General features: G+C 70.8%; 114 protein-coding genes and 1 riboswitch (2 of these 115 only partly in view). Of the genes, 68 read left to right on the forward strand and 46 right to left on the reverse strand.

The window, feature by feature from the left end:
• The 13 genes from JNX00_RS00530 to JNX00_RS00590 all read left to right on the forward strand — a co-directional run.
• Positions 1-314: the 3' end of a proton-conducting transporter membrane subunit gene (locus JNX00_RS00530; protein ID WP_204743792.1), read on the forward strand. 1,255 nt of this gene lie to the left of the window's left edge; only the last 314 of its 1,569 coding nucleotides appear in the window; the start codon falls outside the window, past its left edge; its stop codon occupies positions 312-314.
• Positions 311-643 (forward strand): Na+/H+ antiporter subunit E, encoded by a 333-nt coding sequence (locus tag JNX00_RS00535; protein ID WP_070399618.1) that lies wholly within the window; start codon positions 311-313, stop codon positions 641-643. Before JNX00_RS00530 ends, JNX00_RS00535 begins: the two co-directional genes overlap by 4 nt.
• Positions 640-936: a monovalent cation/H+ antiporter complex subunit F gene (locus JNX00_RS00540; RefSeq protein ID WP_070399617.1), complete on the forward strand. Its 297-nt coding sequence runs from the start codon at positions 640-642 to the stop codon at positions 934-936. The genes JNX00_RS00535 and JNX00_RS00540 overlap by 4 nt, the downstream gene beginning before the upstream one ends.
• Positions 933-1,745 carry a monovalent cation/H(+) antiporter subunit G gene (mnhG, locus tag JNX00_RS00545; protein ID WP_204743793.1) on the forward strand — a complete coding sequence of 271 codons (813 nt, stop codon included), beginning with the start codon at positions 933-935 and terminating at the stop codon, positions 1,743-1,745. Before JNX00_RS00540 ends, mnhG begins: the two co-directional genes overlap by 4 nt.
• Positions 1,746-1,785: 40 nt before the next feature.
• The gene (locus JNX00_RS00550; protein ID WP_204743794.1) at positions 1,786-3,237 is read left to right on the forward strand and encodes an ATP-binding protein; all 1,452 of its coding nucleotides are present in this window, start codon (positions 1,786-1,788) and stop codon (positions 3,235-3,237) included.
• Positions 3,234-4,568, forward strand: coding sequence for a sigma-54 dependent transcriptional regulator (locus tag JNX00_RS00555; RefSeq protein ID WP_204743795.1), 1,335 nt, complete (start codon positions 3,234-3,236; stop codon positions 4,566-4,568). Before JNX00_RS00550 ends, JNX00_RS00555 begins: the two co-directional genes overlap by 4 nt.
• A gap of 64 nt (positions 4,569-4,632) precedes the next feature.
• Positions 4,633-7,554: a monovalent cation/H+ antiporter subunit A gene (locus tag JNX00_RS00560; protein ID WP_204743796.1), complete on the forward strand. Its 2,922-nt coding sequence runs from the start codon at positions 4,633-4,635 to the stop codon at positions 7,552-7,554.
• Complete coding sequence (locus JNX00_RS00565; protein WP_070399613.1) at positions 7,554-7,898, forward strand: Na+/H+ antiporter subunit C; 345 nt, start codon at positions 7,554-7,556, stop codon at positions 7,896-7,898. Before JNX00_RS00560 ends, JNX00_RS00565 begins: the two co-directional genes overlap by 1 nt.
• 97 nt (positions 7,899-7,995) lie before the next feature.
• Positions 7,996-9,639 (forward strand): monovalent cation/H+ antiporter subunit D, encoded by a 1,644-nt coding sequence (locus tag JNX00_RS00570; RefSeq protein ID WP_204744968.1) that lies wholly within the window; start codon positions 7,996-7,998, stop codon positions 9,637-9,639.
• Positions 9,636-10,184: a Na+/H+ antiporter subunit E gene (locus tag JNX00_RS00575; RefSeq protein WP_083293213.1), complete on the forward strand. Its 549-nt coding sequence runs from the start codon at positions 9,636-9,638 to the stop codon at positions 10,182-10,184. The genes JNX00_RS00570 and JNX00_RS00575 overlap by 4 nt, the downstream gene beginning before the upstream one ends.
• Positions 10,185-10,242: 58 nt before the next feature.
• Positions 10,243-10,521 carry a K+/H+ antiporter subunit F gene (locus JNX00_RS00580; RefSeq protein ID WP_070399611.1) on the forward strand — a complete coding sequence of 93 codons (279 nt, stop codon included), beginning with the start codon at positions 10,243-10,245 and terminating at the stop codon, positions 10,519-10,521.
• A 61-nt stretch (positions 10,522-10,582) separates the two neighbouring features.
• Positions 10,583-10,933, forward strand: a complete 351-nt coding sequence (locus tag JNX00_RS00585) for a Na+/H+ antiporter subunit G (protein WP_070399610.1) — start codon at positions 10,583-10,585, stop codon at positions 10,931-10,933.
• A gap of 36 nt (positions 10,934-10,969) precedes the next feature.
• On the forward strand, positions 10,970-11,530 hold the full coding sequence (locus JNX00_RS00590) for a hypothetical protein (RefSeq protein ID WP_070399609.1): 561 nt from the start codon (positions 10,970-10,972) through the stop codon (positions 11,528-11,530).
• Between the two features lie 18 nt (positions 11,531-11,548).
• Here the strand turns inward: JNX00_RS00590 and JNX00_RS00595 are convergent, their stop codons facing one another.
• Together JNX00_RS00595 and cadR are read right to left on the reverse strand one after the other, a co-directional pair.
• Positions 11,549-12,004 (reverse strand): AAC(3)-I family aminoglycoside N-acetyltransferase, encoded by a 456-nt coding sequence (locus tag JNX00_RS00595; protein WP_070399608.1) that lies wholly within the window; start codon positions 12,002-12,004, stop codon positions 11,549-11,551.
• Position 12,005: 1 nt separating this feature from the next.
• Positions 12,006-12,443 carry a Cd(II)/Pb(II)-responsive transcriptional regulator gene (cadR, locus tag JNX00_RS00600; RefSeq protein WP_204743797.1) on the reverse strand — a complete coding sequence of 146 codons (438 nt, stop codon included), beginning with the start codon at positions 12,441-12,443 and terminating at the stop codon, positions 12,006-12,008.
• Positions 12,444-12,560: 117 nt separating this feature from the next.
• Here cadR and JNX00_RS00605 point away from each other — a divergent pair, with 117 nt between their 5' ends.
• Positions 12,561-12,881, forward strand: a complete 321-nt coding sequence (locus tag JNX00_RS00605) for a YnfA family protein (protein WP_070399606.1) — start codon at positions 12,561-12,563, stop codon at positions 12,879-12,881.
• An 84-nt stretch (positions 12,882-12,965) separates the two neighbouring features.
• Positions 12,966-14,264, forward strand: coding sequence for an NAD(P)/FAD-dependent oxidoreductase (locus JNX00_RS00610; protein WP_204743798.1), 1,299 nt, complete (start codon positions 12,966-12,968; stop codon positions 14,262-14,264).
• A gap of 15 nt (positions 14,265-14,279) precedes the next feature.
• Here JNX00_RS00610 and JNX00_RS00615 read toward each other — a convergent pair whose 3' ends face one another.
• From JNX00_RS00615 to JNX00_RS00655, 9 genes are all read right to left on the reverse strand, one after another.
• On the reverse strand, positions 14,280-14,909 hold the full coding sequence (locus JNX00_RS00615; protein ID WP_070399604.1) for a LysE family transporter: 630 nt from the start codon (positions 14,907-14,909) through the stop codon (positions 14,280-14,282).
• 87 nt (positions 14,910-14,996) lie between these two features.
• Positions 14,997-15,515 (reverse strand): hypothetical protein, encoded by a 519-nt coding sequence (locus JNX00_RS00620; RefSeq protein WP_204743799.1) that lies wholly within the window; start codon positions 15,513-15,515, stop codon positions 14,997-14,999.
• Positions 15,516-15,643: 128 nt separating this feature from the next.
• Positions 15,644-15,895 (reverse strand): translation initiation factor IF-1, encoded by a 252-nt coding sequence (gene infA, locus JNX00_RS00625; RefSeq protein ID WP_035622498.1) that lies wholly within the window; start codon positions 15,893-15,895, stop codon positions 15,644-15,646.
• A 179-nt stretch (positions 15,896-16,074) separates the two neighbouring features.
• On the reverse strand, positions 16,075-16,335 hold the full coding sequence (gene minE / locus JNX00_RS00630; RefSeq protein ID WP_070399603.1) for a cell division topological specificity factor MinE: 261 nt from the start codon (positions 16,333-16,335) through the stop codon (positions 16,075-16,077).
• 3 nt (positions 16,336-16,338) lie between these two features.
• On the reverse strand, positions 16,339-17,154 hold the full coding sequence (gene minD / locus JNX00_RS00635; protein ID WP_070399602.1) for a septum site-determining protein MinD: 816 nt from the start codon (positions 17,152-17,154) through the stop codon (positions 16,339-16,341).
• 31 nt (positions 17,155-17,185) lie between these two features.
• Complete coding sequence (gene minC / locus JNX00_RS00640) at positions 17,186-17,947, reverse strand: septum site-determining protein MinC (RefSeq protein WP_204743800.1); 762 nt, start codon at positions 17,945-17,947, stop codon at positions 17,186-17,188.
• A gap of 306 nt (positions 17,948-18,253) precedes the next feature.
• Positions 18,254-18,862: a Spy/CpxP family protein refolding chaperone gene (locus JNX00_RS00645; protein ID WP_204743801.1), complete on the reverse strand. Its 609-nt coding sequence runs from the start codon at positions 18,860-18,862 to the stop codon at positions 18,254-18,256.
• A gap of 45 nt (positions 18,863-18,907) precedes the next feature.
• On the reverse strand, positions 18,908-19,390 hold the full coding sequence (gene cueR, locus JNX00_RS00650; protein WP_070399599.1) for a Cu(I)-responsive transcriptional regulator: 483 nt from the start codon (positions 19,388-19,390) through the stop codon (positions 18,908-18,910).
• Complete coding sequence (locus JNX00_RS00655) at positions 19,390-19,587, reverse strand: cation transporter (RefSeq protein ID WP_070399598.1); 198 nt, start codon at positions 19,585-19,587, stop codon at positions 19,390-19,392. The genes cueR and JNX00_RS00655 overlap by 1 nt, the downstream gene beginning before the upstream one ends.
• Before the next feature lie 159 nt (positions 19,588-19,746).
• Between JNX00_RS00655 and JNX00_RS00660 the strand changes: the two genes are divergently transcribed.
• Positions 19,747-20,328 carry a hemerythrin domain-containing protein gene (locus JNX00_RS00660; protein ID WP_204743802.1) on the forward strand — a complete coding sequence of 194 codons (582 nt, stop codon included), beginning with the start codon at positions 19,747-19,749 and terminating at the stop codon, positions 20,326-20,328.
• A gap of 3 nt (positions 20,329-20,331) precedes the next feature.
• Here JNX00_RS00660 and JNX00_RS00665 read toward each other — a convergent pair whose 3' ends face one another.
• The gene (locus JNX00_RS00665; RefSeq protein ID WP_204743803.1) at positions 20,332-21,696 is read right to left on the reverse strand and encodes a transaminase; all 1,365 of its coding nucleotides are present in this window, start codon (positions 21,694-21,696) and stop codon (positions 20,332-20,334) included.
• 129 nt (positions 21,697-21,825) lie between these two features.
• Here JNX00_RS00665 and JNX00_RS00670 point away from each other — a divergent pair, with 129 nt between their 5' ends.
• From JNX00_RS00670 to JNX00_RS00680, 3 genes are all read left to right on the forward strand, one after another.
• Positions 21,826-23,130, forward strand: coding sequence for an AsmA family protein (locus tag JNX00_RS00670; protein ID WP_204743804.1), 1,305 nt, complete (start codon positions 21,826-21,828; stop codon positions 23,128-23,130).
• Positions 23,131-23,372: 242 nt separating this feature from the next.
• Positions 23,373-24,296 carry an agmatinase gene (gene speB, locus JNX00_RS00675; protein WP_204743805.1) on the forward strand — a complete coding sequence of 308 codons (924 nt, stop codon included), beginning with the start codon at positions 23,373-23,375 and terminating at the stop codon, positions 24,294-24,296.
• 108 nt (positions 24,297-24,404) lie between these two features.
• A complete protein-coding gene (locus JNX00_RS00680; RefSeq protein ID WP_204743806.1) occupies positions 24,405-25,715 on the forward strand; it encodes an FAD-binding oxidoreductase in 1,311 nt (436 codons plus the stop codon).
• A gap of 58 nt (positions 25,716-25,773) precedes the next feature.
• On the opposite strand, the gene JNX00_RS00685 is transcribed toward JNX00_RS00680, so the two are convergent.
• The gene (locus tag JNX00_RS00685; RefSeq protein ID WP_204743807.1) at positions 25,774-27,261 is read right to left on the reverse strand and encodes a PLP-dependent aminotransferase family protein; all 1,488 of its coding nucleotides are present in this window, start codon (positions 27,259-27,261) and stop codon (positions 25,774-25,776) included.
• 113 nt (positions 27,262-27,374) lie between these two features.
• Between JNX00_RS00685 and JNX00_RS00690 the strand changes: the two genes are divergently transcribed.
• The 11 genes from JNX00_RS00690 to JNX00_RS00740 all read left to right on the forward strand — a co-directional run bounded on the left by JNX00_RS00690 (position 27,375) and on the right by JNX00_RS00740 (position 40,389).
• Positions 27,375-28,175 carry a gamma-glutamyl-gamma-aminobutyrate hydrolase family protein gene (locus JNX00_RS00690; protein ID WP_070399591.1) on the forward strand — a complete coding sequence of 267 codons (801 nt, stop codon included), beginning with the start codon at positions 27,375-27,377 and terminating at the stop codon, positions 28,173-28,175.
• A 56-nt stretch (positions 28,176-28,231) separates the two neighbouring features.
• The gene (locus JNX00_RS00695; RefSeq protein ID WP_070399590.1) at positions 28,232-29,593 is read left to right on the forward strand and encodes a glutamine synthetase family protein; all 1,362 of its coding nucleotides are present in this window, start codon (positions 28,232-28,234) and stop codon (positions 29,591-29,593) included.
• A gap of 15 nt (positions 29,594-29,608) precedes the next feature.
• Positions 29,609-31,048, forward strand: coding sequence for an aspartate aminotransferase family protein (locus JNX00_RS00700; protein ID WP_070399589.1), 1,440 nt, complete (start codon positions 29,609-29,611; stop codon positions 31,046-31,048).
• A gap of 148 nt (positions 31,049-31,196) precedes the next feature.
• Complete coding sequence (locus JNX00_RS00705; RefSeq protein ID WP_070399588.1) at positions 31,197-32,372, forward strand: extracellular solute-binding protein; 1,176 nt, start codon at positions 31,197-31,199, stop codon at positions 32,370-32,372.
• A gap of 80 nt (positions 32,373-32,452) precedes the next feature.
• Positions 32,453-33,550 (forward strand): polyamine ABC transporter ATP-binding protein, encoded by a 1,098-nt coding sequence (potA, locus tag JNX00_RS00710; protein ID WP_116959030.1) that lies wholly within the window; start codon positions 32,453-32,455, stop codon positions 33,548-33,550.
• 14 nt (positions 33,551-33,564) lie between these two features.
• Complete coding sequence (locus JNX00_RS00715) at positions 33,565-34,470, forward strand: ABC transporter permease subunit (protein WP_070399586.1); 906 nt, start codon at positions 33,565-33,567, stop codon at positions 34,468-34,470.
• 12 nt (positions 34,471-34,482) lie between these two features.
• Positions 34,483-35,319: an ABC transporter permease subunit gene (locus JNX00_RS00720; protein ID WP_204743808.1), complete on the forward strand. Its 837-nt coding sequence runs from the start codon at positions 34,483-34,485 to the stop codon at positions 35,317-35,319.
• A gap of 104 nt (positions 35,320-35,423) precedes the next feature.
• Positions 35,424-36,914 (forward strand): aldehyde dehydrogenase, encoded by a 1,491-nt coding sequence (locus tag JNX00_RS00725; protein WP_204743809.1) that lies wholly within the window; start codon positions 35,424-35,426, stop codon positions 36,912-36,914.
• 10 nt (positions 36,915-36,924) lie between these two features.
• On the forward strand, positions 36,925-38,232 hold the full coding sequence (gene gabT / locus JNX00_RS00730) for a 4-aminobutyrate--2-oxoglutarate transaminase (RefSeq protein ID WP_204743810.1): 1,308 nt from the start codon (positions 36,925-36,927) through the stop codon (positions 38,230-38,232).
• Positions 38,229-39,605, forward strand: coding sequence for a type III glutamate--ammonia ligase (locus JNX00_RS00735; protein ID WP_204743811.1), 1,377 nt, complete (start codon positions 38,229-38,231; stop codon positions 39,603-39,605). Before gabT ends, JNX00_RS00735 begins: the two co-directional genes overlap by 4 nt.
• A gap of 37 nt (positions 39,606-39,642) precedes the next feature.
• Complete coding sequence (locus JNX00_RS00740) at positions 39,643-40,389, forward strand: hypothetical protein (protein WP_070399582.1); 747 nt, start codon at positions 39,643-39,645, stop codon at positions 40,387-40,389.
• Positions 40,390-40,405: 16 nt separating this feature from the next.
• On the opposite strand, the gene JNX00_RS00745 is transcribed toward JNX00_RS00740, so the two are convergent.
• The 4 genes from JNX00_RS00745 to JNX00_RS00755 all read right to left on the reverse strand — a co-directional run bounded on the left by JNX00_RS00745 (position 40,406) and on the right by JNX00_RS00755 (position 42,402).
• Complete coding sequence (locus JNX00_RS00745; RefSeq protein WP_070399581.1) at positions 40,406-41,176, reverse strand: class II aldolase/adducin family protein; 771 nt, start codon at positions 41,174-41,176, stop codon at positions 40,406-40,408.
• A gap of 97 nt (positions 41,177-41,273) precedes the next feature.
• On the reverse strand, positions 41,274-41,465 hold the full coding sequence (locus JNX00_RS00750) for a DUF2892 domain-containing protein (protein ID WP_204743812.1): 192 nt from the start codon (positions 41,463-41,465) through the stop codon (positions 41,274-41,276).
• Positions 41,466-41,539: 74 nt separating this feature from the next.
• Positions 41,540-41,794, reverse strand: coding sequence for a YkgJ family cysteine cluster protein (locus JNX00_RS22300; RefSeq protein ID WP_239478223.1), 255 nt, complete (start codon positions 41,792-41,794; stop codon positions 41,540-41,542).
• An 11-nt stretch (positions 41,795-41,805) separates the two neighbouring features.
• Positions 41,806-42,402, reverse strand: a complete 597-nt coding sequence (locus JNX00_RS00755) for an NAD(P)H-dependent oxidoreductase (protein ID WP_070399579.1) — start codon at positions 42,400-42,402, stop codon at positions 41,806-41,808.
• Between the two features lie 125 nt (positions 42,403-42,527).
• Between JNX00_RS00755 and mnmG the strand changes: the two genes are divergently transcribed.
• The 6 genes from mnmG (at position 42,528) to JNX00_RS00785 (ending at position 48,112) form a co-directional block, all read left to right on the forward strand.
• On the forward strand, positions 42,528-44,510 hold the full coding sequence (gene mnmG / locus JNX00_RS00760; RefSeq protein WP_204743813.1) for a tRNA uridine-5-carboxymethylaminomethyl(34) synthesis enzyme MnmG: 1,983 nt from the start codon (positions 42,528-42,530) through the stop codon (positions 44,508-44,510).
• The gene (gene rsmG / locus JNX00_RS00765) at positions 44,507-45,169 is read left to right on the forward strand and encodes a 16S rRNA (guanine(527)-N(7))-methyltransferase RsmG (protein ID WP_204743814.1); all 663 of its coding nucleotides are present in this window, start codon (positions 44,507-44,509) and stop codon (positions 45,167-45,169) included. The genes mnmG and rsmG overlap by 4 nt, the downstream gene beginning before the upstream one ends.
• A gap of 68 nt (positions 45,170-45,237) precedes the next feature.
• On the forward strand, positions 45,238-45,852 hold the full coding sequence (locus tag JNX00_RS00770) for a LysE family translocator (protein ID WP_070399576.1): 615 nt from the start codon (positions 45,238-45,240) through the stop codon (positions 45,850-45,852).
• A gap of 6 nt (positions 45,853-45,858) precedes the next feature.
• Positions 45,859-46,629 (forward strand): AAA family ATPase, encoded by a 771-nt coding sequence (locus JNX00_RS00775; RefSeq protein ID WP_070399575.1) that lies wholly within the window; start codon positions 45,859-45,861, stop codon positions 46,627-46,629.
• 16 nt (positions 46,630-46,645) lie between these two features.
• Positions 46,646-47,191 carry an alpha/beta hydrolase gene (locus JNX00_RS00780; protein ID WP_070399840.1) on the forward strand — a complete coding sequence of 182 codons (546 nt, stop codon included), beginning with the start codon at positions 46,646-46,648 and terminating at the stop codon, positions 47,189-47,191.
• Positions 47,192-48,112 carry a ParB/RepB/Spo0J family partition protein gene (locus tag JNX00_RS00785; protein WP_070399574.1) on the forward strand — a complete coding sequence of 307 codons (921 nt, stop codon included), beginning with the start codon at positions 47,192-47,194 and terminating at the stop codon, positions 48,110-48,112.
• 20 nt (positions 48,113-48,132) lie between these two features.
• Here JNX00_RS00785 and JNX00_RS00790 read toward each other — a convergent pair whose 3' ends face one another.
• On the reverse strand, positions 48,133-48,636 hold the full coding sequence (locus JNX00_RS00790; protein WP_204743815.1) for a cupin domain-containing protein: 504 nt from the start codon (positions 48,634-48,636) through the stop codon (positions 48,133-48,135).
• A 176-nt stretch (positions 48,637-48,812) separates the two neighbouring features.
• Between JNX00_RS00790 and JNX00_RS00795 the strand changes: the two genes are divergently transcribed.
• Positions 48,813-49,727 (forward strand): helix-turn-helix transcriptional regulator, encoded by a 915-nt coding sequence (locus tag JNX00_RS00795; protein ID WP_070399572.1) that lies wholly within the window; start codon positions 48,813-48,815, stop codon positions 49,725-49,727.
• A gap of 25 nt (positions 49,728-49,752) precedes the next feature.
• On the opposite strand, the gene JNX00_RS00800 is transcribed toward JNX00_RS00795, so the two are convergent.
• A complete protein-coding gene (locus tag JNX00_RS00800) occupies positions 49,753-51,180 on the reverse strand; it encodes an FAD-linked oxidase C-terminal domain-containing protein (protein ID WP_070399571.1) in 1,428 nt (475 codons plus the stop codon).
• 53 nt (positions 51,181-51,233) lie between these two features.
• Positions 51,234-51,446: a hypothetical protein gene (locus JNX00_RS00805; protein ID WP_070399570.1), complete on the reverse strand. Its 213-nt coding sequence runs from the start codon at positions 51,444-51,446 to the stop codon at positions 51,234-51,236.
• A gap of 193 nt (positions 51,447-51,639) precedes the next feature.
• Here JNX00_RS00805 and JNX00_RS00810 point away from each other — a divergent pair, with 193 nt between their 5' ends.
• Both JNX00_RS00810 and JNX00_RS00815 read left to right on the forward strand, forming a co-directional pair.
• A complete protein-coding gene (locus JNX00_RS00810) occupies positions 51,640-52,206 on the forward strand; it encodes a cob(I)yrinic acid a,c-diamide adenosyltransferase (protein WP_204743816.1) in 567 nt (188 codons plus the stop codon).
• Complete coding sequence (locus JNX00_RS00815) at positions 52,203-52,541, forward strand: hypothetical protein (RefSeq protein WP_204743817.1); 339 nt, start codon at positions 52,203-52,205, stop codon at positions 52,539-52,541. The genes JNX00_RS00810 and JNX00_RS00815 overlap by 4 nt, the downstream gene beginning before the upstream one ends.
• A gap of 88 nt (positions 52,542-52,629) precedes the next feature.
• Here the strand turns inward: JNX00_RS00815 and JNX00_RS00820 are convergent, their stop codons facing one another.
• The 3 genes from JNX00_RS00820 to JNX00_RS00830 all read right to left on the reverse strand — a co-directional run bounded on the left by JNX00_RS00820 (position 52,630) and on the right by JNX00_RS00830 (position 55,123).
• Positions 52,630-53,061, reverse strand: a complete 432-nt coding sequence (locus tag JNX00_RS00820) for a hotdog fold thioesterase (RefSeq protein ID WP_070399567.1) — start codon at positions 53,059-53,061, stop codon at positions 52,630-52,632.
• A 2-nt stretch (positions 53,062-53,063) separates the two neighbouring features.
• Entirely contained in the window at positions 53,064-54,356 is a 1,293-nt protein-coding gene (locus JNX00_RS00825; RefSeq protein WP_070399566.1) for a solute carrier family 23 protein, read from the reverse strand.
• Positions 54,357-54,445: 89 nt separating this feature from the next.
• Positions 54,446-55,123, reverse strand: coding sequence for a TetR/AcrR family transcriptional regulator (locus JNX00_RS00830; protein ID WP_204743818.1), 678 nt, complete (start codon positions 55,121-55,123; stop codon positions 54,446-54,448).
• Between JNX00_RS00830 and JNX00_RS00835 the strand changes: the two genes are divergently transcribed.
• Positions 55,117-57,378, forward strand: a complete 2,262-nt coding sequence (locus JNX00_RS00835) for an acetoacetate--CoA ligase (protein WP_275564519.1) — start codon at positions 55,117-55,119, stop codon at positions 57,376-57,378. The genes JNX00_RS00830 and JNX00_RS00835 overlap by 7 nt on opposite strands.
• Before the next feature lie 79 nt (positions 57,379-57,457).
• Here the strand turns inward: JNX00_RS00835 and JNX00_RS00840 are convergent, their stop codons facing one another.
• Entirely contained in the window at positions 57,458-58,102 is a 645-nt protein-coding gene (locus JNX00_RS00840; RefSeq protein ID WP_070400127.1) for an NAD(P)-dependent oxidoreductase, read from the reverse strand.
• Positions 58,103-58,200: 98 nt separating this feature from the next.
• Here JNX00_RS00840 and JNX00_RS00845 point away from each other — a divergent pair, with 98 nt between their 5' ends.
• Positions 58,201-59,115, forward strand: coding sequence for a LysR family transcriptional regulator (locus JNX00_RS00845; protein WP_204743820.1), 915 nt, complete (start codon positions 58,201-58,203; stop codon positions 59,113-59,115).
• A 12-nt stretch (positions 59,116-59,127) separates the two neighbouring features.
• Here the strand turns inward: JNX00_RS00845 and JNX00_RS00850 are convergent, their stop codons facing one another.
• The 3 genes from JNX00_RS00850 to JNX00_RS00860 are packed head-to-tail and all read right to left on the reverse strand — an operon-like array spanning position 59,128 to position 61,121.
• Positions 59,128-60,036 (reverse strand): DMT family transporter, encoded by a 909-nt coding sequence (locus tag JNX00_RS00850; RefSeq protein WP_204743821.1) that lies wholly within the window; start codon positions 60,034-60,036, stop codon positions 59,128-59,130.
• A gap of 54 nt (positions 60,037-60,090) precedes the next feature.
• Complete coding sequence (locus JNX00_RS00855) at positions 60,091-60,603, reverse strand: MarR family winged helix-turn-helix transcriptional regulator (RefSeq protein WP_204743822.1); 513 nt, start codon at positions 60,601-60,603, stop codon at positions 60,091-60,093.
• Positions 60,600-61,121, reverse strand: coding sequence for a flavin reductase family protein (locus tag JNX00_RS00860; RefSeq protein ID WP_070400130.1), 522 nt, complete (start codon positions 61,119-61,121; stop codon positions 60,600-60,602). The genes JNX00_RS00855 and JNX00_RS00860 overlap by 4 nt, the downstream gene beginning before the upstream one ends.
• 74 nt (positions 61,122-61,195) lie before the next feature.
• Between JNX00_RS00860 and JNX00_RS00865 the strand changes: the two genes are divergently transcribed.
• From JNX00_RS00865 to JNX00_RS00875, 3 genes are read left to right on the forward strand one after another with little or no spacing between them, the layout of a single operon-like run.
• The gene (locus JNX00_RS00865) at positions 61,196-62,248 is read left to right on the forward strand and encodes a peptidase M29 (RefSeq protein WP_204743823.1); all 1,053 of its coding nucleotides are present in this window, start codon (positions 61,196-61,198) and stop codon (positions 62,246-62,248) included.
• The gene (locus tag JNX00_RS00870) at positions 62,245-63,060 is read left to right on the forward strand and encodes an alpha/beta hydrolase (RefSeq protein WP_070400132.1); all 816 of its coding nucleotides are present in this window, start codon (positions 62,245-62,247) and stop codon (positions 63,058-63,060) included. Before JNX00_RS00865 ends, JNX00_RS00870 begins: the two co-directional genes overlap by 4 nt.
• 39 nt (positions 63,061-63,099) lie before the next feature.
• A complete protein-coding gene (locus tag JNX00_RS00875; protein WP_204744969.1) occupies positions 63,100-64,350 on the forward strand; it encodes an acyl-CoA dehydrogenase family protein in 1,251 nt (416 codons plus the stop codon).
• Here the strand turns inward: JNX00_RS00875 and JNX00_RS00880 are convergent.
• Positions 64,323-65,669: a D-amino acid dehydrogenase gene (locus JNX00_RS00880; RefSeq protein ID WP_070400133.1), complete on the reverse strand. Its 1,347-nt coding sequence runs from the start codon at positions 65,667-65,669 to the stop codon at positions 64,323-64,325. The genes JNX00_RS00875 and JNX00_RS00880 overlap by 28 nt on opposite strands.
• A gap of 177 nt (positions 65,670-65,846) precedes the next feature.
• On the opposite strand from JNX00_RS00880, the gene JNX00_RS00885 reads away from it, so the two are divergent.
• Positions 65,847-66,764 carry a LysR family transcriptional regulator ArgP gene (locus JNX00_RS00885; protein ID WP_070400134.1) on the forward strand — a complete coding sequence of 306 codons (918 nt, stop codon included), beginning with the start codon at positions 65,847-65,849 and terminating at the stop codon, positions 66,762-66,764.
• Between the two features lie 57 nt (positions 66,765-66,821).
• Here the strand turns inward: JNX00_RS00885 and JNX00_RS00890 are convergent, their stop codons facing one another.
• From JNX00_RS00890 to JNX00_RS00900, 3 genes are all read right to left on the reverse strand, one after another.
• Positions 66,822-67,244, reverse strand: a complete 423-nt coding sequence (locus JNX00_RS00890) for a universal stress protein (protein WP_070400135.1) — start codon at positions 67,242-67,244, stop codon at positions 66,822-66,824.
• Between the two features lie 79 nt (positions 67,245-67,323).
• The gene (locus JNX00_RS00895) at positions 67,324-68,139 is read right to left on the reverse strand and encodes a metallophosphoesterase (RefSeq protein ID WP_204744970.1); all 816 of its coding nucleotides are present in this window, start codon (positions 68,137-68,139) and stop codon (positions 67,324-67,326) included.
• A complete protein-coding gene (locus JNX00_RS00900; RefSeq protein ID WP_070400136.1) occupies positions 68,139-69,116 on the reverse strand; it encodes a LysR family transcriptional regulator in 978 nt (325 codons plus the stop codon). The genes JNX00_RS00895 and JNX00_RS00900 overlap by 1 nt, the downstream gene beginning before the upstream one ends.
• Before the next feature lie 120 nt (positions 69,117-69,236).
• On the opposite strand from JNX00_RS00900, the gene JNX00_RS00905 reads away from it, so the two are divergent.
• Entirely contained in the window at positions 69,237-69,773 is a 537-nt protein-coding gene (locus JNX00_RS00905; RefSeq protein WP_070400137.1) for a hypothetical protein, read from the forward strand.
• A gap of 85 nt (positions 69,774-69,858) precedes the next feature.
• Here JNX00_RS00905 and JNX00_RS00910 read toward each other — a convergent pair whose 3' ends face one another.
• The 4 genes from JNX00_RS00910 to JNX00_RS00925 form a co-directional block, all read right to left on the reverse strand.
• Positions 69,859-71,715, reverse strand: coding sequence for a phosphoenolpyruvate carboxykinase (GTP) (locus JNX00_RS00910; RefSeq protein WP_070400138.1), 1,857 nt, complete (start codon positions 71,713-71,715; stop codon positions 69,859-69,861).
• 348 nt (positions 71,716-72,063) lie between these two features.
• Entirely contained in the window at positions 72,064-72,204 is a 141-nt protein-coding gene (locus JNX00_RS00915; protein ID WP_175442869.1) for a hypothetical protein, read from the reverse strand.
• 69 nt (positions 72,205-72,273) lie between these two features.
• A complete protein-coding gene (locus tag JNX00_RS00920; RefSeq protein WP_204743824.1) occupies positions 72,274-72,678 on the reverse strand; it encodes a PaaI family thioesterase in 405 nt (134 codons plus the stop codon).
• Positions 72,679-72,725: 47 nt separating this feature from the next.
• Positions 72,726-73,925, reverse strand: a complete 1,200-nt coding sequence (locus JNX00_RS00925; RefSeq protein WP_070400140.1) for a threonine ammonia-lyase — start codon at positions 73,923-73,925, stop codon at positions 72,726-72,728.
• Positions 73,926-74,076: 151 nt separating this feature from the next.
• On the opposite strand from JNX00_RS00925, the gene JNX00_RS00930 reads away from it, so the two are divergent.
• Positions 74,077-76,461 (forward strand): AAA family ATPase, encoded by a 2,385-nt coding sequence (locus JNX00_RS00930; RefSeq protein WP_239478224.1) that lies wholly within the window; start codon positions 74,077-74,079, stop codon positions 76,459-76,461.
• Between the two features lie 87 nt (positions 76,462-76,548).
• Here JNX00_RS00930 and JNX00_RS00935 read toward each other — a convergent pair whose 3' ends face one another.
• The 3 genes from JNX00_RS00935 to JNX00_RS00945 all read right to left on the reverse strand — a co-directional run bounded on the left by JNX00_RS00935 (position 76,549) and on the right by JNX00_RS00945 (position 79,476).
• A complete protein-coding gene (locus tag JNX00_RS00935; protein WP_070400141.1) occupies positions 76,549-76,893 on the reverse strand; it encodes a hypothetical protein in 345 nt (114 codons plus the stop codon).
• Between the two features lie 178 nt (positions 76,894-77,071).
• Positions 77,072-79,060 (reverse strand): RecQ family ATP-dependent DNA helicase, encoded by a 1,989-nt coding sequence (locus JNX00_RS00940; protein ID WP_070400142.1) that lies wholly within the window; start codon positions 79,058-79,060, stop codon positions 77,072-77,074.
• Entirely contained in the window at positions 79,057-79,476 is a 420-nt protein-coding gene (locus tag JNX00_RS00945; protein ID WP_070400143.1) for a rhodanese-like domain-containing protein, read from the reverse strand. Before JNX00_RS00945 ends, JNX00_RS00940 begins: the two co-directional genes overlap by 4 nt.
• Before the next feature lie 71 nt (positions 79,477-79,547).
• On the opposite strand from JNX00_RS00945, the gene JNX00_RS00950 reads away from it, so the two are divergent.
• The 9 genes from JNX00_RS00950 (at position 79,548) to JNX00_RS00990 (ending at position 87,902) form a co-directional block, all read left to right on the forward strand.
• A complete protein-coding gene (locus JNX00_RS00950; RefSeq protein WP_070400144.1) occupies positions 79,548-80,591 on the forward strand; it encodes a homocysteine S-methyltransferase family protein in 1,044 nt (347 codons plus the stop codon).
• Between the two features lie 216 nt (positions 80,592-80,807).
• Positions 80,808-81,758, forward strand: a complete 951-nt coding sequence (locus tag JNX00_RS00955) for a TerC family protein (RefSeq protein ID WP_070400145.1) — start codon at positions 80,808-80,810, stop codon at positions 81,756-81,758.
• Between the two features lie 55 nt (positions 81,759-81,813).
• Positions 81,814-83,025 (forward strand): PAS domain S-box protein, encoded by a 1,212-nt coding sequence (locus tag JNX00_RS00960; RefSeq protein WP_204743825.1) that lies wholly within the window; start codon positions 81,814-81,816, stop codon positions 83,023-83,025.
• A complete protein-coding gene (locus tag JNX00_RS00965) occupies positions 83,022-83,714 on the forward strand; it encodes a response regulator transcription factor (RefSeq protein WP_070400147.1) in 693 nt (230 codons plus the stop codon). Before JNX00_RS00960 ends, JNX00_RS00965 begins: the two co-directional genes overlap by 4 nt.
• Before the next feature lie 134 nt (positions 83,715-83,848).
• Positions 83,849-85,258 (forward strand): CmpA/NrtA family ABC transporter substrate-binding protein, encoded by a 1,410-nt coding sequence (locus JNX00_RS00970; protein ID WP_204743826.1) that lies wholly within the window; start codon positions 83,849-83,851, stop codon positions 85,256-85,258.
• Positions 85,259-85,260: 2 nt separating this feature from the next.
• Entirely contained in the window at positions 85,261-86,130 is an 870-nt protein-coding gene (gene ntrB, locus JNX00_RS00975; protein WP_204743827.1) for a nitrate ABC transporter permease, read from the forward strand.
• 58 nt (positions 86,131-86,188) lie between these two features.
• The gene (locus tag JNX00_RS00980) at positions 86,189-86,995 is read left to right on the forward strand and encodes an ABC transporter ATP-binding protein (RefSeq protein WP_239478225.1); all 807 of its coding nucleotides are present in this window, start codon (positions 86,189-86,191) and stop codon (positions 86,993-86,995) included.
• Between the two features lie 65 nt (positions 86,996-87,060).
• Positions 87,061-87,504 (forward strand): cyanase, encoded by a 444-nt coding sequence (gene cynS / locus JNX00_RS00985; RefSeq protein WP_070400151.1) that lies wholly within the window; start codon positions 87,061-87,063, stop codon positions 87,502-87,504.
• A gap of 158 nt (positions 87,505-87,662) precedes the next feature.
• The gene (locus JNX00_RS00990; RefSeq protein ID WP_070400152.1) at positions 87,663-87,902 is read left to right on the forward strand and encodes a hypothetical protein; all 240 of its coding nucleotides are present in this window, start codon (positions 87,663-87,665) and stop codon (positions 87,900-87,902) included.
• Between the two features lie 15 nt (positions 87,903-87,917).
• Here the strand turns inward: JNX00_RS00990 and JNX00_RS00995 are convergent, their stop codons facing one another.
• Entirely contained in the window at positions 87,918-88,790 is an 873-nt protein-coding gene (locus JNX00_RS00995) for a pirin family protein (protein WP_070400153.1), read from the reverse strand.
• Positions 88,791-88,868: 78 nt separating this feature from the next.
• Here JNX00_RS00995 and JNX00_RS01000 point away from each other — a divergent pair, with 78 nt between their 5' ends.
• Complete coding sequence (locus JNX00_RS01000) at positions 88,869-89,945, forward strand: RNA methyltransferase (RefSeq protein ID WP_204743828.1); 1,077 nt, start codon at positions 88,869-88,871, stop codon at positions 89,943-89,945.
• Here the strand turns inward: JNX00_RS01000 and JNX00_RS01005 are convergent.
• Entirely contained in the window at positions 89,902-90,942 is a 1,041-nt protein-coding gene (locus JNX00_RS01005; protein ID WP_204743829.1) for a hypothetical protein, read from the reverse strand. The two genes, JNX00_RS01000 and JNX00_RS01005, sit on opposite strands and share 44 nt — an antisense overlap.
• Before the next feature lie 137 nt (positions 90,943-91,079).
• A riboswitch (S-adenosyl-L-homocysteine riboswitch) is annotated at positions 91,080-91,176 on the forward strand.
• A 32-nt stretch (positions 91,177-91,208) separates the two neighbouring features.
• Between JNX00_RS01005 and metH the strand changes: the two genes are divergently transcribed.
• A complete protein-coding gene (gene metH, locus JNX00_RS01010) occupies positions 91,209-93,953 on the forward strand; it encodes a methionine synthase (protein WP_204743830.1) in 2,745 nt (914 codons plus the stop codon).
• Positions 93,954-94,019: 66 nt separating this feature from the next.
• Here metH and JNX00_RS01015 read toward each other — a convergent pair whose 3' ends face one another.
• Together JNX00_RS01015 and JNX00_RS01020 are read right to left on the reverse strand one after the other, a co-directional pair.
• Positions 94,020-95,579: a hypothetical protein gene (locus JNX00_RS01015; protein ID WP_204743831.1), complete on the reverse strand. Its 1,560-nt coding sequence runs from the start codon at positions 95,577-95,579 to the stop codon at positions 94,020-94,022.
• Positions 95,576-97,108: a YifB family Mg chelatase-like AAA ATPase gene (locus JNX00_RS01020; protein ID WP_204743832.1), complete on the reverse strand. Its 1,533-nt coding sequence runs from the start codon at positions 97,106-97,108 to the stop codon at positions 95,576-95,578. Before JNX00_RS01020 ends, JNX00_RS01015 begins: the two co-directional genes overlap by 4 nt.
• Before the next feature lie 286 nt (positions 97,109-97,394).
• Between JNX00_RS01020 and JNX00_RS01025 the strand changes: the two genes are divergently transcribed.
• Positions 97,395-97,733, forward strand: coding sequence for a P-II family nitrogen regulator (locus tag JNX00_RS01025; RefSeq protein ID WP_070400158.1), 339 nt, complete (start codon positions 97,395-97,397; stop codon positions 97,731-97,733).
• A 36-nt stretch (positions 97,734-97,769) separates the two neighbouring features.
• Positions 97,770-99,179, forward strand: a complete 1,410-nt coding sequence (amt, locus tag JNX00_RS01030; RefSeq protein WP_204743833.1) for an ammonium transporter — start codon at positions 97,770-97,772, stop codon at positions 99,177-99,179.
• A 98-nt stretch (positions 99,180-99,277) separates the two neighbouring features.
• On the opposite strand, the gene JNX00_RS01035 is transcribed toward amt, so the two are convergent.
• Positions 99,278-99,553, reverse strand: a complete 276-nt coding sequence (locus JNX00_RS01035; protein WP_204743834.1) for a KTSC domain-containing protein — start codon at positions 99,551-99,553, stop codon at positions 99,278-99,280.
• A 151-nt stretch (positions 99,554-99,704) separates the two neighbouring features.
• Between JNX00_RS01035 and JNX00_RS01040 the strand changes: the two genes are divergently transcribed.
• The 6 genes from JNX00_RS01040 to JNX00_RS01065 all read left to right on the forward strand — a co-directional run bounded on the left by JNX00_RS01040 (position 99,705) and on the right by JNX00_RS01065 (position 104,628).
• Positions 99,705-99,956 (forward strand): hypothetical protein, encoded by a 252-nt coding sequence (locus JNX00_RS01040; RefSeq protein ID WP_204743835.1) that lies wholly within the window; start codon positions 99,705-99,707, stop codon positions 99,954-99,956.
• 87 nt (positions 99,957-100,043) lie between these two features.
• Positions 100,044-101,210, forward strand: a complete 1,167-nt coding sequence (gene glcE, locus JNX00_RS01045) for a glycolate oxidase subunit GlcE (RefSeq protein WP_204743836.1) — start codon at positions 100,044-100,046, stop codon at positions 101,208-101,210.
• An 84-nt stretch (positions 101,211-101,294) separates the two neighbouring features.
• Positions 101,295-102,527 carry a glycolate oxidase subunit GlcF gene (glcF, locus tag JNX00_RS01050; protein WP_204743837.1) on the forward strand — a complete coding sequence of 411 codons (1,233 nt, stop codon included), beginning with the start codon at positions 101,295-101,297 and terminating at the stop codon, positions 102,525-102,527.
• A gap of 21 nt (positions 102,528-102,548) precedes the next feature.
• Entirely contained in the window at positions 102,549-102,920 is a 372-nt protein-coding gene (locus JNX00_RS01055) for a CidA/LrgA family protein (protein WP_239478226.1), read from the forward strand.
• A complete protein-coding gene (locus JNX00_RS01060; RefSeq protein ID WP_070400166.1) occupies positions 102,917-103,669 on the forward strand; it encodes an LrgB family protein in 753 nt (250 codons plus the stop codon). Before JNX00_RS01055 ends, JNX00_RS01060 begins: the two co-directional genes overlap by 4 nt.
• 167 nt (positions 103,670-103,836) lie before the next feature.
• The gene (locus tag JNX00_RS01065) at positions 103,837-104,628 is read left to right on the forward strand and encodes a hypothetical protein (protein WP_204743838.1); all 792 of its coding nucleotides are present in this window, start codon (positions 103,837-103,839) and stop codon (positions 104,626-104,628) included.
• Between the two features lie 32 nt (positions 104,629-104,660).
• Here the strand turns inward: JNX00_RS01065 and JNX00_RS01070 are convergent, their stop codons facing one another.
• A complete protein-coding gene (locus JNX00_RS01070; protein WP_204743839.1) occupies positions 104,661-105,089 on the reverse strand; it encodes a CesT family type III secretion system chaperone in 429 nt (142 codons plus the stop codon).
• 235 nt (positions 105,090-105,324) lie between these two features.
• On the opposite strand from JNX00_RS01070, the gene JNX00_RS01075 reads away from it, so the two are divergent.
• The gene (locus JNX00_RS01075) at positions 105,325-106,857 is read left to right on the forward strand and encodes a hypothetical protein (protein ID WP_204743840.1); all 1,533 of its coding nucleotides are present in this window, start codon (positions 105,325-105,327) and stop codon (positions 106,855-106,857) included.
• Positions 106,858-106,896: 39 nt separating this feature from the next.
• Here the strand turns inward: JNX00_RS01075 and JNX00_RS01080 are convergent, their stop codons facing one another.
• Positions 106,897-107,382: a glutathione peroxidase gene (locus tag JNX00_RS01080; protein WP_070400170.1), complete on the reverse strand. Its 486-nt coding sequence runs from the start codon at positions 107,380-107,382 to the stop codon at positions 106,897-106,899.
• Between the two features lie 161 nt (positions 107,383-107,543).
• Between JNX00_RS01080 and JNX00_RS01085 the strand changes: the two genes are divergently transcribed.
• Positions 107,544-108,770: a response regulator gene (locus JNX00_RS01085; protein WP_204743841.1), complete on the forward strand. Its 1,227-nt coding sequence runs from the start codon at positions 107,544-107,546 to the stop codon at positions 108,768-108,770.
• A 108-nt stretch (positions 108,771-108,878) separates the two neighbouring features.
• Here the strand turns inward: JNX00_RS01085 and lplT are convergent, their stop codons facing one another.
• Positions 108,879-109,026, reverse strand: the final stretch of a protein-coding gene (gene lplT, locus JNX00_RS01090; RefSeq protein ID WP_070400172.1) for a lysophospholipid transporter LplT. The gene runs 1,124 nt beyond the window's last position; the window shows 148 of its 1,272 coding nt (coding positions 1,125-1,272); the start codon falls outside the window, past its right edge — the gene reads right to left on this strand; it ends in the stop codon at positions 108,879-108,881.

Here is a 109,026-nt window from a genome sequence, read left to right on the forward strand (position 1 = left end):
TCACGCTGTACTCCATGCTCAAGATCTGGAACGAGGCCTTCTGGAAGGCGCCGAGCGAGCTGTCGATGCGCGCCGCGGGCGAGTGGCGCGCGCGCGGTGCGGCGCGCGCGGTGTTGCTGCTGCCCATCGCCGCGCTGGCCGCCCTCACGCTGACGATCGGCCTGTGGACCGAGCCCTTCGTCGACTTCTCCCTGCGCGCGGCCGAACAGATGCTGGGCCGCGAGGCCTATGTGCAGGCCGTGCTGGGCGCCGCCGCGCCCGCCCCGGCCCTCCCGCCCCTCTTGCCCCCCTTGCCCGAAGGAGCCGCCCCATGAAACCTCTGCTGCGCCGCGCGCGCGCCTGGCTGGTGCTGGCCGGCCTGTTCGCGCGCGAACTCACGCTGTCGGTGCACGACGTGCTGCGCGCCGTGCTGCGGCCTTCGCGCGTGCAGCGCAGCGGTATCGTTGCCGTGCCGCTGAGCCTGCAGGGCGACACCGCCATCGCGCTGCTGGCCAACCTGGTGACGCTCACGCCGGGCACCACCAGCCTGCACCTGTCCGAGGACAGGGGCGTGCTCTACGTGCACGCCATGAACCTGAGCGACGAGACCGTCGCGCAAATCCAGAGCGGCTTCGAGCGCCGCGTGAAGGAGTGCCTGGAATGAACCCCACCCTGTTCGATGGCGTGCTGACGCTCAGCGCGCTGCTGCTGGCGGGAGCGGTGCTGGCCGCGGGCGTGCGCATCGTGCGCGGACCGGCCGCCGCCGACCGCGTGATCGCGCTGGACATGCTGGGCCTGATCGGCGTGGCCGCCGCCGGGCTGGCCGCGCTGGTGGCGGACGCGCCGGCCTTCGTGGACATCGCCCTGGGCGTGGCGCTGGTGGGCTTCCTGGCCACCGTGGCCTTCGCCGGTTTCATCGCGCGCGCCGCGCGGCCCACCGGGGAGGAACGGCCATGAGCGGGTGGATCGGATCGGCGCTGCTGCTGGGCGGCGCGCTGTTGTGCCTGCTCGCGGCGCTGGGCGTGCTGCGCCTGCCCGACTTCTTCATGCGCATGCACGCGGCCACCAAGGCTGGCGTGGCCGGCAGCGGCCTGGTGCTGCTGGGCGTGGCGGCGCTGCAGGGCGACACGGCAACCTGGGTCAAGGCCGCGCTGGCGGTGCTGTTCCTGCTGCTCACCACGCCGGTGGCGGGCCACCTCATCGGCCGCGCGGGCTACGTGAGCGGCGTACCGCTGTGGCGCGGCACGCGCGAGGACGCGCTGCGCGGCGTGCTGCCGCGCGGCGGCCTGGACGAGCACGCCCCCGCGGACGCGGCACCGGTCCGGCGCGTGGTGCTGGCGCTGGCCGCCGGGCCGCACATCGACGCCGCCATCGCGCAGGCGGTGGCGCTGGCGCGGCGCCATGGCGCCGAGCTGTGCGGCGTGGCGGTGATCGATCTGCCGCGCCTGCAGAACGTGGGGCCGGTGCCGATCGGCGCGGGCTGGCACGCGCAGCGTCTGCGCGAGCACCGCATCGCCCAGGCCCGCCAGGCGGCGGCCGACGTGATCGAGCGCTTCGAATCCGCCGCCCGCGCCAGCGGCCTGGCCTGGTCGGCGCGGCTGGAGGAGGGCCGGCCGCGCGCCGTGCTGCGCGCCTGCTGCGACGACGCCACCGTGCTCACGGTGGCCGCCGAGGGCTGGTTCGACCAGGGCGTGCTGGACCTGCGCGTGGACGTGGCCAGCCGCCTCGACCTGCCCGGCCTGCGGCCGCCGCGCGTGCTGCGCTGAGCGCGGGCCTACGATCGGGGGCCCCATGCCCCGATCGCCCATGACCCGCTGGATCCACCGCCTGCCCATGACCGCGCGCCTGTCCCTCGCGGTCGTCGCCGTCATCCTGGTGACGGCGCTGGGCACCACGCAGATCGCCATGCAGGGCCTGCTGCGCCAGGTGGAGCGCCAGATCGAGCGCACCGGACAGATCTACCTCGATGGCCTGGCCGCCGCGCTGCTGCCGCCGGCGATCGCCAACGACGCACCCGGCATCCAGCGCGCGCTCGACGAAGCCTTGCGCATGCACCAGGGCCTGGTGGACCGGCACCTGTTTCTGCTCGACACGGGCGGCCGCACCCTGGCGCGCGCCGACCGCGTGGGCCTGCCCGAGGCGCCGCTGCCCGGGGCCATCGCCGAGCGCGCGCGCGGCGACAAGATCGATACGAACGACGGCAGTTACTGGGTGTGGCGCCCGCTCAGCGACGACCGCCTGTTGGCCGGCGAACGCGCCGGCGCGCTCACCGTCGTGGCCAACCTGGACTTGGCCGACTACGTGGCCGAGCGCCAGCGCCTGTGGTGGCGCGTGGTGGTGTTCAACCTGGGCCTGGGCGGGGTCTGCGCGCTGCTGGGGGTGCTGGTGATGCGCCGGCTGCAGCGCCCGCTGGACCTGCTCACGCGCCACCTGCAGCGCACCGGCGAGGCCGGGCCCGAGCCGGTGGCCGAGGCACTCATCCCGCCCCACGACGGCGAGAACGCGCGGCTGCTGCGCGCCTACAACCGCATGGCCGGCGCCGCGCGCGAGCGCGAGGCCCTGATCGCGCGCCTGGCCGAGCAGGAGCGCGAGGCCGTGCTGGGCCGCCTGTCGGCCACGCTGGCGCACGAGGTGCGCAACCCGCTGGCCGGCGTGCTCACCGCCGTCGACACGCTGCGCCGCTTCGGCGAGCGCCCCGAGGCGCGCGCCGAAGCGCTGGACTTCATGGAACGCGGCCTGCGCGCGATCGGCGGCGTGGTCGACGCCACCCTGGCCACGCACCGCCCCAGCGCGGAGGAGCCCGCCTTCGGTCCGCGCGACCTGCAGGACGTGCAGCGCCTGCTGGCGCCGCAGGCGCGCCGCGTGGGCGTGGCGCTGGTGCTCGAATCCCGCCTGAGCGAGGCCGTGCCGCTGGCCGGTGGCGAGGTGCGCCAGGTGCTGCTGAACCTGCTGCTCAACGCCATCCAGGCCTCGGTGGAGGGCGCGCGCGTGACGCTGCGCTGCGAGCCGCGCGAGAACCACCTGTGGCTGGAGGTGGCCGACGAGGGCGCGGGCCTGCCGGGGCCGCTGGCCGCCAGCCTGGAGCGGGGCGAGGCCCCCGCGCCGGGCGCCGGCCTGGGCGTGGCCGTGGTGGTGCGCCTGGTGCAGCGCCTGCGCGGGCGCGTGGCGGTGCAGGCACACTCGGGCCGGGGCACGCGCATCACGCTCGAGCTGCCGTTCGACGGCGGCGGCCCCCCCGACCCACCGCCCGCGCCATGACCCACGCCCCCCCCGCCATCCATGTGCTGCTGATCGAGGACGACGCCGTGCTCGGCGGCGCGCTGGTGCAGCGCCTGCGGCTGGAGGGCTTCGAGGTGGTCCACGCCAGCGACGGCGCGCAGGCCCTGGCCGCGCTGCGCCGCGCGCGGCCCGATTTCGTGCTCAGCGACATCCGCCTGCCCGACGGCTCGGGCGAGGCGCTGTACCGCCGCGCGCTGCCCTACCTGGGGCGCACGCCCATCGTCTTCGCCACCGCCTTCGCCGACGTCGGCCAGGCCGTGCGCCTGGTGCGCGCGGGCGCCGACGACTACCTCACCAAGCCCTTCGACGTCGACGCGCTGGTCGAGCGCATCCGCGCCCTGGTGCCTGCGGCCGGCGGCGACGGGCCGGCGCTGGGTTTCGGCCTGTCGCCCGCCACCGAGCGCCTGGCGGGCGACCTGGAGCGGCTGGCCGCGCGCGACGTGCCGGTGCTGCTGCTGGGCGAGACCGGCGTCGGCAAGGAGGTGGCGGCGCGCCAGCTGCACGAGCGCTCGGCGCGCGCGGGCGAGCCCTTCGTGGCGGTGAACTGCGGCGCGGTGCCGCGCGAGCTGATGGAGAGCCAGTTCTTCGGCCACGAGCGCGGCGCCTTCACCGGCGCCAGCGGCGCGCACGCCGGCTGGTTCGAGGAGGCCGGCGGCGGCACCCTGTTCCTGGACGAGATCGGCGAACTCGACCCGCGCCTGCAGACCGCGCTGCTGCGCGTGCTGCAGGACGGCCACTTCCGCCGCCTCGGCGCGCGCCAGGACCAGCGCTTTCGCGGGCGGGTGGTGGCCGCCACCAACGCCGACCTGCGCGCGCGCATCGCCGACCGAAGCTTTCGCGAAGACCTGTACTACCGCCTCGCGGTGGTCGAGCTGCGCGTGCCGCCGCTGCGCGAGCGCCCGGACGAGGTGCTGCCGCTGGCGCGCGGCTTCCTGCGCCAGGCCGCCGAGCGCCAGGGCCTGGCGCCGCCCGCGCTGGCGACCGAGGCCGAGGCCGCGCTGCGCGCGCACGCCTGGCCCGGGAACGTGCGCGAGCTGCGCAACCGCATCGAGCGCGCCATGGCCTTGAGCGAGGGACCGGCCCTGGGGGCGGCCGATCTGTTCCCCGAGCGCGCGCTCGACGAGCCGGGGCCCGCGGCCACGCTGGCCGACGCGCGCGAGCGCGCCGAGCTGGCGCAGATCGAGCGCGCGCTGGAGCAGTCGGGCGGGCGCCTGGCCGAGGCCGCGGCGCGCCTGGGCGTCTCGCGCACCACGCTGTGGAAGCGGCGCAAGAAGCTGCAGGGCGGGGAAGGCGAGGGCGGCGCGGCCTGACACAGGGGAAACACGCGCCCGGTTTTTTCGCGTGAGGGCCGCGAGCGTCCCCTAGACTTGGGCCATGTCCTTGTTTTTCCTGCTGATATTGCCCTTCGTGGGCTGCGTGGTCGCGGCGCTGCTGCCGACGAACGCACGCAACCTCGAATCGTCCTGGGCAGCGCTGGTGGCCCTGGGGGTGGCCGTCCCGCTGGTCCTGATCTACCCCGAGGTGCGCGATGGCGCCGTGCTGATCGAGCGATTGGGCTGGCTGCCCGCGCTGGGCATCGACCTGATCGTGCGCATCGACGGCTTCGCCTGGATGTTCGCCATGCTGGTCAGCGCCATGGGCCTGCTGGTCATCGTCTACGCGCGCTACTACCTCTCGGCCGAAGACCCGGCGGCGCGCTTCTATTCGCTGCTGCTGGGCTTCATGGGCGCCATGCTGGGTGTGGTGCTCTCGGGCAACCTGGTGCAGCTGGTGGTGTTCTGGGAGCTCACCAGCGTCTTTTCCTTCCTGCTGATCGGCTACTGGACGCACCGCAAGGACGCGCGGCGCGGCGCGCGCATGGCCTTCACCGTCACGGCCACCGGCGGGCTGGCGCTGCTGGCGGGCGTGCTGCTGCTGGGCCACATCGTGGGCAGCCTGGAGCTGGAGGTGGTGCTGGCGGCCGGCGAGCGCATCCGCGAGCACCCGCTGTACACGCCGGCGCTGGTGCTCATCCTGCTGGGCGCGCTCACCAAGAGCGCGCAATTCCCCTTCCATTTCTGGCTGCCGCACGCCATGGCCGCGCCCACGCCGGTGTCGGCGTACCTGCACTCGGCCACCATGGTCAAGGCCGGCGTGTTCCTGCTGGCGCGGCTGTGGCCCGCGTTGGCGGGCACGCCGGAGTGGTTCTGGATCGTCGGCGGCGCGGGCCTGGCCACGCTGCTGCTGGGCGCCTACGCGGCCATGTTCCAGAACGATCTCAAAGGCCTGCTGGCCTATTCCACCATCAGCCACCTGGGCCTGATCACGCTGCTGCTGGGCCTCAACAGCCCGCTGGCCGCGGTGGCGGCGGTCTTCCACATGATGAACCACGCGACCTTCAAGGCCTCGCTGTTCATGTCGGTGGGCATCATCGACCACGAGACCGGCACGCGCGACATGCGCCGCCTGGACGGCCTGTTCCGCTCCATGCCCGTCACCGGCACCCTGGCCATCGTGGCCTGCGCGGCCATGGCGGGCGTGCCGCTACTCAACGGCTTCCTCTCCAAGGAAATGTTCTTCGCCGAGACGGTGTTCGTGAGCGCCAGCCCGGTCATCGAATACGGCCTGCCCGCGCTGGCCACGCTGGCCGGTGTGTTCGCGGTGGTGTATTCGCTGCGCTTCGCGCACGATGTGTTCTTCGGCGCGCCGCCCGACTGCCCGCGCCAGCCGCACGAGCCCGTGCACTGGATGCGCGTGCCGGTGGAGCTGCTGGTGCTGGCCTGCATCGTGGTGGGCACGCTGCCGGCCTGGTCCGTGGGGCCGCTGCTGGCCATGGCCGCCACGCCGGTGGTGGGCGGCGACCTGCCAGCGTACAGCCTGGCGGTCTGGCACGGCTTCAACACGCCGCTGGTGATGAGCCTGATCGCTACCGGGGGCGGCGTGCTGGCCTACCTGCTGTTCGGCCAGTGGCTGAAGCGGCGCGACAGCATCCGCGCGCCGGGCCTGCTGGGGCTGGACGGACGCGCCGTGTTCGACAGCGCCCTGACCGCACTGACCCGGCTGGCGCGCTGGCTGCAGCGCCTGCTGGGCACGCAGCGGCTGCAGCCGCAGCTGTTCTGGATGGTGCTGATCGCCGGCCTGGCCGGCTTGGGCTCGGCCCTGGTGGTGCCGCTGAGCTGGGGCGACCGCCCGCGCATCCCGGCCACGCCCGGCTTCGTGCTGCTGTGGGCGATCGGCGTGACCTGCGCCATCGGCGCCGCGTGGCAGGCCAAGTTCCACCGCCTGGCGGCGCTGATCATGCTCAGCGTGGTCGGCCTGTGCCTGTGCATCACCTTCGCCTGGTTCTCGGCGCCCGATCTGGCGCTCACCCAGCTCGCGGTCGAGGTGGTGACCACGGTGCTGTTCCTGCTGGGCCTGCGCTGGATGCCCAAGCGCGTGCAGGAGGACGACCCGCTCTACCTGCGGCGCACCTTCTGGCGCCGCCGCCGCGACCTGGTGGTGGCGGTGCTGATCGGCGCCGGCCTGGCCGTGCTGTCCTACGCCATGCTCACGCGCACCGCACCGATGTCGATCTCGCCCTTCTTCATCGACAACGCGCTGCCGCAGGGCGGCGGCACCAACATCGTCAACGTGATGCTGGTGGACTTCCGGGCCTTCGATACGCTGGGCGAGATCACGGTGCTGGGCATCGTGGGCATCACCGTGTACGCGCTGCTGCGGCGCTTCCGCCCGCCGGTGGAGGTGATCGACCGCCCCGCGCAGCAGCGCGCGGTGCCGCAGCACATCGAAAGCGACCTGGTCACGCGCGAGGACGGCGACACGCCGCAGCGCTACCTGGAGGTGCCCGCCGTGCTGGTGCGCCTGCTGCTGCCGGTGGCCGCGGTGTTCGCCTTTCACCTGTTCATGCGCGGCCACAACGAACCGGGCGGCGGCTTCGTCGCCGGTCTGGTGGTGGCCATCGCCTTCATCGCGCAGTACATGGTGAGCGGCACGCGCTGGGTGGAAGACCGCATGCGCCTGGTGCCGCCGCGCTGGATCGCCTTCGGCCTGAGCGTGGCGCTGGCCACGGGCCTGGGCTCGCTGGCGCTGGGCTACCCCTTCCTCACCACGCACACCGCGCACCTGACCTGGCCGCTGGTGGGCGAGGTGCACGTTCCCAGCGCGGCGCTGTTCGACCTCGGCGTGTTCACGGTGGTGGTGGGCTCCACGCTGCTGCTGCTCACGGCCATCGCCCACCAGTCGCTGCGCGCGCGCCGCCAGCAGGCGGCGCAGGAAGACGACGAAACCGGACAGGCACAAGAGAAAGGGGCCCACTGATGGAACTGATCGTCTCGATCGCCATTGGCGTGATGGCCGGCGCCGGCGTCTGGCTGGTGCTGCGGCCGCGCACCTTCCAGGTCCTGATCGGCCTGTCGCTGCTGTCGTACGCCGTCAACCTGTTCATCTTCAGCGTGGGCAGCCTGTCGGTGGACGCCGAACCCATCGTGCGCCCCGGCCTGCCGGCCGACCTGCAGCACTACACCGACCCACTGCCACAGTCGCTGGTGCTGACGGCCATCGTCATCGGCTTCGCCACCACGGCGCTGTTCCTGGTGGTGCTGCTGGCGCTGCGCGGCCTGTCCGGCGGCGACCACGTCGATGGCCGGGAGGAGGGGCCATGAAGCACCCCCGCCGCGCTTCGCGCGACCCCCTCAAGGGGGCAATGCCTACGGCCCGGCAAAGCCGGTTCCGTGGCCTTCCTGGAAGGAACAACCGATGATGCCCGCCACCGAACACCTGCTGGTGGCGCCCGTGCTGCTGCCGCTGGGCACGGCCGCCCTCATGCTCATGCTGGGCGAGGGCCGCCGGCGCACCAAGGCGGCGATCAACACCGCCTCCACCGCGCTGGGCCTGGCGCTGGCCATCTGGCTGCTGATGCGCGTGCAGGCGGGCGGCCTCACCGTCTTTGGCGTCTACCTGCCGGGCAACTGGCCGGTGCCTTTCGGCATCGTGCTGGTGGCCGACCCGCTGGCCGCCTTCATGGCGGTGCTGGCGGGCGCGGTGGGCCTGGCCGCGCTGCTCTACGCCCTGGCGCGCTGGCAGCACGCGGGCGTGTACTTCCATGTGCTGTTCCAGCTGCAGCTGATGGGCCTGTACGGCGCCTTCCTCACGGGCGACCTGTTCAACCTGTTCGTGTTCTTCGAGGTGCTGCTGGCCGCCAGCTACGGCCTGCTGCTGCACGGCGGCGGCATCGCGCGCGTGCGCGCCGGCCTGCACTACATCGCGATCAACCTGTTCGCCTCGCTGCTGTTCCTGATCGGCGTGGCGCTGCTGTATGGGGTCACCGGCACGCTGAACATGGCCGACATCGCCGACAAGCTCAGCCTGGTGGCCGATCGCGACCGCGGCCTGCTGCACGCGGGCGCGGCCATCCTGGCCATCGCCTTCCTGGCCAAGGCCGCGCTGTGGCCGCTCAACTTCTGGCTACCGCCGGCCTACGGCGCGGCCAGCGCGCCGGCGGCCGCGGTGTTCGCCATCCTCACCAAGGTGGGCGTGTACGCCGTGCTGCGGCTGTGGACGCTGTGCTTCCCCGCCGACGCCGGCAGCTCGGCCGGCTTCGGCGGCACGGTGCTGATCTGGGGCGGCCTGGCCACGCTGGCCTTCGGCGCCATCGGCATGCTGGCCTCGCAGCAACTCAACCGCCTGGCCGGCTTCAGCGTGATCGCGTCCTCCGGCACGCTGATCGCGGCCATCGGCTTCGATGCACCCGCGCTCAGCAGCGGGGCGCTGTTCTACCTGGCCAGCTCCACCCTGGCCGGCTGCGCGCTGTACCTGCTCGTGGAGCTGCTGGAGCGCGCGCGCCAGGTGCCGGAGGGCCCCGAGGACTGGGACGACGGCAACTACGCGCTGCCGGCTTTCCTGGACGCCGAGCCGCCGCGCGGCATCAATCTCGACGACAACGAGGAAGAGCTCATCGGCCGCGCCATTCCGGCCGCACTGGCCTTCCTCGGCGTGGCCTTCACCCTGTGCGCCATGGTGATCGCCGGCCTGCCGCCGTTCTCGGGCTTCGTCAGCAAGCTGGCCATGCTGGGCGCGCTGCTCGAGCTGCGCGGCGCCGCGGCCTGGACGCTGTTCGCGCTGCTCATCGTGTCGGGCCTGTTCGCGGCCATTTCGCTCATGCGCGTGGGCATGCGCCACTTCTGGACCACGCAGGACCGGCCCGCGCCGCGCCTGCGCGTGGCCGAGACCCTGCCCATCGCCGCGCTGCTGGGCGCGTCCCTGCTGATGGTGGGCCAGGCCGAAACCGTGCTGGGCTACACCCGCGCCATGGCCGACGCGCTGCACGAGCCGCAGCGCTACATCGACGCGGTGCGCGGCGCGATCACCGTCCCGCATCCCACGGTTCGCGGAGGCACGCCATGAAGCGCCCCACCGATGCAGCGTCGCCCGTGGCCCCGAAACGGGCGCGGTCGGGCGTCCGGGCGGCGCTCATGCCGTCTCCCTGGCTGTCGCTGGGCCTGTTCGGCGGCTGGCTGCTGCTCACGCGCAGCCTGGGCTGGGGCCAGATCGGGCTGGGCCTGCTGGTGGCGGTGGTGGTGCCGCTGCTGATGGCGCCGTTGCGCCCCACGCCCGGGCCATTGCGGCACTGGGGCACGCTGATCCGCCTCATCCTGCGCGTGGGCCGCGACGTGGTGCGCTCGGCGATCGACGTGGCGCTGGGCGTCGCGCACTCGCGGCGCGACCCGCCGCGCGGGCGCTTCGTGGTGATCCCGCTGGACCTGCGCAACGTGCACGGCCTGGCGGCGCTGTCCATGATCACCGCCGTGATCCCCGGCACCGTGTGGTGCGAACTCGCGCCCGACTGCGCGGCGCTGCTGCTGCACGTGTTCGACCTGGACGACGAAGCGGCCTTCATCGCCCACTACAAGGCCGACTACGAGCTGCCCCTGAAGGAGGTTTTTGGATGAACAAGGCACGGCCGCCCGAAGCGGCTCGCACCGCAGCACGCTGCGCGGAGGTTTCCCCATGAGTTCCCTGCTGACAACGGCGATCACCGCCACCGTGGTGATGTACCTGCTGGCCATGGGGCTGGGCCTGGCGCGGCTGCTGCGCGGCCCCAGCGCGCAGGACCGCGTGCTGGCGGTCGACTTTCTCTACGTGGTGGGCATGCTGGTGATGCTGGTGCTGGCCATCCGCTACGACAGCGACATGTACTTCGAGGGCGCGCTGCTGATGGTGCTGTTCGGCTTCGTCGGCTCGGTGGCGCTGGCCAAGTTCCTGCTGCGCGGGGAGGTCATCGAATGAGCGCCGCCGGACCGCTCCCAAGGCGCTCAGCCCCGCAGTGCGCGGCACGGAGGGTCGTGCAATGAACCTGGCCGACATCCCTCCCTGGACCGAGATTCTGGTCGCCGCGCTGCTGCTGGCCAGCGGCGTGGTGGTGCTGGTGGCGGCGCTGGGCCTGTGGCGCCTGCCCGACTTCTTCCTGCGCATGCACGCGCCAGCGCTGGCCTCCACGCTGGGGGCCTGGATCGTCACCCTGGCGTCCATCGTGCACTTCACCGCGCACGCCGAGGGCCTGGCCCTGCACGTGTGGCTGATCATCATCGTGCTGTCCATCACCGCACCGGTCACCACCATCGTGCTGGCGCGCGCGGCGCTGTTCCGCCGCCGCCAGGCCGGCGACCCACTGCCTCCCCCACTGGCGGGACGGCGCTGAACGGGCGTGCCCGGCTTCGGCGCAGAATCTCGACCCATGGCACTCGACGACCCCGACGGCACCCCGCAGCGCCTGGCGCTGGGCTCGGGGCTGGACGCCCTGCCCACCGAACTGCACCGCCTGGTGCTCACGCTCAACCTGGCCGACGGCAGCGGCGAGGGCCTGGGCCGCTGCGTGGAAGACCTGCTGCACCTGTCGGACAACACCATCCGCGTGGAGCAGCTCACCGCGGGCGTGTACTTCGCCTTCAGCGGGCTGGACCGCGACCCGCGCCAGGTGCACACCATCCCCGAGTGCCGCGACATGCTGCGCGCCCTGCACGAGCGCTGGCCGTACTGGCTGCACTTCCTGGCGCCAGTGCCCGAGCTGTGGACGGTGCTGCTGCTGTGCCTGCTGCCGCTGGGGCCGGGCGTGCGCCTGCCCAACGGCCGCATCGGCCACGAGCTGGACCGCAAGGCCCTGAAGAACCTGATGCTGGACCTGACCATCGCCCTCAACGACCTGCACGAGCAGCACAAGGTGAAGCTGGCCGACCGCCAGCGCATCTTCAAGGCCGCGATGCAGGCGATCGAGCAGGCGACGGGCTCGCGGGTCTGAGCCCGTGCGGCCGCGCGCTCAGTCCAGCGGCAGATCGAAGTGCATGACGTCCTCGCGCACACCGAGCTTGGTGTACAGCGCGATCGCGGGTTCATCGCCGTGGTCGGCCTGCACATACACCACCCAGGCGCCGCGCTCGCGCGCGATGGCGCGCAAGTGGTCGATGAGTTGCGTGGCGATGCCCTGGCGGCGGTGCGCCTCGGCCACGGCCAGGTCGTACAGGTAGACCTCGCGGCGGCGGCGTTCCAGCTTGTCGAGCTCGTAGGCCACCAGACCGCCGACCACCGCCTCGCCATCGAGGGCCACCAGCGCGATCAGGCCCGGGCGGCCCAGGGCCTCGCGCGCCCAGGCCTCGTCGGGCGGGGCGCCCGTGTAGGTCTCATCGTCGTCAAAGGCCTCGGCGAACATCGCGTTCAGGCGCAGCAGCAGGGCGTGGTCGTCCGGTCCGAGCCGGTGCAGGGTGGGGGCCGCCATCTCAGGCCCCCGCCGTCTGGGCGTGGCAGGCGCAGGCCTCGCCATGCGCGGCCGACACCAGCTCGTCCAGGATGCCGCAGCTCGAACCGTCCTCGCCGTCCTGGCAGCGCTCGCGCAGGCGCAGCAGCTGCTTTTCCAGCGCGCGCAGGCTCTTGAGTCGGGCGCGCACGCGCGCCAGTTGCTCGTCCACCAGGCCGTCCACGTGGTGGCAGTGCGAATCGGGGTCGTCCAGGAAACCCAGCAGGCGCTGCACGTCGGCCAGGGGCATGTCCAGCGCGCGGCAGTGGCGGATGAAGGCCAGGCGCTCCAGGTGCTCGGTGGCGTAGTCGCGGTAGCCGTTGTCGCGCCGCGCGGGCTCGGGCAGCAGGCCCTGCTTCTCGTAGTAGCGGATGGTTTCGATGTCGACGCCGGTGGCGCGGGAGAGGTCCTTGATCTGCATGGCCGGGCTCCTGGTAGCGGTGGCTGACACTGTAGCCACTTCAGGGTGGGCCGGGGCATTTCAAGGCCCCGCGGGCGCTCTGGTCCAATCGGGCCGGGCCCATCGCGCCCGTCCCCGATGAAAACCCTGCTGCTCTACATCGTCACCGCCCTGGCCGAGATCCTCGGCTGCTTCCTGCCCCTGCTGTGGCTGCGCCAGCAGGCCGCCGGCTGGTGGGCGCTGCCGCTGGCGGCGCTGAGCCTGGCGGTCTTCGTGTGGCTGCTCACGCTGCACGACGCGCCGTCGGGGCGGGTGTACGCGGCCTACGGCGGCGTGTACGTGAGCGTGGCCATCGCCTGGCTGTGGGCCGTGGACGGCGTGCGGCCCAGCGCCTGGGACGTGGCGGGCGTGGCGATCGCGCTGGCGGGCATGGCGCTGATCGCGTTCCAGCCGCGCTGAGGCCACACGCGCGCGAAAAGGCGGCGGCGGGCCTTTGGCATGATGGGCGCAGTGCGGCGCCCTTTTGCCGCGAAGGACCTTGGCATGAACCACCCCATCGTGATCGTCGGCGGCGGCGCCGGCGGCCTGGAACTCGCCTGCAAGCTGGGCCGTCAGTTGGGCCCCGAGCGCGTGACCCTGGTCGACCGCCAGCTCTTCCACATCTGGAAGCCCTCGCTGCACGAGGTGGCCGCCGGCACGCTGGACATCCACCAGGAGGGCCTGTCGTACGAGATGCTGGCGCACGACAACCGCTTCACCTTCTGCCTGGGCGCGTTCAAGGGACTGAACGCCGGGCAGCGGATGATCACCGTGGACGCCGTGCACGACGAGCACGGCGAGCTGCTCATCCCCGAGCGCACGCTGGTCTATGGCCAGCTGGTGCTGGCGCTGGGCAGCACCGCCAACCATTTCAACGTGCCCGGCGCGGCCGAGCACACCATGTCGCTCAACCAGCCGGCCGACGCCGAGCGTTTCCGCCAGCGCATGCTCAAGCTGCTGACGGCGGCCGAGCTGCGCAAGAGCGCGGGCGTGGAGGCGGCGGTGCGCGTGGTCATCATCGGCGGCGGCGCCACCGGCGTGGAGCTGGCGGCCGAGCTGCGCGAGGCCAGCCAGGTGCACACGCGCTACGGCTTTCGCCGCCTCGACGGCCTGCGCGACGTGCAGCTCACCCTGATCGAGGGCGCGGACCGCATCCTGGCGCCGCTGCCGGAGCGCGTGTCGGCCTCGGCCACGGCCCTGCTGCGCGAACGCGCGGTGACCGTGGTCACGTCCTGCCGCGTGGCCAGCGTGGCGCCCGACGCCGTGACCGACACCGAGGGCCGCCGCTTTCCCGCCGACCTGGTGGTCTGGGCTGCGGGCATCAAGGCGCCGGCGCTGCTGGGCGAGCAGGGCCTGCCGGTGACCCGCTCAGGCCAGGTGGAGGTGGAGCCCGACCTGCGTGTGAAGGGCCAGGAGGCCATCCATGCGCTGGGCGATTGCGCGGCCTGCGTCCTGCCGGGTGGCGGCCTCGTGCCACCGCGCGCGCAGGCGGCGCACCAGCAGGCCAGCTACCTGGCCAAGCGCCTGCGCCAGCTGGCCGAAGGCCGCCCGCCCGGCCAGGCGCCATACCGCTACCACGACCACGGCTCGCTGGTGTCGCTGGGCACCCAGAGTTCGGTCGGCAGCCTCATGGGCAAGCTGTTCGGCCCGAGCTGGTTCGTGCAGGGCCTGTTGGCGCGGGTGATGTACACCAGCCTGCACCTGATGCACCACCAGGCGGTGCTGGGCACGGCGCGCACGGCCACGCTGGCGGTGGCGCGCTTCCTGGTGAAGCGCGCGACGCCGCTGGTGAAGCTGCACTGAGCGGCGGGGCGGCGCTCAGGCGCTGCGCTTGAACATCGCCAGCAGGCCGCCAGCGACCACGAACAGCGTGCCGAACACACGGTTGAGCGCGCGGATGTGCGCGGTCGACTTGAGCGTGCGCAGCAGGCGCGCGGCCAACGCCGTGTAGCCCGCCATCACCACCAGGTCGGTGAAGCCCAGGGTCAGGCCGATCACCAGGTACTGCGGCGCCAGCGGCTGCGCCAGGTCGAGGAACTGCGGCACCACGGCCAGCAGGAAAACCGTGCCCTTGGGGTTGAGCGCGTTGATGATCCAGCCGCGCGCGATGAGGTCGCGCGCGCGCCGGCTGGTGGCCGCCTCGTCGCCGCTGGCCAGGGGCCGCGCGGGCGCCCGCCATTGCTGGATGCCCAGCCACACCAGGTAGGCCACGCCGGCCCACTTGACGACCAGGAAGGCGGTGCTGGACGCCGTGACCAGCGCGCCCAGGCCCACCGAGACCACCAGCATCTGCGTCCAGATGCCCAGCACCAGGCCCAGGGTGGTGAGGTAGCCGCGGCGGAAACCGTGCGAGAGCCCGGCGCTCATGGCGGCCACGGCACCCGCGCCCGGCGAGATGCTGATGGCCCAGGAGGCGGCGAAGAAGGCGAGCCAGGTGGCGAATTCCATGGTGGATGCTCGGTGGAAGGCGAAGCCGGTAATGCTAGCGCCAGGCGGTCGGCCCCGCGCGGCCATGGGTCGCCGCCCGGGCCCAATTCAGTGCAGGCGCAGTTTGAACTGCAGCATCACCGCGCCGTCCACGTCCTTCATCGAGGGAATGAGGCCCAGGTTGACGCCGAAGCGCCGGCCTTCGATGGAGGCCATGGGCAGGGCGGCAAAAAAGGTGCCGCCGCGCTTCATCGCCGGGTAGCCATTCATGAGGCCGACCGCCGCGCCCAGCTTGACCGGGCCCAGGCTCCAGGGCTGCCAGTTGGCCGCCAAGTACTGGGAATGCTTGCCGACGCTGTTGTCGTACACACCGGCCATGTACGACAGCTCGGACGAGGTGCGCCACTCGATACCGAAGCCGAAGTTGCGCTCGTTGTGGTGCTTGCTGCGGTCGAAGTGGCGCGAAAAGCCGCCCACGTTGATCCAGATCTGGGCCGCTGGGGTGGCCGGCGCCGGGGGCGCAGCCCCATCCGGGGCGGCAAGGGCCAGCAGCGGCAGGCCCAGGGCCAGCACCAGCACCGAACGGGCTGGGCACCGGCCAGACAAGCGGGGGAAACGCACCAACATGGTTGACCTCGAACAGGGCGGCTCCGGTGGAGCCCTGGCCATGTTCTCGGCCGATCAGGCGGTGCACTGAATGCCGCCGATCGGGCGCTGTACGGCCCGACCGTGACATGCTGATGACTTTCCTGGTCTCAGCGGCGGCGCGGCGTCGCCGGGCCTCGGCCTTCCAGGTGGCGGAAGTTGATGCGGCCTTTGGTCAGGTCGTAGGGCGACAGCTCCAGCGACACACGGTCACCCGCGAGGATGCGGATGTGGTTCTTCTTCATCTTGCCGGCGGAATAGGCAATGAGCTGGTGCCCGTTGTCCAGGGTGACGCGAAAACGCGTGTCGGGCAACACCTCGTTGACGATACCCATCATGTCGATCAGTTCTTCCTTGGCCATGCGGTTCCTTTCCAGAGACGGCCACGCGCCAACAAGCCATCGCGCGACCGCCGGGCGGCCACGGGGCAGGGGAGCGTGAAAAAGGCCATCAGGGCGATGGCCAGCGGCAGGCCCGGGGCGGGAGTCCGGGCGGGCGCGCTGAGGAGCGCGCGAAACCTGAGGATTCTACCGGCCTGGGCTCAACGGTGCTCGGGCAGCTCGATCTTGACCTCGAGCACGTCGAGGTTGTCCTGGCGCTCGAGCTGGACCTTGATGTCGTCGGGATTGATGCGGATGTACTTGCCGATCACCGCCACCAGCTCGCGCTGCAGCGCGGGCAGGTAGTCGGGCTCGGCGGCGCTGCGACCGGAACGCTCGTGCGCCAGGATGATCTGCAAGCGCTCCTTGGCGACCGAAGCGGTCTTTTTCTTCTCACCCAGCAGGAAAGACAGCAGGGACATGCCTTATTTCCCTCCGAACAGGCGCTTGAAGAAGCCGGATTTTTCGGCTTCGATGAAGCGCAGCGGCTTGTCCTTGCCGAGGAAGCGGTCGATCACGTCGCCGTAGGCCTCGGCCACGTCGCTGCCCTTGAGGTGGATCGCCGGCGTGCCCTGGTTGGACGCGGTCAGCACCGATTCGCTCTCGGGGATCACGCCGATCAGCGGGATGCGCAGGATGTCCTGGATGTCCTGCAGCGAGAGCATCTGGCCGTCGGCCACGCGGCTGGGGTTGTAGCGCGTGATGAGCAGGTGCTCCTTGATGGCTTCCTTGCCCTCGATGGCGCGGCGCGTCTTGCTGGAGAGCATGCCCAGGATGCGGTCGGAATCGCGCACGCTGGACACCTCGGGGTTGGTCACCACCAGGGCCTCGTCGGCGTAGTGCATGGCCATGAGCGCCCCGGATTCGATGCCGGCCGGCGAGTCGCAGACGATGTAATCGAAGCCCATGCCCGAGAGCTCGTCGAGCACGCGCTTGACGCCGTCTTGGTTGAGGGCGTCCTTGTCGCGCGTCTGGCTGGCGGCCAGGATGTACAGGTTGTCGACCTGCTTGTCCTTGATGAGCGCCTGGTTGAGGTTGGCCTCGCCCTGGATGACGTTGATCAGGTCGTAGACCACGCGGCGCTCGCAGCCCATGATGAGGTCGAGGTTGCGCAGGCCGACGTCGAAGTCGATGACCGCGGTCTTGTGACCGCGCAGGGCCAGGCCGGTGGCAAAACTCGCGCTGGTGGTGGTTTTGCCCACCCCGCCCTTGCCGGACGTGACGACGACGATTCGGGTCATGGAATGGCTCCGTGGATTCGGTGGTTCGGTTTCAGGTGGACAGGGCGTCGATGACGAGGCGGTCGCCGTCGGCGGTGCTGTGCAGGCGCACCTGGGCGGGCCGGCCCAGCAGGGCCTGCGGCAGCGGCACCTCGCTGGTGCGGTAGACGCCCGCGATGGAAATCAGCTCGGGCGCCATGGCCAGGGAAAAGATGCGCGCCTGCGCGTGGCCGCGCGCGCCGGCCATGGCCTTGCCACGCAGCGGGGCATAGACGTGGATGTGGCCATCGGCGATGACCTCCGCGCCTGGGTTCACCATGGCCATGACCACCAGGTCGCCACCGCGCGCGTAGACCTGCTGGCCGGAGCGCAGGGGCTTGTCGATGACCAGGGCGCCCGGCGCGGGCACCGGCGGTGGCGGCGCAACGGCCACCGGGGCCGCACTGGCGGACGGCGCCGGCGCGTGGCCCTGGCGGGTGAGCAGCGGCGCCTCGGCCAGCGGCAGGCCGGCGGCCTGGGCGGCGGCGCGCTGGGCCTCGCTGGCCGCGTTCACGGCCACCGGGCGCAGACGGTGCGCGCGCAGCAACTCGCTCACCTGCATCAGGTCGGGCAGGGCTTGCTCGCCGCTCAGGCCTTGCAGGTCGATGAGCAGCGGGTCGTGGTCGAAAAACTCGGGCTGGTCGCCGTAGCGCTGGCCGAACTCGCGGCGCAGCAACTCCATGTCGCCCGACTTGAGCAGCAGCGCCAGCAGCGGCAGGTGAACGCTCTTGAGATCGAAGCTGGCGGGCGCTTGGCCGCCGAGGGACACGGGCATTGCGAAAGGCGGGCGGGCGAAAGCCGCGCAGTGTAGCAGCGGGTGCCGAGGCCTTTCGTGAGCAACTGTCACCAGACTTTGGAACAAAGCTGTGGGTAATTCTGGAACAAGCCATGACTTGTCCACAGGAACGGCGGGCATTCGCGGTTTGTCCCCATTCGGGGTTCACGTTTGGCCGGGTGCTTCACACAGACTTGTCAGGATCGAAAAATCCTTGTCGCCAAAGGACAAGGGGCGCTTGTCCACAGAAGACAGCGCCCCTTATCTACTACCACTAATTTAAGTAATGGATTCAGTAGGAAGAAGTCAGAGGCGGGGTTGGCGCGGTTCGCCATGGCTTTTGAAGCCCTGGCCGCCGTGCCCCATGCGGTCGAAACGCTCCATGGGGCCGCGATGGCCCGCATGGCGCATGCCGCCCAGGCCCATGCCGCGCTGCGCGTCGAAGGCCTTTTGCTGCGGGGGCGTGAGCTGGGCGTAGAAGCGGCGGATCGCATCGTGGCGTTGCGCCACCTGGCGGTCGCGCTCGGCCTTCATCGCGTCCAGGCGGTCCAGGCGCTGGGGCGTGCTGAGCTTGGCCCAGTCCTCGCGGTTGGGGCGTTCACCCGCAGGCCGGGGGGTGGGCTTCATCTTCGCGACGAAATCGTTCCAGGCCGCTTCCTGTTCGGGGCGCAGCTGCAGGCTGTCCTTCAGGCGGGATTGGTGCTCGGCCATGCGCTGCTGCAGGCGCTCCATGCGCTGGGCGTGGCGCTGCGGGTCGTGGCGGGGGGCTTGCGCCTGGGGTTGGGCGGCGCTGGTGGCGGGGGCCGGCTGGGCCGGCGCGCCGACGCCTTGGGCGACGGCGGTGAAGGACAGGGCCGTGATGGCGGTGGCAGCGGCGGTGACGGCAAAGGCGCGGCGGCTGAACGAGGGTTTCATGGGCACTCCTTGGTACGGTGGGACCACCGGCTGGTGGCGTGGGTCTCACTGTGGGCGGGATCTGTGCAGCAAAGTGGCAGGCTCTGTGTGGTTCTTGTAAAGATCCTTGTCGGCGCCGCCGCCGAGGTCGTCCAGGATGGGGCAGTCGGGCCGGTCGTTGCCAGGGCAGCGGACCACCAGGTCTTCCAGGGTGCGGCGCATCGCTTCCAGGGCGGCGATGCGCTCGGCCAGGTCGCCGATGTGCTTTTGCGCGATGCGCTTGACGGTGTCGCTGCTGCGCCGCCGGTTGTGCCAGAGGTTCACCAGGTCGCGGATCTCGTCGAGCGTGAAGCCCATGTCGCGCGCGCGGCGGATGAAACGCAGCGTGTGCACGTCGGATTCGGCGTATTGGCGGTAGTTGCTGTCGGTGCGCCGCACCTCGCCGAGCAGGCCCAGGCCTTCGTAGTGGCGCAGCATCTTGGGCGAGATGCCGCTGAGCTGCGCGGCCTGCCCGATGTTGACCGGCCAGGCGGTGGTGCGGGTGTCCATCAGGCCGCCACCGCGTAGCCTTCTTCGCGGATGGCCGCAGCGATCTTCTCGCGCGACTGGCTGCTGTGCACCTCGACGCGGTTCTGTGGCCGGTCGATGCGCACCTCGGCTTGGGGGTCGATCTGCTTGATGGCGTTGGTGACGCTGCGTTCGCAGTGGCCGCAGGTCATGCCTTGCACGGTGAAGGTCTGGTTCATGGAGAGGCTCCTGTGTTGGGGTAGAAGCATTCTCAAGCTTGACACGGTGTCAAGGTCAAGCGCGCGGTTTTGGGGCGCCGAGAGGCCTTGACCTGCATCAAGGCGCGTGCGGGCGCCGCGTGGGAAGCTGCGGGGGTTCCACCCTCGAGGAGATCTGCCATGAAATCCGACGCCCTGCGCACCGTCCGGGACGAACACGCCAGCCTGTCGGCGATGCTGCGCTCGATGCTGGTGATGATCGATCGAGGCCCCGAGACCGATGGCCCCGAGCGATTCTTCGATGTGCTGCGGGCCATGCTGTTCTACATCGGCGAGTTTCCCGAGAAGCTGCACCACCCGAAGGAGTCGGACCTGCTGTTTCCACGCGTGGCGCGCGCCGCGCCGCACACGTTGGAGACCATCCAGCGCCTGGAAAAGGAGCACATGGGCGGCGAGGACCGCGTGCGCGAGTTGGTGCACCTGCTGATGGCCTGGGAGTACCTGGGCGAGCCCCGGCGCCAGGCTTTCGTGGACGAAGCCCAGGCCTACGTGCGCTTCTACCTGGCCCACATGAAGCTGGAGGAGCAGGTGGTGCTGCCGGCGGCGGAGCAACTGCTGGACGAAGCCGACCGCCGCGCGCTGGACGCCGCCTTCTCCAGCCATGTGGACCCGCTGAGCCCCGAGGGCCAGCGCGACCCGGCCTTTGACCGCCTGTTCACGCGCATCGTGCGGCTCGCGCCCTCACCCGTGGGCGTGGGCTGAGGTTCAGGTGGCGAGCGCCGCGAGCAACTCGTCGAACACCGACAGCAGGCGTTCCACGTCGGCAGGCGTGGTGGCCGGGCTGGCAAGCATCATGCAGTGGAAGGGCGTGAGCAGCACGCCGCGGTTGAGCATGAACAGGTGGGTGAAGGATTCGAGCGCGCCCTGGGCGTTTTCACGCACGTCCTGGGCCTGGCGCGGGGTGCGCGGCATGAACTGCAGCTCGAGGCGGGCGCCGAGGCGCGTCACGGTCCAGGGCCGGTGGGCGGCGTGCAGGCGCTTGAACAGGCCGTCCTGCAGCAGCGCGGCGATGGCCAGCATGTGCGCGTAGTTGGCCTCGGTGTGCAGGTGGGTGAGCGCCGCCTCCAGCGCGGCCAGGGTCAGCGGATTGCCCGACAGCGTGGTGCCGATGCCGCTGTGGCCCTCGGGCGCGCTGTCCTTGGCGCGCGCCATGCGCTGCGCGAGTTCGGCCGTCACGCCATAGACCGCGCAGGGCAGGCCGCCGGCCACGGCCTTGCCCACCACCAGGGCGTCGGGGTTCAGTTCGTGGGCGCGTGCGTAGCCGCCAAGCGCGGTGGAGAGGGTGTGCGTCTCGTCCACCACGAACAGCGTGCCGCGGCGGCGGCAGAGCTCGCGCGCGACGGGCCAGAAGCCCCGGTTGGGGGGCACCAGGCCGAAGTTGGTGAGCGCGGGTTCGGCCAGCAGGCAGGCCACGTCGCCGCGCGACAGCGCCGCCTCCAGCGCGGCCAGGTCGTTAAAGGGCACCACGCGGGTGAAGGCGTGGTGGTTGTGCACCTGGCCCAGCACCGAAGGGCGGCGCACGGTGGTGCCCGAGGCCGGGTCGAGATCGACCAGGGTGTCGTCCACCGCGCCGTGGTAGCAGCCATCGAACACCAGCACCTGGGGCCGGCCGGTGGCGGCGCGCGCCCAGCGCAGCATGAACCGGTTGGCGTCGCTGGCCGACAGCGCCAGCTGCCACACGGGCAGTCCGAACACGCGCTGCAAGGCCTCGCCCACGGCGAGCGCGTGCGTGGACGGCAGCATGCAGGTGAGACCGCGCTCGGCCTGCTGCGCGATGGCCTGTGCCAGCGGTTCGGGGCTGTGGCCGAAGAGGGCGCCGCTGTCGCCGAGGCAGAAGTCGCTGTAGCGCAGGCCGTCGGCGCAGAACAGCGCGGCGCCTTGCGCGCGCTCGACCGCCAGCGTGGCGGGGCCAGGCCAGTCGCGCATCCAGTGCAACGGCACGCCGAACAGGTAGTGGGCGCGCGCCGCTTCGGCCTGGGCCATGGAGCGCGGGTGGGTGGCGATGAAGCGCTCGGATTCGGACCGGTGGAGCGCTGCGAGGCGCTCAGAAGGAATGGCGGAGGCGTTCATGCGGTCACTCTACGGCGCGGGGTGCGGTCCGCACAGGTCCAGTGACCGGCGGGCCCGGGGGACCGGCGCGACAGTGCCCGGCAAGGCTGGCGCCCCGGTGAAGCGCCACAGACTGGGCACAATTTCGGCATGCGCCGACCCCTTCGAATCGCCCTCTGGTGCCTTCTGCCCCTGCTGCTGCTCGCGGCCCTGTTGCTGGCCCTGCAGCGCTGGGTGGCGGGCGAGGCCTTTCGCGAGCGGCTGGCGGCCGAGGCGAGCGATGTGTTGGGCGCGCCGGTGCGCGCGCAGGCCATCGGCCTGGCGCTGTGGCCCGTGCCCGGCGTGGCGGTGAACGGGCTGAGCATCCAGGCGCGCACGCCTTTGTCGCTGCAGCGCGTGGAGCTGCGCCCCCGCTGGTGGGACCTGCTGGCTGGTCGGCTGCGCGTGCAGACGCTGGTGGTCCGGCAGGCGGTGCTGCCCGAGGCCACGGTCGCGCTGCTGGGCGCGCGGGCGCGGGCCGCACCGGCGTCCGCGCCGGCCGATGGCGAGGCCATCGATTTTTCGCTGCTGCCGCGCGAGCTGGTGCTCGACGAGGTGAGCTGGCTCGCGGCCGACGGCGCGCGCACGACGGTGAACGCCGAACTGCGCTTCGCCGACGACGGCTGGCCCGCCCAGGCCGAGCTGGCCATTGTGGGCGGCGCGCTGCGCGGCACCACGGCCACGCTGCGCCGCGAGGGCGAGGCCACGGCCTGGGCGCTGGATGCGCGCGTGGGCGGGGGCCGCGTGCGGGGTCCCCTCGCGGTCACCTTGCCCGGCGCCGGCGCGAAGGAGCGGCGCGTGGTGCTGGATGGCCGGCTGCGAACAGAAGGTGTGGAGGTGTCGGCCCTGACCGCGCCGCGCCAGACGCTCACGGGCCGCCTGCAGGCCGACACCACGCTGGGCGCGCGCTTTCCCGAGCGCGTGAGCGCCGAGGCGCTGGTGAACGCCTTGCGCAGCGACACGCGCTTCACCGTCAGCGGCGCCACGTTGCATGGGCTGGACCTGTTGAAGGCGGCGAGCACCGTGGGCCTGTCCAGCGGCGGGCTGACCGAACTCGATACCCTGGCCGGTCAGGTGAGCACGCGCGGCAAGGCCATTCAGCTGTCGAACCTGGTGGCGAACTCGGGCCTGCTCGCGGCCACGGGCGAGGTGGCGATCTCGCCGGGCCGGGCGCTGTCGGGCCGCGTGCGCGTGGACGTGACCCGCGGGGCCACGGCCGGCGTGGTGGGCGTGCCGCTGGCGGTGGGCGGCACGCTGGACGACCCTCAAGTGACGCTCACGCGCGCCGCGCTGCTGGGCGCGGCCATCGGCACGGCGGTGATGCCGGGCGTGGGCACAGGGGCGGGCGCCAACATCGGCGATCGGCTGGGCGAAGGGCTCAAGGGTTTGTTCGGCGGCCGCGAGAAGGGGCGCTGAACCCGGGGTTCAGGCGGCATCGGGCCCGTCCTGGGCGACCTCCACGCCCCGCGGCTCCTCGGGCTCGCCCAGCAAACGCAGGGCCTGACGCGCGGACGCCGCCGCCCGTGTGGGATTTCGCCTGACGGGAACGCCGCGGGTGGACGCCGGGTTCGCGGTCCAAGTGGTCCCCTGTGGCGCCGGGGCGTGGCGCTATCGTCGCCCACCGCTTTGCGCTCCCTTCACCGACACCGTTTCCCACCATGGCCCTTGGTCAGTTCGCCTACGCCAACAACAGCAACCGTTTCCTGGCCTGCGCGCCGCTGGCCGAGCAGCCGTACGCGGTCTGCGGCATTCCCTTCGACGGCGTGGTGACCAACCGCCCCGGCGCGCGCTTCGGGCCGCAGGCCATCCGCGCCGCCAGCCTCATGCTGTGCGACGGCATCCACCCGGTGTTCGACGTCTCGCCGCTGGAGCACCTGGGCGACGCGCTGGACATGCGCCTGCCCAATGCCTCGCCCCTGCCCGAGGTGCGCGCGCACATCGAGCGCCAGGCCACGGCGCTGATGGACAAGCACCACTGCGTCTTTCTGGGCGGCGACCACTCGGTCACGCTCTCGCTGCTGCGCGCGGCCAAGGCGCGCCACGGCGGCGAGCCCCTGGCCCTGGTGCATTTCGACGCCCACTGCGACACCTGGAGCGACCACTTCGGCGAGCCCTCGGGCCACGGCACCTGGACCTACGAAGCCATCCAGGAAGGCCTGGTGAGCGCCGCGCACACGGTGCAGATCGGCACCCGCTCCAGCGGCGAGCGCGCCGCGCGTGACTACGTGGCCGACCAGGGCGGTCAGATCTTCACGGCGCGCGACCTGCGCGGGCTCGACGGCGCGGCCCTGGGGCCGGTGATCGGCGCCATCCGCGAGCGCCTGGCCGGGCGGCCGGCCTACCTCACGCTCGACATCGACGTGCTGGACCCGGCCTTCGCGCCCGGCACCGGCACGCCAGAGCCCGGCGGGCTCACGAGTTCTCAGGTGCTGAGCTTCCTGGAGGGCTTGGCCGACCTGAACTGGATCGGCATGGACTGCGTGGAGGTGGCGCCCGCCTACGACCACGCCGAGCTCACCAGCAACGCGGCCGCCTGCTTTGTGTGGACCTACCTGGCCGGCCGCGTGGCACAGCAGCGATGAGCGCGGCCTGTCGTCATCGCGGGGCCCCGCGGAGCGGGCTTTGCCAGGCCGCAAGCACCGTCCCTTCTGCGGGGGGAACGCGCGCCGCGCGGCAGGGGGGCGGCTGATATGTGGGGCGCTTCGCTCATCGGCTCGGACACGCAACTCAACCAGCGCAGCTACTACGAAGCCAGCGTGCAGCGCGGGCCGGCGCGCGCGCCGCTGCAGGAACACCTCAAGGTGGACGCGGTGGTGGTGGGCGCGGGCTTCTCGGGCCTGTCGGCGGCGCTGGAGATGGCGCGGCGCGGCCTGTCGGTGGCGGTGCTGGAGGCCGATCGCATCGGCAGCGGCGCCAGCGGGCGCAATGGCGGTCAGGCCATCGTGGGTTACGCGAGCGGGCAGGGCCCGTTCGAGCAGCAACTGGGCCGCGAGGACGCCGAGCGCGCCTGGGCGATGTCGGTGGAGGCCGTGGACCTGATCGACCAGCGCATCGCCGAGCACGGCATCGCGTGCGACCGCCGCTTCGGCTATGTCTACGTGGCCGAGACCGCGCGCAAGGCGCGCGAGCTGCGCGCCGAGATGGACGGCCTGGCCGCGCGCGGCATCGCGGTGGACTGGGCCGAGGGCGCCGACGCGCGCCGCCTGATCGGCACCGACCACTATGCGGCGGCGGCGCGCGAACAGCGCAGCGGCCACCTGCACCCGCTGAAGTACGCCCTGGGCCTGGCGCGCGCCGCCGAGGCCGCGGGCGTGCGGATCTTTGAGCGCTCGGCCGTCACCGCGCTGCAGCGCGGCGACACCCTGGTGGCGCGCACGGCGCGCGGCCAGGTCTCGGCGCGCTTCGGCGTGCTGGCGGGCAACTGCATGCTGCCCGAGCACGGACCCGAGGTGGCGCCCGAGATCGCGGCGCGCATCATGCCCGTGGGCACCTACATCCTGGGCACGGCGCCGGTGGACGCGGAACTGGCCGAGCGCCTGATTCCCGGTGACGCGGCGGTCTGCGACAACAACTTCGTGCTGGACTACTTCCGCTTCAGCGCCGACCGCCGCATGCTCTTCGGCGGCCGCGTGAGCTACACCACCATGACGCCGCGCCACCTGGAAAACACCATGCGCGCGCGCATGGCGACCGTGTTCCCCGAGCTGGGCGCGGTGCCGGTGGAACACCTGTGGGGCGGCTTCGTCGACATCAGCATGAACCGCGCGCCCGACTTCGGCCGCCTGGGCCACAACCTGTACTACCTGCAGGGCTTCAGCGGCCACGGCGTGGCACTCACGGGCCTGGCGGGCCAGCTTGTGGCCGAGGCCGTGCTGGGCCAGGCCGGCCGCTTCGACCTCTACGCGCGCCTGAAGCACCACCGCTTCCCCGGCGGCGCGCTGCTGCGCACGCCCAGCCTGGCGCTGGGCATGTGGTGGCACCGCTTGCGCGACGTGGTGTGAGCGGGCGTTCCTGCCGACCGGGCATTCGATGTCGGGTGTGTCAGGCGCGTGACGTCGTTCAGCCCGTCACCGCCTGCTTCACCGCCGCCGCCACCACCGGTCCGCAGCGCCGGATCTCCTCCAGCGGCGCGTAGCCGTAGCCGATCACCAGCCCGCGCAAATCCTGCCGCCGCAGGCAGTAGGCCGACAGCGGACGCACCGTCAGGCCCTGTTGCGCGAGGCGGCGCGCGATGGCCTGGTCGTCCACCGCGAGCGGCAGGCGCAGGCACAGGTGCAGGCCCTGCTCCGCGCCGCTGATGCGCGGGGCCTCGGGGCCCTCGCCCAGCACGGGCTTGAGCGCCTCCAGCAGGCACTGGCGGCGCTCGGCGTAGGTCTGGCGCGCGCGGCGCAGCGAGCTGGCGAAATGGCCCATCTCGATGAACTCGGCCAGCGCCGCCTGCGTGGGCATCTGGCCGGGGCGGTTGAGGTCGTAGTGGGCCTGGCGGAAGGCCTCGACCAGGCCCTTGGGCACCACCAGGTAGCCCAGCTTCAGGCCCGGGTAGAGCACCTTGGAGAAGGTGCCCATGTAGAGCACGCGCCCGTCCGGGTCCAGGCCTTCCAGGCTGGACAGCGGCGGGCCGCTGAAGCGGTACTCGCTGTCGTAGTCGTCCTCGATGACCCAGGCGCCGTGCGCGCGCGCGGTGGCCAGCAGCTGGTGGCGCCGCGCCAGCGACATGACCGCGCCCAGCGGGTACTGGTGCGAGGGCGTGGCGTAGATCAGGCGCGGCGGCTTCGGATCGTCGGCCGGGCCGGGGTTGATGCCCTGCTCGTCCGTGGCCACCGGGTGCACGGACAGGCCGGTGGCGATGAAGGCCTTCATGGCCCCCCAGTAGGCGGGGTCCTCCACCCACACGGTGTCGCCGTGGTCGGCCAGCAGGCGGGCGCACAGCTCCAGCGACTGCTGCGTGCCACTGGTGACGATGACCTGGTCGGCGTCCAGTTGCACGCTGCGGAACACGCGCAGGTAGTCGGCGATGGCGCGGCGCAGCGGCGCGTAGCCGCCCGAGGTGTTGTAGTCCAGCATGTCCGGGTAGGTCATGCGCCAGTGCTTGTTCTGCAGCCGCTGCCACAGCGTGAGCGGAAAGGCCGAGAAGTCGGCGATGCCGGGCGTGAAGGGCTGCACCTCCAGCGCGCCGGCGCTGAACTCGTGCGCCAGCGACTGCCCGCGCGTGGACAGGCGCGCCGGCTGCAGGTGCGGCGCCTGGCCTGGCGCGCGCGGGCCACGCGCCAGGCCGCCGCGCGGCACGTGGTCGTTCACGTAGGTGCCGCTGCCCACGCGGCTGGCCAGGTAGCCCTCCACGCTGAGCTGGTTGATGGCGGCCACCACGGTGTTGCGCGACAGGCCCAGGTCCTGCGCCAGGTCGCGGCTCGAGGGCAGGCGCTCGCCGGCGCCGAGCTTGCCGTCCAGCATGGCGCGGCGCAGGGCCTCGTAGAGCTGGCGGTGCAGGGGCAGGGCGTCTTGGGCGCCCAGGCGGTTCATTTCGGCCAGCAGGTATTCGGACAGCATGGGCGGGTGAGCAGTACCGGGGCAGGGTAAGTGGCACCCCGGGATGGGCACAACTGGCTCTCATTGTGATCCAATTTGCCCACCACAATGGACGCCGATTGCGTGGAGAACCCATGAACAAGCCGCCATGCATGGTCTGGCTGCCAGCCGACCATCGACTGCTGGGCGACCACGGGCACCAGATGCCCTTTCTGCTGCTGGGCGACAAGTACGCGCGGGCTGTGAAGGTCGGTGCCCAGGCCCAGCCCGTGATGTTCCCCCTGGCCGAGGTCGAGCAGATCGACGAGCTGCTCGGCATGGTCGATGGGGTGATGCTCACCGGCTCGCCCTCCAACGTGCACCCTTCGCATTTCCAGGAAGAGGTGGCCGACCCCAGCCTGCCGCTGGACGCCGACCGCGACCTGCTGACCCTGGCGCTGGTGAAGGCCTGCGTGCACCTGGGCGTGCCGCTGATGGGCATCTGCCGCGGCTTCCAGGAAATCAACGTGGCCCTGGGCGGCGCGCTGCACCAGCGCGTGCACCTGGTGCCTGGCATGAACGACCACCGCGAGCCCAAGACCGCGCCGCCCGACGAGCAGTACGCGCCGCGCCACGCCATCCGCATCGCCGAGGGCAGCGTGATGGCCGAGTGGGCGGGTGGCACCGAGGCGCAGGTCAATTCCCTGCACGGGCAGGGCATCGCGCGCCTGGCCGATGGGCTCACGCCGCTGGCCTGGGCGCCGGACGGCCTGGTCGAGGCCTTCTGGGTCAAGGGCGCGCGCACCTTCGCCTACGCCATGCAGTGGCACCCCGAGTGGCGCTGCTGGGACACCCCTTTCTACGCCGCGATCTTCGAGGCCTTCGGCCGCGCCTGTCGCCAGCGCCGCAGCCTGCGCCTGCAGGCCAACGACCTGGCGCGCAGCCAGCCGGGTTAGGTTCGCTATCCGCCCTTCGCGAACCCGAACCAATACCCAAGCCAAGGAGCCCGGCCATGAGCGCCCCCAAGAACTTCAACGAGCTGGAAAGCTGGCTCAACGAGCACCGCGTCACCGAAGTCGAATGCCTGGTGCCCGACCTGACCGGCGTGGCGCGCGGCAAGATCCTGCCGCGCGAGAAATTCACCGAGGACCGCGGCATGCGACTGCCGCACGCCATCGTGGCCATGAGCGTGACGGGCGAGCAGCCCGCCAGCGGCCCCTACTACGACGTGGTGGAGCCCACCGACCGCGACATGCAGCTGCGGCCCGATCCCACCACCGTGCGCATCGTGCCCTGGGCCACCGACCCCACGGCGCAGGTCATCCACGACTGCTTCGACCACAAGGGCAAGCTGGTGCCCTACGCGCCGCGCAGCGTGCTGCGCCGCATCTGCGGCCTGTACGAGGCCGAGGGCTGGGACCCGGTGATCGCGCCCGAACTCGAGTTCTACCTGACCGCGCGCAACACCGACCCCAACACCCTGCTGCGCCCGCCCATTGGCCGCAGCGGGCGCGCCGAGACCTCGCGCCAGGCCTACTCCATCGACGCGGTGAACGAGTTCGACCCGCTGTTCGAGGAGATCTACGAGTACTGCAACCTCATGGGCCTGAACGTGGACACGCTGATCCACGAAATCGGCGCCGGGCAGATGGAGATCAACTTCTTCCACGACCACCCGCTGGGCCTGGCCGACGAGGTCTTCTTCTTCAAGCGCACCGTGCGCGAGGCCGCGCTGCGCCACGACATGTACGCCACCTTCATGGCCAAGCCCATCGCGGGCGAGCCGGGCAGCGCCATGCACATGCACCAGAGCGTGCTCAACAAGGACAGTGGCCAGAACATCTTCAGCAATGCCGACGGCACGGCCTCCGACGAGTTCTTCCATTACATCGGCGGCCTGCAGCGCTACATTCCGGCCGCGATGGCGCTGGTGGCGCCCTATGTGAACAGCTACCGGCGCCTGTCCCGCCACACGGCCGCGCCGATCAACATCGAATGGGGCCACGACAACCGCACCGTGGGCATCCGCTCGCCGATCGCCTCACCCGAGGCGCGCCGCGTGGAAAACCGCGTGATCGGCGCCGACGCCAACCCCTACGTGGCCATGGCCATGACCCTGGCCTGCGGCTACCTGGGCATGAAGAACAAGATCAAGCCCAAGCCCGAGATGAAGGGCGACGCCTACCTCTCGCCCTACGCGCTGCCGCGCAGCCTGGGCGAGGCGCTGGACTGGCTGCGCCGCGAGCCCGACCTGCACGAGGTGCTGGGCCATGAGTTCGTGACCATCTACACCGAGATCAAGGAGCTCGAGTTCGACGAGTTCATGAAAGTCATTTCGCCCTGGGAGCGCGAGCACCTCCTTTTGCATGTCTGACCTGGAATTCCCGCGATGAACCCGAACCCCCTGATCGCCCCGCCCGCGCTGGTGCGCCGCGCCGAGCGGCACGACACGAAAGCCATCCAGGCGCTGGACAGCGCGCACTACATCCACCCCTTCACCGACCACGCCGACCTGGCCACGCGCGGCGCGCGCGTGATCACGCAGGCCCAGGGCATCTACATCTGGGACTCCGAGGGCCAGAAGATCCTGGACGCCATGAGCGGCCTGTGGTGCGTGAACGCGGGCTACGGGCGCAAGGAGCTGGCCGACGCGGCCTACCAGCAGCTCATGACGCTGCCGTACTACAACAGCTTCTTCCAGACCACCAACGTGCCGGCGGTGCAGCTGGCGGCCAAGCTGGCCGCGCTGGCGCCCGAAGTGCGCGGGCGCCGCTTCGAGCACGTCTTCTTCAGCTCCAGCGGCAGCGAAAGCAACGACACCAACGTGCGCCTGGTGCGCCGCTACTGGGACCTGATGGGCCAGCCGCAGCGCAAGACCCTCATCGGCCGCCACAACGCGTACCACGGCTCCACCATGGCCGGGGCCTCGCTCGGCGGCATGAGCGGCATGCACGCGCAGGGCGACCTGCCGATCCCCGGCGTGGTGCACATCGAGCAGCCCTACTTCTTCGAGAACGGCCGGCCCGGCGAGAGCGAGGCCGAGTTCGGCCTGCGCGCGGCGCGCTGGCTGGAGGAAAAGATCCTGGCCGTCGGCCCGGACAAGGTGGCCGCCTTCATCGCCGAGCCGGTGCAGGGCGCCGGCGGCGTGATCATCCCGCCCTCGACCTACTGGCCCGAGATCCAGCGCATCGTCGACCAGTACGGCATCCTGCTCATCAGCGACGAGGTGATCTGCGCCTTTGGCCGCCTGGGCCACTGGTTCGCCTACGAGAAGTTCGGCTACCGCCCCGACCTGGTGACCTTCGCCAAGGGTGTCACCAGCGGCTACATCCCCCTGGGCGGCGTGATGGTGGGCGACCGGGTGGCGCAGGTGCTGATCGACAAGGGTGGCGAGTTCAACCACGGCTACACCTACAGCGGCCACCCCGTGGCCTGCGCCGTGGGCCTGGCCAACCTGGAGCTGATGGAGCGCGAGGACCTGCCGCGCAAGGTGCGCGAGGACCTGGCGCCCTACCTGGCCAAGCGCTTCGCCGAGATCGCCGAGCACCCGCTGGTGGGCCTGGCCGAGACCTGCGGCTTCGTGGCCGGTCTGGTGCTGGTGAAGGACAAGGCCTCCAAGGCGATGTACGACCCGGACCTGGCCGTCGGCATGATGTGCCGCGCCCACTGCTTCAGGAACGGGCTGATCATGCGCGCGGTGGGCGACCGCATGATCATCGCGCCGCCGCTGGTGATGACGCGCGAGCAGATCGACGAAATGGTGGCCCTGATCCAGCGCTGCCTGGACGACACCTTGACGGAACTGCGCCAAAAAGGGCTGCATGCATGACTAGAATGGCCGCCGGTCCCTTTTTTGGGGCATGGCGGTCACGGAACGGGCTTCCCGGGTCTGGAACTTGCATGCCCCGAGCAGGTCATCAGCCGCCCTGCGTCGGCGGTTTTGGTCCCAACCCACCTCCCTTGGAGTGAGCATCACCATGAAGAAGCACGTTCTGGTTCTCGCGATGGCGGCCGTGATGGTCGCCGCCTGCGGCAAGAAGGAGGAGCCCGCTCCTGCTCCCGCTCCGGCCCCCGTGGCCACCGCCCCGGCGCCGGCCCCCGCGCCCGCCGGCCCGGTGCTCGACGAGGAGAAGGTTCTCAACGTCTACAACTGGCCCGACTACATCACCGAGAACATGCTCGCCGACTTCGAGAAGGAGTACGGCGTCAAGGTCAACTACGACACCTTCGAGAACAACGAGGCCCTGCACGCCAAGCTCGTCGCGGGCAACTCGGGCTACGACATCGTGATCCCCACCGCCGGCTTCGCCAAGAAGCAGATCGATGGTGGCCTGTACCAGCCCATCGACAAGAGCCGGCTCACGAACTACGGCAACCTCGACCCGGACTTCATGAAGAAGATCGCTGGCGTCGACCCCGACAACAAGTACCTGGTGCCCTGGGCCTGGGGCTTCACCACCGTGGGCATCAACAAGCAGAAGGTCGAGAAGGCCCTGGGCGGCATGGCCATGCCCGAGAACGCCTGGGACCTGGTCTTCAAGCCCGAGTACGCCAACAAGCTGAAGTCCTGCGGCATCGCCTACCTGGACTCGCCCAGCGAGATCCTGCCGGTGGCGCTGCACTACGTGGGCAAGCCCGCGTACAGCGAGAACCCCGAGGACTTCAAGGCCGCGCTGGACATGCTCAAGAAGGTCCGCGGCAGCGTGCGCCTGTTCTCCAGCACCATGATCGACGACATCGCCAGCGGCAAGGCCTGCGCCTTCATCGGCTGGTCGGGCGACATCAACATCGCCGCCGGCCGCGTGAAGGAAACCGGTGGCAAGGACGAGATCGTGCCCCTGCTGCCCACCGGCGGCGGCCTGGTGTTCATCGACACCATGGCCATTCCGAAGGATGCCAAGCACGTGAACAACGCCTACGTGTTCATCGACTTCTACCTGCGCGCCGCCAACGCCGCCGCCATGGCCAACGAGATGAACTACCCGACCGGCAACAAGGCCGCGCTGGCCGACATCAAGGATGAGGTCAAGGGCAACAAGACCATCTTCCTGGGTCCCGAGGACACCGCGCGCCTGATCCCCACCGGCGGCTTCTCGAACGAGATCTCGAGCGTGCTCAACGACACCTACAACGCGTTCAAGCGCGGCAAGTAAACCGCCGGCGCCGCTCGGCACGCACCGGGGCTGTTCATCCACCAGGACGAACAGCCCTTTTTCTTTCTGGAGGCACTTTCATGACAGACCCCGCCGGCTTCCTGGTGACCGAAAAAGTGGTCAAGCGCTTCGACGATGCGCTGGCCGTCGACGAAGTTTCGCTGTCCATCCGCAAGGGCGAGATCTTCGCCCTGCTGGGCAGCTCGGGCTGCGGCAAGTCCACCCTGCTGCGCATGCTCGCGGGCTTCGAGACGCCCACCGCCGGGCGCATCCTGCTCGGCGGCCAGGACCTGGCCACGGTGCCAGCCTACGAGCGGCCGGTGAACATGATGTTCCAGAGCTACGCGCTGTTCCCGCACCTGTCGGTGTGGGAGAACGTGGCCTTCGGTCTGCGCCGCGAAGGCCTGCCCAAGGCCGAGATCCAGCAGCGCACCGACGAGATGCTGGCCCTGGTGCAGCTCACGCCCTACGCCAAGCGCAAGCCGCACCAGCTCTCGGGCGGCCAGCAGCAGCGCGTGGCCCTGGCGCGCAGCCTGGCCAAGCGGCCCAAGCTGCTGCTGCTGGATGAGCCCCTGGGCGCGCTGGACAAGAAGCTGCGCGAGCAGACGCAGTTCGAGCTGGTCAACATCATCGAGAAGGTGGGCGTGACCTGCGTGATGGTCACGCACGACCAGGAAGAGGCCATGACCATGGCCAGCCGCATCGCCATCATGAGCAAGGGCCGCGTGCTGCAGGTGGGCACGCCGTCCGAGATCTACGAGCACCCGGTGAACCGCTTCGTGGCCGACTTCATCGGCAACGTGAACCTCTTCGAGGGCAAGCTCAGCGTCGACGAACCCGACCGCTGCGCGGTGAGCAGCGGCATCGGCGAGATCCATGTGGGCCACGGCATGCCGGGCACGCTGGGCATGCCGGTGGCGCTGGCTGTGCGGCCCGAGAAGATCGAGATCAGCAAGGCGCCGCCGCCGGCCGATGCCGGCCCCAACGTGTTCAAGGGCAAGGTCAAGGAGATCGCCTACTTCGGCGCGCACAACACCTTCATCGTCGTGGCCAGCAACGGCCAGCGCGTGAAGATCACCGAGGCCAACACCTCGCGCCACGACCTCTCGGACATCACCTGGGAGGATGAGGTGTATTTCTGGTGGAGCGACACCGCCGGCGTGGTGCTGCGCGACTGAGCGGGAGAGCGACCATGAACCTTCCCATGCCCGGCAAGCGCTTCGTCATCGGCGTGCCCTATGGCTGGCTGCTGCTGTTCTTCTTCCTGCCCTTCCTGATCCTGCTGTACATCAGCTTCGTGGACATGGGCGGCGACATCAGCCCCTTCAAGCCGCTGTGGGACCCCGACACCGGCGTGCTGCGCCTGAAGTACGAGAACTACCTGGCCATCTTCCGCGCGGAAGAGGGCGCGCCGCTGTTCCGCACGCTCTACATCGACTCCTACCTGCGCTCGATCTGGTACGCGCTGCTCACGGCGGTGTTCTGCCTGGCCATCGGCTACCCCTTCGCGTACTTCATCGCGCGCTCGCCGGCCAGCGTGCGTCCGGCGCTGCTGCTGCTGGTGATGCTGCCGTTCTGGACCTCCTTCCTGCTGCGCGTCTACGCCTGGAAAGGCCTGCTGGCCGATCAGGGCGTGATCAACCGCTTCATGATGTTCGTCGGCATCAGCAGCGAGCCCATCCCCATGCTGTACACCAACGTGTCCATGCTGGTGGGCATGACCTACGTCTATCTGCCCTTCATGGTCCTGCCGCTGTACGCCAACCTGGTGAAGATGGACTTCCGCCTGCTCGAGGCCGCGTACGACCTGGGCACCACGCCCTTCAAGGCTTTCTGGCTGATCACGGTGCCGCTGTCCAAGGCCGGCATCATCGCGGGCTTCATGCTGGTGTTCATTCCCTGCGTGGGCGAGTTCGTGATCCCCTCGCTGCTGGGCGGTCCCGAGAACTACATGATCGGCCGCGTGGTGTGGGACGAGATGTTCACCGCCAACGACTGGCCCAAGGCCACCGCGCTCGCCGTGGTGATGATCGCGATCATCGTGGTCCCGCTGGCCTTCTACTACAAGTACGCCGGCGAGCAGGCCGAGCAGCGCTGAGGAGGCACCCGCATGAAATCCTTCCTCGAAAAACATTTCGGCAAGCTCTGGCTGCTGGTGGTCTTCGGCTTCCTCTACCTGCCGCTGGGCTTCATGGTGCTGTTCTCGTTCAACAGCACGCGCACCGACGCGCGCTTCACCGGCTTCTCGCTGCGCTGGTACGAGGCCCTGCTCAACGACAGCAAGATCGTCGACGGCTTCTTCCTCTCACTCCAGATCGCCGCCGTTACCGGTGTGCTGTCGGCCGTGCTGGCCACCTTCGCGGCCTTCGTGCTGGTGCGCTACCGCCGCTTTGCGGGCCGCACGGTGTTCAGCGGCATGGTGAACGCGCCGCTGGTCATGCCCGAGGTGATCATCGGCCTGTCGCTGCTGCTGCTGTTCGTGGGCGCGCAGAACCTGCTGGGCTGGCCGCAGCGCGGCATGCTCACCATCATCCTGGGCCACACGCTGCTGGGCATGGCCTATGGCATGGTGGTGATCCAGAGCCGGCTGCTGGAGATGGACCGCTCCATCGAGGAGGCCGCCAGGGACCTGGGTGCGCGCCCGCACCAGGTGTTCTTCCTGGTCACGCTGCCCAACATCTTCCAGGCCATCCTGGCCGCCTTCCTGCTGGCCTTCACGCTCTCCTTCGACGACGTGGTGATCACCGAATTCCTGAGCGGGCCGGGCGTGAGCACGCTGCCGCAGGTGATCTTCGGCTACGCGCGCCGGGGCATCAACCCGACCATCTACGCGGCGGCCACGATCCTCATCGTCACGGTCACCGCCGTGGTGGTGAGCTACGCGGTGTGGGTGGCGCGGGCCACGCGCCGGCGCGAGCGGGAGATGGCGGCGGCGGTGCGCGGCTGAGGCCCGCAGTGGACGGGCGGCCACCGCCGAAAGTGGCTGTTCACGCGGCTGGGCAAGGGGCGTAGCATGGGGCCGATCCCTTCGGCCTCCGCGACCCCCTTGCCATGACCACCACCGCCCTCCAAGCCCCCTCCCTGTCCCTCGACGGCCGCGCCTTCATCAACGGCGAGCGCGTCGCCGCGCGCGACGGCCAGACCTTCGACTGCTTCTCGCCCGTGGACGGGCGGCTGCTGGCGCCCGTGGCGCGCGGCCAGGCCGCCGACATCGACGCCGCCGTGGCGGCCGCGCGCGCCGCCTTCGAGGACCGCCGCTGGGCCGGCCTGCCGCCGGCCAGGCGCAAGCGCGTGATGATGGCCTTCGCGGACCAGATCCTGCAGCACGCCGACGAGCTCGCGCTCACGGAAACGCTGGACATGGGCAAGCCCGTGCGCTACGCGCGCAGCGTGGACGTGAACAGCGCGGCCAACTGCATCCGCTGGTACGGCGAGGCGGTGGACAAGGTGTACGACGAGATCGCGCCCACGCCCGACACCGCCCTGGCCCTGATCACGCGCGAGCCCCTGGGCGTGGTGGGCGTGATCGTGCCCTGGAACTACCCCATGATCATGGCGGCCTGGAAGATCGCGCCGGCCCTGGCCGCGGGCAACTCGGTGGTGCTCAAGCCCAGCGAGAAGAGCCCGCTGACGGCGCTGCGCCTGGCCGAGCTGGCGCTGGCCGCGGGCATTCCGCCCGGCGTGTTCAACGTGGTGCCGGGCTTCGGCCCCGAGGCCGGCAGCCCGCTGGCCCTGCACATGGACGTGGACTGCATCGCCTTCACCGGCAGCACGCGCGTGGGCAAGCAGATCCACGTGATGGCGGGCCAGAGCAACCTCAAGCGCGCCTGGACCGAGCTGGGCGGCAAGTCGCCCAACATCGTGTTCGCCGACTGCCCCGACATCGACAAGGCCGTGGAGGCCGCGGTGGGCAGCATCTTCTTCAACCAGGGCGAGAGCTGCAACGCGCCCTCGCGCCTGTTCGTCGAGGCCTCGATCAAGGAGGCCTTCCTGGAGAAGGCGCTGAAGCTGGTGCCGCAGTACCAGCCGGGCAACCCGCTGGAGAAGGCCACGGTGATGGGCGCCATCGTCGACAAGACGCAGATGGACACCGTGTTGCGCTACATCGACTCGGGCAAGAAGGAGGGCGCCCAGCTGCTCGCGGGCGGCGAGGCGGCCGAGCCCGTGAAGGGCGGCTGCTACGTGCTGCCCACCATCTTCGACGGCGTGAAGAACGACATGACCATCGCGCGCGAGGAGATCTTCGGCCCGGTGCTGTCGGTGCTGTCCTTCACCGACGCCGCCGACGTGGTGAAGCAGGCCAACAGCAACATCTATGGTCTGCAGGCGGCGGTGTGGACGCGCGACATCAACAAGGCGCACGGCGTGGCGCGCGCGCTGCGCGCGGGCACGGTGCACGTGAACCAGTACGACGAGGACGACATCACCGTGCCCTTCGGAGGCTTCAAGCAGAGCGGCGTGGGCCGCGACAAGTCGCTGCACGCCTTCGACAAGTACACCGAGATCAAGACGACCTGGATACGGATCGACAGCCCCATTTGAGGAGAGCGCCATGAACGCCCCGCAAAAGCCCGAGACGCTGAACGCCCCGCACACCAACGCCGCCTGGCACCAGCGCCGGCTCGCGGCCACGCCGCGCGGCGTGGGCGTGTTCGGCGATTTCTTCATCGACCGCGCGAAGAACGCCGAGCTCTGGGACATCGAGGGCCGCCGCTTCATCGACTTCGCGGGTGGCATCGCGGTGCTCAACACCGGCCACGTGCACCCCAAGGTGCAGGCCGCGATCGCGGCGCAGCTGCAGCGCTTCACGCACAGCTGCTACCAGGTGGTGCCCTATGCCGAGTACGTGTCGCTGGCGGAGCGCATCAACGCCATCGTGCCCATCGACGGACCGGTGAAGACGGCCTTTTTCTCCACTGGCGCCGAGGCGATCGAGAACGCGATGAAGATCGCGCGCGCCGCCACCGGGCGCAGCGGCATCGTCGCCTTCGGCGGCGCCTTCCATGGCCGCAGCCTGTTCGCGGTCTCGCTCACGGGCAAGGTGCAGCCCTACAAGGCCGGCTTCGGGCCGTTCCCGCCCGAGGTCTACCACGTGCCCTTTCCGGTGTCGGCCGACAGTTTCGAGGACGCGAAGAAGGCCATGGTCCAGCTCTTCAAAGCCGACATCGAGCCCAGCCGCGTGGCGGCCATCGTGTTCGAGCCGGTGCAGGGCGAGGGGGGCTTCAACCCCATCCTGCCCGCCGCGGTGCAGTGGCTGCGCGAGCTGTGCGACGCGCACGGCATCCTGCTGATCGCCGACGAGGTGCAGACCGGCTTCGCGCGCACCGGCAAGATGTTCGCCATGGAGCACTTCGGCGTGCGACCCGACCTGATGACCCTGGCCAAGAGCATGGCCGGCGGCACCACGCTGTCGGCCGTGTGCGGCCGCGCGGCCGTGATGGACGGCCCCGCGCCCGGCGGCCTGGGCGGCACCTACGCTGGCCACCCGCTGGCCATCGCGGCCGCGCACGCGGTGCTGGACGTGATGGAAGAAGAGGGGCTTTGCGCGCGCGCGCAGCGCCTGGGCGACCAGCTCATCGCCACCCTGATCGCCAAGCGCGCGGCGCTCCAATGCATCGGCGACGTGCGCGGCCTGGGCGCCATGGTGGCCTGCGAGTTCGTGGACCCCAAGACCGGCGCGCCCGACGCCGACACGACGAAGCGGGTGCAGATGGCGGCGCTGCGGCGCGGCCTGCTGCTGCTCAGCTGCGGGGTCAACGCCAACGTGATCCGTTTCCTGTTCCCGCTCACCATCGAGGACGCGGTGTTCAACGAGGGCCTCGCGGTCTTCGACGCCGCGCTGGCCGAGGTGGTTGCTTGAACGACAGCGCCGGGCGCCTGGGCCAGGCGCTCGACGCGCTGGAGTCGCGCGCGGCCGAGCTGCGCGCGATGGGCGTGCACTCGGTGCTCGCCACCTTCACCGACCTGGCGGGCACGCCCAAGGGCAAGCTCGTGCCGCTGGAGGGCCTGGCCGGCGCGGTGGCCGTGGGCGCGGGCTTCGCCGGCCCCAGCATCGTGGGCACCGGGCTGCCGCGCATGGGCCCGCGCAGCGAGTACGTCGGCCGCGTGCTGCCCGAGACGCTGCGGCCCTTGCCCTTCATGCCCGGCGTGGCGCACGCCGTGTGCGAGGGCTTCGCGGGCGGTGAACCGCTGGACACCGACCCGCGCGGCGCGCTCCAGCGCCAGGTGGCGCGCCTGCGCGAGCGCGGCTGGACGCTGTGGGTGGGCATCGAGCCCGAGTTCTTTCTGCTCAAGCGCGGCGCCGATGGCCGCTGGGGCGTGGCCGATGCGCGCGACACGCTGGCCAAGCCCTCGTACGACCTGCGCGCCATCGGCCGCCAGCGGGGCTTCCTGGACGACATGCGCCAGGCGCTCACGGCCCTGGGCTTTGGGCTGGAGCAGATGGACCACGAAGACGCGATCGGCCAGTACGAGATCAATTACCGGCACGACGTGGCGCTGGCCGCGGCCGATCGCTACCAGCTCTTCAAGCTCACGGCCCAGGCCGTGGCCGAGCGCCACGGCTGCGTGTTCTCCACCATGCCCAAGCCGCTGGCGGGCGCGCCGGGCAGCGGTCTGCACTTCCACCTGAGCCTGACGGACGACGGGATGTCCTCCGGCGCCGGCCGGCCGCTGATGGCCGACGGCGCGGGCGCGCTGGGCCTGAGCGAAACCGGCTGGCGCTTCGCGGCTGGCCTGCTGCGCCACGCCGACGCTCTGGCCGCGCTGTGCGCGCCCACGGTCAACAGCTACAAGCGGCTGGCGGCGAGCCGCAGCGCCTCGGGCACCACCTGGTCGCCGGTGTGGAAGGCCATCGGCGACAACAACCGCAGCTGCCTGCTGCGCGCGGTGGCGGGGCGGCTGGAGTGGCGGCTGCCGGACCCGAGCTGCAACGTGTACCTGGCGCTCGCGGCCACGCTGGCGGCCGGGCTCGACGGCATCGACCAGGGCCTGGTGGCGCCCCGGCCCTGCCGCGACGACCTGTACGAGCGCCACGCGCGTGGCGAGCCGATGCCCGCGCGCCTGCCGCGCGACCTGCACGACGCGTTGCTGGCGCTGGAGGGCGACGCCGAACTGCGCGCCGCGCTTGGCGAGCCGCTGGTGGCCCAGTTCCTGTCCCTCAAGCGCGCGGAGTGGGCCGAGTACCACGCGCAGGTGAGCGACTGGGAGCTGGAACGCTACGCCGAAGGCTGAGCCGGCGGGGCCCGGCGCGATCGGGATAATCGCGCGCGTGAGTTCCCCAAGCACCGCCGTCGACGGCACCAAGACCTGGACCAAGACCACCGACCGTCCGCTGCGCAGCTGGCGCAAGTCGGCGGGCGTGTGGCTGTTCGCGCATTTTGTGGGCGTGCCCATTCCCTGGGCGGCCGCGCGCCAGACCGATCCGCGCGCGCTGCTGGCCCATGAACACGAGCGCCTGCTGGCCCTGGCCGCCGTGGGCGAGTGCGTGCCGCGCGTGATCGGCTTCGATGGCCGCACCCTGGTCACCAGCGACGTGGGCACCACCCTGGACTACCTGCTGTTCCAGCGAGCGCCCGAGGAGCGCCTGCCGCTGATGTGCGCAGCCGCTGCCGACCTGGCGGGTTTTCACGCGCGCGGCCAGTGGCATGGCGGCGCGCAGGCGCGCAACATCACCTGGAACGGCGAGCGCTTCGCGCGGCTGGACTTCGAGGAGCCGCTGGTGCCCGGCCTGGCGCTGGACATGGTGCAGCGCTACGACGTGCTGCAGCTGGTGCTGTCGCTGGCGCGGCTGATCGAGCCCCTGGGGCCCGGCGCGGTGCACGCGGTGCTGCAGGCCTACGCGGCGGTGGACGCGGCGCAGGGCGAGGCGCTGCGCCGCTTCATTGCCCGCCTGCTGCCGCGCCTGCAGCGGATCTCGCGGCTGGCCTCGTGGTCGCGGCGGCTCGACACCTCGCGCGAGCTGATGCGCCTGCGCACGGTTCTGGAAGGCATGGCCGCCTTCGTGGCCGAGCGCTGAAGCCGCCGCACCGCGCTCAGGTTCTGTACGACGGGTCCAGGCGCTCCAGTTTTCGCAGCAGCGCGGGCCAGGCGATCTGCGCGCCCTGGCCGGCCGTGGCCACGCGCATCACCTCGGCCATGCCGGCGAGGATGCGCGGGTCCACCGGGGTCAGCTCGCTGCCGCCGGCCAGCGCGTCGACCTGGATGCGGCAGGCGTTCTCGAAGGTGTACATGGAGAGAAAGGCGTCGGCGATGGAGCGGCCCACGGTGAGCAGGCCGTGGTTGCGCAGCACCAGGTAGTTGGCTTGCCCCAGGTCGGCCTGCAGGCGCGGTATCTCGTCGGGGCGCAGGGCCACGCCTTCGTAGCCGTGGTACGCAAGCGAGCTCAGCACGAAGGTGCTCTGCTGGCTGATGGGCAGGATGCCGTGCTTCTGCGCGCTCACCGCCACGCCCGCGCGGGTGTGCGTGTGCAGCACGCACTGCGCCTCGGGCCGCGCGCTGTGCACGGCGCTGTGGATGACGAAGCCCGCCGGGTTCACGGGGAAGGGCGAGTCGTGCAGCTTGTTGCAGGCCATGTCCACCTTCACCAGGCTGCTGGCGGTGATCTCGTCGAACATCAGCCCGTAGGGGTTGATGAGGAACTGGTGCTCACCGCCGGTGAGGCTGTCGGGCAGCTTGGCGCTGATGTGGGTGAAGACCAGGTCGCTCCAGCCGTAGGCCGCCACCAGGCGGTAGCAGGCGGCAAGGTCGCAGCGCAGCGCCCACTCTTCGGCGCTGACGACTTCTTTCAGGGAGGGGATGTGCATGGCGTGTCTCCGGGCCGCCTCGGGACGGGCGGCCCGACACGCACTCTAGGCGCGCTGGCGCGGCTTGGGCTGTCCGTGCAGCGACAGGGCGGCGGATTCAGCCGCGCGTCTTGCAGGTGCTGATGCCGAACAGGGCGTAGGGCGGGCACCAGCCCACCACGCCGGTGAGCAGGGGCACCACGCCGAGCCAGCCCCACCAGCCCACCGTGCCGGTGGCGGCCAGGGCGATGAGGACAAGACCAATGAGGATGCGAAGGGAACGGTCGATGCCGCCGACGTTGGGGGTCATGGGGGTCTCCATCAGTGAACGATGATGTTCAAGCCGATTGGACGCCGCCACGAAGGCAGCCGCTTTGATCCAGATCAGGGTGCCGTCGCGCGCTCGAGGTGTCCGAGCCATCGCATTGCATGTGAGCGCTCGCTACCGCACATTTCCCGGCTAGGCTTCAAGGAGGTGCAGACCGGGGGCCGCTCCGGCCGGCCGAACAGGCGACAGCGCAGGGCCGCGTCCAGGTGCGGGCAGGGCAGGCCGGCCGGCTTGCCCTGGGGCAGGCCCGGCATCGCGCTGCTGATCGAAGGCGCGGTGCAGCAGGCGGCGCAACCGGGGCGGCAGTCCATGGCCGGCGGGCTCAGTCCGGTGCGTTGAGCTTGCGCGCGGCCTGGATGGCCTGTTCCACCACGCCCTGCACGGCGGCCTGGGCGAGGCCGCTGATCAGCTGGCCCTGGTCGTCGAAGGCTTCGCCGGCCTTGCTCAGCGCGTACTGCTTGGGCGTCAGCCAGCACTGCAGGTTCAGCAGCAGGGGCGACAGGTGCGACAGGCTGCGCAGCCCGCCCAGGGCGCCGGGCGAAGCGCTGAGCAGGCCCACCACCTTGCCCGCGAAGGGCTTGGTGCCGCTGGACCATTCGGGGTCGCCCTTGATGGGGCTGGACACCCAGTCGATGGTGTTTTTGAGCAGACCGGTGTAGCTGCCGTTGTACTCGGGCGAGCAGATGACCCAGGCGGGGTGGGCATGGAAGATCGCTTTCAGGCGGCGGGCGGCCTCGGGGGTGCCACGCGCTTCGAGGTCGGCGTTGTAGAGCGGCAGTTCGTGGTCGGCCAGCTCCAGCAGCGTGACCTGGGCGCCGGCGGCGCGGCCGAGGTCGGCGGCGACCTGGGCGAGCCGTCGGTTGTGGGACTGCGCGCGGGTGCTGCCCGCGAAGACGAGGAGGGGGGTGGGCGGGGTCATGGGGGCGGATTCTGGCACCGCCGCCGCGCCGGATTCCTGCGCCGGCCCGGGGCTTGCCCCTTGATGGGACAATCGCGGGCTTGCCCGCGCCGACCGCCCCGTCGCCGCGGGCTTTGGAGTTCAAGATGCTGTACCCCCAGGAATTCGACGTCATCGTGGTCGGCGGCGGCCACGCCGGCACCGAGGCCGCGCTGGCCGCCGCCCGCATGGGCTGCGCCACGCTGCTGCTCACCCACAACATCGAGACGCTGGGCCAGATGAGCTGCAACCCCAGCATCGGCGGCATCGGCAAGGGCCACCTGGTGAAAGAGGTGGACGCGCTGGGCGGCGCCATGGCCATCGCCACGGACGAGGGTGGCATTCAGTTCCGCATTCTCAACAGCAGCAAGGGCCCGGCCGTGCGCGCCACGCGCGCCCAGGCCGACCGCGTGCTCTACAAGGCCGCCATCCGCCGCCGCCTGGAGAACCAACCAAACCTGTGGCTGTTCCAGCAGGCCGTGGACGACCTGATGGTGGAAGGCGACCGCGTAGTGGGCGCCGTCACGCAAGTGGGGATTCGCTTCCGCTCGCGCACGGTGGTGCTGACGGCCGGCACCTTCCTGGACGGCAAGATCCACGTGGGCCTGAACAACTACAGCGCGGGCCGCGCGGGCGATCCGCCGGCGGTCTCGCTGTCGGCGCGCCTGAAGGAGCTCAAGCTGCCCCAGGGCCGGCTGAAAACCGGCACGCCCCCGCGCCTGGACGGCCGCAGCATCGATTGGTCGAAGTGCACCGAGCAGCCCGGCGACGGCATGCCGGCGGCCGACGGCACGCCCCCGAGCACGCCGCTGCCGGTGTTCAGCTTCATGGGCAATGCGGCCTTGCACCCGCGCCAGATCTCCTGCTGGATCACGCACACCAATGAGCGCACGCACGAGATCATCCGCAGCGGCTTCGACCGCAGCCCCATGTTCACCGGCAAGATCGAGGGCGTGGGCCCGCGCTACTGCCCCAGCGTGGAAGACAAGATCAACCGCTTCGCCGACAAGGACAGCCACCAGATCTTCCTGGAGCCCGAGGGCCTGAGCACCCACGAGGTCTACCCCAACGGCATCTCCACCAGCCTGCCCTTCGATATCCAGTACGCCCTGGTGCGCAGCATGCCCGGCCTGGAGAACGCCCACATCCTGCGGCCGGGCTACGCCATCGAATACGACTACTTCGATCCGCGCTCGCTCAAGAGCAGCTTCGAAACCCAGCAGATCGCCGGCCTGTTCTTCGCGGGTCAGATCAACGGCACCACAGGCTACGAGGAGGCCGCGGCCCAGGGCCTGTTCGCCGGCATCAACGCCGCCTTGCAGTGCCGGGGCGAGGGCGCCTGGCTGCCGTCGCGCGACCAGGCCTACCTCGGCGTGCTGGTCGACGACCTCGTCACCCAGGGAGTGACCGAGCCCTACCGCATGTTCACCAGCCGCGCCGAGTTCCGCCTGCAGCTGCGCGAGGACAACGCCGACATGCGCCTCACCGAGACCGGGCGCCGCTTGGGCCTGGTCGACGACGCCCGCTGGAACGCCTTCAGCCGCAAGCGCGACGCGGTTTCACGTGAAACCGAGCGCCTTAAGTCCACCTGGGTGAATCCCAAGCTGCTGTCGGCGGCGGAAGGTGAGCGCGTGCTGGGCAAGGCCATCGAGCATGAGCACAACCTGTTCGACCTGCTGCGCCGCCCCGGCGTGAGCTACCAGGCCCTGGTCGGCATGAACGGCGGCGCCTTCGTCGACTCCGCGGTTTCACGTGAAACCCTGGGCGAGTTGGCGGCGCCGGTGATCGAGCAGGTGGAGATCGCGGCCAAGTACAGCGGCTACATCGACCGGCAGAAGGCCGAGGTGGAGCGCGCCGCCCACTACGAGCACCTGAAGCTGCCGGCGGACATCGACTACCTGAAGGTCACGTCCCTGTCCTTCGAGGCGCGGCAAAAGCTGGCCCGGCACCGGCCCGAAACCCTGGGCCAGGCCTCGCGCATCTCCGGCATCACGCCCGCCAGCATTTCCCTGCTGCTGATTCACCTGAAGAAGGGTGGCGGCGGTGGCCTGGCCTTGGCCCGTGGCGCCACCGAGACCGCAGCCCCATGACGGACGCGCTGCGAAACGAGCTGCAGATCGGCCTGCAGGCGCTCGACCTCTCGCTGGACGAGGAGCAGGTCGACATGCTGATGGCCTACATGGCGCTCATCCAGAAGTGGAACCGGGTCTACAACCTGACCGCCCTGCGCGAGCCGGCGGAGATGCTGACCCACCACCTGCTGGACAGTCTGGCGGTGGTCGGCCCCTTGCTGCGCGAAACCGACGGACGCCCGGTGCGGCTGTTGGATGTGGGTTCGGGCGCCGGCCTGCCGGGCGTGGTGATCGCCATCGCCTGCCCGCAGATCGAAGTGACCTGCGTGGACACGGTGGCCAAGAAGGCGGCTTTTGTTCGCCAGGTGTCGGCGGAGCTGGGCCTGGTGAACCTGCACGCGATGCACGCGCGGGTGGAGTCGCTGAGCCGGGGGCGGGGAGAAGAGGGCTACGACGTGGTCACGTCCCGCGCCTTTTCCTCCCTTGCGGACTTCGTCCAGTGGTCGCGCTCGGCGCTGCAGATCGGGGGCATGTGGATGGCCCTGAAGGGCAAGCACCCCCTGGAGGAACTGCTGGCGCTGCCGGCGGACGTGGACGTGTTTCACGTGGAACCGGTGGCGGTGCCGGGCTTGAAGGCGGATCGCTGCATCGTGTGGATGCGGGAACGGATGGGCTGAGCGGCAAAGCCCGGGCCCGGCAGAACCCGTCACGTACACTCGACCCCTGCTTTCTGGGGGCCACCACCATGTTCGGCATCGCGGACTACGGCGCTTTCGTCGCCGCCATCGTAGTTTTTCTCGCCATTCCCGGTCCGGGCAACCTGGCCCTCATCACCTCCACCAGCAAGGGCGGCATGCGCGGCGGACTCGCCGCTACCCTGGGCGTCATCGCCGCCGACCAGGTGCTCATGTGGGCGGCCGTCGCCGGGGTCGCCGCCTTGCTGGCGGCCACCCCGACCCTGTTCGGCGCGGTCCAGTGGATCGGCGCCGCCTACCTGGCCTGGCTCGGCTGGAAAATGCTCACCGCCAAGCCGGGCGATGCCCCGGTCCTCAACATCCGCCCGCGCCAGTACTTCCAGCAGGCGGCCGCCATCACCCTGCTCAACCCCAAGGCCATCGTCTTCTACATGGCTTTCTTCCCCCTGTTCGTCGACCGCGCCCACCACCAGGGCTTGGTCACCTTCGGCGCCATGGCGGCCACCATTGCCGCGCTCACCTTCGCCTACGGCCTGGGCATGACGCTCATCGTGCATTTCCTGGCCGAGCGCCTGCGCGCCAACCCCCGCATCGGTCGCACGCTGGAAAAGCTCGCCGGCGTCTTCCTCATCGGCTTTGGCGTCAAGCTGGCCCTTTCCAAGTAAAGACCCATGGCGAAGATTTTTTGCGTGGCCAACCAGAAGGGCGGCGTCGGCAAAACCACCACCACCGTCAACCTGGCCGCTGGACTGGCCAAGGTCGGCCAGCGGGTGCTGATGGTGGACCTGGACCCGCAGGGCAACGCCACCATGGGTTCGGGCGTGGACAAGCGGGCCATGTCGCTGTCGGTGTACGACGTGCTGCTGGAATCCGCCTCGGTGGCCGAGGCGGCCCAGTGGTCCGACAAGTGCGGCTACCACGTGCTGGGCGCCAACCGCGAGCTCGCGGGCGCCGAGGTGGAACTGGTGGAGGTGGAGCGCCGCGAGCGCCGGCTCAAGCAGGCCCTGGCCGAGGTGGCCGACCAGTACGACTTCGTTCTGATCGATTGCCCGCCCTCGCTGAGCATGCTCACCCTCAATGGCCTGTGCTCGGCGCACGGCGTCATCGTGCCCATGCAGTGCGAGTACTTCGCGCTCGAAGGCCTGACCGACCTGGTCAACACCATCAAGCAGGTGCACGCCAACCTCAACAAGGACCTGCAGATCATCGGCCTGCTGCGTGTCATGTTCGACCCGCGCATCACCCTGCAGCAGCAGGTGAGCGACCAGCTCAAGGCCCATTTCGGCGACAAGGTGTTCGACACCGTGATCCCGCGCAACGTGCGCCTGGCCGAGGCCCCCAGCTACGGCCTGCCGGGCGTGGTGTTCGACCCCTCCGCGCGCGGCAGCCAGGCCTTCATCGCCTTTGCCGAGGAGATGGTCGAGCGCATCAAGAAGATGTGAGGGGAGGGTGTTCCACGTGAAACCGCAGAACGTCCTCGTCCTGCCCGGCTGGCAGAGCAGCGGGCCCGAGCACTGGCAGAGCCGCTGGGAGGCGCGCTTCGGCTACCGCCGCGTCGAGCAGCACGACTGGATGCACCCGCAGCGCGGTGACTGGATGGCCCGTCTGGAAGACGTGGTGCTGGGCACCGACGGCCCGGTGCTGCTGGTGGCCCACAGCCTGGGCTGCATCCTGACGGCGGCCTGGGCCGCGCATTCCCGCCACACCGCCCGCGTGGTGGGTGCCCTGCTGGTGGCGCCGGGCGATTCGGAACGCGAGGACTTGCGCGAACTGCTGCCCAGCTGGTCGCCCATCGTGCGCCAGCGCCTGCCGTTCCCCGCCCACCTGATCGGCAGCCAAGACGACCCCTATTGCGGCTTCGAGCGCGCCCGGGGCCTCGCCGCCGACTGGGGGGCCGCCTTCACCGACCTTGGCCGTGCCGGCCACATCAACGCCGACTCCGGCCTGGGCGATTGGCCGCAGGGCCAGGCCTGGCTGGACGAACTCAAGAAAGACAAGCACTAGATGGTCACCAAAAAACCCAAGGGCCTGGGCCGCGGGCTCGAAGCGCTGCTCGGTCCCAAGGTCGAGGACAAGCCCACCGCCGAGGCTGCGCCCGCCGGCGCGCCGTCCACCCTGCCGCTGGACCAGCTGGTGCCCGGCCAGTACCAGCCACGCACCCGCATGGACGAGGGCGCCCTGTACGAACTGGCCGAGAGCATCAAGGCCCAGGGCATCATGCAGCCGATCCTGGTGCGCCGGCTGAACAGCGGCCCGGACGCCGGCAAGCACGAGATCATCGCGGGCGAGCGCCGCTTCCGGGCCTCGAAGCTGGCCGGCCTGAGCGAGGTGCCCGTGCTGGTGCGTGAGGTGCCGGATGAGTCGGCCGCCGCCATGGCGCTGATCGAGAACATCCAGCGCGAAGACCTGAACCCCTTGGAAGAGGCCCATGGCCTGCAACGGTTGGTGAAAGAGTTTGGACTCACTCACGAACAGGCGGCCCAGGCCGTGGGCCGCTCGCGCAGCGCCGCCAGCAACCTGCTGCGCCTGCTGCAGTTGGCCGAGCCGGTGCAGACCATGCTGATGGCCGGCGACATCGACATGGGCCACGCGCGCGCGCTGCTGCCGCTGGACAAGGCCACGCAGATCACCACGGCCAACCAGGTCGCGACCCGCAAGCTGTCGGTGCGCGAGGCCGAGAACCTGGTGAAAAAACTGGCGGCCGAGTTCACCCTGGCGCCGCAGAAGCCGCGCAAGGAAAAGTCGCGCGACATCCGCCGCGTGGAAGAGGAGCTGGCCGACCTGCTGACCGCCGAGGTCGAGGTGCGCGTGAAGAAGCGCGTGAAGCGCCACGGCCGCGTCGAGGAGATGGGCGAGCTGGCGATCCAGTTCGGCTCGCTGGACGCCCTCAACGGACTCATCGAGCGGCTGCGCGCGGGGCACTGAGGCCCCGCCCCTTGCCGGGCTCAGGCCAGGGCCGGCGCCGGCTCCATGGACGGGCGGTGGATGTGGCCGGCCGCGCCGTTGGCCTTGGCCGTCTGGTAGTGCCATTCGATGTCCAGCACCCCGGCCAGCGAGCCGTCCTCGGCCAGGCCGCCGATGGGGCCGAACATGAAGCCCAGCAGGATCAGTCCGTTCGGACCGGTGAAGGGCTGGTGGGTGATGCCGCCCGCCTCGACCATGTAGTCGCCCGCGAACACCTCGCCGTGTTCGTAGCCGAAACCACCTTCGACGATGTAGGCGTGCGCGGCGCCGAAGTGCTTGTGCACGCCGGCCACGGTGCCGGGCTCCACCTTGAGCAGGATCACCAGCAGGCTGGAGGCGTCGTCGCAGTGCAGCAGCTTGAACTGCGTGCCCGGCATGCCCCAGGGGGTCCAGGGAATCTCCTTGGTGCGCACGATGAGTGAGCCGTCGGGGTAGCGCAGCGACACGCGCGGGTCGGTGCCGGTCTTGGCGTGGGTGATGGGCATGGGTGTCTCCGTAGGAATGGGGTCCGCGGCATCGGTGCCGCCGGCGCATGCTCGGCGGGGCTGGCGGCCCGGCGCTGCGGGAAAGCCCTGGGAAAGTGGTCGCCGGCCGCGCGCAATGCCGCTTTTTCGACAGAAACCCGCTAGGACGACAGGCCCGCGCGGCCTAGCATGGCGCCATGCACCCCCCGCTCGACAGCGCCCAGGACACGGCCCGGACCATCGGTCGCTTCGCGCACGCCGAACCCGAGCGCGTGCTGCGTGGCCCGTCGGGCGAGGTGGTGGGCGCCATCTGGTCGCACCCGCCCACGCACACGCGGGTGCAAGGCCTGGACCACCACGCGCTGGCGCTGCACCTGTCGGGCTGCACGCTGGTGGAGAAGTGGGCCGACGGCCGCTGCGTGGGGCACCGCTCCCGGGTGGGCAGCGTGAGCCTGGTGCCGGCGCGGCGCGATTCGGAGTGGACCATCGGGGGGCATTGCCGGGTGGCCCATGCCTACGTGCACCCGCAGGCGCTGAGCGACGCGGCCGAACGCCTGTCGCGGCCCTGGCCCGCCGACGGGCTGGGCGACTTCTTCGCGGCCGATGACGCCCAGCTCGCGCGCCTGCTGCACTGGCTGGTGCACGAGGCCCTGGTCGACGGGCTGGAACCGCTGGCGCTGGAGCAGTGGCAGGCCCTGCTGCTGGCGCACCTGATCCGCCGCGACGCCACCGGCGCCGGGGCCGCGCCCGAGCGCTCGGCGTCCCGCCTGGCGCTCACCGGGGCCACGCTGCGGCGGCTGTTCGCCCACATCGACGAGCACATCGAAGAGCGCCTGGCCGCGCGCCTGACGCTGAGCGCCCTGGCCGACATCGCCCACCTCTCGCCCGACCACTTCCTGCGCGCCTTCAAGCGGGCGGTGGGCCAGACGCCGCACCGCTACGTGCTGGAGCGGCGCCTGGTGCGCGCGCAGGACCTGCTGGCGCGCAGCCCGCTGGCCGTGGCCGACATCGCGCGCGACAGCGGCTTTCGCGGCCCCAGCCATTTCACCGCCGCGTTCCGGCGGCAGTACGGCCTCACGCCCAGCGCCTGGCGCGCGCAGCGGCGCGGCTGAGCCGGGCGCGGCACGGCCGCCGGCCTCAGGCCGAGAAGATCTTGCCCGGGTTGAGGATGTTGTCCGGGTCCAGCGCGCGCTTGAGCGTGCGCATCAGGTCCACCGCGCCGGCGCCGGCCTCATCGAGCAGGAAGCCCATCTTGTGCAGGCCCACGCCGTGCTCGCCGGTGCAGGTGCCTTCCAGCTGCAGCGCGCGCGTCACGAGCTTGACGTTGAGTTCCTCGGCCAGGCGGCGCTCGTCGGCGTTGTCGGGGTCGATCAGGTAGCCGAAGTGGAAGTTGCCGTCGCCCACGTGGCCGACGAGGAAGTAGGGCAGGCCGCTGGCGTCGGCCTCGGCCACGGAATCGAGCAGGCAGTCGGCCAGGCGGCTGATGGGCACGCAGGTGTCGGTGCTCACGGCGCGGCAGCCGGGCTTGGTCTGGATGGCCGCGAAGTAGGCGTTGTGCCGCGCGGTCCACAGGCGCGTGCGCTCCTCCGGCGTGGTGGCCCATTCGAAGGCATTGCCGCCGAACTCGCTGGCAATGTCCTGCACGGTCTCGGCCTGCTCTTTCACGCTGGCGGGCGAGCCGTGGAACTCCATCAGCAGCATGTGTTCCTCGCGCAGGCCCAGCTTGCTGTGGGCGTTGACCATGCGCACGGTGTTGGCGTCGATCAGTTCGCAGCGCGCGATCGGCACGCCCAGCTGGATGACCTGGATCACGCAGCGCACCGCCGCCTCGATGGTGGGGAAGGAGCAGACCGCGGCCGAGATCGCCTCGGGCAGCGGGTAGAGCTTGAGGGTGATCTCGGTGATCACGCCCAGCGTGCCTTCGCTGCCCACCATCAGGCGCGTGAGGTCGTAGCCGGCGGACGATTTCTTGGCGCGCGTGCCGGTGCGCACCACCTGGCCCTCGGCCGTGACCACCTCCAGCGCCAGCACGTTCTCGCGCATGGTGCCGTAGCGCACGGCGTTGGTGCCGCTGGCGCGCGTGGCGGTCATGCCGCCGATGGAGGCGTCGGCGCCGGGATCGATGGGGAAGAACAGGCCCTCGCTTTTCACCGCCTCGTTCAGGGCCTTGCGCGTCACGCCGGGCATCACCGTCACGGTCAGGTCCTCGGCGTTGATGGAGAGCACCTGGTTCATGCGGCCGACGTCGATGCTGATGCCGCCCTGCACCGCGAGCAGGTGGCCTTCGAGCGAGGAGCCCACGCCGAAGGGAATGACCGGCACCTTGTACTGAGCGCACAGCGCCACGGCGTCGGCCACGTCGCGCGTGGATTCGGCGAACACCACGGCCGCCGGCGGCGGCACGGTGACGAAGGCGGACTCGTCGCGGCCGTGCTGCTCGCGCACCGCCAGGGCGGTGGAGCACTGCGCGCCGAAGCGCTGCTTCAGCGCGGCCAGAAAGGCCTCGGGCACCTCGCGCTGCTCGACGGTGGGCAGCAGGTGGGCGACGTCGGTGGGGGCGTTCATGGGGGCGGTCTCCGGCGCGGTTTCTGAACCGCGCAGTGTACGCCCGGGGGTGTTCAGCGGCGGGGGCCGCGGGCCGTGGGGCCGGGCAGGGCGCCCTGGGCCGAGGGCAGGGACAGGCCGCTGGGCGTGGCGCCCTGGCGGGGTTTCTGCAGGAAGGGGCCGGTGGCGGCGGCGCCGGCGATCACCAGGGTCCAGGCGGCGAGCAGTTGCACGCTGCGCGCCTCGAAGCGCTGGGACAGCGCCTGGGTCTTGCGAGGTCGGTTCATTCGGTCTCCGTTGTCGCCCCAAGCTGCGGGCGATGCCCGCGATTGCAACGCCCCCGTGTGACAGAACCAAGTGCTTTTGCCGGCCGTTGCGCGCTTGACCGGCGCTTGACGCCCGTCACATTTCCCTGCGGGCGGTTACACCCGATCACTGGCGCACAATGCGGCGACGAGCCAGAAGAGGAGACGACCGTCCATGGGCAACCGACTCACCCAGATCGCCACGCGCACCGGCGACGCCGGCACCACCGGCCTCGGCGACAACACCCGCGTGTCCAAGAACCACCTGCGCGTGCACGCCATGGGCGACGTGGACGAGCTCAACTCGCACATCGGCGTGCTGCTGTGCGAAGAGCTGCCGGCCGGCGTGCGCGGGCTGCTGGTGGAGGTGCAGCACCAGCTGTTCAACCTGGGCGGTGAGCTGTCCATCCCGGGCTATGAACTGCTCAAGCCCGAGGCCGTGGCCGCACTCGACGACGCCCTGGCCGAGCACAACGCGGCCCTGCCGCGCCTGCAGGAGTTCATCCTGCCGGCGGGCAACCGCGCGGCCAGCCAGGCGCACGTGTGCCGCACCGTGGCGCGCCGCGCCGAGCGCGCGGTGGTGGCCCTGGGCGACGTGGACGCGGTGCGCGAAGCGCCGCGCCAGTACCTCAACCGCCTGAGCGACCTGATGTTCGTGCTGGCGCGCGTGCTCAACCGCATGCACGGCGGCGACGACGTTTACTGGAAGAGCGAGCGCCTGCAGCGCGGGGCCGCCGAGTGAAGGCCCTGCCGGCGCTGGCCGTGGCGGCGCTGGTGCTGGCGCAGGCCCCGGCGCGCGCCGAACCCGCGCCGGGCGAGCAGGTGGTGCTGAGCTGCGACGCCGTCTACCTGCCCGCGCGCAGCGCCTGGGTGCGCGAGGTGCGCTTCACGCTCGATGAGCGCCGCATCCGCGGCGTGGCCATCGACGGCGTGCCGGTGTACAGCTTCTCGGTGTTCGACACCGTGCTGCTCACCGCGCTGGACAACGAGCGCATCCAGATCGACACCGCCACGCTCACCTGGCGCAGCGATTTCCGCGGGCAGGCCACCTCGGAAGGCCGCTGCACGAAAAAATAGCGCCCCCCGCCACGCTGCGCGCGTCCCCCCTCAAGGGGGCGGCACCGACGGCCCGGCGAAGCCGGTTCCGTGGTGCCTCCGGACGGGGTCACTTCGCGCGAGGCGCGAGGACCGACAGGGTGATGCGCGATACGCAGGTGAGCTCGCCCGCGTCGTTGCGCAGGTCGATGTGCCACACCTGCGTGCTGCGGCCGATGTGCACCGGCCGCGTGAGGCCCGTGACCCAGCCCTGCGTGGCGCCCTTGAGGTGGTTGGCGTTGATGTCCAGGCCCACGGCGCGGTGGCCTTCGGGGCAGGTGAAGGCCGCGCCGCAGGAGCCCAGGGTCTCGGCCAGCACCACGCTCACGCCGCCGTGCAGCAGGCCATAGGGCTGGCGGGTGCGCGCGTCCACGGGCACGCGCGCGGCGATGAAGTCGTCCCCCACCTCGGTGAACTCGATGCCCAGCTGCCGCACGGCGGTGCCCTCGTGCAGCTGGTGCAGGATCTCGCAGGAGATGGGGCGGGTCCAGATCGCCGGCATGCTCAGGCCTTCCGGCCGCGGCCCAGCAGCCAGTACAGCACGATGGCGCCGAAGGTCGCGGTACCGATGCCGCCCAGCGCGAAGCCGCCGAACTTGAGCGTGTAGTCGCCCGTGCCCAGGATCAGGGGAATGGCCGCCACCAGCAGGTTGCGGTTGTCCGAGAAGTCGACCCGGTTGTCGACCCAGATCTTGGCGCCGGCGATGGCGATCAGGCCGAACACCACGATGGACACGCCCCCCATCACGGCCAGGGGAATGGTCTGGATCAGCGCGCCGAACTTGGGGCTGAAGCCCAGCACGATGGCGATCAGCGCGGCCACCACGAACATGGCGGTGGAGTAGATCTTGGTCGCCGCCATCACGCCGATGTTCTCGGCGTAGGTGGTGACGCCGGTGCCGCCCGAGGCGCCGCTCACGATGGTGGCCACACCGTCGCCGATGAAGGCCTTGCCCAGGTAGGGGTTGAGGTCGCGGCCGGTCATGGCGCTCACGGCCTTCACGTGGCCCAGGTTCTCGGCCACCAGGATGATCGCCACCGGTGCGATCAGCAGCATGGCCTGGGCGCTGAACACCGGCGCGGCGAAGGAGGGCATGCCGAACCAGGCCGCGTTGGCCACGCCGCTGAAGTCGATCGGCTTGCCCAGGCCCAGGCCGTTGGTGAGCACGGCGTAGACCACGCTGGCCAGGATCAGGCCCACCAGGATGAGCAGGCGCTGCACCATGCCGCTCGCATACACGGCCACCAGGCCCACGCTGACGAAGGTGATGGCCTGCATCCAGGCGTCGAAGCCCGTGGGCGCCATGTTCTTGATCGGGATGGCCGCCAGGTTCAGGCCGATCACCGCCACCACCGTGCCGGTGACCACTGGTGGCATGAGCCGCTCGACCCAGCCGGTGCCGACGGCCTGCACCACGAAGCCGATCAGCGTGTAGAGCACGCCGCAGGCGATGATGCCGCCCAGCGCCACGCCCAGGTTGGCGTTGGGCCCGCCGCCGGCGTAGCCGCTGGCCGCGATCACCACGCCGATGAAGGCGAAGCTGGAGCCCAGGTAGCTGGGCACCTTGCCGCCGGTGATGAAGTAGAAGATCAGGGTGCCGATGCCGCTCATGAGGATGGCGACGTTCGGGTCGAAGCCCATGAGCAGCGGCGCCAGCACCGTGGCGCCGAACATGGCGATGACGTGCTGCACGCCCATCACCGTGGTTTGTGGCCAGGGCAGGCGTTCGTCGGGGGCGATCACGCCACCCTGCCCGAGGGTGCTCGCCGGTTTCTCCGTCCAGTTGAAAAGGCCCATCTCACTCGCTCCTCATGTTGTTGTCGTGCCGAAGTGGCACGCGATTGTGCAAGCAAGTGGCGTGCGCGGCGCGTCGCGCACGCGCGGGCTCAGGCCCGCTCGGCCGGCTGCGCGCGGGCGGGCGCCAGCACCGCTCGGATGCCGTTGGCGATGAATTCGCTCAAGCGCTGGGCGCTGGCCGGGCCGGCGCGCGTGCCGGCCACGAGCCGGTCGAGCCGGTGCTCCGCCAGGTGCGCCTGCACCGCGCCCAGGGCGAAGCGCAGCGCGTCGGCCAGGTCGTGGCGCGAGGCCCTGGGCAAGGCGGCCTGCAGGGCGTCGAACAGGCGCTGCAGCAGGGGGTCGACGTGCTCCTGCAGCGCGGGCTCGGCCTCGGGCGCGGCCTGGGCCAGCTCGCGCGCGAGCAGTTGCGCGTAGTGCTGGCTGGCGCTGTGGTGGCGCCAGCGCAGCAGCGGCAGCACGAAGGCCTCGACCACGCGCCGCAGGCCGTCGGCTTCGCCGGGCGCGGCGGCGGCGCGGCGCGCGTCCTCCAGGGCGCGCATGGCCTCGTGGTGCAGCGGGCCGTGGTGCGCGAAGATGGCCCGGAACAAACCTTCCTTGTGGGCGAAGTAGTAGCCCACCAGGGCCAGCGGCACCTTGGCGGCCTCGGCGATCTGGCGCACCGTGACCGCGTGGAAGCCGCGCTGGGCGAAGAGCCGCTCGGCCGCGCGCAGGATGGCCTGCTGGCGGTCGTTGCGTGGCGTGAAAGAGGAGGAACGTGGCGATGGCATGGCGGCGAAAGGTGGGGGCGTCGCGCAGGCGCGCCGCGGGGACTGACAGTGCGGCGGGACGGCGCTACGCTGCGGCCCGCAACCCCAGCAGGAGCCCCATGCCAACGCCTCCCTACGTGCCCCAGATCCGCCGCTACACCGATTGGCTCGCGCAGCACCGTGGCCTGCGCTTCGCCGACTACCACGGGCTGTGGCAGTGGTCCGTCACCGATCTCCCGGCGTTCTGGAAATCGATAGAAGAGTACTTTGGATTGCATTTTGAATGCAATGAAGAGAATGTTTTGTTTCATAACACCATGCCCGGCACCCAGTGGTTCGTGGGTGGGCGCGCCAACTACACGCGCCAGGTGTTCCGCCACGTGGCGCCGGCCCACGCGGCCGGCATGCCCGCGCTGATCGCCCGCAACGAAAAGGGCCGCCACACCGAACTGGGCTGGCCCGAGCTGCGCCGCCAGGTGGCCGCGCTGGCCCTGCACCTGAAGGCCCAGGGGGTGCGTCCGGGTGACCGCGTGGCCGCCTACCTGCCCAACATCCCCGAGACGGCCGTCGCCTTCCTGGCCGTGGTGGGCATCGGCGCGGTGTGGAGCGTCTGCGCGCCCGACATGGGCACCAACGCCGTGCTCGACCGCTTCCGCCAGATCGAGCCGGTGGCGCTGATCGCCTGCGACGGCGTCACCTACGGCCGCCGCGACATCGACCGCCTGGGCGTGGTGGCCGAGCTGCGCGCGGCCCTGCCCACGGTGCGCCACGTGCTGCTGCACACCAACCTGGCCGATACACCCGATGAGAAGGCGCGCGCGCTGGCGCAGGCCGCGCCCTGCGCGCACCTGGAGGCCGTGGTGGCCCGCGACGACGCCGAGACCGCGGCCTTCGAGCCCGAAGACCTGCCTTTCGACCACCCGCTGTGGATCGTCTATTCCAGCGGCACCACCGGCCTGCCCAAGCCCATCGTGCACGGCCATGGCGGCACGGTGCTGGTGGGCCTGGCGCTCAAGGGCCTGCACAACGACGTGGGCTGCAGCTACGAGCCCAACAGCTGGGGCGAGCGCTACCACTGGTACAGCTCCACCGGCTGGGTGATGTGGAACGCGCAGGTCAGCGGCCTGCTCAATGGCACCACCTGCGTCATCTACGACGGCAACCCGGGCGGCGCCAAGGACGCGCCCGACTGGACCACCCTCTGGCGTTTCGCGGCCGAGACCGGCGTCACCTTCTTCGGCGCCGGCGCGGCCTTCTACGCCAACTGCCTCAAGGCCGGCGTAGACCTGTCGCGCTGCGGCGATCTGTCGCGCGTGCGCGCCCTGGGCAGCACGGGCTCGCCGCTGTCGGAGGACGCGCAGCGCTGGGGCACCGAGCAGTTCCGTCGCCTGCGGGAGCGACCCCCCGCCGGGCCGCTCCCAGGGGGACCGGCCCCCTCAGAGGGCAGCGGGCCGCGCGAAGCGGGGGAGCGTGCGGGCGACATCTGGTGGTGCAACATCAGCGGCGGCACCGACTTCGCGGGCGCCTTCATCGGCGGCAACCGAGAGCTGCCGCAGACGCCCGGGCGCATGCAATGCCGGCTGCTGGGCTGCGCGGTGCAGGCCTGGAACGAGCGCGGTGAACCGGTGATCGACGAGGTGGGCGAGCTGGTCTGCACCCAGCCCATTCCCTCGATGCCGCTGTACTTCGTGGGCGACAAGGACAACCAGCGCCTGATCGGCAGCTACTTCGACGCCTACCCGCCCGGCCACGGGCGCCGGCCGGGCGGCGGTGACCTCGGCCCCGAGGCTGGCGCCGTTTGGCGCCACGGCGACTGGCTGCGCGTGCTGCCCGACGGCTCCTGCGTCATCTATGGCCGCTCCGACGCCACCATCAACCGCCACGGCCTGCGCATGGGCACGAGCGAGATCTACAGCGCCGTCGAGGCCCTGCCCGAGGTGCTCGATTCGATGGTGGTGGACCTGGAGTACCTGGGCCGCGAGAGCTGGATGCCGCTGTTCGTGGTGCTGCGCGAGGGGCACACGCTGGACGAGGCCCTGCGCCAGCGCCTGAACGCCGCGATCCGCCAGGCGCTGTCGCCGCGCTTCGTGCCCGACGCCATCTACCAGGTGGCGGAGGTCCCGCGCACGCTCTCGGGCAAGAAGCAGGAGCTGCCGATCAAGAAGCTGCTGCTGGGCCAGCCGATCGAGAAGGTCATCAACCGCGAGGCCATGGCCAACCCCGGCAGCCTGGACTGGTACGTGCGGCTGGCGCGCGAGCGCGGGGGGGCGGCCTAAGCCGATCCGGCGCCGGTCCGCCCCCCGCCGGATCGGCCCCTGCGGGGGCAGCGACCCGGGCCGGGGGACGCGTGGGGCTTCAGTTCGCCACGGTGAAGCGGCGCCGCCGGTGCTGCGGCTTTTCGATCTCGTCCGCGATGGCCACCGCCAGGTCGGCCACCGAGATGCCCGAGGGCTGCCCGCCCTGGCCGGGCAGCGGCTGGTCGCCGCCCACGCGGTAGCGGCCCGTGCGCTCGCCCGGGGCCAGCAGGATCGGTGGCGACAGGAAGCTCCAGTCCAGCGCGGTGTCGCCGCGCAGGCGCGTGAGCAGGTCGCGCGCGGCCAGCGCGCCCTGTTTCCACTCGGCGGGGAATTCGGGCGTGTCCACCAGCTGCACGCCGGGCGCCACCTCCAGGCTGCCCGCGCCGCCCACGGCCAGCAGGCGTTTCACGCCGGCCTGTCGGGCGCCGGCCAGGATGGCGTCGTAGCCTTGGCCGAACAATTCGTAGATGCGCGGCTCGCTCCAGCCGGGGTTGTAGGCGCTGACGATGGCGTCGTGGCCGCGCACCGCGGCGGCCACCTGGGCGGCGTCCAGCACGTCGGCGCGCACCACCGCCAGGCCATCGCGGGCGGCGAACTTCTCGGGGTGGCGGGCCAGCGCGGTCACGGCGTGGCCGCGCGACAGCAGTTCGTTCAGCACGGCGCTGCCGACAAAACCGGTGGCACCGATGAGGGCGATCTTCATGGGGAAACTCCTGGCGGGTTGTGAACAGCGGTTAGTTTCCTTGCTACACAAAAAAGCCACCAGACGGCAGAATCGGCATTCATTGTGTAGAAAATCTAATGAGTGAAGCCCAGGCCCTGGCCGACAAGTTGCGCCGCATGGCCCTGTTCGCCGAGATCGTCGACAGCGGCTCCATCAGCGCGGCCGCGCGCCGCCTGGGCAGCACGCCGTCCGCCGTGAGCCAGCAGCTGCGCCTGCTGGAGCGCTCCCTGGGTCTGGTGCTGCTGCACCGTTCCACGCGCCGGCTCACGCTCACCGAGGCCGGCGAGCGCTACCACCCGGCCTGCGCGGCCATGGTCGCCCAGGCCCGCAGCGCCGATCAGGCACTGGAGCGCCTGCGCGACGAGCCCGAGGGCGAGCTGCGCCTGGCCGCGCCCATCGGTTTCGGCGATCTGCTGGCCAGCGCCCTTGAGCCGCTGCGGCGCCATCCGCGCCTGCACCTGCACCTCTTGCTGGACGACACGCCCATCGACCTCATCGCCGAGCGCGTGGACCTCGCGCTGCGCGTGGGCCGCTTCACCGACTCGGCCCTGGTGGCGCGCCGCCTGGGCGAGCTGCAGCGCGTGCTGTGCGCGGCGCCGCGTTACCTCGCCGAGCGCGGCTGGCCGCGCGACCCCGGCGAGCTGGCCGGCCACGACTGGCTGGGTCTGCCGCCGCGCAGTGGCGCGGCGACGGCGCTGGCGTTCCAGGGGCCGCAGGGCGCGCGCGCCGAGGTGCGCGTGGAGCCGCGCGTGCTGGCGTCGCAGGTGACGGTGCTGGAGGCCCTGGCGCTCGAAGGCTGGGGCCTGTATGTCGGCATGCGCGACGACGTGGGCGCCGCGCTCGACCAGGGCCGCCTGGTGCCGGTGCTGCCCGACTGGCGCCTGGAGCCGGCCGCGGTGTTTGCCGTCACGCCGCGGCGCGACGAGCAGCCGGCCAAGGTGCGCCACGCGCTGCAGGCGCTGCAGGCGCACTTCGGCGCGCGCGGCGGCTGAGCCGGTTCGGCTTCAGCGCCGGCTCACCAGCACGATGCCCAGCGCCACGCCCCCCAGCGCCAGCATCAGCCGCAGCGTGAGCGGCTCGCCCAGCAGCAGCACGCCGAACACCAGCGCGAACACCGGCGTGAGGAAGGTGAAGGTGCTGATCTGCGTGGCCGGGTAGTGGCGCAGCATCCACATCCAGGCCAGGTAGCTGGCGAAGGCGCCCACCGCCGTCTGCAGCGCGATCGAGCCCCAGGCCAGGCCCGAGTACGACCAGCCCCAGGTCTCGCCCAGCGCCAGCGACAGCAGCGGCGCCACCGCGGCCGTGACGGCCACCTGGTAGAACAGGGTCTTCTCGGCGCTGGCCGTGGCGAGCCGGCTGGCGCGGATGGTCAGCGTGGTCAGGCCCCAGAGAAGGCCCGCGCCCAGGGCCATGGCGTCGCCCCGCCACTGGCCGGCCCCGGGCGAGCCGTTCGAGAAGCCCTCGCTGAAGGCCGTGACCACCGCCGCGAAAGCGATCACCAGGCCCACCCACTGCACGCGGCGCAGCCTCTCGCTGGGCACCACGCGCGGCAGCAGCAGAGCCACCACGAAGGGGCTGGTGTAGAGGAACACCGTGAGCCGCGAGGCCGAGGTGAGCTGCAGGCCCAGGTAGATGAAGCTGAACTCGCCCGCGAACAGCAGGCCCGCCAGCAGGCCGGCCTTGAGCGTGCTGTCGCGCTGGAACAGCGGCACGCCGCGCGCGCGGCACCACAGCCACAGCAGCAGCGTGGCGCCCCAGAAACGCAGGCTGGCCTGCCACAGCGGTGGCACCTCGGCCACGGCCACCTTGATCAGGATCTGCTGGAAACCCCAGAACGCGCAGCACGCCACCAGCAGCGTGATGGCGAGGGAATCGAGGTGGGTCTTGCGAACGGGGGGCGTGGCGGGCGGCATGGCCGGTGATTGTGCGGGGCGCCGCGCGGCGCGCGTGTCGCAGGGGTTCTGCGCTCAGCGCGGCTGCGCCAGGCGCTTGAGCTGGGTCTTCAGGCGCTGCACTTCGGTGGCCGACAACTCGGCGAGCATGGCGGCCTCGTGCGCGCGGGCGCGGCGCAGCAGCGGCGCCACCTTCTTCTGGCCGGCGGGCGTGATGGACACCAGCGTGCGGCGCTGGTCCGCGGGGTCGTCGTGCAGGGCCACCCAGCCCTGCGCGACCAAGCGCTGCAGCAGCTTGGTGACGGTGGGCTGCTGACTCAGCACCTCGTGCGCCAGCTGGCCCACGGCCATGGGCGATTCGCCGCTGAGCACCGCCAGCACGCGCCACTCCAGCGAGCCCAGGCCGGCCTCGCGCACCTGGGCGTCGAACTCCTTGAAGAGGGCGTGGTTGGCCTGGCCGAGCAGGTAGCCCAGATAGTCGTCGGTGAAACGTGTGCCCCCACGCTCCGCCGCCTCGCGGGTCGCTGCCCCCCGGGGGAGCTGATCCGTATTGGGGCGGCCCGGCGGCGGATCGCGCCGCTCCTTCACAGCGGGTGCTCCGCGTAGAAGCGCCCGCCGTGGAACAGCAGCGGCGAGGCGCCGGGCCGGTGGCTGCAGCGCTCCACTTCGCCGACGAAGATCACGTGATCGCCCTCGGTGTACTGGCTGCGGTTGAAGCACTCGAACACGGCGGCCGCGCCGTCGAGCAACGGCGCGCCATGGCCGCCTTCGCTGAAGGCCACGCCGTTCCAGCGGTCGATGCCGCGCGCCGCGAAACGCTCGGCCAGGGCCTGCTGGTCGGCCGCGAGCACATTGATGGCGTAGTGCGAGCCGTTGCGGAAGAAGGCCATGGAGCCCGCGTGGTGCGCCAGGCTCCACAGCACCAGCGGCGGCGACAGCGAAACCGAGTTGAAGGAGTTCGCGGTGAGGCCGATGAGCGCGCCATCGGGCGCGCGCGCGGTGACGATGGTCACGCCGGTGGCGAACATGCCCAGCGAGGCGCGGAACTCATGCGCCGAGAAATCGGGGGGGCGGGCCGCGTGGCCAGCCTGACGGGCGGGGGACATGGGGCGCAATTTACATGAATTTTCATGAATAATGGGCCGCCCGCGAATCCCACCCCGACAAAAAAGGAGACCCGATGCTGCAGGAGCGGATCGAACCCGCCTGGATCGACGCCTTCGAGGCCCTGCTCAGGCGCTGCGCCCTGCAGCCGGGCGAGGTGGTCGCCATCCTGGGCGAAACGCAGAGCCGGCCGGTGCTGGTCGAGCTGGCGCACCTGGCGGCCGCGCGCCTGGGCGCGCGCTGCTTCCGGCTGACGCTGCCCTCCGTGTTCAGCGGCGACGCGCCGGTGCAGCGCTCCACCGGCGCCAGCCCGGCCATCCAGCAGCTGCAGCCGGTGATCGCCGCGCTCGCGGGCAGCCAACTCGTGATCGACTGCACCGCCGAGGGCCTGATGCACGCGCCCGAGTTGCCGGCCATCCTGCAGGGCAATGGCCAGACGCAGCCGCGCGTGGTCTACGTGAGCGACGAGCACCCCGAGGCCCTGATGCGCCTGCTGCCCGACGAGGCCACCGAGGCGCGCGTGAAGGCGCACCTCAAGCGCCTGCGTGGCGCCAAGCGCTTGCGCGTCGCCTCGGCCGCCGGCACCGACCTGCACGTCGACCTCGCCGGCGCCGTGCTCGGTGGCAACTGGGGCAGCACCACGCGGCCCGGCACGCTCACGCACTGGCCGGGCGGCATGGTGCTGGGCTTTCCCGCGCGCGGCACCGTCAACGGCACCCTGGTGCTGGCCGAGGGCGACGTGAACCTCACCTTCAAGCGCTACATCGAGCGCCCCATCGCGCTGCGCATCGAGGCCGACACGGTCACGCGCATCGAGGGCAGCGGCGTCGACGCCGAACTGCTGCGCGCCCACTACGCCGCCTGGGGCGAGCCCGAGGCCTACGCCGTGAGCCACGTGGGCTATGGCCTCAATCCCAAGGCGCGCTGGGACAGCATGGCGCTCTACGACAAGCGCGACTTCAACGGCACCGAGCTGCGCGCCTTCGCCGGCAACTTCCTCTACAGCACGGGCGCCAACGAGGTGGCCGGGCGGCACACGCGTGGGCACTTCGATTTCCCGCTGCGTGGCTGCACCGTCTGGCTGGACGACACGGTGGTGGTCGACGCCGGCCAGGTGGTGGGCGAATGAACGCGCTGCCCACCTTCACCGCGCTCGGCAGCGGCGCCACCGTGCTGATGCTGCATGGCATCGGCGGCGGCCACCTGGCCTTCGCGCCGCAGGTCGAATCGCTGGCCGGCGCGGGTTACCGCGCCATCGCCTGGGACATGCCGGGCTATGGCCACAGCGCGCCCATCGAGCCCTACACCTTCAAGGGCCTGGCGCAGAGCTGCGTGAACCTCATCGACGCCCTGCAGTGCGAGAGCGTGGTGCTGGTGGGCCACAGCATGGGCGGCATGGTCGCGCAGGAGGTGATCGCGCGCCGGCCCGACAAGGTCAGCCGGCTGGTGCTTGCGGGCACCTCGGCTGCCTTCGGCAAGCGCACCGACGGCCGCGACGCCGAGACCTGGGCGCGCCAGTTCGTCGCCCAGCGCACCGCGCCGCTGGACGCGGGCAAGAGCATGGCCGAGGTGGCCCAGGTGCTGGTGCCGCAGATGGCCGGCCCCGGCGCGCTGCCCGAGGGCCTGCGCCTGGCCGAGCACTGCATGGGCGGCGTGCCCGCCGCCACCTACCGCCGCGCGCTGGACTGCCTGGTCACCTTCGACCGCCAGGCCGCGCTGCGCGACATCCGCGTGCCCACGCTGCTCATCGGCGGCGAGTTCGACCGCGTGGCCGCGCCGTCGGTGATGAAGCAGATGGCCGAGGCCATCCCGAACGCGCGCTACGCCGAGCTCAAGGGCATCGGCCACCTCATGAACCTGGAAGCGCCCGAGGCTTTCGACGGCCTGCTGCTCGACTTCCTGGCCGAGCGCGCGCCCTCGCCGGCGGGCGACCTGCACTGACCACCCCATCCAAGGAGACCGAGCATGCAACGCGAGCCCCTGAACACCGGCCTGGACTTCACCCCCGCCGTGGGCGACATGGCCTTCACGCCATTGCAGCGCGAACTGCTCACGGTGGCGAACCGCCTGGGCCGCGAGAAGTTCGCGCCGCGCGCCGCCCAGTGGGACCGCGAGGCGAGCTTCCCCTTCGCCAACTACGAGGATCTGCGCGAGGCCGGCTTCCTGCGCCTGTGCGTGCCCAAGGACCACGGCGGCCTGGGCGCCGACTACCCCACCTACATGATGGTCGCGGCCGAGGTTGGCCGCTTCTGCGGTGCCACCGCGCTCACCTGGAACATGCACATCTGCAGCACCATGTGGACCGGCGTGCTGGCCGACGGCATCCCCATGACCGAGACCCAGCGCGCCGAGCACGCCGCGCGGCGCGAGCTGCACTTCCAGCGCATCGTCGACCAGGGCGCGGTCTACGCCCAGCCCTTCAGCGAAGGCTCGGCCGCCGCGGCCGGGCGCGCGCCTTTCGGCACCACGGCGAAGAAGGTGGCGGGCGGCTGGCTCATCAACGGCCGCAAGATCTTCGCCAGCCTGTCGGGCGCGGCCGACTACTACGGCATCCTCTGCACCGAGGACGTGGAAGGCAAGGACCCGGACCCGCGCGACACCATGTACATCAGCGTGCCCGCCACCAGCGAGGGCCTGGCCATCAGCGGCGACTGGGACCCGCTGGGCATGCGCGGCACCGTGAGCCGCAACCTCACGTTCAAGGACGTGTTCGTGAGCGACGCCGAACAGCTCATGCCGCGCGGCATCTACTTCGTGGGCGCGCAGACCTGGCCGGCCATGTTCTTCACGCTCGCGCCCACCTACCTGGGCCTGGCCAACGCGGCCTACGACTTCACCGTGAAGTACCTGCGCGGCGAGGTCGAGGGCGAGCCGCCGGTGAAGCGCCGCCAGTACCCCACCAAGCAGATCGCGGTGGCGCAGATGCGCCTGCAGCTGGAGGGCATGAAGGCGCTGTTCTCGCGCGCCATCCAGGAGGCGCGGCCCAACCCGGGCAAGGACGAGAAGCTGCGCCTGTACGCCGCGCACCACGCGGTGATGGAAGGTGCCAACGACATCGCGCGCCTGGCCATCCGCACCTGCGGCGGCCAGAGCATGATGAAGCACCTGCCGCTGGAGCGCCTCTACCGCGACAGCCGCTGCGGCTCGCTCATGCTGCCCTGGACGGCCGAGCTCATCGTCGACCGCATGGGGCGCGAGACGCTTTACGAACCGGGCGAGAAGGACGCCTGAGCCGGCGCGCCGCGCGCCGCCCGCGCGGCCTCCATGCCATGGAAGCCGAAGGCCATGGCCGGGCGTTCGCCGCTGATGAGTTCGGCCAGGGCCTTGCCCGAGCCCGCGCCGTGCGTCCAGCCCAGGGTGCCGTGGCCGGCGTTGATCCACAGGCCCTTTACCGGCAGGCGGCCGATCAGCGGGATGTTGGTGGGTGTGGCCGGGCGCAGGCCGGTCCAGAAACGCGGGTTGCCGCCCTCGGCCGGCAGGCGCGTGTCGGCCACGCCGGGGAAGACCTGCTCGATACGGCGGACCAGCATCTCGCCGCGCTGGCGCGCCAGCGGTGTGTCCAGCGAGAGGTCGAAGCCGCCGAGCTCGATGGTGCCGGCCACGCGCAGTTCATTGCCCAGGCGCGACATCGCGATCTTCAGGCTGTCGTCGATCATGCTCACGACCGGCGCCTGGTCGGGCTTGAGCAGCGGCAGCGTGGCGCTGTAGCCCTTGCCGGGGTAGATGGGCACGCGCACGCCGATGCGCGCCAGCAGCGGCGTCGTGTACGAGCCGCAGGCCACCACGGTCGCGTCGGCCTTGAGGGCGCTGAGCACGCCGGTGGCGCGGCTGCGCACGCGCACGGCGTTCAGCGCGCCGCCGGTGGCGTCCAGGTGTTCGATGTCGTGGTTGAACAGCAGGCGGGCGCCGCGCGCGGCGCACAGGGCGGCGAGCTGTTGCGTGAAGACCCGCGCGTCGCCCGACTCGTCGCTCTCGGTGAAGGTGCCGCCGACGATGCGATCGGCAAAGGACGAGAGCGCGGGCTCGATGCGCAGCAGCTCCTCGCGCGAGACCACGCGGCGTTTCACGCCGAAGCGCGCCATCAGCTCGGCCGCCGCGGCCGCGCCCTCGAAGGACTTCTGGTCCACGTAGTAGTGCGCGATGCCGCGCTCCAGGCGCTGGTACTCAATGCCGGTCTCGCGCACCACGTCCTTGAGCGCCGCGTGGCTGTACGAGCCCAGGGCCACCAGCTGGGCCACGTTGCGCTCGAAGGCCGCGTCGTTGCACTGGGCCAGGAACTGCAGGCCCCAGCGCCACTGCGCCGGGTCCAGTTGCGGGCGGAACAGCAGCGGCGAGGTGGGCGAGAACATCCACTTCAGTGCCTTCAGCGGCGCTTCGCGATTGGCCCAGGGCTCGCAGTAGCTCACCGAGATCTGCGCTGCGTTGGCGAAGCTGGTCTCCAGCGCGGCGTCGGGCTGGCGGTCCACCAGGGTGACCTCGTGCCCGCGCTGCAGCAGGTGCCAGGCGGTGCTCACGCCGATGATGCCGGCGCCCAGAACGGTGACTTTCATGGCTTTCTCCGAACAGCGGATCGCTGATCCCGGCAGTGTCGGGAAATCGCCGATTCAGGTGAAGCGAGATTCAAGCAAAATCGAGTTCATCAGTTTGACTGATACAAGATCGCACCCAGAGCCCCGCCCGACCGCCCGAAGGGGCTCGCATCGACGCGCATTGCGCGGAGGCCTTTGATGAGCACCTTCGACCCCGACGCCCTGGAATGCCTGGCCGCCATCGTGGAGGAGGGCGGCTTCGAGCGCGCCGCCCAGCGGCTGTCGATCACGCAGTCGGCCGTGTCGCAGCGCCTGCGCGCCCTGGAAGCGCAGGTGGGCACGGTGCTGATCGTGCGCAGCCGCCCCCTCAAGCCCACGCCGGCCGGGCAGCTCATGATCAAGCACGCCAAGATGATGCGGCTGCTGCGCGCCGACCTGGACAAGGACCTGAAGGAGCTGGCGCCCAGCAGCGCCGCCACCGCCCGCGGCGAGGAGCGCATCTCGGTGGCCATCAACGCCGACAGCATCGCCACCTGGGCGCTGCCCGCGCTGGACGGGCTTGCGCGCGAAGGCCTGCCGATCGAGATCATCACCGACGACCAGGAGTTCACCCACGAGTGGCTGCGCGAGGGCCAGGTGCTGGGCTGCGTCACCTCCCTGGGCCAGGCGCTGCGGGGCTGCCGGATGGAGCCGCTGGGCGTGATGGACTACGTGCTGATCGCCCAGCCGGGCTTCGCGCGCGAGCACTGCCCGCGCGGGCTGAACACGCAGAATTTCCACCGCCTGCCCTTCATCGCCTTCAACCGCAAGGACCACCTGCAGCACGCCTTCGTGTCCGAGGCCTTCGGGCTGCAGCGCGTGCTGCTCAAGCAGCGCTTCGTGCCTTCCAGCGAGGGGCAGGTGCGCGCGGTGCTGGCGGGCTGGGGCGTGAGTGTGGTGCCCTGGCTGCTGGTGCGCGAGCTTATCGAGCGCGGTGAGCTGGTGGACGTGGCGCCCAAGCACCGCCTGGGCGTGGCGCTGCACTGGCATTGCTGGAATCTCAGCTCCGATGTGCTCGACGCCCTGAGCGCGGCCCTGCGCGCGGCCGCCGCCCAGAGTCTGCGCCCACCGGCTTGAGGCGGGCGTGAAAAAGCCGCCCGCTGGCGGCTCCTTGGGATCGATCGCGCGGGCGGATCAGCGCACGATCAGCACCGGCGCCGAGCAATGGGCCAGTACCTTGGTGGCCACCGAGCCCAGCACCAGGTTGCCCAGTGCGCCGTGGCCGTGCGAGCCCATGATGACCATGTCGAACTTGCCCGAGTTGGCCGTCTTGGCGATGACCTCGCCGGCCGAACCGGTCTTGTGCAGCAGCTTGGCCGTGATGCCGTGGCGCTGCAGGAATTTGTTCACCGGACCGGTGATCTTGGCCGCTTCTTCTTCGTAGTACTGGTTCGCCACGTCGGCGCCGACGGCGGCGCGCGCCCGCGGGGGCAGCGGCGACTGGACCGTGATCGCGCTGAAGTCGTTGTCGGCGCTGAACAGCTCGTCGTGGGTGGTCAGGTAGGCGAGCATCTTCTTGGTGTACTCACTGCCATCGACGGCCAGCAGGATCTTCATCGCGGTTCTCCTTGGGGTTCGCTGTGGTGATTGACGGGCCGAGTGTACGGGCCCCATCGGGCCGCGGCTTTGCGCCGGATCAAACGGGGCGGGTTTGCGGCGCCACGTCGACCAGGCAGACCGGATCGAAGGCGAGTTGTTCCTGCTTCTCGCGGTAGCCCAGGGGGTTGGCGCGGATGCGGCAGCGGCCCACGCGCACGTCGGTGGGGCAGTGCAGGTGGCCGTGCAGCCAGAGGTCGGCCATCGGGAGCAGGTCGTCGAGCGCGTTGCAGAAGCCGGCCGTGCCGGGCGTGAGGCCATAGCGCGGGTCGGCGCTGTGCAGCGTGGGCGCGAAATGGGTGATGGCCACCGTGGGGCCGTCGAAGGGCTGGGCCAGCGCCTCGCGCAGCCAGGCCTGGCACTCCAGGCCGAGCTCGCGCATGGCGGCGGCGTCGAACAGCCGGCCGTGGCGCCGGCCGGCCATCTGGCGCAGGTAGTGGTCGGCGGCGCGAAAGGCTTTCTCGCGCTGCAGCAGCGGCTCGCTGCCGGGCGGGCGGATGGCGTCGTAGTCGCTCCACAGCGTGGTGCCGACGAAGCGCACGCCGCGCCAGACCCAGGTCTCGCGCTCCAGCCAGCGCAGGCCCAGGCGCTCGCAGGTGGCGCGCAGGGCGGCGTGGGCCTCGTCGACATCGAGCGCGTCGTACTCGTGGTTGCCCGGGAGGTAGAGCACCGGCACCGGCCAGTCGGCGAAGCGGCGCAGGCCCCAGTCGGGCTCGGGCATGGCGCTGCCGTCGCGCCGCCGCTGGTAGGAGCCCACGTCGCCGGCCAGCACCAGCAGGTCGGCGCCGGGGGCGGGTTGGGGCAGGAAATCGCGGTTGGCCTCGAGGTGCAGGTCGCTCAGCAACTGGATCTTCATCATGGGCCGATTGTGTCCGTGCTCTGCAGGCCGCTGCGCGCGGCCGAGCGCGACACCGCCTCGCGCAGCCAGCGGTGGGCGGCGTCGTGCTGGCGCTGGCGGTGCCACAGCGTGTCCACGTGCACCTCGGGCACGGCCAGCGGCAGCTCGCTGATGGCCAGTTCATCCTCCATGCCGGTGGCCGACAGGAAGTGGCGCGGCAGTACGGTGAGCAGGTCGGTGGTGGCCACCACGCGTCCGGCGGTGAAGAACTGGTTGACCGTGATCACCACCCGGCGCTGGCGCGAGCGCGCGGCCAGGGCCTCGTCGACGAAGCCGAAGGGCCGGCCCGAGAAGCTGACCAGCAGGTGGCGCGCGGCGCAGTAGGTGTCCAGCGACAGCGGCTGGCCGGCCAGCGGGTGGCCGCGGCGCATGACCACCACGTAGTCGCCGTCGTACAGGCGTTCGAAGGCGAAGCGCGGCAGTTCGTCCTGTTGCTGCCGCGCGCCGAGCTCGGCGATGACGGCGGGGAAGTGCCCGATCGCCAGGTCCACCGCGCCGCTTTCCAGCAGCTCGCGCGGGTCGCGCGTGGTCAGGGGCAGCACGCGCAGGTTCACGCCCGGCGCCTCGCGCTCGAAGATGTCGATCAGGCTGGGGATCAGCTTGGCCGAGGTGGCGTCGGCCATGGCGAGCTGAAAGGTGCTGGTGGCCGCGGCGGGGTCGAAGGCGCCCGGCGCCAGCGCGCCGCGCAGCAGGTTCAGGGCCTCGCGCACCGCTGGCCACAGGGCCAGGGCGGTGGGGGTGGGTTCGACGCCGAAGCCCGCCCGCCGAACCAGCTCGTCGCCCAGCAGCTCGCGCAGGCGACGCAGGGCGTTGCTCACCGCCGGTTGCGTCATGGCCAGGTTGTGCGCCGCCCGGGTCAGGTTGCGCTCGGCCATCACCTCGTCGAAGACGCGCAGCAGGTTCAGATCGAAGGTGCGGAAGTTGGGTGAAATCATATATACCGTGAATGGTATACATCATCAGAATAAAGTGGCGAGATATACGGGTTATCCCTATATTCCCCCTGTCCACAAGAGTTCGTTTCGTCCACAAGACGTGGTTTTCAGGAGTTCGCCATGAGCACCGTTCTCACCGCCCCCTCGCTGTCCGCTGCCCTGCGCGCAGACACCCCCACCGCCGCCCCCGCGTCCGAAGGCGCCCGCGGCCTGAGCGCCCTGCTGCTCGCCGCCGCCATCGCCACGCTGATCGTCGTGGCCGATCAGCTGATCGACACCTGGGCCGACGGCCACCTGATGCTGGCCTGGGTGCTGCTCTGGGCCCTGGTCTTCGCCGGCCTGGCCCTGTTCGCCGACAGCGCCCGCCGCGTGGCGCGCCGTGCTGTGGCCGCGCTCGACGACTGGTCGCGTTCGCTGGCCGAGGCCCGCGCCGACATGCGCCTGTGGGAAATGGCCCGCCACGACCCGCGCCTGATGAGAGACCTGATGGCCGCCCGCGACCGCGCCGAGCAGGAGCCGACCGCCACTGACTTCGTCGAAGCGCTCGCCCCCCTGGGCCTGCCGGAAACCGCCAAGGCCGCCGCGGCGCCGCAGGCCAGCTACTGGGAGCGCCTGGCCGCCAGCCGCGCCCGCTACGCCAAGCTGCACTTCATCTGAGCTGTCACGCGCCCAGCAAAAAGCCACCCCGCGGGGTGGCTTTTTCTTTGTGGCCGATCGGATGGTCGATCGGCCGGGATGGCGCTCAGGCCGCCAGGCGTTGCTCGATGCGCGCCTTGGTGTCCGTCAGCTCGCGCGGCAGGTGGTAGGCCAGCTGCTGGAAGAGCTCATCGTGCAGCTTGAGTTCTTGCACCCAGGCGGCCTTGTCGATGGCGGTGACGGTGCGGTACTGCTCGGCGCTGAAGTCCAGGCCGTTCCAGTGCAGGTCCTCGTAGCGCGGCGAGACGCCGAAGGCGTGCTCCACGCCCTGGCCCTGGCCTTCCAGGCGGTCGATCATCCACTTGAGCACGCGCATGTTCTCGCCGAAGCCCGGCCAGACGAACTTGCCGTTCTCGTCCTTGCGGAACCAGTTGACGCAGAAGATGCCCGGCAGCTGGGCGCCCCGGGCTTGCAGCTGCGCGCCCAGGTTCAGCCAGTGCTGGAAGTAGTCGCTCATGTTGTAGCCGGTGAAGGGCAGCATGGCGAAGGGGTCGCGGCGCACCACACCCTGCGCGCCGAAGGCCGCGGCGGTGGTCTCCGAGCCCATGGTGGCGGCCATGTAGACGCCTTCCGTCCAGTCGCGTGCCTGCGTCACCAGCGGCACCGTGGTGCTGCGGCGGCCGCCGAAGATGAAGGCGTCGATGGCCACGCCCTTGGGGTCGTCCCAGGCGGCGTCCAGCGCGGGGTTGTTGGTGGCGGCCACGGTGAAGCGCGCGTTCGGGTGGGCGGCCTTGGCGCCGGTTTCCTTGGCGGTCTGCGGCGTCCAGTCCTTGCCCTGCCAGTCGATGGCGTGCTCGGGCGCCGGGCCCATGCCTTCCCACCACACGTCGCCGTCGTCGGTGAGCGCCACGTTGGTGAAGATCACGTCCTTGTTCAGGCTGGCCATGCAGTTGGGGTTGGTGGCCGTGTTGGTGCCGGGGGCGACGCCGAAGTAGCCTGCCTCGGGGTTGATGGCATAGAGGCGGCCATCCGCGCCGGGCTTGATCCAGGCGATGTCGTCGCCGATGGTGGTGACGGTCCAGCCTTCGAAGCCCTTGGGCGGGATCAGCATGGCGAAGTTGGTCTTGCCGCAGGCGCTGGGGAAGGCGGCCGCCACGTGGTATTTCTTGCCCTGCGGGTTGGTCACGCCCAGGATCAGCATGTGCTCGGCCAGCCAGCCCTGCTGGCGGCCCATGGTCGAGGCGATGCGCAGCGCGAAGCACTTCTTGCCCAGCAGCGCGTTGCCGCCGTAGCCGGAGCCATAGCTCCAAATCTCGCGCGTTTCGGGGTAGTGGACGATGTACTTGACGGTGGGGTTGCAGGGCCAGGACGTGTGGTCCTTCTCGCCGGCCTTGAGCGGCGCGCCCACGGTGTGCACGCAGGGCACGAAGTCGCCGTCGGTGCCCAGCACATCGAACACGGCCTTGCCCATGCGGGTCATGAGCTTCATGTTCACGGCCACGTAAGCGCTGTCGGACAGCTCCACGCCGATGTGGGCGATCGGGCTGCCCAGCGGGCCCATGCTGAAGGGCACCACGTACATGGTGCGCCCGCGCATGCAGCCGTCGAACAGCGGCTGCAGGGTGGCGCGCATCTCGGCCGGGGCTTTCCAGTTGTTGGTGGGGCCGGCGTCTTCCTGGCGCTCGCTGCAGATGAAGGTGCGGTCTTCCACGCGCGCCACGTCCGAGGGATCAGAGCACGCCAGGTAGCTGTTCGGGCGTTTGGCCGGGTTCAGCCGCTTGAAGGTACCGGCGTCCACCAGGCCCTGGCACAGGCGGTTGTATTCCTCGTCACTGCCGTCGCACCAGACGATGGTGTCCGGCTTGCACAGGGCGGCCATGTCGGCAACCCAGGCGATCAGGCGGGCGTGTTTGACGTAGGAGGGGGTGTTGAGGGCCAGGCCCTGCATCACGGGAGAGTTCATCGAGTGACTCCAGAGTTTGATAACCGGCGGTCGCCCAAGACGGGGACAGCCGCGGGCAGCGGCTGTCGGCGTGGGGATCTGGGCGAGCAAATTCGGGTCGACTGCGCCGGCTGCCCATCGGTGGATGGCGGCAGCCCGGGCGGCCAGCGGGGCGGTGGCCTCGCGGGGAGGGGCGTCAATCGACGACTGGGTCGATTTTAGGATTTACCCCTCAGGGTTACTAACGGGTTACATGCAAAACCCGCATGACGTGATGCAATTGACGGCGGTTCCGGCGGACCCAGGCGCCGGCGCCCACAAAAAAGCCGGCCCCCCGTGGCGGGCCGGCCCGGTGCCCGACAGGCGGTTTCAGGCCATGAACACGGCGATGAAGGCCAGCAGGAACATCAGCACGCCGCCAGCGAGGGGCAGCACGATGGGCATCAGCGGGGTGATGGCCTCGACCACGTCGTCGGTGTGCTCGGGGGTGTGGTGTTCTTGGTGGGCCATGAAACGCTCCGGTCTGGTCTCTAAAACACGCGATTTTAGGCCAAGAGGGCCCTTGCCCCCCGGCAGACCCTACAGCAGCGCGTAGGTGGTCGTGGCACGGCACACGCTCTTGCCGTCGGCGGCGCCGCGGATGTCGATCTCGCCGAAGGCCAGGCTCTTGCCGGCGCGGATCACGCGCGCCTCGACCAGGGCGTCCTGCCCGGACAGGGGCTTGAGGAAGCTGGTGTTCATCTGCACCGTGGTGCAGGGCCGGAACTCGCCGAACTGGCGGATCAGCGCCAGCACCATGGCGGTGTCGGCGGCGGCCATCATGGCCTGGCCGCAGAGCATGCCGCCCACGCGGCTGAGCTGGTCGCTCTGCGGCAGGCGCAGGGTGACGGCGCCTTCGGCGCTGCCGTGGACCACCAGGCCCAGGGCCTGGACCCAGGGGGCGAAGTACTCGGCCAGGGCGGCCTGCAGGGTGCTGTTGTCCATGGCGCGCGATTATGGGGAGGCGCGCCCGGCGCCGGACGTCGCGCGCTTTACTGCTCGTGGGCGCCGAAGCCGGCGGCGTTGAGCGCGTCGATCACCTGATTCACGTGCTCGCGCCCGCGCGTCTGCAGCACCAGTTCGATCTCCACGTTCTGGGCCGCCAGCAGGGTGAAGGCGCGCTGGTGGTGCACCTCGTCGATGTTGGCGCCCGCTTCGGCCACCAGGGCCGTGATGCGGGCCAGGTTGCCGGGCACGTCGCGCGCGTTCACGGCGATGCGCGCCAGCCGGCCGGCGCGCACCATGCCACGCTCGATGATGGAGGCCAGCAGCATCGGGTCGATGTTGCCGCCGCTGAGCACCAGGCCCACGCGGCGCCCCGCGAAGCGCTGGGGGTGCTTGAGCAGGGCCGCCAGGCCGGCGGCGCCCGCGCCCTCCACCAGGGTCTTTTCGATCTCCAGCAGCATCACGATGGCCTGCTCGATGTCGCCTTCGTCGACCAGCAGCAGGTCGTCCACGCGCTCGCGCACCAGGGGCAGGTTGATCTCGCCGGGGGTGCCCACCGCGATGCCTTCGGCGATGGTGCTGCTGCCCTGCGGGTGCCGCGTGCCCTTGATGGCGTTGACCATGGCCGGGAAGCGCTCGGTCTGCACGCCGATCACCTCGATGCCCGGCTTCAGCGCCTTGGCTGCGGTGGCGATGCCGCCGATGAGCCCGCCGCCGCCGACCGCCACCACCAGGGTGTCGAGCTCGGGCACGTCGGCCAGCATCTCCAGCCCCACCGTGCCCTGGCCGGCGGCGATGGCCTCGTCGTCGTAGGGGTGCACGAACACCAGGCCCTGCTGCTCGGCCAGGTGGCGCGCGTGGGCGCGGGCTTCGTCAAGGGTGTCGCCGTGCAGCACCACCTCGGCGCCGAAGCCGCGCGTGCGCTCGATCTTCACGCCGGGCGTGAAGCGCGGCATGACGATGACCGCGCGCAGTCCCAGGCGCTGCGCGTGGTAGGCCACGCCCTGGGCGTGGTTGCCCGCGCTCATGGCGATCACGCCGCGCGCGGATTCCTCGGGCGTGAGCTGCGCGAGCTTGTTGCACGCACCGCGCTCCTTGAACGAGGCCGTGTACTGCAGGTTCTCGAACTTCAGGAACACCTGGCAGCCCGTCAGCTGGGACAGCGTGCGCGATTCCACGCAGGGCGTGCGCAGGACCTGGCCGTCGAGGCGGGCCGCCGCGGCGCGGATGTCATCTATTTGCAGCATCCGGCGATTGTGGCGCCGCCGCGTGGGAAAAGCCCCGGAACGCCCGTCATCGCGCCCTTCCATCGCGCATCAAGCTGCGTTATGGTCCGCCGCACAGGGGCCCGGCACCGTGGCGCCCCGTCACGCTGGAGGTTGTCGCAGGAGCCTGCGCATGAGCAAACGGCAGTTGTCACCCGGTCCCGCGGTCCGCTCGCCCGAGGCGCGCGCCTTGGGTGAAGGGCGCCTTCACGTGCCGCACGGCCTCAAGCAGGCGCCCGTGCTCGACCTCATGTGCTCGCACTTCGTGCTGACGCTGGCCGCGCGCCAGGGGCCGCGCTTCAACGTGCGGCGCGACCTGAACACCCTGCTCTCGCTGGCCGGGCGCCACCTGGTGTGGCCGCACACCGTGCTGCAGCGCCTGCGCGAGTTCCTGCAGCGGCGCTGCCGCGACAACGAGCTCTGGGCCGGCCACGACAGGCTCTCCACGGCCGCCTTCATGGACCGCTACGGCGTCTGGCGCGGCCCGTACGAGGAAGGCACCCTGTTCTTCTACCTGGACGAATACGCCAAGGAAGCGCCCAAGGACCTGCTCTCGGTGCTGGCCGTCACCGGCGACTGGCTGAGCCAGGCGCTCAAGAAGCAGAGCACCCTGGTGGAGAAGAACATCGACGCCCTGGCCGGGCTGCTGCAGCTCAACCGCGCCGAGCGCGCCCTGCTGCTGTACGGCACGCTGGCGCGCTACCAGCGCGACCTGCGCTCCATCCTGGTCGAGTTCAAGGTGAACAACGCGCCCGAGGCCTACGCCGCCATCGCCGACGTGGCCGGCGTCAAGGCCAGCGAAGTGGGCGAGGCCCTGCGCGCGGGCTCGCGGCTCGAGCGCATCGGCATGGTCGAGAACCTCATCTCCGAGCACAACATCACCGACCTCGCCGACCTGATGAAGGTCAGCGAGAAGCTGCCGCCCGTGCTGATGCGCGAATACCGCTCGCAGAGCGAGCTCATGGCGGTGTTCACGCGCCCGGCGGCGCGTTCCACGCTGGCACCCGCCGACTTCGACTACGTGTCCGACGACGTGCGCCTGCTCAGCGGCCTGCTGCGCGAGGCCGTGGCGCGCAAGGAGGCCGGCGTCAACGTGCTGCTCTACGGTCCGCCGGGCACCGGCAAGACCGAACTGGCGCGCGTGGTGGCCAAGGCCGCCGGCCTGGAGCTGTTCGAGGTCGAGTACGCCGACCGCGACGGCAACGCGCTCTCGGGCCGCGACCGCTACCGCTCGCTGCAGATCGCCCAGGTGTTCCTCAAGGGCACGGCGCAGTCGGCGCTGCTGTTCGACGAGGTGGAAGACGTGTTCCCGCCGATCTCCAGCGAGGCCGCGCAGTTCATGGCGCGCGCCGAGCACGTGGCCGCGCCGCACAGCCATTCGGTCAGCGGCAAGGCCTGGGTGAACCAGGTGCTGGAGTCGAACGCCGTGCCCACGCTGTGGATCACCAACCGCATCGAGCAGATCGACCCGGCCTTTCGCCGCCGCTTCGCCTACCACCTGGAACTCAAGAGCCCGCCGCCCGGCGCGCGCGAGCAGTTGGTGCGCAAGACGCTGGAAGGCGCGGCCGTGAGCGAGGCCCTGGTGGGCCGCCTGACCGAACGCAAGGGCCTGACGCCGGCGCAGATCCGAACGGCGGTGCGTTTCGCCGAACTGGCGGCCGCGCCGGCGCGCGCCACTGGCCGCAAGGCCGCCGCGCGCCTGGGGCCGCCGCCCCTGCTGGACGAACTGATCGAACGCCAGCTGCGCCACGCCGACCAGGCCCTGGGCCGCGCGCCCGACGTGCTGCAGCGCCCCAGCGTCACGCAGTACAGCCTGGACATGCTGCACGTGGAGTCGCGCCACCCCATCCCGCGCATCATCGATGCGCTCAAGGCGCGCGGCCACGGCTGCCTGTGCTTCCACGGCGCGCCCGGCACCGGCAAGACGGCGCTGGCCGAGCACATCGCCCAGCAGCTCGGCCGCCCCCTGATGGTCCGGCGTGCGAGCGACCTGGTGAGCAAGTTCGTGGGCGAGACCGAACAGCACATGGCCGCCATGTTCCGCGAGGCCGAGGCCGAGCACGCGGTGCTGCTGCTCGACGAGGCCGACAGCTTCCTGCAGGACCGCCGCGGCGCGCAGCGCACCTACGAGGTGACCGAGGTCAACGAGATGCTGCAGGGCATGGAGCGCTTCGCGGGCATCTTCGTCTGCACCACCAACCTGATGGACAGCATCGACCAGGCCGCGCTGCGCCGCTTCACCTTCAAGATCCGCTTCAAGCCGCTCACGCGCGCGCAGCGCGAGACCATGTTCGTGGTCGAGGCCCTGGGTGGCCATGGTGAGCGCCTGGACGACGGCCTGCGCCAGCGCCTGGCGCGCCTGGAGCAGCTCTGCCCTGGCGACTTCGCCGCCGTCAAGCGCCAGGCCGAGATCCTGGGCGCCGCCATGGAGCCGGCCGAATTCCTGGACCAGCTCGAGGCCGAGCACCGCATCAAGCCCGAGGTGCGCGAGGCGCGCGGCATGGGTTTCGTGCACTGAAGTTCTCCCGCCCCAAACAAAAGGCCACCCGAAGGTGGCCTTTTGTTTCGCGTGCCCGGGGTCACCCCAGGGGCGCGGCGGCAGAGGTCAGTGCAACAGGCCCATGGGGCGGCTCGGCACCTCGTCCGCCGAGTAGTCGGGGTGGTTGTCCACGAAGTAGCGCAGCTTGGCGTCCAGGCGGCCCACGCGCTTGTTGGCCTCGCCCTCGTGGTGGTGCTTGCAGATCAGGTTGAACAGCTTGCCGCGCAGGAACCACAAGTCGCGCGGGGTGCGGCAGTTCATCAGGGCGGCGTGCAAGCGCACGCGCAGGGGGTCCTGGATGTCGGCCATGGCCGAGTGGAATTCATCGACGACATAGTCCAGGTCCAGGGCCAGGGTGTCGTGGTAGCTGGGGGCCCTTCGCTTGGACAGCCAGGGCAGGCGGAAAAACATGACGCGCTCCGTGCAATCGATTCGTTGAGACCGTGGAGCGGAGGCCGCCCCTTGCATGGAACATCGGCATGAGGGCCGTCGGCTTGAGCGGCGCATCACGTGCGACAGACGGTTGGCCGACGGGCGGTCGGCACTGTCACCCGATGGTTTTCGGCTGGGGCCCGCAGGACTTGAGGGCTCAGAGAAAAGCACTCACCACCTGGATGACCGCGTCGCCGTACGCCGCGCGCTTTTTGAGGCCGATGCCGCTGATGCCGTCCAGGTCGGTCACGTCGGTGGGCCGGCGCTGGGCGATGGCGCGCAGGGTCGCGTCGTGAAAAATCACATACGCGGGCAGGTTGTGCTCCTTGGCCACGCCGGCGCGCCAGGCCTTGAGCGCCTCCAGGCAGTCGCGCTCGGCCAGGCTCAGCGGCGTGCCGTCGTCGCCCACCGGCGGTTTGGCGCGCGCGCTGCGCGAGCGCGAGGGCGCGCGTTCGGCCTGGATGCGCAGGCGCACCTCGCCCTCGCCCTTGAGGATGGCGCGCGCGCCGTCGGCCAGGTGCAGGGTGTTGTAGGGCGCGTCGTCCACGCGCACCGCCTCGATGGCGATCAGCTGGCGCAGCAGCGCGCGCCACTGCGTCTCGCTCCAGTCGGCGCCGATGCCGAAGGTGCTGAGCCGCTGATGGCCGTTGGCCTCGACCTTCTCGGTGGCCTTGCCGCGCAGGATGTCCATGATGTGGCCCGCGCCATAGCCGTGGCCGCTGGCCTGCTGCACGCGGTAGATGCACGACAGCAGCTTGCGCGCGGGCTCGGTGGCATCGAACAGCTCGGGCGGGTTGAGGCAGTTGTCGCAATTGCCACACATGACCCCCCACGCTGCGCCGCTGCGCGGGTCGCTGCCCCCCCGATGGGGAGGCGTTTCGCCTTGGGGCGGCCCGGCGGCGAAACCGGCGTGCGGTCCTTGGTAGGTCTCGCCAAAGTAGGCGAGCAGGCGCACGCGGCGGCAGTCGCTGGCCTCGGCCAGGGCGAGCAGGGCGTCGAGCTTGCCGCGCAGCACCTGCTTGAATTCGTCGGGCGCCGGGCTGTCGTCGATCATGCGGCGCTGGTTCACCACGTCCTGCAGGCCATAGGCCATCCACGCGTTGGCGGGTTCGCCGTCGCGGCCCGCGCGGCCGGTCTCCTGGTAGTAGCCCTCGATGTTCTTGGGCATGTCTAGGTGGGCCACGAAGCGCACGTCGGGCTTGTCGATGCCCATGCCGAAGGCGATGGTGGCCACCATGATCAGGCCCTCTTCGCGCAGGAAGCGGTCCTGGTGCTGCTGGCGCACGGCGGCGTCCAGGCCGGCGTGGTAGGGCAGGGCCTTGAAGCCGGCCTGCTGCAGCATGGCCGCCACTTCTTCCACGCGGCGGCGCGACTGGCAGTACACCACGCCCGCGTCGTGGCCCTGGGCGTTGCTGTGCTCGTCGCGGATGAAACGCTGCAGCTGGGCCGTGGCGTCCTTCTTCTCGACCAGCTGGTAGCGGATGTTGGGGCGGTCGAAACTGCTGATGAAGGTGCGCGCGTCCTGCAGCTGCAGGCGCTCCACGATGTCGGCGCGCGTGAGCGCGTCGGCCGTGGCGGTGAGCGCGATGCGCGGCACGCCGGCGAAGCGCTCGGGCAGCACCGCGAGCTCGCGGTATTCGGGGCGGAAGTCATGGCCCCACTGGCTCACGCAGTGCGCCTCGTCGATGGCGAACAGCGACAGCCGGCCCTGCGCGTGCAGGCTCTCCAGCATGGCCTGGCAGCGCGCGGTGAGCAGCCGCTCGGGCGCCACGTAGAGCAGGGTGAGGTCGCCGCGGCGCAGCTGCTGTTCGATGCGCTGGGCCTCCTCCAGCGAGAGGCTGCTGTTGAGGTAGGCCGCACTCACGCCGGCCTCGGTTAGCGCGCCCACCTGGTCGTGCATCAGCGCGATCAGCGGCGACACCACCACCGCCACACCGTGCCCGCCCTGGGCGCGCACGATGGCTGGTATCTGGTAGCACAGCGACTTGCCGCCACCGGTGGGCATCAGGACCAGGGCGTCGCCGCCCTCGCTGACGTGGCTGACGATCTGCGCCTGCGGGCCGCGGAAGGCCTCGTAGCCGAAGACCGACTGCAGCACCTCGACGCAGGCCTCCAGCGTCTCGGCGCCGGCGGCGACGTCGATCACATCTGTTCCCACGGCAGCCCGTCGTGGCGCCAGCCGTTCACGGTGGAGCGCTTGAAGTGTTCGTTGAGCTCGCCCTCGAAGCCGTGCAGCACGTGGGCGACCTCGCTGAAGCCCGCGGCCTCCAGCGCCTTGCCGGCGTCCAGCGTGCGCTTGCCGCTGCGGCAGATCAGCAGGATCGGCCGCGCCTTGTCGCCGGCCTCGCGGGCCACGGCCTCGGCGAAGCGCGCCGGATCGGGCGTGAGGTCGGGGTATTCGTACCAGGGGATGTTCTCGACACCGGGCGGGCGGCCCACGTAGAGCGATTCGATCTCCATGCGCACGTCCACGAACAGCGGCGGGTCCTGGCCCAGCGCGGCGCGGCGCGCGGTTTCGGCCTGGAGCCAGGTCCAGGCTTCCTGGGGGGACAGGTGTTTCATGGGCGCGTATTGTCGGCCATGCCACGCCCTTGCCCTGTGTGGGGGTGGGGAGCGCTTCATACAATGCCCCGATGGACAAGTCCCCCGCTTTCACCCGTGCCCAGGCCCTGCCGGCCATCCTCGAGCAGCGCATCGCCATCCTCGACGGCGCCATGGGCACCATGATCCAGCGCTTCAAGCTGGACGAAGCCCAGTACCGGGGCGAGCGCTTCAAGGACTTCCACAAGGATGTCAAGGGCAACAACGAGCTGCTCAGCCTGACCCGGCCCGACGTCATCCGCGACATCCACGAGGGCTACCTCGCCGCGGGTGCCGACCTGATCGAGACCAACACCTTCGGCGCCACCAGCATCGCGCAGGACGACTACGACATGGCGGGCCTCGCGCGCGAGATGAACGTCGCCTCGGCCCGGCTGGCGCGCGCGGCCTGCGACAAGTTCAGCACGCCCGACAAGCCGCGCTTCGTTGCTGGCGCCCTGGGCCCCACGCCCAAGACCGCCAGCATCAGCCCCGACGTGAACGACGCCGGCGCGCGCAATGTCACGTTCGAGCAGCTGCGCGCGGCTTACCGCGAGCAGGTCGAGGGCCTGCTGGAGGGCGGCGCCGACGTGCTGCTGGTCGAAACCATCTTCGACACCCTCAACGCGAAGGCCGCGCTGTTCGCCATCGACGAGGTCTTCGAGGCCACGGGCGAGCGCCTGCCCCTCATCATCAGCGGCACCGTCACCGACGCCTCGGGGCGCATCCTCAGCGGCCAGACCGTCAGCGCCTTCTGGGCCAGCGTGCGCCACCTGCAGCCCCTGGCCGTGGGCCTGAACTGCGCGCTGGGCGCGGCCCTCATGCGGCCCTACATCCAGGAGCTCGCCAAGGTCGCAGGCGATACCTACATCAGCTGCTACCCCAACGCCGGCCTGCCCAACCCCATGAGCGACACCGGCTTCGACGAGACGCCCGAGGTCACCAGCCGCCTGCTGCACGAGTTCGCGGCCGAGGGCCTGGTCAACATCGTGGGCGGCTGCTGCGGCACCACGCCGGACCACATCGCCGCCATCGGCCGCGCGGTCTCGCCGCTGGCGCCGCGCCACCGCGCCGCCTTCTACGCCGAAACGGCCTGAATACCCGACGGCTTGCCGGGAATTGCCCGGCCGGTCGACAATCCGGCTTCCCTTCAAGGGGAGTAATCGGCCCGCCACCCCGCGCACAGCGAGGCATCGGCGGCGCGGCGTTCTCGTCAATTCGCGGCCCGAAAGGCCGCCGGGAACGCCCAGGCCACCGACGGTGGCCCGCGACCAGACCTTGGGGTGTTCGTCAACACCAAACCGAGGTCTTTCATGGAAAGCATTGCCCCGCTGTGGCTGTGGGGGGTTTTCGTCGCGTTCGTCGTGGCGGCCCTGTTCGTCGATTTCGTCCTGCTGAAGAAGCAGGGCGCCCAGGCCGTGGGCGTCAAGGAGGCGCTCAACTGGTCGCTCGCCTGGATCGCGCTGAGCTTCGTCTTCAACGGCCTGCTCTGGTGGGCCATCAAGGACAGCAGCGGCTCCACCGCGCTCGCCAACGAGAAGTCGCTGGAGTTCCTGACCGGCTACCTGATCGAGAAGAGCCTGGCGGTCGACAACATCTTCGTCTTCCTGCTGATCTTCAGCTACTTCGCGGTGCCGGCCGCGTACCAGAAGCGCGTGCTCATGCTCGGCATCCTGGGCGCCATCGCGCTGCGCACGGTGATGATCCTGGTCGGCGGCTGGCTGCTGGCGCAGTTCCACTGGATCCTCTATGTGTTCGGCGCCTTCCTGGTGCTCACCGGCGTGAAGATGTGGTGGGCCGCCGGCAAGGAGCCCGCGCTGGACGACAACCCCGCGCTCAAGCTGCTGCGCCGCCTCATGCCCGTGAGCCAGGACTACGACGGCGAAAAGTTCTTCACCGTCGAGAACGGCAAGCGCATCGCCACGCCGCTGCTGATGGTGATCGCCCTGGTGGGCGTGACCGACGTGATCTTCGCCGTGGACTCCATCCCGGCCATCTTCGCCATCACGCGCGACCCCTTCATCGTGCTCACCAGCAACGTGTTCGCCATCCTGGGCCTGCGCGCCATGTTCTTCCTGCTGCAGGCCGTGGCCGGCAAGTTCCACCTGCTGAACTACGGCCTGGCGGTCATCCTGGTCTTCATCGGCACCAAGATGATGCTGATCGACGTTTTCAAGATCCCGGTGGCGGTGTCGCTGGCGGTGGTGGTGGGCATCCTGGCCATCACCATGGTCTGGAGCGCCAAGACGGCGCCGAACACCTGAGCCCCCGCGCCCCGCGGCGCACCAACATGGCACAGGCCTTGCTCTTGCCCGTGCCATGCCGCCCGCGGACTTTCCCGAACTGATCAGCGCCGCCGTGGCCCCGTCCACGGCGGCCTGGCGCGACCCCCTGGGCCTGCTGCTGGCCAGCACGGGCGAGGGCGTTTTCGGCGTCGACCTGGACGGCCTGTGCGTGTTCATCAATCACGCCGGCGCTCGCATGATCGGCTACGAGCCCGTCGAGCTGCTGGGCCGCAACATGCACGCGCTCACCCACCACTCGCACGCGAACGGTGCGCCCTATCCGGTGGAGGACTGCCCGATCTTCAACGCCTTTCGCGCGGGCGAGCCTTGCCGCATCGATGCCGAGGTGTTCTGGCGACGCGACGGCAGCGCCTTTGCGGTGGAGTACAGCAGCCACCCCATCGTGGACGGCGGCCAGGTGCGCGGCGCCGTGGTCACGTTCATCGACATCACCGAGCGGCGCCGCGCCGCCGACGCCCTGCGCGGCGCCAAGGAGCAACTGGAGCAGCGGGTGCGCGAGCGCACCCGCGCGCTGGAGACCGCGCTGCGCCAGGTGCGCGAGCTGGCCGCGCGCAGCGAGGCCGTGCGCGAGGAAGAGCGCACGCGCATCGCGCGCGAAGTGCACGACGAACTGGGCAGCCTGCTCGTGGCCTTGAAGATGGACGTGAACTGGATGGACAGGCGCCTGTCCGAGCAGGCGCGGCGCCAGCCCGAGGAGGCCGAGGGCATGCGCGAGCGCATGCGCTGCAAATGCCAGAACATGAGCCGGCTGATCGAAAGCGCGGTCGACAACGTCGGGCGCATCATCACCGACCTGCGCCCCAGCATCCTCGATCACCAGGGCCTGTGGGCCGCGCTGGAATGGCAGGCGCAGGAGTTCGTGGCCAGCGCCGAACTCGCGCTCGATTGGCGCATGGCGGTGGACGGCGCGCCGGAGCCTGCCGAGCCGCTGGCCATCGCGGTCTTTCGCATCTTCCAGGAAATGCTCTCTAACGTAGGCCGCCACGCGCGTGCCCGTCGGATCGCCGTGCGCATCCGTCACCGCAAGGGCCTGCTGCGGCTGTCGGTGCGCGACGATGGCATCGGCGCCGCCCCCCAGGCCTTCGAGGCGGCCAACGCCTACGGCGTGATGGGCATGCGCGAACGCGCGGGGCACTTCGGGGGCGACATCCGGATCAAAAGCGTCCTGGGCCGCGGCACGCACATGGAACTCACCATCGCGCTGCCGCCCGGGGAGGTGACATGAACAGCCAATACAGCGAGGCCAGCCGCTTTGATCTGCTGGCCGACACCATCCGCGTGCTGATCGGCGACGACCACCGCATCGTGCGCGAAGGGCTCAAGCAGATCCTGGCCGACGCGCCCGACGTGAGCGTGGTGGCCGAAGCCCAAAGCGGCGAGGACGTGCTCACGCAGGTGCGTGTGCTGGGCGGCAGCGAAGGCCTGGACCTGGTGCTGCTCGACGTTGCCATGCCGGGCATCGACGGGCTGGACGTGCTGCAGCGCCTGCGCAAGGAGCACCCGCACCTGCCGGTGCTCATGCTCAGCACCTATCCCGAGAAGCAGTACGCGGTGCGCTGCATCCGCCTGGGCGCCTGCGGCTACCTCAACAAGGGCGCCGACCCCGACGACATGCTGCTGGCGGTGCGCAAGTGCGCGGGCGGCGGCCGCTACCTCACACCCGCCACGGCCGAGGCCCTGGCCGCCGCCGTGGGCAGCGGCGGCGCGCAGGCCGGCCCCGAGGCGCTCTCGCACCGCGAGCACCAGGTGTACCGCCTGCTCACGCAAGGCCTGACCGTGAGCGAAATTGGTGCGCGGTTGGGCCTGGCCTCGAACACGGTGAGCACCTACCGGGCGCGTGTCCTCGAAAAGACCGGCGCCAAGAACGACGTCGAGCTGGCGCTGTACGCCGAAAGGCAGCGTTCCGGCGCCTGAGGCGGCGCCTGTGTAGGGCTGGCCCTACGCCGCGTCGCCGCAGCGCCCGCGAAATCGCGCGCGCATCCGCCGTGGCACGGCCACTGGCCCGCGGCTTGCAATCCACCGCGCATCTCCCACACACGAGGTGCGCCATGTCCGACTTCTTCGACCCGTACAACGCCGACAAGCCGCTGATGCTCAAGTGCAGCTGCGGGCGAGATCACAGCATCGCCGAGCACCAGGCCGAAGAGGCCGCTGCCGCGCAGGCCGCGGGCGCGCTGCGCGAGCGCAGCGAGAGCAGCGAGTTCGAGGCCTACAGCCGCGACTTCATCGAGGCCACGCTGGTGAAGGCACTGTTTCCGCAGGACGCGGTGCGCCGGCGCTTCCTTCGCGCCGTGGGCAAGGGCACGGCCATGGCGGCCATCGCCAGCGTGCTGCCCATCGCCAGCCTGCAGGCCATGGCGCAGGAGAAGGGCCGGCTGGAGAAGACCGATCTCAAGATCGGCTTCATTCCCATCACCTGCGCCACGCCGCTGATCATGGCCCACCCCCTGGGCTTTTATCAGCGCGAAGGCCTCAATGTGGAGGTCATCAAGACGGCGGGATGGGCGCTCATCCGCGACAAGATGATCAACAAGGAGTACGACGCCACGCACTTCCTGTCGCCCATGCCGCTCGCCATTTCCATGGGCGTGGGCTCCAACGCCACGCCCATGAACGTGGCCACCATCCAGAACACCAACGGCCAGGCCATCACGCTGCACGTCAAGCACAAGGACAGGCGCGACCCGAAGCAGTGGAAGGGCTTCAGGTTCGCCGTGCCCTTCGAGTTCTCGATGCACAACTTCCTGTTGCGCTACTACGTGGCCGAGCACGGGCTCAACCCCGACACCGACATCCAGATCCGCGTGGTGCCGCCGCCCGAGATGGTGGCCAACCTGCGCGCCGGCAACATCGACGGCTACCTCGGCCCCGACCCGTTCAACCAGCGCGCGGTATACGACGAGGTCGGCTTCCTGCACGTGCTCACCAAGGACCTGTGGAACGGCCACCCCTGCTGCGCCTTCGGCACCAGCGCCGAATTCATCCGCCAGAACCCCAATACCTTCGCGGCGCTGTACCGCTCGGTGCTCACGGCCGCGGCCATGGCCCGGCAGCCCAAGAACCGCGAGCTCATCGCCAAGGTGATCTCGCCGCAGGCCTACCTGAACCAGCCCGAGACCGTGGTGGCCCAGGTGCTCACCGGTCGTTTCGCCGATGGCCTGGGCAAGATCCAGAACGTGCCCGACCGCGCCGATTTCGATCCCATGCCCTGGCAGAGCATGGCGGTGTGGATGCTCACGCAGATGCAGCGCTGGGGCTACATCAAAGGCGAGGTCAACTACCACCAGATCGCCGAGCGCGTCTTCCTCATCACCGACGCGCGCCGGCACATGAAAGCGCTCGGCCAGGACTTCAAGGCCGGGCCGGGCTACGAGAAGCACACCATCATGGGCAAGGTGTTCGACCCGGCCAGACCGAAGGATTACCTCGACAGCTTCGCGGTCCGCAAGGCGGCTTGAGCATGAAGGCGCTGAACCTGAACCTGCGCGCCGCGCTGGTCTCGCTGCTGCTGCTGGTGGTCTTCGTCGGCGCCTGGCAGATCGGCACGGGCGGCGGGGGCGCGCCCTCGGCCGCCGCCCCGCTCACGCCGGAAGAGCTGGAGTACGCCAAGCTCATGGGCAAGGACCCGGGCGCGGCCGTGGTCAAGTCGGACGGCTTCCCGCCCCCGCTGGCGGTGGCCGAGGCCAGCTGGAAGCACCTGTCCGATCCCTTCTACGACAAGGGCCCGAACGACAAGGGCATCGGCATCCAGATCGCGCATTCGCTGGCGCGCGTGGGCCTGGGTTTCGCGCTGGCCATGCTGGTGGCCATCCCGCTGGGCTTTCTCATCGGCATGTCGCCGCTCATGAGCAAGGCCTTCGATCCCTTCGTGCAGGTGTTGAAGCCCATCAGCCCCCTGGCCTGGATGCCGCTCGCGCTCTACACGCTCAAGGACAGCAATGTCAGCGGCATCTTCGTCATCTTCATCTGCTCGGTCTGGCCGATGCTGATCAACACCGCCTTCGGCGTCGCCTCGGTCAAGCGCGACTGGCTCAACGTGGCCGCCACGCTGGAGGTGAACCCGCTGCGCAAGGCCTTCCTGGTGGTGCTGCCCGCCGCCGCGCCCACCATCCTCACGGGCATGCGCATCAGCATGGGCATTGCCTGGCTGGTCATCGTCGCGGCCGAGATGCTGGTGGGCGGCACCGGCATCGGCTATTTCGTGTGGAACGAGTGGAACAACCTCTCGCTCACCAACGTGATCTTCGCGGTGCTGGTGATCGGGGTGGTGGGCATGCTGCTCGACCTGATGTTCGCGCAATTGCAGAAGGCGGTGACCTATGTGGAGTGACGGCCGGCAACAGGGCGTCGCAGCCGCGACACGCGCCACACAAGCACAAGGCAATTCCATGAGCGCCCATTCCCGCGCCTTCCTGCAGGTCGAGCGCCTCGCCAAGGCCTACCAGGCCGACAAGCCGGTCTTCGCCAACGTCGACTTCGGCATCGACCGGGGCGAGTTCGTCTGCATCATCGGCCACAGCGGCTGCGGCAAGACGACCATCCTCAATGTGCTGGCCGGCCTGGACACGGCCAGCGCGGGCCACGCGTTCATGGACGGCCGCGAAATCGCTGGCCCCAGCCTGGAGCGCGGCGTGGTCTTCCAGGGCCACGCGCTCATGCCCTGGCTCACGGTGCGCCAGAACATCGCCTTCGCGGTGAAGTCGCGCTGGCCCGACTGGAAGAAACCCGAGGTCGAGGCGCAGGTCGAGAAGTACGTGGCCATGGTGGGCCTGAGCCCGGCCATCGACAAGAAGCCCTCGCAGCTGTCGGGCGGCATGAAGCAGCGCGTGGGCATCGCGCGCGCCTTCGCCATCCAGCCCAAGATGCTGCTGCTCGACGAGCCCTTTGGCGCGCTGGACGCGCTCACGCGCGGCACGATCCAGGACGAACTCCTGGGCATCGTGCGCGAGACGCGGCAGACCGTGTTCATGATCACCCACGACGTGGACGAGGCCATCCTGCTGGCCGACCGCATCCTGCTCATGAGCAACGGGGCCGAGGTGGATGGCGCTTACCGGCCGGGCGGCCTGGCCGAGGTGGTGGACAACCCCTTGCCGCGCGAGCGCACGCGCACCCAGCTGCACCACCTGGACGGCTACTACGCCCTGCGCAACCACATCGTCGACTTCCTCGTCTCCCGGGCGAAGGCGCATTGACCGGCGACACCCCGCAGCCCCCGCTCCAACCCTTTCACCCCGCCACCACAACGAGACCACCCACCATGAGCCGCATCGAAGTCACCGAGAAGATCATCGCCACCAAGGTCAGCAAGGGCCTGAAGTGGGAGGACGTCGCCAAGAAAGTCGGCCAGTCCAAGGAGTGGACCACGGCCCTGTGCCTGGGTCAGATGACCGCCACGCCCGCGCAGGCCAAGGTCCTGGGCAAGGTCTTCGGCCTGACGGCCGAGGAGCAGAAGTGGCTGCAGGTCGTGCCTTACAAGGGCTCGCTGCCCACCAGCGTGCCCACCGACCCGCTGATCTACCGCTTCTACGAACTCATCAGCGTCTACGGCACCACCTTCAAGGAGCTCATCCACGAAGAGTTCGGCGACGGCATCATGAGCGCGATCGACTTCAAGATGGACATGAAGCGCGAGAAGGACCCGAACGGCGACCGCGTGAACATCGTGATGTCGGGCAAGTTCCTGCCGTACAAGCAGTATTGACCCCGCGGTGCTGCGCGCCTGCCCCTGGAAAGGCGGCACCAACGGCCCGTCGGAGCCGGTTCCGTGGTGTCTCCGGAGCGGGCTGTCGCGGGCGAGGCGTGCGTGGTGAACCTTGGAGGCCCTTCGGTTACCTACCGGCTCGTTCCCGGCGAGCCGACATGTACTGCCGCACCCTCAAGTACCGCGATCCCTACGGCTGCTTCTCCATCCTGGTGGAGGAGCGGCCCGACGGTTCGCTCACGCTCTGGGAATTCGACGTGCCCGGCAACGGCATGCGCCGGCGCCACGTGATCGACAAGGTGGCCGACAGCCTGGCGCGCGAGGGCCGGCCACTGCGCGTGGTGTGGGGCGCGGCGCGGGTGCAGCGCAGGAAGGCGGACGACCCGTACGGGTCTTAGGCCGGCCTGCGCGGCCTAGGCCTTGGGCAGCGGGATCCACTCCTGGTCGTCTCCCGGCGGCAGCGGGATGCGCCCGGCGGCCCAGTCCGCCTTGGCCTGCTCGATGCGCTCCTTGCGTGAGGACACGAAGTTCCACCAGACGTGCCGCTCGCCCAATGGCTCGCCACCGAAGACCATCAGCGTGCTCGGCACGCGCGCGGTGACGAGCGCGTCGGCGTCGTCGCCGAACACCAGCAGCTGCCCGGGGCGGTAGACCTCGCCCGCGTACTCGATCTCGCCGCGCGCCACGTACACCGCCTGTTCGCGGTGGCCGCCGGGCAGGGCCAGGCTGGCGCCGGCCTGCCATTCGGTGTGCAGGTAGAACAGCGGCGAGTGCGTGCGCACGGGGCTCTTCAGGCCATAGGCCTCGCCCGCGATCAGGCGCATCCACACGCCGTCCCGTTCGCGCACCGGCAGCTCGCTGGCCGGGTAGTGGGTGAAGGCCGGCTCGGTTTCCTCGTCCCGCTCGGGCAGCGCCACCCAGAGCTGCATCAGCTCCAGCCCGCCGCCCGCGAAGGAATCGGGGTGGGTGAAGCGCTCGCTGTGCGAGATGCCGCGGCCGGCGGTCATCCAGTTCACGTCGCCGGGCACGATGTCTTGCACCACGCCCAGGCTGTCGCGGTGCTTGATCTGTCCGCTGAGCAGGTAGCTCACGGTGGACAGGCCGATGTGCGGGTGCGGTCGCACGTCGGCCGCGCGCGTGTCCTCGGCCGCCAGCGTCACGGGGCCGGCGTGGTCCACAAAGATGAAGGGGCCGACCATGCGGCGTTTCGCGTAAGGCAGCACGCGCCGCACCGTCAGGCCGTGGCCCAGGTCGGCGGCGCGCGCGTCGATCACCATTTCCAGCATCGGGGTCTCCTTGGTCGTGGCCGGCCATTGTCGACCGGGAGCGGATGCCCGGGTGCCGTGCGCGACAATGCCCGCCCCATGCAACTGAGCGAACTGCGCCAACGCCTCACCGCCCTCGGGGCTGGGCCGCTGCATGCGCAGCGCGTGCTGCGCCACTGGCTGCACGCCCTGCCGGCCGACGCCGGCCGGCGCAAGCCCGAGCACCACTTCCCCAAGGCCCTGTTCGAGGCCCTGCCGGCGCTGCGCGAGGAACTCGCCGGCCTGGCGCGCCTGCAGGCCGAGCACCCGGGCGAGGACGGCTCGGCCCGCCTGCTGGTGGCCCTGCGCGACGGCCAGACCGTGGAGAGCGTGCGCCTGCCGCGCGGCGGCCTGTGCGTGTCCACCCAGGTCGGCTGCGCCGTGGGCTGCGCCTTCTGCATGACCGGCACCGGCGGCCTGCTGCGCCAGCTCGGCAGTGCCGAGATCCTGGCCCAGGTGGCGCTGGCGCGCGCCGGCCGGCCGGTGAACAAGGTGGTCTTCATGGGCATGGGCGAGCCCGCGCACAACCTGGACGCGGTGCTCGAGGCCATCGAGCTGCTGGGCACCGTGGGCGGCATCGGCCACAAGAACCTGGTGTTCTCCACCGTGGGGGACGAGCGCGCCTTCGAGGCCCTGCCGCGTGGCGCGGTCAAGCCCGCGCTGGCGCTGTCGCTGCACACCACCAAGCCCGATCTGCGCGAGCAACTGCTGCCGCGCGCGCCGCGCCTCACGCCCACCGAGCTGGTGGAGCGCGCCGAGGCCTACGCGCGCGCCACCGGCTACCCGGTGCAATACCAGTGGACCCTGCTGGACGGCGTGAACGACGGCGACGATGAAATCGACGGCATCGTGCGCCTGCTCGGTGGCCGCTACGGCGTGCTCAACCTCATTCCCTACAACGCCGTCGACGGTCTGCCGTTCCAGCGCCCCGCGTGGGAAAAGGCGGCCGACATCGCGCGCCGCCTGCACCGCCAGGGCATCCTCACCAAGCTGCGCCACTCGGCCGGGCAGGACGTGGACGCGGGCTGCGGCCAGCTGCGGGCGCGCTCGCTGGACACCGGCGAGCGCGTGGTGGCGCTGCGGCGGCAAGCCGTCAGCAGACCGTCTCCATTGCTTCCATCAGCAGGCGCGCCGTGAGCCGTGCTTGCGGCGTGTTCTTCAGGCCGGGCTCCAGCGGGCGGCCTTGCTCGACCCATTGCAGGGTGAAGCGGAAACTCTCCAACGCCTCGTTGTCGAGCATGGCGGTGAACTGGGCGAGTTCCTTGACGGTGGTGTCGGGGGTGACCGTCAGAAAGTTCGAGATGCCGAGCCCCTTGAGCCGCTGGCCAAAGATGTCGACAAACGCCTGGCCCAGCCGCGGTGGCGACGCGTCGGCCGTCGTGGCGGGCGGGTCGCTCAGCTCGATGAAGCGCATCGGATCGGGGCTTGTGCGCCGGGTGTAGGGCAGGTCCCCGAGCGCCAGTGCCTGCTGACGCTCCACGCGCCGGGTTGTTTCGTGCGGCCCGTGCCTGGCCGGCGCCTGGGCGTTCAGTGCCGCCAGCAGCTGCTGGGTGGAGGCCTCACGCCCCCAGTCCCGGTTCAAGCGGTACTTGAAACGTTCCCGCTCCAAGGGCTCCAGCGATCGAATGAGGTCCGCGATGGTCGGGATGTCCGCGCTGTCCTTGATCTGGTCCGCCGTGGCCGCGTGGCCCAGCGCGCGAAGGACGGTCCTGGTGGTGGGAACGCGGCCGCTCGGCGGATCGATCAGTACTTTGAGGTCTTTCAGGAACGCGGTGTCCAGCACCACCTGATGGCCCGTGGTCACGCGAGACCAGATCGAGTCCAGGGCTTCCTTCACCTCCGCCGGGTAGGGGCGATCCGCAATGAAGCGGCGCGCGAGGGTCCGCACCAGCCGTTCCGCGGCGTCCGAGGCGCTGGTGGTGGTGCCCTTCGCGTTCTTGGGGGTGACCGACAGGCATTGCGTGCGCTCGACCTTCGGCCCGGTCTTGTTCTTGATGAGGAGAATGGTCGGCCCCGTCCGCCAGCCCTTGTTGACCGACTGGCCATACGCATACAGCTGCCGCAGGTCAAACGTCTCGCCATCGGGGCAGAGCGCCTGTGTTTTGCCGGGGCGGGGGGTGGACAGAGCAATCATGGCGGCAATGGAGAGAAACGGAGGGGGTGGGGGCCTGAACGCCTGCTCAGTAACGCCCGGAAGCCCCAGGGCGCCAGCCAAATGGCTGTTCAGGCCGAACGGACGAGGGGTTTGAGGCCTGTCGCTAAAATCCCTGCTCTCTCAAGGAGCGTTGCAGCGGCCAGCCCAGGGCCTCCCGGGTCGGGGCCGTCAGGCTTGAGTGGGCTGGACCGGCCCCAACGACGCTCACCAGCTCGGTTTTTTCGCAAACAACCCTGGTGAGCCGCATGTCCTCCGAGACCTCCTCCGCCCCCGTTTCCCCCGCCGTTCGCCCGATGCTGCTGTCGGGCCTGGAGCCGCTCGCCATCGGCGCGGGCAGCCTGTTCGTCAACGTCGGCGAGCGCACCAACGTCACCGGCTCCAAGGCCTTCGCGCGCATGATCCTCGAAGGCCGCTTCGAGGACGCGCTGGCCGTGGCGCGCCAGCAGGTGGAGAACGGCGCGCAGATCGTCGACGTCAACATGGACGAGGCCATGCTCGACAGCGAGGCCGCCATGGTGCGCTTCCTCAACCTCATGGCCGGCGAGCCCGACATCGCGCGCGTGCCGGTGATGGTGGACAGCTCCAAGTGGAGCGTCATCGAGGCCGGCCTGCGCTGCCTGCAGGGCAAGGGCGTCGTCAACTCCATCAGCATGAAGGAGGGCGTGGAGGAGTTCAAGCGCCAGGCCCGCCTCATCAAGCGCTACGGTGCGGCGACCGTGGTGATGGCCTTCGACGAGACCGGCCAGGCCGACACCTACGAGCGCAAGATCCAGATCTGCGAGCGCGCCTACCGCATCCTGGTGGACGAGGTGGGCTTCCCGCCCGAGGACATCGTCTTCGACCCCAACATCTTCGCCATCGCCACCGGCATCGAGGAGCACAACAACTACGCGGTGGACTTCATCAACGCCACGCGCTGGATCAAGCAGCACCTGCCGGGCGCGAAGGTCTCGGGCGGCGTGTCCAACGTGAGCTTCAGCTTCCGCGGCAACGACCCGGTGCGCGAGGCCATCCACACCGTCTTCCTGTACCACGCCATTCAGGCCGGCATGGACATGGGCATCGTCAACGCCGGCATGGTCGGCGTGTACGACGAACTGGAACCCACGCTGCGCGAGCGCGTGGAGGACGTGGTGCTGAACCGCCGCCCGGACGCCGCCGAGCGCCTGCTCGAGATCGCCGAGAGCGCCAAGGGCGCGGCCAAGGACGATTCGCAGAAGAACGCCTGGCGCGAACTGCCGCTGCGCGAGCGCCTGTCGCACGCGCTGGTGCGCGGCATCAACGACTTCATCACCGAAGACACCGAGGCCATGTGGCGCGAGATCGAGGCCGGCGGCGGGCGCCCGCTGAACGTGATCGAAGGCCCGCTCATGGACGGCATGAACGTCGTGGGCGATCTGTTCGGCCAGGGCAAGATGTTCCTGCCCCAGGTGGTCAAGAGCGCGCGCGTGATGAAACAGGCCGTGGCCCACCTGCTGCCCTACATCGAGGAAGAGAAGAAGCGTCTGGAAGCCGCCGGCGGCGACGTGCGCTCCAAGGGCAAGATCGTCATCGCCACCGTCAAGGGCGACGTGCACGACATCGGCAAGAACATCGTCACCGTCGTGCTCCAGTGCAACAACTTCGAGGTGGTGAACATGGGCGTGATGGTCCCGTGCCACGAGATCCTGGCCAAGGCCAAGGTCGAGGGCGCGGACATCGTGGGCCTGTCGGGCCTGATCACGCCCAGCCTGGAAGAGATGCAGTACGTGGCCAGCGAGATGCAGAAGGACGAGCACTTCCGCATCAAGAAGATCCCGCTGCTGATCGGCGGCGCCACCACCAGCCGCGTGCACACGGCGGTGAAGATCGCGCCGCACTACGAGGGCCCGGTGGTCTACGTGCCCGATGCCTCGCGCAGCGTGAGCGTGGCCCAGGGCCTGCTGTCGGACCAGGCCACGGCCTACATCGCCGAGGTCAACGCCGACTACGAGCGCGTGCGCCACCAGCACGCCAACAAGAAGCAGGTGCCGCTGTGGCCGCTGGACAAGGCGCGAGCCAACCGCACGCCCATCGAGTGGGGCGGCTACACCCCGCCCGTGCCCAAGTTCATCGGCCGGCGCGTGTTCAAGAACGTGGACCTGGCCGAGCTCGCGAGGTACATCGACTGGGGTCCCTTCTTCCAGACCTGGGACCTGGCCGGTCCCTTCCCCGAGATACTGAAGGACGAGGTGGTGGGCGAGGAGGCGCGCCGCGTGTTCAGCGACGGCAAGCGCATGCTCCAGCGCATCATCGACGGCCGCTGGCTCACGGCCAGCGCGGTCATCGGCCTGTACCCGGCCAACTGCGTGAACGACGACGACATCGCGCTCTACGCCGACGAGTCGCGTGAGCGCCCGGTGCTGGTGTGGCACGGCCTGCGCCAGCAGACCGAGAAGCAGGAGATCGACGGCGTGATGCGCCCCAGCCGCTGCCTGGCCGACTTCGTGGCGCCCCAGGGCGTGGCCCCGGACTACGTGGGCCTGTTCGCGGTGACGGCGGGCCTGGGCGTGGAGAAGAAAGAGAAGCAGTTCCTCGACGACCTCGACGACTACTCGGCCATCATGTTCAAGGCCCTGGCCGACCGCCTGGCCGAGGCCCTGGCCGAGCAGATGCACCACCGCGTGCGCACCGACCTGTGGGGCTACGCGCCGAACGAGGCGCTGAGCAACGAGGAGCTCATCAAGGAAAAGTACCAGGGCATCCGCCCCGCGCCGGGCTACCCGGCCTGCCCGGACCACACCGTCAAGCGCGGCCTGTTTCGGCTGCTGCAGGCCGAGGAGATCGGCATGGGCCTGACCGAAAGCCTGGCCATGTCGCCAGCGGCCAGCGTGAGCGGCTTCTACCTGAGCCACCCGCAGAGCACCTACTTCAACGTCGGCAAGATCGGCGAGGACCAGCTGGACGACCTGGCCCAGCGCAGCGCCGTGGCGCGCGCGGACCTGCAGCGCTGGCTGGCGCCCAACCTCTGAGTTCCGGCGCGCGGGCCGCCGCGCCCCCGCTCGCGCGGGTCCCGGCATGGCCCGGCGCACCGGGGGTCAGCCGGTGCCATCCCCGGCGAGACCGCGCAGCCAGTCCATGACCTCAGGCGGCCGGTTTCGCGCCAGCCGCGCCAGGGCGGCCAGGCGCCGGACGGCCTCGCCGTCCCCGCTCAGCGACAAGGCGTCGAGCACGCCTCCCAGGATCGGGTCGGGCATGTCGTGGATGGCCGTGAGGCTGGCCGTTTCATGGGCGCCCAAGGAACACCCGGCCAGCCGCTTGAGGGCGTGGAACACCGGCTCGGGCAGTGCCATGGCCTGAAGGTCCCGCGCGAGATCGGCCAGGTCCTGTTCGGTGTAGGGGGTGTTCTCCGGCGTGTCGCTGGGGGCGCCCCAGTTCCACCGCGCGGCCGCCGGCCAGTGGGCCACCACAATGGCCTTCAAGCCCGGGGCCACCGCCCGGGTGCGCGCGCCGAGGATGGCCTTGGCCGCGACAAAGGCGAAGGCCTTGGCCGCGGGCGGGTAGAGCCGGCCCAGGCACGCCAGCACGCCCAGCAGCTGGCGCGGGGTGCTGCTTCGAAGGAAGGCCACGACTTCCCGTTCGGACCCGCAGGTCGCGAAGGCGCTCAGGGCCCGGCTTACCGCCGGCGGGTCCAGCCGCGGGTCGGCGCACGACAGGGCCGATGGATGGGCGCCGGCCAGGGCCAGCAGGTAGCGGGCGGCGCCGGTGGCGTGCATCAGCGGCGCGGACATGACGTCGGGCGCGGTGGCTGGGGCGCTGGGTGCCAGAGGGCCGCACGCCTGCACCAACAGGCGCCGCAGACCCAGCGCGGCCCCGGGGTGAATGCCCCAGAGCCAGCTCAGCAGCGCGTCCGTGTCCTGCGTGGTCGAGAAGGTCGCCAGCCACCGTCGCAGCGGTGCGATGCCTTGGCTGCCGCGGGACAGGTGAGACAAGGCGGTCCACAGCCTGGCGCTCAGGGGAATGGGCTTGCAGCTCATGATGTGCCGGGCCGCGCCGACGACGTGCTGGGGGTCGGGCCGCGCGGGCGGGGTCGCATCGACATGGCCGGTGCGCGCGGGGTTCGCCGGCGCCAGGTGTTGCTCGACGTGCCGCTTGATCGCGCTGAGCGCCTCCCTGGCCCCCGGGCGCCGTTCGTAGGCGTCGAAGCAGCGATCGAATCGATCCAGGAACCGCTTCACACAGCGGTCCAGGTGGGGCCTCACCTCGGCGGGGCAGTCGGCGCGGGTGGGCAGGTGTTCGAGCAGCAGGTGCAAGTGGTCGGCGAGTGTGTCGTTTCTGCATGACGCGGGCAGGGCCGCCAGCAGCAACGGGGCGAACGCGGGGCGTGTCTGCGGGGGCAGCTTGCCCAGGAACACCAGCAGGCTGTACTGGCCCGCGCAGTCGGGGCTGGCGTGGGCTTGCGCGTCGAAGAACACCTCCGCCAGGTCCGCGGTGCTGTTGCAGTCCTGCAGCTGGAGCTCCGTGTAGGCCGTGTGGCAGCCGCTGTGGCCGATGCAGGCGTGCACCGCGTTCAGCAGCGCCTGTGGTGAGGCGGGCGTGGTGTCGATGCGCCGCTGCCCTCCCGTGACGGGGCCGCAAAACCCCCCGACGCGCTTCATGCGAACGCCCCCAGCACGCGCCGGTACTGCACCGCCTCCGCCACGTCGGCCGCGCCCACGCGCTCGTGCCCGGCCAGGTCGGCGATGGTGCGGGCCACGCGCAGCGCCCGGTGCGTGCCGCGCCCGCTCCAGGCCAGGCGCACGGCCGCCGCGTGCAGGAACTTCAGCGCCGCCGGCTCGGCGCGCGCGTGCTCCTCGAGCGCGCCGCCCGCCAGCGCGCGGTTGGGCTGGCCCTGGCGCCGCAGCGCCAGCATGTGCGCGGCCACCACGCGCTCGCGCACCGCGGCGCTGCCCTCGCCCGGCGGTCCCTGCAGCAGCTGCTCGCCGGGCAGCGCGGGCACCTCCACCTGCAGGTCGATGCGGTCGAGCAGCGGACCGCTGAGCCGGCCCTGGTAGCGCTGCACCTGCTCTGGCGTGCAGCGGCAGGCGCGCACCGGGTGGCCGCGGTAGCCGCAGGGGCAGGGGTTCATGGCGGCCACCAGTTGGAAGCGCGCGGGGAATTCGGCCTGCTGCGCCGCGCGCGAGACGCGGATGCGGCCGGTCTCCAGCGGCTCGCGCAGCGCCTCCAGCGCGTGGCGCGCGAACTCGGGCAGCTCGTCGAGGAACAGCACGCCCTGGTGGGCGAGCGAGATTTCGCCCGGCCGCGGTGGCGAGCCCCCGCCCACCAGCGCCACGGCGGAGGCGCTGTGGTGCGGCGCGCAGAAAGGCCGCTCGCCCCAGCGCGCGGGATCGAAGCGCCCGGCCAACGAGGCCACGGCCGCGGCCTGCAGGGCCTCGTCGGTGGCCATGGGCGGCAGCAGCCCGCCCAGGCGCTGCGCCAGCATGGACTTGCCGGCGCCCGGCGGCCCCACCAGCAGCAGGCTGTGGCCGCCGGCGGCCGCGATCTCCAGCGCGCGGCGCGCCGCCACCTGGCCTTTCACGTCGGCAAGGTCGGGTCCCCCGGGTGGCGCCGGGACGCTGTCGCGCGGCTCCAGCCGCGCCCAGCCCGCGTCGTCCTGCGTGGCCGGCTGCTCGCGCCGCAGGCGCGCCACCACATCGATCAGGTGGCGCGCGCGCACCACGTGGGCGCCGGGCACCAGGGCGGCCTCTTCGGCGCTGCCTGGCGGCAGCACCAGGGTGCGGGGCGCCGCGTCCTGCGCGAGGGCCAGCGCCATGGCCAGCGCGCCGCGCACCGGGCGCAACTCGCCGCCCAGGGACAGCTCGCCCGCGTACACGCCGCGCGCCAGGGGTTCGGCCTCAATCTGCCCGCTGGCGGCCAGGATGCCCAGCGCGATCGGCAGGTCGAAGCGCCCCGAGTCCTTGGGCAGGTCGGCCGGCGCCAGGTTCACGGTGATGCGCTGGCTGTGCGGAAACTCCAGGCCGCTGTTGGCGATGGCCGCGCGCACCCGCTCGCGCGCTTCCTTCACTTCGGTGTCGGCCAGGCCCACCAGCGTGAAGCTGGGCAGGCCGTTGGCCAGGTGGACTTCCACGCTCACGGGCCGGGCGGCCAGCCCCTGCAGCGCGCGGCTGTGCACATGCGCCAGCGCCATGGGTGTTCTCCCTGTTCAGGTGCGCGGCCGCCGGCGGCGGCCACGGGGCGGCCGATTCTGCGGGCGCCGCTGGCACGACACCGGTGGGGGTGTCGGGCGCCGGCCCGTCCCCGATTCGGCGCATATGGCACCGCGGTGGTGCGTCGAGGCCCCCCTGGGGTGCTGCGGCGCGGGCGGGGCCTCATCCTGGTGCCGACCGCCCCAGGGGCCCGCACCCGGGCGCTCCGGGTTGGCACACAAGCTGCTAAGGCAGACACCAGATCAACCAACCCCTGGAGGGATCGTCGTGAAAATGGTTTCAGCCGTCATCAAGCCGTTCAAGCTGGACGAGGTGCGCGAGGCGCTCTCCGGCGTGGGCGTGCAGGGCATCACCGTCACCGAGGTCAAGGGCTTCGGGCGGCAGAAGGGGCATACCGAGCTCTACCGCGGCGCGGAGTACGTGGTCGACTTCCTGCCCAAGGTCAAGATCGAAGCGGCCGTCGCGGACGACCTGGTCGAGCGCGTCATCGAGGCCATCGAAGGCGCCGCGCGCACCGGAAAGATCGGCGACGGAAAGATCTTCGTCTCGCCCCTCGAGCAAGTGGTCCGCATCCGCACCGGCGAGACCGGCAACGAGGCGATCTGACCCAGCCATTCCCTGAACCCAACCGAGTCCATCCAAATGAAGAAACTCCTGGCTTCCCTGTTGCTGGGCCTGGGCCTGGCGATCGGCGGTGGCGCAGCCATCGCGCAGTCGACCACCGAGGCCGCACCGGCCGCTGCCGCTCCCGCGGCCCCCGCCGCTGAAGCGCCTGCGGCCGCCGCGCCGGCCGCCCCCGCCGCCGAGGCCCCCGCCGCCGCCCCCGAAGCGCCCAAGCTCGACAGCGGCGACACCGCGTGGATGCTGACCTCCACGCTGCTCGTCATCCTGATGACCATCCCCGGCCTGGCCCTGTTCTACGGCGGCCTGGCGCGATCGAAGAACATGCTGTCGGTGCTGATGCAGGTGATGGTGATCTTCTCGCTCATCTCCCTGCTGTGGGCCATCTACGGCTTCTCGCTCACCTTCGGCGGCGCGGGCACCTTCTTCGGCTCCTTCGACAAGCTGTTCCTCGCCGGCACCACGGCCAGCACCATGTCGTCGGCGCTGGCGACCATCCCCGAGTACGTGTTCATCGCCTTCCAGGGCACCTTCGCCGCCATCACCGTGGCGCTGATCGTGGGCTCCTTCGCCGAGCGCGTGAAGTTCGGCGCCGTGCTGCTGTTCTCGGCCCTGTGGTTCACCTTCTCGTACATCCCCATGGCCCACATGGTCTGGGGCGGTGGCCTGCTGGCGGCCGACGGCGCGCTCGACTTCGCGGGCGGTACCGTGGTGCACATCAACGCCGGTGTCGCCGGCCTGGTGGGCGCCTACGTGGTGGGCAAGCGCATCGGCTACGGCAAGGAAGCGCTGACGCCGCACTCGCTGACGCTGACCATGGTGGGCGCCTCGCTGCTGTGGGTGGGCTGGTTCGGCTTCAACGCCGGCTCGGCCGGGGCCGCCAACGGCGTGGCCGGCCTGGCCTTCATCAACACCGTGCTGGCCACCGCCGCCGCCACCCTGGCCTGGTGCCTGGCCGAGTCCCTGCTCAAGGGCAAGGCCTCCATGCTGGGCGCCGCCTCCGGCGCCGTCGCCGGCCTGGTGGCCGTGACGCCGGCCGCGGGCTTCGTCGGCCCCATGGGCTCCATCGTGCTGGGCATCGTGGCCGGCTTCGTCTGCGTCTGGGGCGTCAGCGGCCTGAAGAAGATGCTGGGCGCGGACGACGCGTTCGACGTGTTCGGCGTGCACGGCGTGGGCGGCATCGTCGGCGCCATCCTGACCGGCGTGTTCGCCGCGCCGGGCCTGGGCGGCACCGGCGCCGAGGACTTCGCCATGGGCCACCAGGTCTGGGTGCAGGTCAAGAGCGTGCTCGTGACCGTGGCCTGGTCGGGCGTCGTTGCCTTCATCGCCTACAAGATCGCCGACCTCACCATGGGCCTGCGTCCCTCGGAAGAGGCCGAGCGCGAGGGCCTGGACATCACCTCGCACGGCGAGACGGCGTACCACCGCTGATCCACGCGATCACCCTTTCCTCCGAGGAAACCCGCCCGCGCGCCGCCAGGCCCGCGGGCTTTTTTTCGCCTTCCCGGCATGGGCCGGTCTGCTTCGGCCTATGCCGGCGGGTCGTCGAACAGGTCCTTGAGCGTCTTGCCCGGACCTGTGGCGCGGGCGCCGGCCCGGGGCGTGCCCTGCGGGTATTCCTCGGCGATCCGGTCTTCCCAGTAGGTGGCCGGGTTGGGGGCGCTGCACAGCCGGCGGAACACCTCCTGCGGCACCTGCTTGTAGGCCTGCACCGAGCCATTGGCCCAGCCCAGGTCCAACTGGCGCGAAGCCGGGTCGTAGTCAGCCCATTGCAGGCGGCTGGTGGTGAAGCGTTGGACGGGCATGGCGGTCTCCTGGCGCTCGGGCGCGAGCCCCTATCGTCGTCGACGGCGCCGGAGGCGTCCAGGCCGGTGGCGGTGACTCTGTACTCCCCGGGGGCAGGGCCCGCGCGGGCGCCCTAGCATCGCCGCCCGACGCAACCACAGGAGAGGGCGCATGGGCTTGAAGACGGTTCATTGTTGGGTGCTGGCGATGGCGCTGTTGGCGGCGGGCGGTGCCCTCGCCGCCAAGAAGCCCAAGGCCGCCCAAGACCCCGACGCGCCGACGGCCGCGCGGCGCGCGCCGGGCAAGCTCACTGTCCACAAGGCGCCGTCGGACGAGAGCCCGGCCGAGCGCGCGCGGCGCCTGACGCGGGAATGCCGGGGCCGGCCCAATGCCGGGGCCTGTCTGGGCTTCGCCTCGCGCTAGGCCGGCGCGGCGCCCGGCGCGATTGCAGCCGCGCGTGCAAAAAATTCAAGGCCCGCGCGGTGAGTGGCCGCTACCATCGCCGCCACTATGTCCGCGCCCCACGACGCGCTGGCCCCCGCCGCTGCCCCCGGGCAGGGCTTCGTGCCGGCCAGCGACCACCCATCCGCCCTCATCGACCAGGTGCGCGCCGCCGTGGCCGCGCGCGCGCCGCTGCGCATCGCCGGCGGCGGCAGCAAGTCCTTCGTGCACGCGCCCGCCGAGGGCGTCGCGCTCGACGTGCGTGCCCACAGCGGCATCCTGAGCCACGAGCCCAGCGAGCTGGTGGTCACCGTGCGCGCCGGCACGCCGCTGGCCGAGCTGGAGGCCGCGCTGGCCGAGCACGGCCAGTGCCTGCCGTTCGAGCCGCCGCGTTTCGGCGCCGGCGGCACCGTGGGCGGCGCGGTGGCCAGCGGCCTGGCCGGCCCGGCGCGCGCCAGCGTCGGCGGCGCGCGCGACTACGTGCTTGGCGCGCGCCTCATCAACGGGCGCGGCGAGCTGCTCACTTTCGGCGGGCAGGTCATGAAGAACGTGGCCGGCTACGACGTGAGCCGCGCGCTCGCGGGCAGCTGGGGCGCGCTCGGCGTGATCACCGAACTCAGCCTGAAGGTGCTGCCAGTGGCGCCGGCCGAGGCCACGCTGACCTTCGGCGTCGACCAGTCCAACGCGCTGGAGCGCCTGCACCGTTGGGGCGGGCAGCCGCTGCCGCTCAACGCCTCGCGCTGGCAACGCGAGGCCGACGGGGGCGATCGCCTGTTCCTGCGCCTGCGCGGCGCCGCCGCGGCGGTGGAGGCCGCGTGCGAGCGCCTGCTCGCCGAAGCGCCGGGCCAGCGCCTGGACAACCCCCCCGCCGGCGCCGACTGGACCGCCTGCCGCGACCAGCGCCTGCCCTTCTTCACCAACGCGCCCTCGGCCGACCATGGCCTGTGGCGGATCAGCGTGCCGCAGACCGCCGCACCGCTGCTGGCCGCCTGGCCGCAGCTCATCGAATGGCAGGGCGCCCAGCGCTGGCTGTGGGCGCCGGTGGCGGCCACCGATGAGATCCGTGCCGCCGCGCGCGCGGCCGGCGGCCACGCGCAGCTGTTCCGCGCCCCGGCCTCGGGGGACGGCGGCGTGGCGCGCGCGGACACGCCCAGCCCCGCGCTGCAGGCCGTGATGCGCCGCCTGCGCGAGGCCTTCGACCCGCACGGCATCTTCCAGGCCCCGACCCTGATATGAGCCCCTACCCTCCGCACTTCGTGTCGTCGCTGCCCCCCAAGGAGGCGCAGGCCTCCCTCGGGGCGGCCCAGCGGGAGGCCTGACATGCAGACCCAGCTCGCCCCCGAGTTCCAGGGCACCGCGCGCGGCCGCGAGGCCGAGGCCATCCTGCGCAAGTGCGTGCACTGCGGCTTCTGCACGGCCACCTGCCCCACCTACCAGCTGCTCGGCGACGAGCTGGACGGCCCGCGCGGGCGCATCTACCTCATCAAGCAGGTGCTCGAAGGCGCCACGCCCACGCGCAAGACGCAGCAGCACCTGGACCGCTGCCTCACCTGCCGCAACTGCGAAAGCACCTGCCCCAGCGGCGTGCAGTACGGCCACCTGGTCGACATCGGCCGCGCCGTGGTCGAGGAAAAGGTGCCGCGCCCCACGGGCGAGCGCGCCGTGCGTTGGCTGCTCAAGGAGGGCCTGAGCTCGCCGCTGTTCGGCCCGGCCATGAAGCTGGGCCAGGCGGTGCGCGGCCTGCTGCCCGGCGCGCTGCAGGCCAAGGTGCCCGAGCCGCGCCCCGCCGGCGCGTGGCCCACGCGCGCGCACCCGCGCAAGGTGCTGATGCTCGCGGGCTGCGTGCAGCCGTCGATGTCGCCCAACATCAACGCCGCCACCGCGCGCGTGCTGGACGCCGCCGGCATCCAGGCCCTGGTGGCGCCCGAGGCCGGCTGCTGCGGCGCGGTGAAGTTCCACCTCAACGACCACGGCGGCGGCCTGGCGCAGATGCGCGCCAACATCGACGCCTGGTGGCCCTTCGTGCAGCAGGGCGCCGAGGCCCTGGTGATGAACGCCTCGGGCTGCGGCGTGATGGTGAAGGACTACGGCCACCTGCTGCGCGACGACCCCGCCTACGCCGACAAGGCCGCGCGCATCAGCGCGCTCACGCGCGACCTGTCCGAGCTGCTGCCGGACCTGGTGCCCGCGCTGAAGCCGAAGCTGGCGCGCCGGCCCGATCCGCAGCGGGTGGTGGCCTACCACCCGCCCTGCACCCAGCAACACGGCCAGCAGCTGCGCGGCGGGGTGGAGCGCGGTCTGGGCGAGCTCGGCTTCACCGTGCAACTCGCGCGCAACGAGGCGCACCTGTGCTGCGGCTCGGCCGGCACCTACTCGGTGCTGGAGCCGCAGATCGCGCACGAGCTGCGCGACCGCAAGCTCGGCCACCTGGGCGAGCTCCAGCCCGCCGTCATCGCCAGCGCCAACATCGGCTGCATCACCCACCTGCAGAGCGGCACGGCCACGCCGGTGCGGCACTGGGTCGAACTGCTCGACGAGGCGCTGCAGGCCTGAGAAGGTGCCAGCAAACCCGCCATGGCCGGCATGATTCCCGCGCTCGCCACCCTGCTGCTGTTCCAGCTGTTCGGCGAGGTGGCCGTGCTGCTCACGGGCGCGCCCGTGCCGGGGCCGGTGGTGGGCCTGGCCCTGCTGCTGGCCGCGCTGGCGCTGCGCCCGGCCTGGCTGGACGCCATCAAGCCCACCGCCCAGGGCCTGCTGCAGCACCTGTCGCTGCTGTTCGTGCCCGCCGGCGTGGGGGTGATGCAGCATCTGCAGCGGCTGGGCGACGAGGCCCTGGCCATCGGGGTGGCGCTGGTGGTGAGCACGCTGGTGGGCCTGGCCGTCTCGGCCTGCACCATGGTGTGGCTCATGCGTTGGCAAACGCGCCGTTCGCAGGGGCCGCGGTGAATCCCGAGGCCCCGCGCCGCCTGATCGACATCTGGGTCTACCTGGCGGCCACGCCGCTGCTGGGCCTCACGCTCACGCTGCTCGTTTACCACGCCGCCTTCGTGCTCTACCGGCGCAGCGGCTTCCACCCCCTGGCCAACCCGGTGCCGCCCACGGTGCTGGTGCTGGCCACGCTGCTGTGGGCCACGGGCACGCCCTACGCCACCTATTTCGAGGGCGCGCAGTTCGTGCACTTTCTGCTCGGCCCGGTCACGGTGGCGCTGGCGGTGCCGCTGTTCGAGCAGCTGCACCGGCTGCGCCGCCTGGCACTGCCGCTGCTGGCGGCGCTGGTGGCCGGCGCGCTGGCCGCCGCCGCCACGGCCATCGTGGTGGCCTGGGCGCTGGGCGCTTCGCCCGCCACCATGGCCTCGCTCGCGCCCAAGTCGGTCACCATGCCGGTGGCCATGGGCATCTCGGAAAAGATCGGCGGCTTGCCCTCCCTCACCGCCGTGCTGGTGATGGCCACGGGCGTGCTGGGGGCGGTGGGCGGGCGCTTCCTGTTCGATGCCCTGCGCCTCCACGAGCCGGCGGCGCGCGGCTTCGCGCTGGGCACCATCGCGCACGGCATCGGCACCGCGCGCGCGTTTCAGGAGGGCGAGGAGGCCGGCGCCTTCGCCGGGCTGGCCATGGGCCTGAGCGCGCTGCTCAACGCGCTGGTGCTGCCCTCGCTGGCGGCGGCGCTGCTGGGCTGGCTGTCGCGCGGCGCCTGAGCGGTCGCGGGCGCGGGCGGCCTGCTCGGGCGCGCGCAGCGCGCGGTGCTGGCCGATCGGCGTTCATCCTTCCTTCGGATGCCAGGGGAACGGCGGGCCGGGCGCCTGCCACGTAGCAGGCTTTCCGCCTGCCTTCAAACCCCAACGCACCGCCAGGAGCCTTCGCCATGGTCCCGCACAACAAACGCCCTGCCCAGCCGAATCTGGACGTCAGATACACCAAGCAACTGCAAAAGGACGCCAAGGCCCAGGCGGCGCTGCGCAAGGTGGGGGATGCCGGCCACTTCGTGGGTGCCGTCGTCGTGGGCAACGCTGGCGTGGCGGTGGTGAAGCTGGTGCAGCAGGTGTTCAACCTGAACAGCCGTACGCCGTGGATCAAATCCCTGCACGACCAGCGCAAGTACGAGCGGGAACGCTACCGCGGCATGGACCGCCACTACAAGGACCACAAGGCCCACGCCGACCGGGTGGCGGCCCGCGACGACCGCGACATCGCCTGGGCCAATCGGCCGCTGCAGCAGCAGCGGTTCGATGCCCTGCTCAAGGTGTTCGAGCATATGGGCGCGGCGCTGGCGGCGAGGCCCGCCGAGTGTGGGTATTCGAGCGACGACCTGAACCGCTGCGTCGTCAAAGGCCTGCGAGAGATGGTGGACAGGGGCGTCATTTCGCCGGACGACTGCGACCAGGTCACGGTGGATGGGCGCCCGGGTCTCTACCGCGCCGATGGGGCCAACGCGCGCTTTGCCGAGTCGCGGCTGTCGCCTCTGACGCTCAAGCCCGAGGCCGCCGCCCAATGCCGGGCCGCCATCGCATGGGAATACCTGGCCGCCGGGCTGGTGTCCGCCGAGGTGCTGGAGCAGGTCGACTACCCGAAGAACGAACAGGGCGACTTCCTGTTGGACGACGCCGATCGGGCGTCGATCGAGAGTTCCAGCGGCAGCCCCTCCGGATCTCAATAAAGGCCGACCGGCCGCGGCCCCAAGGCCTTGGCCTAGGCCACCGGCCGTTCGACCCCGGACAGGGCGTTGTCGTACAGCGCGTTCGCCTGCGCCGCGCAGCGCCGCAGCTCCTCGGCCAGGCGGCCTTCGTGCAAGGGCTCCTGGTCTTCCCTCAGGCGCACGCGCAGCACCAGGTGCCGGCTGTCGCGTTCCAGGCCAATCACCTCGCCGCGCTCGCCGTCGAGCGAGAGGTTGATGGCCAGCACCTCCTCCAGCAGCTCCACCGCGTTGGCTTGGGTGCCGATCGGGCCCAGGTCGGCGTAGCAGAAGACGCCCTCGGGGTCGTGTTCTTCCTCGTGGAAGGCCCCGACCTTCACGCCGTCGAGGACCACCTCGCCACCGGTGAACAGGGCGTTGGGGTCGCGCAGGCCCAGGGCGCGTGCCGTGCCGCGGCACAACTCCTGGAATTGGTCGGGGGTCATGGGTCGGCCTTTCCTCGGACGGGCGCCCGGGGCGGTGACCGGGCAGGAGCGGGGATTCTGGTCGCCAGCGGCTTGCCCGGCCATCTGCCAAAGGGATGGGCGTCCTAGCGACTAGGCCGGGTAGATGGTCAAGGAACGATCACGAGGGGCGCCGCTACTCAGGCCGCGAGTTGGGTTTTCCGACTGGCCGCCGTCCCGTGATCGGGATGCCCCTTCTTCCTCGCCGTTCCTCGCCATGGGCTTTTCTCCTCTCAAACTTCAAAACCCCCACAAGACCTGGAAAGAGCTTTCGACCGCTGGCGCGCTGAGCCGCGCGGCCAAAGATGGTGCGCAGCAGGTCACGCGCGGCGTCAAGGCCGCGGCACTGTTCCTGCCCAACCTGAAGAAGCAGGTCTTGCGGGGCGACCCGTCCAAACCCGTGCGCTGGATCGATGACAGCCGCAAGACACAGCGCGAGAACGAGCGCCGCCTCGCCGCCAGGAATTCGGCGGCGCCTGAGGCGCGGACTGACGCCCGGACTGACGCCTGGGTCAGGGCCGGTGCCATGACCGGGTCTCGAGTCGACGTCAAGCTTCAACTGGCCGGGGCGCGAGCCGGCGCCCCGGCCCCAGCCGCCCCGCTCGCCACGCCAAACGATGCCGCCCAGGTCCCCGCGCAAGCCCAAGCCATCGAGCGGGTGGATGCCGCGCTGAAGACCTATGACCAGGTGCTTAGGGGCGACAAGCGCGAGTCGTTCGATGGCAGCGAGTTCGATCGCGTGGCCTTGATGGCCCTGCGCCGCTTGCGGGACGACAAGGGCCTTTCGGAGAGCGACTTCGCGCGGTTTGCGGGGGCGGGCGACGGCTTTTCGACCGAGTCGGCCGCCGATCGCGGCAAGCGCTTTTCTCCGCTCGGCGGCGAGGCGGACCCCGTGCGCTGGCTGTGCGAGGCCACCATTGGCGAGGCGTGGCGGCGCTTCATGGAAGGCCGTTGGGGTCAGCACGGCGAACAGCGGCCCATTGGTCCGGACGCGCTGGCGGCATGGGCGCAGGCCCATCCCGCGGCGCCGGACCAAGCGCCCGTGGAGGCGGCGCCCGACGCGGGTGCCACGCTGCTGAAGGACATTGAACACGGCGCCAAGCAGGCGCTTCAACAGCTCCAGGGCTTCTTCGCGGACCGCCTGTTCGGTGGTGAGCCGGACCGCGCGCCCGACGCGCCCACCCAGGACGGGGCGGGCTCGACGCAAGCCGCGCCTGTCGAGGCATCGGTGCCGGCCGTGGCGACTCTCGACGATCTCGAGAATGGTTCGCCCAAGGCCGCGGTTCGGTCCACAACGCCACCGGTCAAGGAGCCCGTGAAGCGCACCCGGGAAGAGAAGCTGGCACAGGTGGACAAGGCCTGGGCGGCCTACGGCACGGTGCTGGGTGGCGAGGTGCCCGAAGGCGCGAAGACATCGCTGGACGCCGAAACGCTTCAGCGCCTGGCCGGCAACGCGATGCTCCAGCTGCACGACGCGGGCTGGATCACGCAAACCGATGTCGATCGGTTCAACGCGCCGGATCGCTTCATCACGCGCGAAACCAAGGACGAGCGCGCTCAGCGCTTCATCCCAGGCGATGCCCCCAACCGGGCCGCGGCACGCCAGCTGTGCGAAGTCGCCATCGGCCAGGCCTGGGCCCGTGCGTACGGTGCCGACGGGGACAGCGCCCCGGCCGACCCCTTCACCATCGGTGAGTGGCGCAAGCGCGGCGCTCCTGCGCAGGCGATCGCGCCGACGCCCCTCTCCTGAGGGTCTGGCGGGCCTGCAAGGCCCGTGGTTGGCGACCGGTCAAGCCGCCAGCGCCGCCTCGATATCGCTGGCGAGCTTGGCGGGCGCGTCCTGCGGCGCGTAGCGCTTGAGCACCTGGCCGTCCTTGCCGACCAGGAACTTGGTGAAGTTCCACTTGATGGCCTTGCTGCCCAGCAGCCCCGGCGCCTCGGCCGTGAGCCAGCGGTACAAGGGGTGAGCCTCGGCGCCGTTGACGTCGATCTTGGCCATCATGGGGAAGCTCACGCCGTAGTTGAGCTGGCAGAAGCCGGCGATCTCCTCGTTGCTGCCCGGGTCCTGCGAGCCGAACTGGTTGCAGGGGAAGCCCAGCACCGCCAGGCCGCGCGGGCCGTAGGCCTTGTGCAGCGCTTCCAGCCCCGCGAACTGCGGCGTGAAGCCGCAGGCGCTGGCGGTGTTGACGATGAGCATCACCTGGCCCTTGTAGTGGCTCAGGGGCACGGGCTGGCCGGTGATGGACAGGGCTTCGAAGTCGTAGACGCTGGGCATGAAGGGGCTCCTTGGGTGGGCGCGCGGTGTCCGGCGCGCGACAGAATCTTCACATGGCGGCACGAGCGGCGCCGCATGCCGTACCCAAAACCCAGGCGGCACGCCATACTGCGCCGTCCGACAAACGGTTTCAAAAAGTGTCGAACCACGTGGAGCGGGTAATGGAGGCTGCCTACACGGTGGCGCTGGTGGGCTTTGCCCAGCACGAAAGCGCCACATTCGAATCGTTCTTCCGGCTCGCCGCGCGGCGGCCCCCGGCCTACCGGGTGCAGGAAGAGGTGCTCGACGCGCAGCTGCTGCTCGTCAACGCCGACAACGCCCAGGCCGTGGCGCTGGTGCGCGGCGCCTCGCTGCCGGGGCGTGTGCTGCTCATCGGCGCCCACGACGGCGGCACCGGCTGGCCGGTGGAGCGCAAGCCGGTGCGCCTGGTCTCGCTGCTGGGCTCGCTCGACGCGCTGGTGGGCCTGCGCACCGCCCGGGCGGCGGCCTCGGTGGCGCCGCTGGCGCCGGGCTTCGCGGCCACCGAACCCTTCAAGGCCTCCCAGCTGCACGGCCTGCAGGCCAGCATGCGCCTGGCCAGCGGCAGGCCGCAGCCGATCGCGCCGCTGCCGCCCTCGGCCCGCGCCCGGCGCCGCTCGCCCGAGACCGAGTTCCCCCCCACGCGGCCCATGACGCGTGAGGAGGTCATGTCCATGATCGCTCGCGCGGCCGACATGGCCGGCGAGGCGGCCGCGGGCGCCCGGGGTGCGCCGCCGGCCAACACCGCGCCATCGCCCGCCGCGTCCCCGGTCCCGCCCGCCGCGCCGGCTCCAGCCCCGGCCGCGCCGCGCGCCGGCACGGTCAGCATTCCCCTGCGCGGTGTCACCGACTACGCCGACCTGGAAGACCTGCTCAATGTCGCGCCGCCCGCGCCGCGTTCGCCGCGCTCGCGCCTGCCCTCGCGGCTGCGCCAGGGCGACGCCTCCGTGCCCGAGGTGGCGCGCGGCGACGCCCTGCTGGTGGGGCAGAGCCTGGTGGAGGGCCGCATCCTGCTCAAGCGCCTGCGCAAGTACGAGCTGAGCGTGGACTGGTGCCGCGAGCCCGCGCAGGCCCAGGCCATGCTCAAGGCGCACCCCTACCGTCTGGTGGTCATCGACCGCCTCGGCGGCGAGCCCGACGCCTTCCAGGTCTGCCGCTGGGCCAAGCAGGCCAAGGGGCCCAAGGGCGCGGCCACGGTGATCCTGTTCGCGCCCAGCGCGGGCAGCATGGAGCGCATGAAGGCCGGACTGGCCGGCGCCGACGCCTACCTCTCGCGCTCGGTGAGCGAGGCCGACCTGTACAAAGTGCTCGCGCAGCACCGCCTGGTCAGCCTCAACGGCTTCGCGCCCACCAACGTGGGCAATTTCTGAACACTTGCAACGTGTGGCGTGACCCAAGCCAGAAATGCCACGGAACCGGCTTTGCCGGGCCGTAGGCATTGCCCCCTTGAGGGGGTCGCGCGCAGCGCGGCGGGGGTGCTATCCGTGTAGATCGTCCCGGCGGGCGATTTCGAGCAGGCGCTCGATCTCGTGCCCGTGCACGCGCTGGTTGCGCTTGTGCCACCAGCCGATCAGCCACATGGTGCCGGCCACCAGCAGGCCGAAGGCGGTGATGGCCGCGAAGGCC

Source organism: Hydrogenophaga sp. YM1 (assembly GCF_016903055.1).
GTDB lineage: Bacteria > Pseudomonadota > Gammaproteobacteria > Burkholderiales > Burkholderiaceae_C > Hydrogenophaga > Hydrogenophaga borbori.

Bases quoted from the DNA above. Each gene is read 5' to 3' on its own strand.
- JNX00_RS00535 (WP_070399618.1), top strand. From the start codon at position 311: ATGAAACCTCTGCTGCGCCGCGCGCGCGCCTGGCTGGTGCTGGCCGGC.
- JNX00_RS00540 (WP_070399617.1), top strand. From the start codon at position 640: ATGAACCCCACCCTGTTCGATGGCGTGCTGACGCTCAGCGCGCTGCTG.
- mnhG (WP_204743793.1), top strand. From the start codon at position 933: ATGAGCGGGTGGATCGGATCGGCGCTGCTGCTGGGCGGCGCGCTGTTG.
- JNX00_RS00550 (WP_204743794.1), top strand. From the start codon at position 1,786: ATGACCCGCTGGATCCACCGCCTGCCCATGACCGCGCGCCTGTCCCTC.
- JNX00_RS00555 (WP_204743795.1), top strand. From the start codon at position 3,234: ATGACCCACGCCCCCCCCGCCATCCATGTGCTGCTGATCGAGGACGAC.
- JNX00_RS00560 (WP_204743796.1), top strand. From the start codon at position 4,633: ATGTCCTTGTTTTTCCTGCTGATATTGCCCTTCGTGGGCTGCGTGGTC.
- JNX00_RS00565 (WP_070399613.1), top strand. From the start codon at position 7,554: ATGGAACTGATCGTCTCGATCGCCATTGGCGTGATGGCCGGCGCCGGC.
- JNX00_RS00570 (WP_204744968.1), top strand. From the start codon at position 7,996: ATGCCCGCCACCGAACACCTGCTGGTGGCGCCCGTGCTGCTGCCGCTG.
- JNX00_RS00575 (WP_083293213.1), top strand. From the start codon at position 9,636: ATGAAGCGCCCCACCGATGCAGCGTCGCCCGTGGCCCCGAAACGGGCG.
- JNX00_RS00580 (WP_070399611.1), top strand. From the start codon at position 10,243: ATGAGTTCCCTGCTGACAACGGCGATCACCGCCACCGTGGTGATGTAC.
- JNX00_RS00585 (WP_070399610.1), top strand. From the start codon at position 10,583: ATGAACCTGGCCGACATCCCTCCCTGGACCGAGATTCTGGTCGCCGCG.
- JNX00_RS00590 (WP_070399609.1), top strand. From the start codon at position 10,970: ATGGCACTCGACGACCCCGACGGCACCCCGCAGCGCCTGGCGCTGGGC.
- JNX00_RS00595 (WP_070399608.1), bottom strand. From the start codon at position 12,004: ATGGCGGCCCCCACCCTGCACCGGCTCGGACCGGACGACCACGCCCTG.
- cadR (WP_204743797.1), bottom strand. From the start codon at position 12,443: ATGCAGATCAAGGACCTCTCCCGCGCCACCGGCGTCGACATCGAAACC.
- JNX00_RS00605 (WP_070399606.1), top strand. From the start codon at position 12,561: ATGAAAACCCTGCTGCTCTACATCGTCACCGCCCTGGCCGAGATCCTC.
- JNX00_RS00610 (WP_204743798.1), top strand. From the start codon at position 12,966: ATGAACCACCCCATCGTGATCGTCGGCGGCGGCGCCGGCGGCCTGGAA.
- JNX00_RS00615 (WP_070399604.1), bottom strand. From the start codon at position 14,909: ATGGAATTCGCCACCTGGCTCGCCTTCTTCGCCGCCTCCTGGGCCATC.
- JNX00_RS00620 (WP_204743799.1), bottom strand. From the start codon at position 15,515: ATGTTGGTGCGTTTCCCCCGCTTGTCTGGCCGGTGCCCAGCCCGTTCG.
- infA (WP_035622498.1), bottom strand. From the start codon at position 15,895: ATGGCCAAGGAAGAACTGATCGACATGATGGGTATCGTCAACGAGGTG.
- minE (WP_070399603.1), bottom strand. From the start codon at position 16,335: ATGTCCCTGCTGTCTTTCCTGCTGGGTGAGAAGAAAAAGACCGCTTCG.
- minD (WP_070399602.1), bottom strand. From the start codon at position 17,154: ATGACCCGAATCGTCGTCGTCACGTCCGGCAAGGGCGGGGTGGGCAAA.
- minC (WP_204743800.1), bottom strand. From the start codon at position 17,947: ATGCCCGTGTCCCTCGGCGGCCAAGCGCCCGCCAGCTTCGATCTCAAG.
- JNX00_RS00645 (WP_204743801.1), bottom strand. From the start codon at position 18,862: ATGAAACCCTCGTTCAGCCGCCGCGCCTTTGCCGTCACCGCCGCTGCC.
- cueR (WP_070399599.1), bottom strand. From the start codon at position 19,390: ATGGACACCCGCACCACCGCCTGGCCGGTCAACATCGGGCAGGCCGCG.
- JNX00_RS00655 (WP_070399598.1), bottom strand. From the start codon at position 19,587: ATGAACCAGACCTTCACCGTGCAAGGCATGACCTGCGGCCACTGCGAA.
- JNX00_RS00660 (WP_204743802.1), top strand. From the start codon at position 19,747: ATGAAATCCGACGCCCTGCGCACCGTCCGGGACGAACACGCCAGCCTG.
- JNX00_RS00665 (WP_204743803.1), bottom strand. From the start codon at position 21,696: ATGAACGCCTCCGCCATTCCTTCTGAGCGCCTCGCAGCGCTCCACCGG.
- JNX00_RS00670 (WP_204743804.1), top strand. From the start codon at position 21,826: ATGCGCCGACCCCTTCGAATCGCCCTCTGGTGCCTTCTGCCCCTGCTG.
- speB (WP_204743805.1), top strand. From the start codon at position 23,373: ATGGCCCTTGGTCAGTTCGCCTACGCCAACAACAGCAACCGTTTCCTG.
- JNX00_RS00680 (WP_204743806.1), top strand. From the start codon at position 24,405: ATGTGGGGCGCTTCGCTCATCGGCTCGGACACGCAACTCAACCAGCGC.
- JNX00_RS00685 (WP_204743807.1), bottom strand. From the start codon at position 27,261: ATGCTGTCCGAATACCTGCTGGCCGAAATGAACCGCCTGGGCGCCCAA.
- JNX00_RS00690 (WP_070399591.1), top strand. From the start codon at position 27,375: ATGAACAAGCCGCCATGCATGGTCTGGCTGCCAGCCGACCATCGACTG.
- JNX00_RS00695 (WP_070399590.1), top strand. From the start codon at position 28,232: ATGAGCGCCCCCAAGAACTTCAACGAGCTGGAAAGCTGGCTCAACGAG.
- JNX00_RS00700 (WP_070399589.1), top strand. From the start codon at position 29,609: ATGAACCCGAACCCCCTGATCGCCCCGCCCGCGCTGGTGCGCCGCGCC.
- JNX00_RS00705 (WP_070399588.1), top strand. From the start codon at position 31,197: ATGAAGAAGCACGTTCTGGTTCTCGCGATGGCGGCCGTGATGGTCGCC.
- potA (WP_116959030.1), top strand. From the start codon at position 32,453: ATGACAGACCCCGCCGGCTTCCTGGTGACCGAAAAAGTGGTCAAGCGC.
- JNX00_RS00715 (WP_070399586.1), top strand. From the start codon at position 33,565: ATGAACCTTCCCATGCCCGGCAAGCGCTTCGTCATCGGCGTGCCCTAT.
- JNX00_RS00720 (WP_204743808.1), top strand. From the start codon at position 34,483: ATGAAATCCTTCCTCGAAAAACATTTCGGCAAGCTCTGGCTGCTGGTG.
- JNX00_RS00725 (WP_204743809.1), top strand. From the start codon at position 35,424: ATGACCACCACCGCCCTCCAAGCCCCCTCCCTGTCCCTCGACGGCCGC.
- gabT (WP_204743810.1), top strand. From the start codon at position 36,925: ATGAACGCCCCGCAAAAGCCCGAGACGCTGAACGCCCCGCACACCAAC.
- JNX00_RS00745 (WP_070399581.1), bottom strand. From the start codon at position 41,176: ATGCACATCCCCTCCCTGAAAGAAGTCGTCAGCGCCGAAGAGTGGGCG.
- JNX00_RS00750 (WP_204743812.1), bottom strand. From the start codon at position 41,465: ATGACCCCCAACGTCGGCGGCATCGACCGTTCCCTTCGCATCCTCATT.
- JNX00_RS22300 (WP_239478223.1), bottom strand. From the start codon at position 41,794: ATGGACTGCCGCCCCGGTTGCGCCGCCTGCTGCACCGCGCCTTCGATC.
- JNX00_RS00755 (WP_070399579.1), bottom strand. From the start codon at position 42,402: ATGACCCCGCCCACCCCCCTCCTCGTCTTCGCGGGCAGCACCCGCGCG.
- mnmG (WP_204743813.1), top strand. From the start codon at position 42,528: ATGCTGTACCCCCAGGAATTCGACGTCATCGTGGTCGGCGGCGGCCAC.
- rsmG (WP_204743814.1), top strand. From the start codon at position 44,507: ATGACGGACGCGCTGCGAAACGAGCTGCAGATCGGCCTGCAGGCGCTC.
- JNX00_RS00770 (WP_070399576.1), top strand. From the start codon at position 45,238: ATGTTCGGCATCGCGGACTACGGCGCTTTCGTCGCCGCCATCGTAGTT.
- JNX00_RS00775 (WP_070399575.1), top strand. From the start codon at position 45,859: ATGGCGAAGATTTTTTGCGTGGCCAACCAGAAGGGCGGCGTCGGCAAA.
- JNX00_RS00785 (WP_070399574.1), top strand. From the start codon at position 47,192: ATGGTCACCAAAAAACCCAAGGGCCTGGGCCGCGGGCTCGAAGCGCTG.
- JNX00_RS00790 (WP_204743815.1), bottom strand. From the start codon at position 48,636: ATGCCCATCACCCACGCCAAGACCGGCACCGACCCGCGCGTGTCGCTG.
- JNX00_RS00795 (WP_070399572.1), top strand. From the start codon at position 48,813: ATGCACCCCCCGCTCGACAGCGCCCAGGACACGGCCCGGACCATCGGT.
- JNX00_RS00800 (WP_070399571.1), bottom strand. From the start codon at position 51,180: ATGAACGCCCCCACCGACGTCGCCCACCTGCTGCCCACCGTCGAGCAG.
- JNX00_RS00805 (WP_070399570.1), bottom strand. From the start codon at position 51,446: ATGAACCGACCTCGCAAGACCCAGGCGCTGTCCCAGCGCTTCGAGGCG.
- JNX00_RS00810 (WP_204743816.1), top strand. From the start codon at position 51,640: ATGGGCAACCGACTCACCCAGATCGCCACGCGCACCGGCGACGCCGGC.
- JNX00_RS00820 (WP_070399567.1), bottom strand. From the start codon at position 53,061: ATGCCGGCGATCTGGACCCGCCCCATCTCCTGCGAGATCCTGCACCAG.
- JNX00_RS00825 (WP_070399566.1), bottom strand. From the start codon at position 54,356: ATGGGCCTTTTCAACTGGACGGAGAAACCGGCGAGCACCCTCGGGCAG.
- JNX00_RS00835 (WP_275564519.1), top strand. From the start codon at position 55,117: ATGGCATGGCGGCGAAAGGTGGGGGCGTCGCGCAGGCGCGCCGCGGGG.
- JNX00_RS00830 (WP_204743818.1), bottom strand. From the start codon at position 55,123: ATGCCATCGCCACGTTCCTCCTCTTTCACGCCACGCAACGACCGCCAG.
- JNX00_RS00840 (WP_070400127.1), bottom strand. From the start codon at position 58,102: ATGAAGATCGCCCTCATCGGTGCCACCGGTTTTGTCGGCAGCGCCGTG.
- JNX00_RS00845 (WP_204743820.1), top strand. From the start codon at position 58,201: ATGAGTGAAGCCCAGGCCCTGGCCGACAAGTTGCGCCGCATGGCCCTG.
- JNX00_RS00850 (WP_204743821.1), bottom strand. From the start codon at position 60,036: ATGCCGCCCGCCACGCCCCCCGTTCGCAAGACCCACCTCGATTCCCTC.
- JNX00_RS00860 (WP_070400130.1), bottom strand. From the start codon at position 61,121: ATGTCCCCCGCCCGTCAGGCTGGCCACGCGGCCCGCCCCCCCGATTTC.
- JNX00_RS00865 (WP_204743823.1), top strand. From the start codon at position 61,196: ATGCTGCAGGAGCGGATCGAACCCGCCTGGATCGACGCCTTCGAGGCC.
- JNX00_RS00870 (WP_070400132.1), top strand. From the start codon at position 62,245: ATGAACGCGCTGCCCACCTTCACCGCGCTCGGCAGCGGCGCCACCGTG.
- JNX00_RS00880 (WP_070400133.1), bottom strand. From the start codon at position 65,669: ATGAAAGTCACCGTTCTGGGCGCCGGCATCATCGGCGTGAGCACCGCC.
- JNX00_RS00885 (WP_070400134.1), top strand. From the start codon at position 65,847: ATGAGCACCTTCGACCCCGACGCCCTGGAATGCCTGGCCGCCATCGTG.
- JNX00_RS00890 (WP_070400135.1), bottom strand. From the start codon at position 67,244: ATGAAGATCCTGCTGGCCGTCGATGGCAGTGAGTACACCAAGAAGATG.
- JNX00_RS00895 (WP_204744970.1), bottom strand. From the start codon at position 68,139: ATGAAGATCCAGTTGCTGAGCGACCTGCACCTCGAGGCCAACCGCGAT.
- JNX00_RS00900 (WP_070400136.1), bottom strand. From the start codon at position 69,116: ATGATTTCACCCAACTTCCGCACCTTCGATCTGAACCTGCTGCGCGTC.
- JNX00_RS00905 (WP_070400137.1), top strand. From the start codon at position 69,237: ATGAGCACCGTTCTCACCGCCCCCTCGCTGTCCGCTGCCCTGCGCGCA.
- JNX00_RS00910 (WP_070400138.1), bottom strand. From the start codon at position 71,715: ATGAACTCTCCCGTGATGCAGGGCCTGGCCCTCAACACCCCCTCCTAC.
- JNX00_RS00915 (WP_175442869.1), bottom strand. From the start codon at position 72,204: ATGGCCCACCAAGAACACCACACCCCCGAGCACACCGACGACGTGGTC.
- JNX00_RS00920 (WP_204743824.1), bottom strand. From the start codon at position 72,678: ATGGACAACAGCACCCTGCAGGCCGCCCTGGCCGAGTACTTCGCCCCC.
- JNX00_RS00925 (WP_070400140.1), bottom strand. From the start codon at position 73,925: ATGCTGCAAATAGATGACATCCGCGCCGCGGCGGCCCGCCTCGACGGC.
- JNX00_RS00930 (WP_239478224.1), top strand. From the start codon at position 74,077: ATGAGCAAACGGCAGTTGTCACCCGGTCCCGCGGTCCGCTCGCCCGAG.
- JNX00_RS00935 (WP_070400141.1), bottom strand. From the start codon at position 76,893: ATGTTTTTCCGCCTGCCCTGGCTGTCCAAGCGAAGGGCCCCCAGCTAC.
- JNX00_RS00945 (WP_070400143.1), bottom strand. From the start codon at position 79,476: ATGAAACACCTGTCCCCCCAGGAAGCCTGGACCTGGCTCCAGGCCGAA.
- JNX00_RS00950 (WP_070400144.1), top strand. From the start codon at position 79,548: ATGGACAAGTCCCCCGCTTTCACCCGTGCCCAGGCCCTGCCGGCCATC.
- JNX00_RS00955 (WP_070400145.1), top strand. From the start codon at position 80,808: ATGGAAAGCATTGCCCCGCTGTGGCTGTGGGGGGTTTTCGTCGCGTTC.
- JNX00_RS00960 (WP_204743825.1), top strand. From the start codon at position 81,814: ATGCCGCCCGCGGACTTTCCCGAACTGATCAGCGCCGCCGTGGCCCCG.
- JNX00_RS00965 (WP_070400147.1), top strand. From the start codon at position 83,022: ATGAACAGCCAATACAGCGAGGCCAGCCGCTTTGATCTGCTGGCCGAC.
- JNX00_RS00970 (WP_204743826.1), top strand. From the start codon at position 83,849: ATGTCCGACTTCTTCGACCCGTACAACGCCGACAAGCCGCTGATGCTC.
- ntrB (WP_204743827.1), top strand. From the start codon at position 85,261: ATGAAGGCGCTGAACCTGAACCTGCGCGCCGCGCTGGTCTCGCTGCTG.
- JNX00_RS00980 (WP_239478225.1), top strand. From the start codon at position 86,189: ATGAGCGCCCATTCCCGCGCCTTCCTGCAGGTCGAGCGCCTCGCCAAG.
- cynS (WP_070400151.1), top strand. From the start codon at position 87,061: ATGAGCCGCATCGAAGTCACCGAGAAGATCATCGCCACCAAGGTCAGC.
- JNX00_RS00990 (WP_070400152.1), top strand. From the start codon at position 87,663: ATGTACTGCCGCACCCTCAAGTACCGCGATCCCTACGGCTGCTTCTCC.
- JNX00_RS00995 (WP_070400153.1), bottom strand. From the start codon at position 88,790: ATGCTGGAAATGGTGATCGACGCGCGCGCCGCCGACCTGGGCCACGGC.
- JNX00_RS01000 (WP_204743828.1), top strand. From the start codon at position 88,869: ATGCAACTGAGCGAACTGCGCCAACGCCTCACCGCCCTCGGGGCTGGG.
- JNX00_RS01005 (WP_204743829.1), bottom strand. From the start codon at position 90,942: ATGATTGCTCTGTCCACCCCCCGCCCCGGCAAAACACAGGCGCTCTGC.
- metH (WP_204743830.1), top strand. From the start codon at position 91,209: ATGTCCTCCGAGACCTCCTCCGCCCCCGTTTCCCCCGCCGTTCGCCCG.
- JNX00_RS01015 (WP_204743831.1), bottom strand. From the start codon at position 95,579: ATGAAGCGCGTCGGGGGGTTTTGCGGCCCCGTCACGGGAGGGCAGCGG.
- JNX00_RS01020 (WP_204743832.1), bottom strand. From the start codon at position 97,108: ATGGCGCTGGCGCATGTGCACAGCCGCGCGCTGCAGGGGCTGGCCGCC.
- amt (WP_204743833.1), top strand. From the start codon at position 97,770: ATGAAGAAACTCCTGGCTTCCCTGTTGCTGGGCCTGGGCCTGGCGATC.
- JNX00_RS01035 (WP_204743834.1), bottom strand. From the start codon at position 99,553: ATGCCCGTCCAACGCTTCACCACCAGCCGCCTGCAATGGGCTGACTAC.
- JNX00_RS01040 (WP_204743835.1), top strand. From the start codon at position 99,705: ATGGGCTTGAAGACGGTTCATTGTTGGGTGCTGGCGATGGCGCTGTTG.
- glcE (WP_204743836.1), top strand. From the start codon at position 100,044: ATGTCCGCGCCCCACGACGCGCTGGCCCCCGCCGCTGCCCCCGGGCAG.
- glcF (WP_204743837.1), top strand. From the start codon at position 101,295: ATGCAGACCCAGCTCGCCCCCGAGTTCCAGGGCACCGCGCGCGGCCGC.
- JNX00_RS01055 (WP_239478226.1), top strand. From the start codon at position 102,549: ATGGCCGGCATGATTCCCGCGCTCGCCACCCTGCTGCTGTTCCAGCTG.
- JNX00_RS01065 (WP_204743838.1), top strand. From the start codon at position 103,837: ATGGTCCCGCACAACAAACGCCCTGCCCAGCCGAATCTGGACGTCAGA.
- JNX00_RS01070 (WP_204743839.1), bottom strand. From the start codon at position 105,089: ATGACCCCCGACCAATTCCAGGAGTTGTGCCGCGGCACGGCACGCGCC.
- JNX00_RS01075 (WP_204743840.1), top strand. From the start codon at position 105,325: ATGGGCTTTTCTCCTCTCAAACTTCAAAACCCCCACAAGACCTGGAAA.
- JNX00_RS01080 (WP_070400170.1), bottom strand. From the start codon at position 107,382: ATGCCCAGCGTCTACGACTTCGAAGCCCTGTCCATCACCGGCCAGCCC.
- JNX00_RS01085 (WP_204743841.1), top strand. From the start codon at position 107,544: ATGGAGGCTGCCTACACGGTGGCGCTGGTGGGCTTTGCCCAGCACGAA.